Source organism: Microbulbifer sp. YPW16, assembly GCF_021290385.1.
GTDB lineage: Bacteria > Pseudomonadota > Gammaproteobacteria > Pseudomonadales > Cellvibrionaceae > Microbulbifer > Microbulbifer zhoushanensis.
On sequence record NZ_CP089928.1, the window covers coordinates 3,468,358 to 3,583,700 of the forward strand.

General features: G+C 60.6%; 100 protein-coding genes and 1 other RNA gene (2 of these 101 only partly in view). 57 read left to right on the plus strand and 44 right to left on the minus strand.

Annotation, left to right across the window (positions count from 1 at the left end; translation table 11 throughout):
* Positions 1–45, minus strand: the beginning of a protein-coding gene (gatA, locus tag LVE68_RS14985) for an Asp-tRNA(Asn)/Glu-tRNA(Gln) amidotransferase subunit GatA (protein ID WP_232941245.1). Its footprint begins 1,425 nt before the window's first position; 45 of the gene's 1,470 nt are visible here — the first part of the coding sequence; its start codon is at positions 43–45; the stop codon falls past the left edge of the window.
* A gap of 47 nt (positions 46–92) precedes the next feature.
* Positions 93–380 carry an Asp-tRNA(Asn)/Glu-tRNA(Gln) amidotransferase subunit GatC gene (gene gatC / locus LVE68_RS14990; RefSeq protein ID WP_232941246.1) on the minus strand — a complete coding sequence of 96 codons (288 nt, stop codon included), beginning with the start codon at positions 378–380 and terminating at the stop codon, positions 93–95.
* A gap of 419 nt (positions 381–799) precedes the next feature.
* On the opposite strand from gatC, the gene LVE68_RS14995 reads away from it, so the two are divergent.
* The 8 genes from LVE68_RS14995 to LVE68_RS15030 all read left to right on the plus strand — a co-directional run bounded on the left by LVE68_RS14995 (position 800) and on the right by LVE68_RS15030 (position 11,514).
* The gene (locus tag LVE68_RS14995; RefSeq protein ID WP_091507849.1) at positions 800–1,834 is read left to right on the plus strand and encodes a rod shape-determining protein; all 1,035 of its coding nucleotides are present in this window, start codon (positions 800–802) and stop codon (positions 1,832–1,834) included.
* Positions 1,835–1,901: 67 nt separating this feature from the next.
* Positions 1,902–2,744: a rod shape-determining protein MreC gene (mreC, locus tag LVE68_RS15000; RefSeq protein ID WP_255701183.1), complete on the plus strand. Its 843-nt coding sequence runs from the start codon at positions 1,902–1,904 to the stop codon at positions 2,742–2,744.
* Positions 2,722–3,210 (plus strand): rod shape-determining protein MreD, encoded by a 489-nt coding sequence (gene mreD, locus LVE68_RS15005; protein ID WP_232941248.1) that lies wholly within the window; start codon positions 2,722–2,724, stop codon positions 3,208–3,210. Before mreC ends, mreD begins: the two co-directional genes overlap by 23 nt.
* Before the next feature lie 158 nt (positions 3,211–3,368).
* The gene (locus LVE68_RS15010) at positions 3,369–3,953 is read left to right on the plus strand and encodes a Maf family protein (protein WP_232941249.1); all 585 of its coding nucleotides are present in this window, start codon (positions 3,369–3,371) and stop codon (positions 3,951–3,953) included.
* Positions 3,950–5,437, plus strand: coding sequence for a ribonuclease G (rng, locus tag LVE68_RS15015; protein ID WP_232941250.1), 1,488 nt, complete (start codon positions 3,950–3,952; stop codon positions 5,435–5,437). The genes LVE68_RS15010 and rng overlap by 4 nt, the downstream gene beginning before the upstream one ends.
* Before the next feature lie 99 nt (positions 5,438–5,536).
* The gene (locus LVE68_RS15020; protein ID WP_232941251.1) at positions 5,537–9,871 is read left to right on the plus strand and encodes a YhdP family protein; all 4,335 of its coding nucleotides are present in this window, start codon (positions 5,537–5,539) and stop codon (positions 9,869–9,871) included.
* 61 nt (positions 9,872–9,932) lie between these two features.
* On the plus strand, positions 9,933–10,472 hold the full coding sequence (msrB, locus tag LVE68_RS15025) for a peptide-methionine (R)-S-oxide reductase MsrB (protein WP_232941252.1): 540 nt from the start codon (positions 9,933–9,935) through the stop codon (positions 10,470–10,472).
* Positions 10,473–10,653: 181 nt separating this feature from the next.
* Entirely contained in the window at positions 10,654–11,514 is an 861-nt protein-coding gene (locus tag LVE68_RS15030; RefSeq protein ID WP_232941253.1) for a hypothetical protein, read from the plus strand.
* A gap of 124 nt (positions 11,515–11,638) precedes the next feature.
* On the opposite strand, the gene yjgA is transcribed toward LVE68_RS15030, so the two are convergent.
* The 13 genes from yjgA to LVE68_RS15095 form a co-directional block, all read right to left on the minus strand.
* Positions 11,639–12,160, minus strand: coding sequence for a ribosome biogenesis factor YjgA (gene yjgA / locus LVE68_RS15035; RefSeq protein ID WP_232941254.1), 522 nt, complete (start codon positions 12,158–12,160; stop codon positions 11,639–11,641).
* Positions 12,161–12,232: 72 nt separating this feature from the next.
* Entirely contained in the window at positions 12,233–13,600 is a 1,368-nt protein-coding gene (gene mgtE, locus LVE68_RS15040) for a magnesium transporter (protein ID WP_370636675.1), read from the minus strand.
* Between the two features lie 112 nt (positions 13,601–13,712).
* On the minus strand, positions 13,713–13,982 hold the full coding sequence (locus LVE68_RS15045) for an HPr family phosphocarrier protein (protein ID WP_232941255.1): 270 nt from the start codon (positions 13,980–13,982) through the stop codon (positions 13,713–13,715).
* A gap of 27 nt (positions 13,983–14,009) precedes the next feature.
* Positions 14,010–14,870 (minus strand): RNase adapter RapZ, encoded by an 861-nt coding sequence (rapZ, locus tag LVE68_RS15050; RefSeq protein ID WP_232941256.1) that lies wholly within the window; start codon positions 14,868–14,870, stop codon positions 14,010–14,012.
* A gap of 175 nt (positions 14,871–15,045) precedes the next feature.
* Positions 15,046–15,507, minus strand: a complete 462-nt coding sequence (ptsN, locus tag LVE68_RS15055; protein WP_232941257.1) for a PTS IIA-like nitrogen regulatory protein PtsN — start codon at positions 15,505–15,507, stop codon at positions 15,046–15,048.
* A 3-nt stretch (positions 15,508–15,510) separates the two neighbouring features.
* On the minus strand, positions 15,511–15,804 hold the full coding sequence (hpf, locus tag LVE68_RS15060; RefSeq protein ID WP_232941258.1) for a ribosome hibernation-promoting factor, HPF/YfiA family: 294 nt from the start codon (positions 15,802–15,804) through the stop codon (positions 15,511–15,513).
* Between the two features lie 227 nt (positions 15,805–16,031).
* Complete coding sequence (locus LVE68_RS15065) at positions 16,032–17,507, minus strand: RNA polymerase factor sigma-54 (protein ID WP_232941259.1); 1,476 nt, start codon at positions 17,505–17,507, stop codon at positions 16,032–16,034.
* A gap of 192 nt (positions 17,508–17,699) precedes the next feature.
* Positions 17,700–18,425 carry an LPS export ABC transporter ATP-binding protein gene (gene lptB / locus LVE68_RS15070; RefSeq protein ID WP_232941260.1) on the minus strand — a complete coding sequence of 242 codons (726 nt, stop codon included), beginning with the start codon at positions 18,423–18,425 and terminating at the stop codon, positions 17,700–17,702.
* Positions 18,426–18,511: 86 nt separating this feature from the next.
* Entirely contained in the window at positions 18,512–19,075 is a 564-nt protein-coding gene (lptA, locus tag LVE68_RS15075; RefSeq protein WP_232941261.1) for a lipopolysaccharide transport periplasmic protein LptA, read from the minus strand.
* The gene (gene lptC, locus LVE68_RS15080; protein WP_232941262.1) at positions 19,062–19,628 is read right to left on the minus strand and encodes an LPS export ABC transporter periplasmic protein LptC; all 567 of its coding nucleotides are present in this window, start codon (positions 19,626–19,628) and stop codon (positions 19,062–19,064) included. The genes lptA and lptC overlap by 14 nt, the downstream gene beginning before the upstream one ends.
* Positions 19,628–20,179 (minus strand): KdsC family phosphatase, encoded by a 552-nt coding sequence (locus LVE68_RS15085; protein ID WP_232941263.1) that lies wholly within the window; start codon positions 20,177–20,179, stop codon positions 19,628–19,630. Before LVE68_RS15085 ends, lptC begins: the two co-directional genes overlap by 1 nt.
* 43 nt (positions 20,180–20,222) lie before the next feature.
* A complete protein-coding gene (locus LVE68_RS15090) occupies positions 20,223–21,194 on the minus strand; it encodes a KpsF/GutQ family sugar-phosphate isomerase (protein WP_232941264.1) in 972 nt (323 codons plus the stop codon).
* 54 nt (positions 21,195–21,248) lie between these two features.
* Entirely contained in the window at positions 21,249–22,214 is a 966-nt protein-coding gene (locus LVE68_RS15095) for a calcium/sodium antiporter (protein WP_232941265.1), read from the minus strand.
* 289 nt (positions 22,215–22,503) lie between these two features.
* Between LVE68_RS15095 and LVE68_RS15100 the strand changes: the two genes are divergently transcribed.
* From LVE68_RS15100 to hisD, 5 genes are all read left to right on the plus strand, one after another.
* Positions 22,504–23,160 carry an MlaC/ttg2D family ABC transporter substrate-binding protein gene (locus LVE68_RS15100; RefSeq protein WP_232941266.1) on the plus strand — a complete coding sequence of 219 codons (657 nt, stop codon included), beginning with the start codon at positions 22,504–22,506 and terminating at the stop codon, positions 23,158–23,160.
* Between the two features lie 90 nt (positions 23,161–23,250).
* Positions 23,251–23,484, plus strand: coding sequence for a BolA family protein (locus LVE68_RS15105; protein ID WP_232941267.1), 234 nt, complete (start codon positions 23,251–23,253; stop codon positions 23,482–23,484).
* A 12-nt stretch (positions 23,485–23,496) separates the two neighbouring features.
* On the plus strand, positions 23,497–24,759 hold the full coding sequence (gene murA / locus LVE68_RS15110) for a UDP-N-acetylglucosamine 1-carboxyvinyltransferase (protein ID WP_232941268.1): 1,263 nt from the start codon (positions 23,497–23,499) through the stop codon (positions 24,757–24,759).
* Between the two features lie 77 nt (positions 24,760–24,836).
* Complete coding sequence (gene hisG, locus LVE68_RS15115; protein WP_232941269.1) at positions 24,837–25,475, plus strand: ATP phosphoribosyltransferase; 639 nt, start codon at positions 24,837–24,839, stop codon at positions 25,473–25,475.
* A gap of 10 nt (positions 25,476–25,485) precedes the next feature.
* Positions 25,486–26,793, plus strand: a complete 1,308-nt coding sequence (gene hisD, locus LVE68_RS15120; protein WP_232941270.1) for a histidinol dehydrogenase — start codon at positions 25,486–25,488, stop codon at positions 26,791–26,793.
* Between the two features lie 6 nt (positions 26,794–26,799).
* On the opposite strand, the gene LVE68_RS15125 is transcribed toward hisD, so the two are convergent.
* On the minus strand, positions 26,800–27,261 hold the full coding sequence (locus tag LVE68_RS15125; protein ID WP_232941271.1) for a nuclear transport factor 2 family protein: 462 nt from the start codon (positions 27,259–27,261) through the stop codon (positions 26,800–26,802).
* A 23-nt stretch (positions 27,262–27,284) separates the two neighbouring features.
* Positions 27,285–28,475 carry a S1C family serine protease gene (locus LVE68_RS15130; protein ID WP_232941272.1) on the minus strand — a complete coding sequence of 397 codons (1,191 nt, stop codon included), beginning with the start codon at positions 28,473–28,475 and terminating at the stop codon, positions 27,285–27,287.
* 156 nt (positions 28,476–28,631) lie between these two features.
* On the opposite strand from LVE68_RS15130, the gene sat reads away from it, so the two are divergent.
* Complete coding sequence (gene sat / locus LVE68_RS15135) at positions 28,632–29,822, plus strand: sulfate adenylyltransferase (RefSeq protein ID WP_232941273.1); 1,191 nt, start codon at positions 28,632–28,634, stop codon at positions 29,820–29,822.
* Between the two features lie 107 nt (positions 29,823–29,929).
* Here sat and LVE68_RS15140 read toward each other — a convergent pair whose 3' ends face one another.
* The gene (locus LVE68_RS15140) at positions 29,930–30,388 is read right to left on the minus strand and encodes a YhcB family protein (protein WP_232941274.1); all 459 of its coding nucleotides are present in this window, start codon (positions 30,386–30,388) and stop codon (positions 29,930–29,932) included.
* A gap of 221 nt (positions 30,389–30,609) precedes the next feature.
* Here LVE68_RS15140 and zapE point away from each other — a divergent pair, with 221 nt between their 5' ends.
* The 9 genes from zapE (at position 30,610) to LVE68_RS15185 (ending at position 39,129) form a co-directional block, all read left to right on the plus strand.
* Positions 30,610–31,749: a cell division protein ZapE gene (gene zapE / locus LVE68_RS15145; RefSeq protein WP_232941275.1), complete on the plus strand. Its 1,140-nt coding sequence runs from the start codon at positions 30,610–30,612 to the stop codon at positions 31,747–31,749.
* A 125-nt stretch (positions 31,750–31,874) separates the two neighbouring features.
* Positions 31,875–32,303, plus strand: coding sequence for a 50S ribosomal protein L13 (rplM, locus tag LVE68_RS15150; protein WP_232941276.1), 429 nt, complete (start codon positions 31,875–31,877; stop codon positions 32,301–32,303).
* A gap of 14 nt (positions 32,304–32,317) precedes the next feature.
* Positions 32,318–32,710 carry a 30S ribosomal protein S9 gene (rpsI, locus tag LVE68_RS15155; RefSeq protein ID WP_232941277.1) on the plus strand — a complete coding sequence of 131 codons (393 nt, stop codon included), beginning with the start codon at positions 32,318–32,320 and terminating at the stop codon, positions 32,708–32,710.
* 313 nt (positions 32,711–33,023) lie between these two features.
* A complete protein-coding gene (gene petA, locus LVE68_RS15160; RefSeq protein WP_232941278.1) occupies positions 33,024–33,623 on the plus strand; it encodes a ubiquinol-cytochrome c reductase iron-sulfur subunit in 600 nt (199 codons plus the stop codon).
* Complete coding sequence (locus LVE68_RS15165; protein WP_232941279.1) at positions 33,620–35,821, plus strand: ubiquinol-cytochrome c reductase; 2,202 nt, start codon at positions 33,620–33,622, stop codon at positions 35,819–35,821. The genes petA and LVE68_RS15165 overlap by 4 nt, the downstream gene beginning before the upstream one ends.
* A 141-nt stretch (positions 35,822–35,962) precedes the next feature.
* Positions 35,963–36,589, plus strand: a complete 627-nt coding sequence (locus LVE68_RS15170; protein ID WP_232941280.1) for a glutathione S-transferase N-terminal domain-containing protein — start codon at positions 35,963–35,965, stop codon at positions 36,587–36,589.
* Between the two features lie 23 nt (positions 36,590–36,612).
* On the plus strand, positions 36,613–37,008 hold the full coding sequence (locus tag LVE68_RS15175) for a ClpXP protease specificity-enhancing factor (protein ID WP_232941281.1): 396 nt from the start codon (positions 36,613–36,615) through the stop codon (positions 37,006–37,008).
* Between the two features lie 164 nt (positions 37,009–37,172).
* Positions 37,173–38,402, plus strand: coding sequence for a GGDEF domain-containing protein (locus LVE68_RS15180; RefSeq protein WP_232941282.1), 1,230 nt, complete (start codon positions 37,173–37,175; stop codon positions 38,400–38,402).
* A gap of 112 nt (positions 38,403–38,514) precedes the next feature.
* The gene (locus LVE68_RS15185) at positions 38,515–39,129 is read left to right on the plus strand and encodes a Yip1 family protein (RefSeq protein ID WP_232941283.1); all 615 of its coding nucleotides are present in this window, start codon (positions 38,515–38,517) and stop codon (positions 39,127–39,129) included.
* 153 nt (positions 39,130–39,282) lie between these two features.
* Here LVE68_RS15185 and LVE68_RS15190 read toward each other — a convergent pair whose 3' ends face one another.
* A complete protein-coding gene (locus tag LVE68_RS15190) occupies positions 39,283–41,235 on the minus strand; it encodes a M48 family metallopeptidase (RefSeq protein ID WP_232941284.1) in 1,953 nt (650 codons plus the stop codon).
* Complete coding sequence (locus tag LVE68_RS15195; protein ID WP_232941285.1) at positions 41,236–41,832, minus strand: LemA family protein; 597 nt, start codon at positions 41,830–41,832, stop codon at positions 41,236–41,238. It lies immediately after the preceding gene.
* 228 nt (positions 41,833–42,060) lie between these two features.
* Here LVE68_RS15195 and LVE68_RS15200 point away from each other — a divergent pair, with 228 nt between their 5' ends.
* Positions 42,061–43,251, plus strand: a complete 1,191-nt coding sequence (locus tag LVE68_RS15200) for an acetyl-CoA C-acyltransferase (RefSeq protein WP_232941286.1) — start codon at positions 42,061–42,063, stop codon at positions 43,249–43,251.
* Positions 43,252–43,398: 147 nt separating this feature from the next.
* Here LVE68_RS15200 and LVE68_RS15205 read toward each other — a convergent pair whose 3' ends face one another.
* From LVE68_RS15205 to LVE68_RS15220, 4 genes are read right to left on the minus strand one after another with little or no spacing between them, the layout of a single operon-like run.
* The gene (locus tag LVE68_RS15205) at positions 43,399–43,989 is read right to left on the minus strand and encodes a BON domain-containing protein (protein WP_232941287.1); all 591 of its coding nucleotides are present in this window, start codon (positions 43,987–43,989) and stop codon (positions 43,399–43,401) included.
* A 3-nt stretch (positions 43,990–43,992) separates the two neighbouring features.
* Positions 43,993–44,583, minus strand: coding sequence for an SIS domain-containing protein (locus tag LVE68_RS15210; protein ID WP_232941288.1), 591 nt, complete (start codon positions 44,581–44,583; stop codon positions 43,993–43,995).
* Positions 44,584–44,639: 56 nt separating this feature from the next.
* The gene (locus LVE68_RS15215) at positions 44,640–45,017 is read right to left on the minus strand and encodes a YraN family protein (protein ID WP_232941289.1); all 378 of its coding nucleotides are present in this window, start codon (positions 45,015–45,017) and stop codon (positions 44,640–44,642) included.
* Positions 45,014–46,921, minus strand: a complete 1,908-nt coding sequence (locus LVE68_RS15220; RefSeq protein WP_232941290.1) for a penicillin-binding protein activator — start codon at positions 46,919–46,921, stop codon at positions 45,014–45,016. The genes LVE68_RS15215 and LVE68_RS15220 overlap by 4 nt, the downstream gene beginning before the upstream one ends.
* Positions 46,922–46,958: 37 nt before the next feature.
* On the opposite strand from LVE68_RS15220, the gene rsmI reads away from it, so the two are divergent.
* Complete coding sequence (gene rsmI / locus LVE68_RS15225; protein WP_232941291.1) at positions 46,959–47,798, plus strand: 16S rRNA (cytidine(1402)-2'-O)-methyltransferase; 840 nt, start codon at positions 46,959–46,961, stop codon at positions 47,796–47,798.
* A 59-nt stretch (positions 47,799–47,857) separates the two neighbouring features.
* Here rsmI and LVE68_RS15230 read toward each other — a convergent pair whose 3' ends face one another.
* Complete coding sequence (locus LVE68_RS15230) at positions 47,858–49,975, minus strand: prolyl oligopeptidase family serine peptidase (RefSeq protein WP_232941292.1); 2,118 nt, start codon at positions 49,973–49,975, stop codon at positions 47,858–47,860.
* 260 nt (positions 49,976–50,235) lie between these two features.
* On the opposite strand from LVE68_RS15230, the gene rnpB reads away from it, so the two are divergent.
* From rnpB to LVE68_RS15245, 3 genes are all read left to right on the plus strand, one after another.
* Positions 50,236–50,592: RNase P RNA component class A (rnpB, locus tag LVE68_RS15235), an RNA gene on the plus strand.
* Between the two features lie 296 nt (positions 50,593–50,888).
* Positions 50,889–52,211, plus strand: a complete 1,323-nt coding sequence (locus LVE68_RS15240) for an ATP-grasp domain-containing protein (protein ID WP_232941293.1) — start codon at positions 50,889–50,891, stop codon at positions 52,209–52,211.
* The gene (locus tag LVE68_RS15245) at positions 52,208–54,232 is read left to right on the plus strand and encodes a CocE/NonD family hydrolase (protein ID WP_232941294.1); all 2,025 of its coding nucleotides are present in this window, start codon (positions 52,208–52,210) and stop codon (positions 54,230–54,232) included. Before LVE68_RS15240 ends, LVE68_RS15245 begins: the two co-directional genes overlap by 4 nt.
* Positions 54,233–54,279: 47 nt before the next feature.
* On the opposite strand, the gene LVE68_RS15250 is transcribed toward LVE68_RS15245, so the two are convergent.
* Entirely contained in the window at positions 54,280–55,047 is a 768-nt protein-coding gene (locus tag LVE68_RS15250) for a thioredoxin family protein (protein ID WP_232941295.1), read from the minus strand.
* Positions 55,048–55,627: 580 nt separating this feature from the next.
* Between LVE68_RS15250 and mraZ the strand changes: the two genes are divergently transcribed.
* The 19 genes from mraZ to mutT all read left to right on the plus strand — a co-directional run bounded on the left by mraZ (position 55,628) and on the right by mutT (position 79,503).
* Complete coding sequence (gene mraZ / locus LVE68_RS15255) at positions 55,628–56,071, plus strand: division/cell wall cluster transcriptional repressor MraZ (protein ID WP_232941296.1); 444 nt, start codon at positions 55,628–55,630, stop codon at positions 56,069–56,071.
* A 20-nt stretch (positions 56,072–56,091) separates the two neighbouring features.
* Positions 56,092–57,015: a 16S rRNA (cytosine(1402)-N(4))-methyltransferase RsmH gene (rsmH, locus tag LVE68_RS15260; protein ID WP_232941297.1), complete on the plus strand. Its 924-nt coding sequence runs from the start codon at positions 56,092–56,094 to the stop codon at positions 57,013–57,015.
* On the plus strand, positions 57,015–57,290 hold the full coding sequence (gene ftsL, locus LVE68_RS15265; protein ID WP_232941298.1) for a cell division protein FtsL: 276 nt from the start codon (positions 57,015–57,017) through the stop codon (positions 57,288–57,290). The genes rsmH and ftsL overlap by 1 nt, the downstream gene beginning before the upstream one ends.
* 102 nt (positions 57,291–57,392) lie before the next feature.
* Positions 57,393–59,150, plus strand: a complete 1,758-nt coding sequence (locus tag LVE68_RS15270) for a peptidoglycan D,D-transpeptidase FtsI family protein (protein WP_232941299.1) — start codon at positions 57,393–57,395, stop codon at positions 59,148–59,150.
* Entirely contained in the window at positions 59,147–60,673 is a 1,527-nt protein-coding gene (locus LVE68_RS15275; protein ID WP_232941300.1) for a UDP-N-acetylmuramoyl-L-alanyl-D-glutamate--2,6-diaminopimelate ligase, read from the plus strand. Before LVE68_RS15270 ends, LVE68_RS15275 begins: the two co-directional genes overlap by 4 nt.
* A complete protein-coding gene (locus LVE68_RS15280) occupies positions 60,670–62,055 on the plus strand; it encodes a UDP-N-acetylmuramoyl-tripeptide--D-alanyl-D-alanine ligase (protein ID WP_232941301.1) in 1,386 nt (461 codons plus the stop codon). The genes LVE68_RS15275 and LVE68_RS15280 overlap by 4 nt, the downstream gene beginning before the upstream one ends.
* Positions 62,055–63,140 (plus strand): phospho-N-acetylmuramoyl-pentapeptide-transferase, encoded by a 1,086-nt coding sequence (gene mraY, locus LVE68_RS15285; protein WP_232941302.1) that lies wholly within the window; start codon positions 62,055–62,057, stop codon positions 63,138–63,140. Before LVE68_RS15280 ends, mraY begins: the two co-directional genes overlap by 1 nt.
* A gap of 25 nt (positions 63,141–63,165) precedes the next feature.
* Positions 63,166–64,575: a UDP-N-acetylmuramoyl-L-alanine--D-glutamate ligase gene (gene murD, locus LVE68_RS15290; protein ID WP_232941303.1), complete on the plus strand. Its 1,410-nt coding sequence runs from the start codon at positions 63,166–63,168 to the stop codon at positions 64,573–64,575.
* Positions 64,572–65,798, plus strand: a complete 1,227-nt coding sequence (gene ftsW, locus LVE68_RS15295) for a putative lipid II flippase FtsW (protein ID WP_232941304.1) — start codon at positions 64,572–64,574, stop codon at positions 65,796–65,798. Before murD ends, ftsW begins: the two co-directional genes overlap by 4 nt.
* The gene (gene murG, locus LVE68_RS15300; protein ID WP_232941305.1) at positions 65,798–66,892 is read left to right on the plus strand and encodes an undecaprenyldiphospho-muramoylpentapeptide beta-N-acetylglucosaminyltransferase; all 1,095 of its coding nucleotides are present in this window, start codon (positions 65,798–65,800) and stop codon (positions 66,890–66,892) included. Before ftsW ends, murG begins: the two co-directional genes overlap by 1 nt.
* Positions 66,893–66,904: 12 nt before the next feature.
* Entirely contained in the window at positions 66,905–68,368 is a 1,464-nt protein-coding gene (gene murC, locus LVE68_RS15305) for a UDP-N-acetylmuramate--L-alanine ligase (protein WP_232941306.1), read from the plus strand.
* 34 nt (positions 68,369–68,402) lie between these two features.
* Positions 68,403–69,230 carry a cell division protein FtsQ/DivIB gene (locus LVE68_RS15310; protein WP_232941307.1) on the plus strand — a complete coding sequence of 276 codons (828 nt, stop codon included), beginning with the start codon at positions 68,403–68,405 and terminating at the stop codon, positions 69,228–69,230.
* Positions 69,231–69,337: 107 nt separating this feature from the next.
* Positions 69,338–70,573 (plus strand): cell division protein FtsA, encoded by a 1,236-nt coding sequence (ftsA, locus tag LVE68_RS15315; RefSeq protein ID WP_232941308.1) that lies wholly within the window; start codon positions 69,338–69,340, stop codon positions 70,571–70,573.
* Between the two features lie 130 nt (positions 70,574–70,703).
* Positions 70,704–71,906, plus strand: coding sequence for a cell division protein FtsZ (ftsZ, locus tag LVE68_RS15320; RefSeq protein ID WP_232941309.1), 1,203 nt, complete (start codon positions 70,704–70,706; stop codon positions 71,904–71,906).
* A gap of 348 nt (positions 71,907–72,254) precedes the next feature.
* Positions 72,255–73,166 (plus strand): UDP-3-O-acyl-N-acetylglucosamine deacetylase, encoded by a 912-nt coding sequence (gene lpxC / locus LVE68_RS15325; protein WP_232941310.1) that lies wholly within the window; start codon positions 72,255–72,257, stop codon positions 73,164–73,166.
* A 232-nt stretch (positions 73,167–73,398) separates the two neighbouring features.
* A complete protein-coding gene (locus LVE68_RS15330) occupies positions 73,399–74,334 on the plus strand; it encodes a M23 family metallopeptidase (RefSeq protein ID WP_232941311.1) in 936 nt (311 codons plus the stop codon).
* A 212-nt stretch (positions 74,335–74,546) separates the two neighbouring features.
* Positions 74,547–77,297, plus strand: a complete 2,751-nt coding sequence (gene secA, locus LVE68_RS15335) for a preprotein translocase subunit SecA (protein WP_232941312.1) — start codon at positions 74,547–74,549, stop codon at positions 77,295–77,297.
* A 220-nt stretch (positions 77,298–77,517) separates the two neighbouring features.
* The gene (gene argJ, locus LVE68_RS15340) at positions 77,518–78,720 is read left to right on the plus strand and encodes a bifunctional glutamate N-acetyltransferase/amino-acid acetyltransferase ArgJ (protein WP_232941313.1); all 1,203 of its coding nucleotides are present in this window, start codon (positions 77,518–77,520) and stop codon (positions 78,718–78,720) included.
* A gap of 372 nt (positions 78,721–79,092) precedes the next feature.
* Positions 79,093–79,503 (plus strand): 8-oxo-dGTP diphosphatase MutT, encoded by a 411-nt coding sequence (gene mutT, locus LVE68_RS15345; RefSeq protein ID WP_232941314.1) that lies wholly within the window; start codon positions 79,093–79,095, stop codon positions 79,501–79,503.
* Positions 79,504–79,722: 219 nt separating this feature from the next.
* Here the strand turns inward: mutT and yacG are convergent, their stop codons facing one another.
* The 5 genes from yacG to pilB all read right to left on the minus strand — a co-directional run bounded on the left by yacG (position 79,723) and on the right by pilB (position 84,630).
* Positions 79,723–79,944 carry a DNA gyrase inhibitor YacG gene (yacG, locus tag LVE68_RS15350; RefSeq protein WP_232941315.1) on the minus strand — a complete coding sequence of 74 codons (222 nt, stop codon included), beginning with the start codon at positions 79,942–79,944 and terminating at the stop codon, positions 79,723–79,725.
* A 6-nt stretch (positions 79,945–79,950) separates the two neighbouring features.
* Positions 79,951–80,556, minus strand: a complete 606-nt coding sequence (gene coaE / locus LVE68_RS15355; RefSeq protein WP_232941316.1) for a dephospho-CoA kinase — start codon at positions 80,554–80,556, stop codon at positions 79,951–79,953.
* 119 nt (positions 80,557–80,675) lie between these two features.
* Entirely contained in the window at positions 80,676–81,560 is an 885-nt protein-coding gene (locus LVE68_RS15360; protein WP_232941317.1) for a prepilin peptidase, read from the minus strand.
* A gap of 12 nt (positions 81,561–81,572) precedes the next feature.
* Positions 81,573–82,784, minus strand: a complete 1,212-nt coding sequence (locus LVE68_RS15365; RefSeq protein ID WP_232941318.1) for a type II secretion system F family protein — start codon at positions 82,782–82,784, stop codon at positions 81,573–81,575.
* Between the two features lie 133 nt (positions 82,785–82,917).
* Complete coding sequence (gene pilB / locus LVE68_RS15370; protein ID WP_232941319.1) at positions 82,918–84,630, minus strand: type IV-A pilus assembly ATPase PilB; 1,713 nt, start codon at positions 84,628–84,630, stop codon at positions 82,918–82,920.
* 537 nt (positions 84,631–85,167) lie between these two features.
* On the opposite strand from pilB, the gene LVE68_RS15380 reads away from it, so the two are divergent.
* The 5 genes from LVE68_RS15380 to LVE68_RS15400 all read left to right on the plus strand — a co-directional run bounded on the left by LVE68_RS15380 (position 85,168) and on the right by LVE68_RS15400 (position 90,713).
* Entirely contained in the window at positions 85,168–85,611 is a 444-nt protein-coding gene (locus LVE68_RS15380; RefSeq protein ID WP_305080387.1) for a pilin, read from the plus strand.
* A gap of 72 nt (positions 85,612–85,683) precedes the next feature.
* A complete protein-coding gene (locus LVE68_RS15385) occupies positions 85,684–87,603 on the plus strand; it encodes a hypothetical protein (protein ID WP_232941320.1) in 1,920 nt (639 codons plus the stop codon).
* On the plus strand, positions 87,603–88,466 hold the full coding sequence (locus tag LVE68_RS15390) for a glycosyltransferase family 2 protein (RefSeq protein WP_232941321.1): 864 nt from the start codon (positions 87,603–87,605) through the stop codon (positions 88,464–88,466). Before LVE68_RS15385 ends, LVE68_RS15390 begins: the two co-directional genes overlap by 1 nt.
* Before the next feature lie 38 nt (positions 88,467–88,504).
* Complete coding sequence (locus LVE68_RS15395) at positions 88,505–89,548, plus strand: UDP-N-acetylglucosamine 2-epimerase (RefSeq protein ID WP_255701185.1); 1,044 nt, start codon at positions 88,505–88,507, stop codon at positions 89,546–89,548.
* A 40-nt stretch (positions 89,549–89,588) separates the two neighbouring features.
* Positions 89,589–90,713 carry a glycosyltransferase family 4 protein gene (locus LVE68_RS15400; protein WP_232941323.1) on the plus strand — a complete coding sequence of 375 codons (1,125 nt, stop codon included), beginning with the start codon at positions 89,589–89,591 and terminating at the stop codon, positions 90,711–90,713.
* Here LVE68_RS15400 and LVE68_RS15405 read toward each other — a convergent pair.
* The 7 genes from LVE68_RS15405 to imuA form a co-directional block, all read right to left on the minus strand.
* Positions 90,691–91,737 carry a polysaccharide pyruvyl transferase family protein gene (locus LVE68_RS15405; protein WP_232941324.1) on the minus strand — a complete coding sequence of 349 codons (1,047 nt, stop codon included), beginning with the start codon at positions 91,735–91,737 and terminating at the stop codon, positions 90,691–90,693. The genes LVE68_RS15400 and LVE68_RS15405 overlap by 23 nt on opposite strands.
* A gap of 40 nt (positions 91,738–91,777) precedes the next feature.
* The gene (locus LVE68_RS15410; RefSeq protein WP_232941325.1) at positions 91,778–93,259 is read right to left on the minus strand and encodes a hypothetical protein; all 1,482 of its coding nucleotides are present in this window, start codon (positions 93,257–93,259) and stop codon (positions 91,778–91,780) included.
* A 43-nt stretch (positions 93,260–93,302) separates the two neighbouring features.
* Positions 93,303–94,613: an oligosaccharide flippase family protein gene (locus LVE68_RS15415; RefSeq protein WP_232941326.1), complete on the minus strand. Its 1,311-nt coding sequence runs from the start codon at positions 94,611–94,613 to the stop codon at positions 93,303–93,305.
* Positions 94,614–94,776: 163 nt separating this feature from the next.
* Positions 94,777–96,087 carry a nucleotide sugar dehydrogenase gene (locus tag LVE68_RS15420; protein WP_232941327.1) on the minus strand — a complete coding sequence of 437 codons (1,311 nt, stop codon included), beginning with the start codon at positions 96,085–96,087 and terminating at the stop codon, positions 94,777–94,779.
* Between the two features lie 319 nt (positions 96,088–96,406).
* The gene (locus LVE68_RS15425) at positions 96,407–99,553 is read right to left on the minus strand and encodes an error-prone DNA polymerase (protein ID WP_232941328.1); all 3,147 of its coding nucleotides are present in this window, start codon (positions 99,551–99,553) and stop codon (positions 96,407–96,409) included.
* Positions 99,554–99,721: 168 nt separating this feature from the next.
* Positions 99,722–101,224: a Y-family DNA polymerase gene (locus tag LVE68_RS15430; RefSeq protein WP_232941329.1), complete on the minus strand. Its 1,503-nt coding sequence runs from the start codon at positions 101,222–101,224 to the stop codon at positions 99,722–99,724.
* A gap of 98 nt (positions 101,225–101,322) precedes the next feature.
* The gene (gene imuA, locus LVE68_RS15435) at positions 101,323–102,030 is read right to left on the minus strand and encodes a translesion DNA synthesis-associated protein ImuA (protein ID WP_232941330.1); all 708 of its coding nucleotides are present in this window, start codon (positions 102,028–102,030) and stop codon (positions 101,323–101,325) included.
* Positions 102,031–102,358: 328 nt separating this feature from the next.
* Between imuA and dcd the strand changes: the two genes are divergently transcribed.
* From dcd to LVE68_RS15450, 3 genes are all read left to right on the plus strand, one after another.
* Positions 102,359–102,928, plus strand: a complete 570-nt coding sequence (gene dcd / locus LVE68_RS15440; RefSeq protein WP_232941331.1) for a dCTP deaminase — start codon at positions 102,359–102,361, stop codon at positions 102,926–102,928.
* A gap of 58 nt (positions 102,929–102,986) precedes the next feature.
* Positions 102,987–104,195 (plus strand): NAD(P)/FAD-dependent oxidoreductase, encoded by a 1,209-nt coding sequence (locus tag LVE68_RS15445; protein ID WP_232941332.1) that lies wholly within the window; start codon positions 102,987–102,989, stop codon positions 104,193–104,195.
* A gap of 342 nt (positions 104,196–104,537) precedes the next feature.
* Positions 104,538–104,723, plus strand: a complete 186-nt coding sequence (locus LVE68_RS15450; RefSeq protein WP_232941333.1) for a hypothetical protein — start codon at positions 104,538–104,540, stop codon at positions 104,721–104,723.
* A gap of 126 nt (positions 104,724–104,849) precedes the next feature.
* On the opposite strand, the gene LVE68_RS15455 is transcribed toward LVE68_RS15450, so the two are convergent.
* Entirely contained in the window at positions 104,850–107,138 is a 2,289-nt protein-coding gene (locus LVE68_RS15455; protein WP_370636679.1) for a S46 family peptidase, read from the minus strand.
* 270 nt (positions 107,139–107,408) lie between these two features.
* Positions 107,409–107,678, minus strand: coding sequence for a glycine zipper 2TM domain-containing protein (locus tag LVE68_RS15460; protein WP_232941334.1), 270 nt, complete (start codon positions 107,676–107,678; stop codon positions 107,409–107,411).
* A 134-nt stretch (positions 107,679–107,812) separates the two neighbouring features.
* On the opposite strand from LVE68_RS15460, the gene LVE68_RS15465 reads away from it, so the two are divergent.
* Positions 107,813–108,055, plus strand: coding sequence for a DUF3820 family protein (locus LVE68_RS15465; RefSeq protein ID WP_232941335.1), 243 nt, complete (start codon positions 107,813–107,815; stop codon positions 108,053–108,055).
* 44 nt (positions 108,056–108,099) lie between these two features.
* Here the strand turns inward: LVE68_RS15465 and chaB are convergent, their stop codons facing one another.
* Positions 108,100–108,330 (minus strand): putative cation transport regulator ChaB, encoded by a 231-nt coding sequence (gene chaB / locus LVE68_RS15470; RefSeq protein WP_232941336.1) that lies wholly within the window; start codon positions 108,328–108,330, stop codon positions 108,100–108,102.
* Positions 108,331–109,043: 713 nt separating this feature from the next.
* On the opposite strand from chaB, the gene LVE68_RS15475 reads away from it, so the two are divergent.
* Entirely contained in the window at positions 109,044–111,932 is a 2,889-nt protein-coding gene (locus LVE68_RS15475) for a glycosyl hydrolase family 18 protein (protein WP_232941337.1), read from the plus strand.
* 101 nt (positions 111,933–112,033) lie between these two features.
* On the opposite strand, the gene LVE68_RS15480 is transcribed toward LVE68_RS15475, so the two are convergent.
* The 3 genes from LVE68_RS15480 to LVE68_RS15490 all read right to left on the minus strand — a co-directional run.
* Positions 112,034–112,501 carry a Tll0287-like domain-containing protein gene (locus LVE68_RS15480; protein WP_232941338.1) on the minus strand — a complete coding sequence of 156 codons (468 nt, stop codon included), beginning with the start codon at positions 112,499–112,501 and terminating at the stop codon, positions 112,034–112,036.
* A 91-nt stretch (positions 112,502–112,592) separates the two neighbouring features.
* Positions 112,593–113,930, minus strand: a complete 1,338-nt coding sequence (locus tag LVE68_RS15485) for a cytochrome c3 family protein (RefSeq protein ID WP_232941339.1) — start codon at positions 113,928–113,930, stop codon at positions 112,593–112,595.
* Positions 113,931–115,343, minus strand: the 3' portion of a protein-coding gene (locus LVE68_RS15490) for an FAD-dependent oxidoreductase (RefSeq protein WP_232941340.1). The gene runs 594 nt beyond the window's last position; 1,413 of the gene's 2,007 nt are visible here — the last part of the coding sequence; its start codon lies off the right edge, out of view — the gene reads right to left on this strand; its stop codon occupies positions 113,931–113,933.

Here is a 115,343-nt window from a genome sequence, read left to right on the forward strand (position 1 = left end):
TTCGCGCAGGCCGCGAATGATTTCGGCGATGGTTAACTGGTGCATGGTATTCCCGGTGTGTTGTCTCTTTGCGGGTGGTGGCCAGGGATCAGTCAGTCGATTACCTTGGGAACCAGGTAGAGGCCCTGTTCCGCCTGGGGTGCCAGTTCCTGGAAGGCCTCGCGCTGGTCCGGCTCGGTAACTGCATCCGGCCGCAGCACCTGTACCTCGTCGAGGGGGTGGGCCATCGGCGCGACGCCCTCGGTATGCACAGACTGCAACTGGTCGACCAGCTGCAGGACATTGCCCAGGCGCTTGCCGACCTCGTCAACGGTTTCCTCTGAAATGGCGATGCGGGCCAGCTCGGCCAGCTGTTCTACGGTTTGCTTGTCCACGGCCATGACAATCGGGGCTCCAGCTTGGATGGAATGGGGACTGCCCGGTGACCGGTAAACCGGACTCCAAAGCGGGGCAGGAGGGACGCAAATTTAGCACAGGCGGCCACGATTCTCATAAACGGGCACCGAACGTTGCGTGGCGGGGCCGCGCCAGTTCGGCCTATTGCGGTATTCAGGCGGATTCAGCCTTGCCCTGAACCCCCGCCGTTGTTAGAGTTTGCCGATTCTGGCGGTGGACTGTGTGCCAGCTTCCGACGGGTGGGTGTCGGGAGAGCCAGGGGCCTGCGATCATTTCGGATAATGCGGCCCGGAACTCAGAATTATTCGCGCTGACTAAATAAGCTTTACACAGCATGCTTGAGTCTGCGCTGACAGCGCCCGCCCGGGGCGCCGTTGCTATTAGTACAAGGTAATCGAATTCCATGTTTAAACGTTTGCGGGGCATGTTCTCCAGTGATCTCTCCATCGACCTGGGAACCGCCAACACGCTGATCTACGTGCGCGATCGCGGGGTCGTGCTCGACGAACCCTCCGTCGTTGCCATTCGCCACTACAACGGCCAGAAAATTGTCGAGGCCGTCGGTGTCGAGGCCAAGCGCATGCTCGGCCGGACCCCGGGCAATATCACTGCCATTCGTCCCCTCAAGGATGGTGTGATCGCCGATTTCCAGGTCACCGAGAAAATGCTGCAGCACTTCATCAAGAAAGTGCATGAGCACAGCTGGATGCGCCCCAGCCCGCGGGTGCTGGTGTGTGTGCCCTGCCAGTCCACCGAGGTGGAACGCCGTGCGATCCGCGAATCGGCCATGGGCGCCGGTGCGCGCGAGGTCTGGCTGATTGAGGAGCCCATGGCTGCGGCCATCGGTGCCGGCCTGCGCGTGGAGGAGGCCAGCGGCTCCATGGTGGTGGATATCGGTGGTGGCACTACCGAGATCGCCATCATCTCCCTCAACGGCGTGGTTTACTCCGATTCCGTGCGGATCGGCGGTGACCGCTTCGATGAGGCGATTGTGAACTATGTGCGCCGTAACTACGGCAGCGTGATCGGCGATGCCACTGCCGAGCGCATCAAGGAGGAGATCGGCTGTGCCTACGCCGGTAGCGAGGTGCGCGAGATTGACGTGCGTGGCCGCAACCTGGCCGAGGGCGTGCCGCGCAGCTTCACCCTGAATTCCGACGAGATCCTCGAGGCCCTGCAGGAGCCCCTGACCGGTATCGTGCAGGCAGTTAAGAGCGCGCTGGAACAGTCCCCGCCCGAGCTGGCTTCCGATATCGCCGAGCGCGGTATGGTGCTGACCGGTGGCGGTGCGCTGCTGCGTGACCTGGACCGCCTGCTGATGGAAGAGTCCGGCCTGCCGGTGATCGTCGCCGACGACCCCCTCACCTGCGTTGCCCGCGGTGGCGGCAAGGCACTGGACATGATGGACAAGAGCCGCCTGTACCTGGTGTCGAACTGAGTTCGGCACCCCTTGTACCCGATATCGATAACAACAAAGCAAACTGACCTGTTAATGGGGGTTACCCATTAAACCGCTATTTACCCGCGGCCCGTCGCCGGAATCCCGCATCCTGGTCCTGGGCCTGGTGGCGGCCGCGCTCATCGTCGTCAATATCTATACCGACTGGTTGCAGCCGGTACGCGACCGCGTGGCCAGCCTGGCGGAACCCTTCTACTGGATTACCGATGCGCCCGCCCGGATGGGCGAGTGGGCCGGGGACCAGTTGCGTTCGCGCGATGAGCTGGAGGAGGAGAACAGCCGCCTCCGGCGCCAGGTGTTGCTGCTGGAGCAGCGCAGCCAGCTGCTTGCCGCCGCCAGGGCGGAAAATACCCAGCTGAAGGAATTGATGAACTCCGCCGAGTCGGTGGATGAGCGGGTGCTCGTTACCGAGATTATCGGCGTGTCGCCGGACCCCCTGGAGCATGTGCTGGTGATCGACAAGGGGCGTGATGACGGCGTGCGCCTGGGTACCCCGATCATGGATGCCAGCGGCCTGCTGGGACAGGTGATCGAGGCGGGCCCCGGTGCCAGCCGCGTCCTGCTGATTACCGACGCCAGCCACGCCCTGCCGGTGCAGGTGCTGCGCAACAGTGTGCGCGCTGTGGCCGAGGGCACCGGTGATCTCTACCGCCTCAAGCTGCGCCATGTGGCCAATACCAGCGACGTGCGGGAGGGTGACCTGCTCCTGAGTTCCGGCCTGGGGGGGCGCTTCCCGTCGGGCTACCCGGTGGGCGAGGTGATTTCCGTCGAGCGGGATCCCGGTCGCGCCTTCGCCGATGTGGAGGTGCAGCCGCGCGGCCGCATGAACCGCAGTCGTTTCGTGCTGGCGGTGATCACCGAAGGGGATGAGGCCGTTGGAACCGAATAATCGCTGGTTTATTGCCGCGACGGTGCTGGTGGCCCTGTTGCTTTCGGTGATGCCGCTGCCGTACCAGTGGCTCTGGTTCCGGCCCGCCTTCATGGCGCTGCTGGTGATCTTCTGGATCAACCGCATGCCACAGAGCCTGGGGGTGGGGTTTGCCTGGCTGGTCGGGCTGCTGGAGGATTTCGTCACCGGCTCGGTGCTGGGTACCCACGCCCTGGCGCTCGGGGCGCTGGCCTATTTCAGCCTGCTGACCTACCAGCGCACCCGCGCCTTCAACCCGGCCCAGCAGCTCATGTGGGTGTTTGTGCTGGTGGGTATTCACCAGGTGGTGGGCAACTGGGTACACAGCCTGGCGGGTAAGCCTGTGCCCGGCCTGACTTTTCTCTGGCCGGCACTCACCACAGCCCTGCTGTGGCCACTGGTCACGCCCTGGCTCGACCGCATGGCCGGTCGCCTGCAGGTGCGCTGAAGCCCGTAGAAACCGGGGTGCGTGAACCGGCCTCCACGTCACATTTTTGGTTAAGTCCGGTAAAGAAATGCTCATTTTTCGAGCGATACCGCTATAATCAGCGGCTGATTCACCAACAATAAAGCAGTACCGTGCCAGATACCGCCGAACACAGCAGATTGATCCTTGCTTCCGGCTCCCCGCGCCGCGCGCAATTGCTGGCGCAGATTGGGGTGCCGTTCACCCGGGCCAAGACTGACGTTCCCGAAGTCAGGGCTGCCGGGGAGGCACCCCGCGACTATGTCCTGAGGCTGGCGTGCGAGAAGGCTGCGGCCGGATTTGCCGCCCAGGGCGATGCCGGGACCTGGGTCCTGGGGGCGGATACCGTGGTTGTGTCACGTGAAAATGTTCTGGAAAAACCCCGGGACTTCGATGATTTTCGCTGCATGATGGCGACACTTTCAGCTTCCGAGCACTCGGTGCTCACCGCCATCTGCCTGTGCCGGGGCGATCGCAGCCTGACCCGGGTGGAGGAAACCCGGGTGCGCCTGCGCCCGCTGCGCGACGATGTAGTCGAGGCCTACTGGGAGACCGGGGAGCCTGTCGACAAGGCCGGCGGTTACGGTATCCAGGGCCTGGGTGCGGTGCTGGTTGAGGCCATCAGTGGCAGCTACAGCAATGTGGTGGGCTTGCCCCTGGAGGCGCTGGTGCCGATGCTCGAAGAAACCGGAATCCCATACTGGCAGGCCGGGGAGGCATCTTGAGCGAGGAACTGCTGATCAACGTGGCTCCCACCGAAACCAGGGTGGCGCTGGTGGAAAACGGTGTGCTGCAGGAGGTCTACCTGGAGCGCAGTGCGCGCCGCGGTATTGTCGGCAATATCTACAAGGGCAAGGTAGTGCGCGTGCTGCCGGGCATGCAGGCGGCGTTCGTCGACATCGGCCTGGAGCGCGCCGGCTTTATCCACGCCTCCGATATCGCCCCCCTGGACGAGGAGGGCATGGAATCACGCGAGGCCGAGGTGGCGGACATCCGCGCACTGGTGCGCGAGGGCCAGTCACTGGTGGTGCAGGTGGTCAAGGATCCGATCAGCACCAAGGGCGCGCGCCTCACTACCCACCTGAGCGTCTCGGCCCGCTACCTGGTCTACATGCCCCAGACCCGCCATATCGGCATTTCCAACCGTATCGAGGACGAGGGCGAGCGCGAGCGCCTGCGGGAGCTGGTGGAGCAGGCTGCGGCCAAGCTGGCGGACGAGGGCCAGTCCGGCGATGGCGGCTTTATCCTGCGCACTGTTGCCGAGGGCGTCAGTGAAGAGGAGCTGCTGCGGGATATCCCGTTTCTTTACAAGCTGTGGTCCGAGCTGGAACAGCGTATCCGCTCGCGCCCGCTGCCCTCGGTGATTTACGAGGACCTGCCCCTGTTCATGCGCGCCCTGCGCGACCTGGCCCGCCCGCACACGGAAAAGATCCGTATTGATTCGCGCGAGGCCCACGTCCGCGCGGCGGAATTTTCCGGCAAATACGCCCCGGAGATCGCCGGTCGCCTGGAGCACTATCCCGGCGAGCGCCCGCTGTTCGACCTCTACGGTGTCGAGGAGGAAATCCGCAAGGCGCTGCAGAACAAGGTGACCCTGAAGTCCGGTGGCTACCTGATCGTTGAACAGACCGAGGCGATGAGTACCATCGATGTGAATACCGGTGCGTTCGTGGGGCACCGGAACCTGGAAGAGACCATCTTCAAGACCAACCTGGAGGCGGCCACTGCCATCGCCCGCCAGCTGCGGCTGCGCAACCTGGGCGGCATCATCATCATCGACTTTATCGATATGAAAGAGGCCGAGCACCAGCGCCAGGTGCTGCGCACCCTGGAGAAATCCATGGAGCGCGACCACGCCAAGACCAGTATTACCGGGGTGTCCGAACTGGGCCTGGTGGAAATGACACGCAAGCGCACGCGGGAATCCCTGGGGCAGATCCTCTGTGAGCCCTGCCCGGTGTGCGAGGGCCGCGGCACCCTGAAAAGTGCCGAGACGGTGGTGTACGAGATTTTCCGCGAGATCATTCGCGAGGCCCGGGCCTATGACAGTGAAAAGATCATGGTGCTGGCCAGCCAGGTGGTGATCGACCTGCTCCTCGATGAGGAATCGGCCAACGTCGCCGACCTGGAGGAGTTTATCGATCGCCCGATCCAGTTCCAGGTGGAGCCCATCTACAACCAGGAGCAGTACGACATTGTTCTTGTCTGATGCCCATTGCCGCGCCCGCCCGAGTTGCGTCTTCGCGCCCACCGGCGCGATGGCCGCTCCCGGGCGCCTGCCTGCAGGCGGGCTGCGGGGGGGGCGCCGATGATGGGTGCGGTGCGCTGGCTGGCGCGGAAGTTCTGGTTACTGACCGTCAGTGTGGTAATCCTGCTGGCGATAGTGGTACAGACCGGGCGCATGCTGTCGCCGCAGGTGGAGCAGTACCGTCCGCAGATCAGTGCATTGCTGTCAGAGCGCCTGGGTGCGCCGGTGCAGATGGATCGCATTGCCCTGCGCTGGGAGGCGCTCGAGGTCGCGCTGCAGCTCGACGGGCTGCGCCTGGGGGAGAACGGTGAGGTGCATATGGGCTACGGCCTGTTCCACCTCGACCTGCTTGCCAGCCTGTGGAATCGCGAGCTGGTATGGAAGAACCTGCAGGTGCACGACTTCTCTGCACAGCTGAACCGTATCGGCCGCGGCAACTGGCATGTGCACGGTTTCCCCGCGGCCCTGCAGGACGCCGACACCGATGGCGCGGTTACCGGCGAGCGTCTCGGGGACCCGGCACGGATTTTCCAGCTGGGCCCCAAGGTGCAGGTCCGCAATGCCAATATCACCCTGCAGCTTGCCGATGGGCAGCGGGCCCGCATCAGCCTGCCGCAGGTACTTCTGGAGAACAGTGGTGCATTCCACCGGTTGAGCGCGCGTGCCTTTATTGCTGACACCAATGAAGCCGACTCTGCGAATACCGATTCCCCTGCCAACGCACAAAACCTGCCGGTGGCCAAGGCCCCTGCGGGTACCGAGACACTCCGATTGATCCTGGAGGGACGCGGCAACCCGCGTGATCGAGAGCACTTCACCCTCAATGGCTACCTGCAGCTGAATGAGCTGCAGGTGAATGACGACACCGTGGCCCTGTTGCAGCAGCTGACCCCGGTCCCCGAGCGCTACCACTGGCAGGGCAGGAAGATAGCCCGCGGCAACCTGTGGCTGCGCAGCGACAGTGAGGCCGGCTACCGCCTGCGCGGGCGCCTCGACCTATTGCAACTGGAGGGGGAGCTGGCAGCTGGCCGCGATGGCAGCGGGACCCCAGAAGTACATGGGGATCAAACCGGGCAGGGTGATCCGGGCGCGGGCGAAGCTGAAGCCGTGGCGGGCACGCTGGACCCGCTGCGCTCGCTGGGTGGCGACATTTCCGGCCAGTGGCTGCCTGGCGGACAGTGGCGACTCGCCCTGCAGTCCATCGAGCTGGATTGGCGCGATGTCGCCATGCCGGCCCTGAACATCCAGGCCAGCGGCGGTGACGGCGAGGGTGTCCAGCTCTCCCTCGACTACCTGGAGCTGGAGGCCTGGAATCGTATCCTGTCACGCCTGCAGTTGCTGCCGGAAAAGGCCGGGACCTGGCTGGAAGCACTGGAGCCCACCGGCGCCCTGGAAAACCTGCGCTTTGGCCGCGACAGTGACGGGCTGGTATCACTTCGTGCCAACCTCCGCGACATACGGGCCGCTGCCCATAAGGCCGCCCCGGCCGTGGAGGGCCTGGACGGTTACCTCCAGGTGCGCGGTAGTGATGGAGAACTGCAGCTGGCGGGTGATGGGGACCTGCGGTTGCACTTCCCGAAGCTCTACGAACAGGCCTTCAGCTTTGCCCGTGCCCGCGGTACCGTCGCCTGGCATGTCGACAAGGAGAATAATTCCGTACAGGTCAACTCCGGCCCCCTGGAGCTCGAAAGTGAAGAGGGCGCGATCCGCGGCCAGTTCCTGTTGCAGCTGCCGTTTGAGGCGCATACGCGGGCAGCACAACTGACCCTGGCGCTGGGCCTGCGTGACGCGCCTGTCTCTGCCCAGGCGTCACTGGTGCCCTACACCGTCAGCGAGTCCCTGCGCGAATGGCTGGACCGTGCGCTTGGTGAGGAAAACCCCGGCCGGGTGGCGCGGGCCGGTTTCCTCTATCGTGGTTATGGCTATGGTGAGGGCGAGAACGCTGACCTGCTGGCCCTGGGCGAGCGCCAGGAACGCCAGACCGTCCAGCTGGCCGCACAGCTGGAACAGGGACGCATCGACTACCTGCCTGGCTGGCCGGCGGCTCGGGAGGTGGACGCGCACCTGGCAATCAACGATGGCCACGTGATGGTCAACGCCGGGCGTGCCCGGCTCTGGAATATCGATGCCCGCGATATCGAGGTGGGCGTTTCCCCCGATCCGGCCGGGCAGGGCGCGCTACTCGGTGTCCGTGCCAGCCTGGCGGGCCCCGCAGCCGATGGCCTGCGCCTGCTGCAGGAGTCCCCGTTGCGTGAGAAACTCGGTGATGGCTTTGACGACTGGCGCCTGGGCGGACAGATGCAGGGCCACCTGACCCTGTCGCAGCCTCTGGGCGGGGCAGATATTGAGCCGCGCCAGCGGGTCGACCTGGAACTGGCAGGCGCTGACCTGCATATGGACGACACCCGCCTGGTGATCCAGTCCCTGTCCGGGAATATGCACTATGACAGCGAGGCTGGCCTGGAGGGGTCAGCCCTCAGTGGGCGCCTCTGGGGGCGGCCGCTGAGGGCCAGCATTCACCACCAGGGCGAGGGGGAAAACCGGGATACCCAGGTCGTGGTGAGTGGTCGCAATACCACCCAGGCCCTGCGTGAGTGGACCGGCCGGCCCGAGCTTGCCTGGCTCGAGGGCGAATTCGACTACCGCACCCTGGTGACCATCCCGGCTCCGGTGAAAGACAAGCCCTATCGCGCGATCGTGGAAGTGACATCGGACCTTGAAGGGGTCGCCGTGAACCTGCCGCCGCCACTGGGCAAATCCGCAGAGCAGGCGTCGGAGCTGGTGCTGCGGGTGCCGATTGGAAAGCAGGGCAGCCTCTACAACCTGGAGTATGGCGAGCACCTGGCCGCGCGCTTCTGGAAGGTCGAAGGTGCGGTGGAGCGCGCCGCTATCGCCCTGAATGCCGAGGCCAGGTTGCCCAGCGAGCGGGGCCTGTCGATCAGCGGTGACGTGTCCGAGGTGGATTTCCCCCACTGGCGCCAGTTACTCAAGATTTACGACACGACGCCAGAGCAGCCCGCTCCGGAAGACGGGACGGTACAGCGCCCGTTGCCACTGATGCTGGACCTGAGTACCGACCGGCTCAAGCTGGGCAAGACCGATATCAGCCATATACATATTCGTGGACGCGGGCTGGGTTCCAGCTGGGAACTCGATTTTGACAGTGAAACTGCCGCGGGGCACCTGAGCGGTGTACTCAATGCAGAGACCCCGCTGACGCTGGAGCTGGATCACCTGCGCCTGCCCGGCAAGTCCGGTGAAGAAGGCGAGGCCAAGGCCGGCGCGGCAGTCGAAGCGACCGCTGCCCCGGCCGGGACGGGGGCGCCAGTTGCTGACCCCTGGGCCGGGTTCGAATTTGCTGACCTGCCGGCGCTGGATTTCAGTACCGACAAACTCTATCTCGGCGACGAGGATTTCGGCCGTTGGTCGTTCAACCTGCGCCCGTCCGCGCAACGCCTGGTGGTCAGTGATATCCGCGGCGCCGCACGGGGCATCCGCGTCGAGGGGCGCGGTGAGGGGGACAACCGCCTCGGCGCCCAGCTGATGTGGATGCGCGATGAAGAAGGCAGGGATTCCTCCCAGTTTATCGGCCGCCTGAGCGCCGGCGACCTGGCCGGGGTGCAGCGCGCCTGGGGACAGGAGCCGGTGATCGAGAGCGAGTCAGCCAATTTTGATACCGCCCTGCGCTGGGACGGCTCGCCGGCACAGGTGGCGGCGGATGCGCTGACCGGCGACCTGGAAATCGATATCCAGGATGGTCGTTTCCTGCGCGCCACAGATAACGCCGGCTCGGCCCTGCTACGACTGCTGTCACTGTTCAATTTCGATACCTGGGCACGTCGGCTGCGACTGGACTTTTCCGATCTCTACCAGAGCGGCATGGCGTTCGACCGGGTGCGGGGCGAGGTATTTTTCGAGGGGGACGGGAGCCTGCTGATCGCGGTGCCGATCCAGGTGGAGGGCCCCACCAGTGAGCTGCAGATGGCGGGGCGGGTCAACCTGAAACGCGAGGACCTCAACCTGACCCTGGTGGCCACCCTGCCGGTGGGCAATAACCTGGCGCTGGTGGCGGCACTGGCTGGCGGCCTGCCCGCCGCCGCAGGGGTTTACCTGATCAGTAAGGCGTTCAAGAAGCAGGTCAACAAGATGGCCAGCGTCAGTTACCGTATCAGCGGTGACTGGTCAGAGCCCCAGGTGCGGTTCGACAAGCTGTTTGATGGCGATGGCGCCGAACGCCAGGGCGCCGAAGAGGCGGGGTTCCAGCGTCCCCCGCCCTCCGAGAAGCGCCCCGAGCCTGAAGGCCCGGCTCCCGGGCCAGAGACCGAAGCGGTGTCCGGTTCGCCCCCTCCCGCTACCGGTGAGGGCGAGGGTGACGAACGGACAGGTGTAATCTGAACACCGGATCTCCGACTAAAAGTGTAAGACCATGGAGTTCTGCACAGAGAGGAGAATAGATATGCACAAGCGCCTGTTGGGAACTGCGTTGCTGGCAATGGTCATCGGCCTGCCGGCCTGCACTGAGGCCGATGAAAAACGTGCCACCAACGAGGAGATGACCGTGGCCGAGGCCCGCGCGAATATCGAGGCGGGTACCAACCTGTCGACGATACCGGATTCCGCCTGGAAACAGATCCTGTCACCGGAGCAGTACGAGGTGCTGTGGGAGAAGGACACCGAGCGGCCCTTTACCGGCAAATGGCTGGAGAACAAGGCCGAGGGCACCTATGTCAGTGCCGGGTGTCGCCTGCCGGTGTTCAGTTCAGAGCACAAGTACAAGTCGGGAACCGGCTGGCCCAGCTTCTGGGACGTGGCCCACCCGGAAAATGTAATCCTGAAAGAGGATTACAGCTGGGGCATGAAACGCACCGAAGTACTGTCGAAATGCGGTGAACACCTGGGACATGTCTTTAAAGACGGCCCGCCGCCTACGGGGCTCAGGTACTGCCTGAATTCACTGGCCCTGGATTTTGTCCCGGCGGTTGAAAAAACCGAATAATTGTTCGATATTGTGTTTTGCGGCTCTGCCGTGCGGCACCGCCACCCTGCAGCTGTGGGGAGGGCGGTGCCGGCAGGATGTATCGATTCGAGTGCGAGGTTCCCGGACCCGTGTCCCGCAGGCGTCGGTGCGCGGTCAGGCAGAACCGATGCAGAACAATAATCAATAGAGGTTCGAGCTGATGTCCGAGGTGGCCACATTGGGTGGGTTTTCCGTCAACCGCTACGCCCTGTTCCGGGTGTTTAAATACACCATTTACCTGTTGCTCGCGTACAACGTCTACGCGTTCTTTGTTGAGAATCACGCTGCTGCCGGGGCGGTATTTGCCGACGGTGTGCAACTGGGCCGTATTATTGAGGCCTACAACGACTCTATCGATACCCTGGCGTGGGTGTTGCTGCTGCTGGTTTTTGAGCTGGAAACCTTTGTCCTGGCAGATGACAGGATCCGTGGCGGCGTGAAGTGGGCCCTGAACGGCGTGTCCGCTTTCTGTTACCTGTTTATCGCCTATTCCTTCTACGGCTATGTGGCCGAGATGGCGTCGCTGACACACCTGCTGCCGGTATCCGAATCTGCCTGCCAGCTGGCGGCCAGTGGTGGCTGGCAGTTGGTGGTGGGCCAGGATGACTATGTCGCCCTGACCGCCCAGAACTGTGCCGCGCTGGCGGACACCCAGGTACTGCGACTGGCTGATGCCCAGGTCCTGGGTGCGGTGTCTACCTGGAACGAGATCAAGTGGCTGGCCTGGACTGACGTGATCAATGCCGGTGCCTGGCTGCTGGTAGTGGTGATCCTTGCCTTCGACGTATGGCTGCAGCTGCGTCATGAGCTGTCCAATGCCATCATGCGTTACTCGCAGGTGATCAAGGCTGTGCTGTATTTCACCCTGCTGCTGTGTGCCATCTACTGGGGGATCAACGGCAGCTTCCTGGACTTCTGGGATGCCTTCCTGTGGCTGGTGGCCTTCTTCTTCATCGAGCTGAACCTGTTCGAGTGGCAGGCCGAGACCGCCGCCGAGAAAACCGGCCAGAGCGCCGCCTGAGTGAGTGATAGGGCCGGGCGATCAGCCGGGCGATCAGAAGGATCGCCCCTACAGGTCTGGTAGCGTCAGCCTCGCTTCAGGACCAGCATACGCTTAGGGGCGGACCTTGTGTCCGCCCTTCCCGTCACTGGCTGTTCTGCTCCTGCATGAAGAAGTCGCGCAGGTAACGGAACAGCTTGCGCTGCTGGGTGGGGGGCTTCTGCTTGTCCCGCTCGCGCAGGGAGTCGCGCACCAGCTGCCGCAGGTGCTGGTGGTCGGCGTGGGGATGCTGGTCGAAGAAATCACTCTGTGCCTGTTTGCCATCGTCCAGCAGGCGCTTGCGCCAGTCCTCCGCCATACGGTCAAACCGTACGTGCAACTGGTCTCGCTCGTGGAAGCGTGCCAGAGCTTCCTCAATCGCTTCGCGGTCGGCGCCCCGCATCAGCTTGCCGATGTACTGCATCTGGCGCCGGCGGGCCTCGTTGGACTTGATCCGGTGCAGGGTGGCGATCGCTTCGCGGATATCCTCATCCAGCGGCACTTCCGCCAGTTGTGCCCTGCCCATCTCGGTCAGCTGGCGCCCCAGGTCCTGCAGTTCATGCATCTCCTGCTTGACCCGGGTTTTGCTCTTGGGCTGGTCCTCATCGAAATCGTCGTATTCTTGCATTCTGGTATTCCAGCTAATTCAGGCGCCGCGGGGCCGGTACATGGTTATATCCGCTACCAGCCGGGTGGGCGCTCAGGCGTAAAACAGGGTGGCGAGCCCGAGGAAGGACATAAAGCCCACCACATCGGTAACAGTAGTCAGCGCGACCCCGCCGGCCAGTGCCGGGTCGATGCGGATGGCGCGCAGTGCCACCGGCAATATGGCGCCGGCAATGGCTGCGGTGATCAGGTTGATTACCATCGCGGCGAGGATGATCACTGCGATGGTGATGTCGTCGAACCAGAGGGCGGCAATCACGGCCATTGCCACGGACCAGAGCAGCGCATTGAGCACCGCGGAGCCGAGCTCCCGCGTCAACAGCCAGCTGAGGTTGCTGCGCCCGATCTGGCCCAGGGCCATGCCGCGGATCACCACGGTCAGGGTCTGGCTACCGGCAACGCCACCCATGCTGGCCACGATGGGCATCAGTACAGCCAGCGCCACCACCTTGTCGATGGTGCCCTGGAACAGGTTGATGACCCAGGACGCGAGCAGGGCGGTAAGCAGGTTGATACCCAGCCAGACCGCCCGCCGCGGGGCAGTGCGGCGCACGGTGGCGAAGGTGTCCTCTTCCTCGTCGAGACCGGCCATGCTCATCAGTGAGTGGTCGGCATCCTCGCGGATCACGTCAACCACGTCGTCAATGGTAATACGCCCCAGCAGGCGGTTGTTGTCATCCACCACCGGCGCGGTAATCCAGTCGTATTTCTCAAACAGCCGCGCCACCTCGGTATCGGGAAAGTCCGCTGGAATGGGCTCTACATCGGTGTTCATCACCTCGCGCACGGTGACCGAGGGATCGGTGGTAAGCAGCCGCGAGAGCGGCAGCAGGCCAATGTACTGGTCCCTGCGGTTGACCACGAACAGGGTGTCGGTGGAGGGCGGCAACTGCTCGTGGCGGCGCAGGTAGCGAAACACCACGTCGAGGGTCAGGTTGGGACGCACGGAAATGGTATCCGTGTCCATCAGGCCGCCGGCGGTCTCCTCATCGAAGGCCAGCACCCGCTCGACTCGCAGGCGATCGGCCTCGGTCATGGCGGCGAGCACCTCGCCCATGACCCGCTCGGGGAGTTGCTGCAGGATATCGGCGACGTCGTCGGCGTCGAGGCCCTCCATCGCAGCGACCATTTCCTCGGTGTCCATGGTGGCGAGGATCTGGCTTTTCACCTCGTATGACAGCTCGGGCAGCACCTCGCCTTCGACCTCGGGGTCGACCAGTTTCCAGAGCACCTGGCGAATCCGGGGTGGGGAGCTTTCCAGCAGCTGGGCAATACTCTGCGGCGACAGGGTGTGCAGCATGCGCTGCACCTCGCGGCCGGTGCCACTGTCCAGGGCGGCAAACAACTCACTGAGCTGGTTCTGCGCGCGGAACTGGATTTCAGCTGGTGGCGGGTTGGACACGGCGTTTCCTTACTGCACTGAGAGGTTCGGGGTCGGGCGGCGTTCGGGGGCCGCAGGGAGGGGATTTTATGCCTATCGGTGCCGTGCTGCCAGCGGGGCAGTGGGCGCGGGATTACTCGCCCTCGCCAAAGCGGTCGTTGATCAGGGTGGTGATGGCTTCCAGTGCGGCTTCCTCATCGCCACCTGTGGCCTCCAGCTCCAGTTCCACTCCCTTGCCCGCGGCCAGTAGCATCAGTGCCATTACGCTCTTGCCGTCGACGCACTTGCCCTGGCAGTGGACGCGGATGTCAGCGGAAAACCGGGCTGAGGTCTGCGCGAACTTGCTGGCGGCGCGGGCGTGGAGGCCCAGCTTGTTGATGATGGTCAGGCGGCACTTCTGCATGGCGGTGTCGCGTTCTCCGTCTATACGTTACGGCTGCTGTTCGCGATGGCGAACCTGGATATTATCGAATTGGCCGGCAAACGTCCTGGCCAGCTGCTCAACCATGTATACGGAACGATGGCGACCGCCGGTGCAGCCGACAGCGACACAGGTATAGCTGCGGTTGCTCTGCTGGTAGGAGGGCAGCCAGCGCCCGAGGAAGCTGGTAATGTCCCGCTGCATCTCGCCGGTTTCCTCGTGGGAACGCAGGAATTCAACCACTTCCGGGTCCAGGCCGGTCTTATGGCGCAGTTCGGCAACCCAGTAGGGGTTGGGCAGGCAGCGCAGGTCAAACACCAGGTCCGCATCAACCGGTACCCCGTGCTTGAAGCCGAAAGACTGGAACAGGATCGCCATGCCAGGAGAGTCGCGCCCGACAACCCGGGTCTTAACCTGGTCGCGCAGCTGGTGCAGGCTCAGGCTGCTGGTATCGATCACCAGGTCGGCCATGCCGGCCAGCGGGGCCAGTAATTCCTTTTCCCGGTTCAGGGCTTCCAGCAGGTGGGTGCGGTTGTCGCTGAGCGGGTGCTTGCGCCGGGTTTCACTGAAACGCTGGACCAGCACGGGAGAGCGCGCGTCCAGGTATATGACGTCGCACTGGATGCCGCTTTCGCGTAATTCATCGATAACCCGGGGTGCCTGTTGCACGTCCTGCCAGAGGTTGCGGGCATCGATCCCCAGGGCCAGCCGGGCGCTCTCCACACGCGGCTGCTCCTGGACCCTGCGCACGAGCTCCGGCAGCAGGCTGGCGGGCAGGTTGTCGATACAGTTGAAGCCGACGTCTTCCAGCAGTTGCAGGGCTGAACTCTTGCCGGAGCCGGAGCGGCCGCTGATGATCACCAGGCGCATAAGTTTCGAGGTCCGTTTCGTAATGTTTGATCGACTGCCGGCCGTTTGCTACCTGCCCGGGCAAGAGCGACCGGCGGGCTCCCGGTCGCATTGGCCAATGATCCGCCATTGCGGCGTCCGGCACAACGATAACGGATGTTTGTGAAGGATCGCAGTGGGACGGCGCTGGTGTGCTTCAGGCTGCGGCAGCGCTGTCGATGGCCAGGGCGTAGAGCTCGTCGCTGGAGTCCGCCTGGCGGAGCTTCTCCCTGACCCTGCTGTCGTTAAACAGGGCGGCGATTTCCGCCAGGGTGTCCAGGTGTTCCTGCTCCGCGTTTTCCGGCACCAGCAGGGCGAATAGCAGGTCGACCGGCTGGCGGTCGGCAGCATCGAAATCGATCGCCGGCTCAGTGGTGCACAGTACACCAATGGCCTCCTGGCAGCCCGGCAGGCGGCAGTGGGGGATGGCGACACCATCCCCGATGCCGGTGGAGCCCAGCCGCTCGCGCGCGATCATCTGGTTGAAAATCGTGTCTGCGTCCAGGTGTGGATACTGCTCGGCTATCGCCTGGGCAATATTCAGCAAGAGCTTCTTTTTGCTGCTGCCCGCCACCCGGCAAAGGCTGAGGCTGGGCGAGAGTAATGCTTCCAATGTCATAGCTTAACGATGGGCTCGCAACTTCTCTTTGTGTTTTATCAGCTGGCGATCGAGCTTGTCCGTGAGGGCGTCAATTGCCGCGTACATATCATCCGCTTCCGAATCCGCAAAGATCTCCCGCCCATTGACGTGAAACAGTGCCTCGGCGCGCTGTATTTCTTTCTTTTCCATTGACAGGGTTACCTGTCCCGTCGTGATCAGGTCATTGTGGTGGGAGAGTTTATCCAGTTTTTCGAGACAATAATCGCGAAGGGCTGAAGTCACTTCCAGGTGGCGGCCACTGATGTTGACTTGCATGGAATTCTCCTGTTCGAGTGCATCGAAAGCGCGGTTTGAACCGGCAGCACCCCCTGTCAGGGCGGCAACCCTACTAGGAAGTACGCCAGATTGGAAGGATACACTCAAACTTGAGGTATTGGTTGCGGGCCGCGTGGGATTGCATGCCCGGCAAGTGGTGGTGACCGTATTTTCCGATGGGGTCAGGTTGCGCCGCTAGGGCCCGGTTGGCGGGGCCTGCAGTGGTCTCAGATCAGGCGCTTGCGCTCACTGGAAGAGGGTATGCCCATGGATTCGCGATATTTGGCGACCGTGCGGCGGGCAACCTTGATTCCCTGGTTGGCCAGCTCCTGGGTGATCTTGTTATCGGACAGGGGCTTGCGTGGCTGCTCGGCGTCGACCAGCTTGCGGATCAGTGCGCGGATCGCGGTAGACGAGGCATCCTCACCGGAATTGGTGCTGACGTGGCTGGAAAAGAAGTATTTGAGCTCAAAGACCCCGCGGGGTGTGAACATATACTTTTGCGTGGTGACCCGTGAAATAGTGGACTCGTGCATGCCCACGGTTTCAGCAATATCCGCCAGCACCATGGGTTTCATTCCCTCGGGGCCCTGCTCGAAAAAGCCCTGCTGTTTCTCGACGATGCTCGAGGCCACCTTGAGCAGGGTCTCATTGCGGCTCTGCAGGCTCTTGAGGAACCAGCGTGCCTCCTGCAGGTGATCGCGCAGGAAGTTGTTATCGGCGGAGTTGTCCGCGCGTTTGATCATGGAGGCATAACCGGCATGGATGCGCAGCCGCGGGGTGGTTTCCGGGTTCAGCTCCACCTGCCAGCGTTGCTGGCGCCGGGTTACGATCACATCCGGTACGACATATTGCGGCTCATCGCCGCCAAAGGCCTCGCCCGGGTGCGGGTTGAGCGACTGGATCAGCCGCATCACTTCACCCAGTTGGGCCTCATTCAGCCGGGTGCGGCGCCCCAGCTGGCGAAAGTCGCGTTTACCCAGCAGGTCCAGGTGCAAGTCGACGATGGCCTGGGCCTCGGCGAGCCAGGGGGTCTCGGCGGGCATCTGCAGCAGCTGCAGCAGCAGGGACTCGCGCAGGTCGCGCGCCGCACATCCGGCGGGCTCAAACTGCTGGATGGTTTTCAGGACCGCCAGGATTTCATCCTCACCGACCTCCAGCGCCTCGGCCAGCTCCGCCAGTGGCGACTGCAGGAAGCCCCGGGTATCGATCGCGTCGATCAGGGTTTCGGCAATCAGTTTGTCGTGCCGGGAGAGTGGGGTGAGGTTCAGTTGCCACAGCAGGTGGTCGTGGAGGCTTTCGGAGGTGGCATTGCGCTGCTCCAGCAGGTTGTCCTCGCCGGTCGGGCCGCTGTAGCTGCCACCGCTGTAGATGTCATCCCAGTGGGTATCGACCGGCAGGTCGTCGGGAATGTCGTTGTTCCATTCGCTCTCGCTCGCGGCATCTGTACCGGATTCGCTGGCGCTGGCCGTGCGGTCATCGGGCCCGGGGGTCGGGTGATCCTCGCCCTTGGCCTCATCCGCGGAGGCTTCATGTTCGCCATGCTCTCCGGTATCGGTCTCCAGCAGCGGGTTGCTGTCCAGGGCCGACTGGACCTCCTGTTGCAGGTCGAGCGTCGACAGTTGCAGGAGGCGAATCGCCTGCTGCAGCTGCGGGGTCATCGTCAGCTGGGTGCCGAGCTTGAGCTGGAGGGATTGCTTCATACAGGGTAGAGAACCGCTAGAACGAAATATTCTTCCGAATTTCGATAAGGCGGCAGACTAACCTGCTGTGGGCGCGATTACAAGCAATAAGTGTGCCGAAAATGATGACCGTATTGCCTCCGCCGGCGATGGAGGTGACAGATATGCAGATTGCCCCCTCTGCCTAGGACGGTTTTCGGCGCCCGGTCCGCATCAGATGGTGAATTCGTGGCCCAGGTAAACCTCGCGTACCTGCTGGTTGGAGAGCACCTCATCCGGTGCGCCAGCGGCGATGATGTGGCCTTCGCTGACGATATAGGCGGTCTCACAAATGGACAGGGTCTCGCGCACGTTGTGGTCAGTGATCAGGACGCCAATGCCACGCTGGCGCAGGTGCTGGATGATCTGCTTGATATCGTTGACCGAAATGGGATCGACGCCGGCAAAGGGTTCGTCGAGCAGGACGAATGCCGGATCGGTGGCCAGGGCTCGCGCAATCTCCACCCGGCGTCGCTCGCCGCCGGACAGGGACATGCCCAGGCTGCCGGAGATGTGGGTGATATTGAATTCGTTCAGCAGCTCATCGGCCCGCTCCTGCCGCTGCGCCCGGGTAAGGTCCTTGCGGGTCTCGAGGATGGCGAGAATGTTGTCGCGGACGCTGAGGCGGCGAAATACCGAGGCCTCCTGCGGCAGGTAGCCGATGCCCTTGCGGGCCCGGCCGTGCATGGATAACCGCGTGATGTCTTCTTCATCGATCAGCACCTGGCCCGCGTCCGCGCGCACCAGGCCGGCGATCATGTAGAAGCAGGTGGTTTTGCCGGCCCCATTGGGGCCCAGCAGGCCCACGACCTGGCCGCTCGATACGCTGACGGATACGTCCCGTACGACTTTGCGCTTCTTGTACTGTTTGGCGAGGTGTAACGCCTGTAGCGTTGGCATACTGAATTCCTGCTGGGCGCGAGATGCCGAGGCGGCATCCCGCGCTGGATCTGGGGATTGCGAGGCGCGGCCCCGGTGGGAAGGGGTTACTGGCCTTCCGTCGAATCCTTGTTATCTTCTGCGCTGTCGGCCGGGGCTGTCCCTTCGGGCTTGCGCTCCGGTTTCCAGATCATCTCGACCCGGCCGTCGCCAGATTGGCCCTGGGCCTGCATTTTTTCGCTGTTGAGGTCATAGTCGATCCTCTCCGCCGCCAGGGTGTTGCCGTCACGGTCCACGTGGGCGTCACCGGTCAGCTGCAGTTCGTCGGCGTTGACCTTGAACTCGATGCGGCGCGCGCGGGCCTTGACCAGGTTCTGGCTCTGCTGCATCTGTTGCTGGAAGTGGGCCGGATTGCCGGTGGCGATGACGCGCCGGATCTCCCCTTCCGGGTTGCCGTGCACTTCCACGCGATCGGCGCGGATCTGCAGCGAGCCCTGCGTGATGACCACGTTGCCGCTGTAGACCGACAGGTTCTTGCCGCGGTTGGCTTCCAGCTTCTGCGCGTTGACCTTGACCGGTTGTTGGCGGTCGGACGGCAGTGCCGTGGCGTGCATTCCCTGCAGCAGTAGTGTGGTGACCGCCAGGGCGCACAGGAATTTATTGAGTTTCATAGGTGCTTTCCACCTCGGAGAGTATCTCTACCCGGTCTTGTTTCAGGAAGGCGCGCAGGCCTTTTCCCTGCGTCCGGTTCGGGCCGGCGGCAATAGTAACAAGTTTGTCTGTTTCCGCGTATTCCTGGCGGGGCTTGATGGTGATTTTCTCGGTATCCAGTACGATGCCACCGGGCTCCGGGAGTTCATTGATATGCACTTCGCCGCGCAGGACCACCCGTTCGCCGTTGTTGTGGGCCACGCCCGAGCGTGATTCCGTGCGCCACCTGGGCTGGTCACCCTGGTAGAAAAGGATGCGCGGCTCTTTCAGGTTGGCGCGATCGCGGCGGGCAAACTGGAAGAAAGTAATCCGCTCAGCATCCACCCGGTAGGCCAGGTTGCCCTCCAGGTTGAAGTGGCGCGTGCGCGCATCCCGGATAACCAGGTCCGGGGCGCGGTTGTATTGCCTCGGGGTAGGTTGCTTGCCCAGCAGTTCCGGCGGCGGGCTCTCGGCGAACCAGGCGACGGCGCTGATCAGGGCCACGATCACGAACAGGGGTAGCCAGGTGCGCATCAGTGCTCCCCGATGTAGGGGGCCAGTGCGGCAGCGAAGGTACCCTGGGCATGCATAATGCGGTCGCAGACCTCGCGTACTGCGCCTTCACCGCCGCGACTGCTGGTGACCCATATTGCCCGCTCACGTACCGGTGATGCGGCATTGGGGACCGAGATAGGGCAGCCGATGCGAGTCATTACCAGCAGGTCCGGGTAATCATCACCGACATAGGCAATGTCCTCCAGCCGGCAGCTGTCCCCATCGAGCAGCTCCTGCAGGGCGGCAAACTTGTCTTCGCGACCCTGGATCAGTTTGTGGATGCCCAGGTCGTGGGCCCGGCGCTCCACCACACTGCTGCGGCGCCCGGTAATGATCGCCACCTGGACGCCGGACTTCTGCAGCATCTTGATGCCGTGGCCATCCAGCGTATTGAAGGTTTTCAGTTCATTGCCGCTGTTGTCGAAATACAGGCGGCCATCGGTGAGGACGCCATCGACGTCCAGGACCAGCCAGCGCACCTGCGCCAGTTTGCGGTCGATTTTCTCTTGCTGCTTTTCGCTGGAACTCACAGTTTCTTGTCCTTCTCTCATTCAGTCGCAGGCAGTCGTGGGATCAGATTACGCCGGCGCGCAGTATATCGTGCATATGCAGCAGGCCGATGGGGTGGCGGGCGCTGTCTTCCACCACCAGCGCGGTGATCTTGTTATCTTCCATTATCCGCAGTGCCTCGGCGGCGAGGGTGTCGGCGGAGACTGTTTTCGGGCGCCGGCTCATGACCACGTCCATGGTGGCCTTGTCCAGTTCCACTTTCTGGTCGATTACCCGGCGCAGGTCGCCATCAGTAAATACGCCCAGCAGGGTGCCCTTGTTATCCACCACCGTGGTCATGCCGAAGCCCTTGCTGGTCATTTCCAGCAGGGCCTTGGATAGCGGGGTTTCCGGCGAGACCCGGGGCAGCTCCTCGCCGGCATGCATTACATCTTCCACTTTCAGCAGCAGTCGCCGGCCCAGCGCGCCGCCCGGGTGGGAGAAGGCGAAGTCCTCGGCGGTAAAGCCGCGCGCCTCCAGAAGGGCCACGGCCAGGGCGTCGCCCATCACCAGGGTGACGGTGGTTGAGGAGGTGGGAGCCAGGTTGAGCGGGCAGGCCTCGGTCTCCACCGAGATGTCCAGGTTGACTTCAGCGGCCTGGGCCAGCGGAGAGTCGGCCTTGCCGGTCATGCTGATCATGGGGATGCCCAGTCGCTTGAGCAGTGGCAGCAGGGTCAGCACCTCGGCCGAGGAGCCCGAATTGGAAATGGCGATCACCAGGTCCTCGCGGGTGATCATGCCGAGGTCGCCGTGGCTGGCTTCGCCCGGGTGCACAAAGAAACTGGGTGTGCCGGTGCTGGCCAGGGTGGCGGCAATCTTGTTGCCGATATGGCCGGACTTGCCCATGCCGGTAACGATGGCTCGCCCGCGGCATTGCAGGATCAGCTCACAGGCGCGCTTGAAGCCCTCGTCGATACGGTTTTCCAGTGCCGCGACGGCCTCGTTTTCCATCAATACGGTGCGACGGCCGGCTTGCAGTATCAGGTCCTGGGTCATTGTGAATCTCTGTTTACAGCTCAATCAATTGTAGGAATTCCGGGGTGCCCTGTTTCAGTTGTGGAACAGGAGCCAATAGTAGCCGCAGTAGCTCGCCAGCAGCACGATGCCCAGTGTGCGGCCCAGGCGTGCCCGTGTGGGCCTGCGCCAGAGACTGGCGCTGACCGCTGCCACCAGCAGCAGCGTGACCGCCAGCATGGCGAGATAATCGCGGGAGAATACCTCAATCTCCATCTGGATGCTGGCAATGGCGCCAGGCAGTGCCATGACCGCGAGCAGGTTGATGATGTTGGAGCCGATGATGTTGCCCAGCGCCAGGTCGAAATGCCCCTTGATCACGCTTGCCAGTGAGGCGGCCAGCTCGGGCAGGCTGGTGCCCAGCGCGACCACCGTGAGACCGATCACCAGGGGGCTGATGCCGGCCGCCAGGGCGAGGTGACGCGCGCCCCAGACAAGGATCTCCGAGCTGAGCAGCAGGGCTGCCAGGCCGATGGTGAACAGGGCAAAGCCGCGGGCTGTGGTGTAGGCCTGGATGTCCAGGTCCTCTTCCTCCGGGCCGTGGTGGCGCTTCTTGAAGTGCACCGTCAGCCACAGCAGCGGCGGGATCAGGCCCAGCATGACCAGGCCCTCTGTACGGGACAGGTAGCCATCAGCCAGGACCAGGCCCGCGAGGCCCGTAACCGCCAGTAGTGTGGGGATTTCGTGGCGCAGCAGGTGCGGCTGGGCGGGGAGGGGGGCGACCAGCGCGGTGGCGCCCAGCACCAGGCCGATATTGGCCAGGTTGGAGCCCAGTGCATTGCCGACGCCGATTTCGCCGGCACCTTTGAGGGCGGCACTGCCAGCGACCATGATTTCCGGGGCTGAAGTTCCCAGTGAGACAATGGTGAGCCCGATCACCAGCTTGGAGAGCCCCATCCGAAGTGCCAGGGCTGCGCTGCCGGCGACAAACCGATCGGCGCTCCAGATGAGCCCGGCTGCGCCACCGAGGACGGCAATCACCGCCAGCCAGACTTGCGGCATGCTAACCTCTTGTTATCGGGAAGAGTTGCATCAGGCGCCCATCCATGTACCAAAGCGAGGCCTCTGTCACTGATTTCATGTCATTACATCGCCCCAACTTGGGCCGCGGCCATGGTATAGTCTGCCGCCGTCACTGTCAGCTCCGTCCTCTTTGTCCGTGTGGTTCAGTGATCGGGTGACGGCGGGGTTGCGCTGGCCGTAGGCAGGATGCTGCGGGAGCCAGATGGTCGTATGGCACTTTTTGCCGCCACGTGCGTCCAAGGATCGATTTGCCAATGGGAGATTATTTGTGAGCTTCTCTATGAACAACGCCCGCCAGAGCTTTACCCGGCGTGCCCGCCTGGTCCTGTGTGCCCTGCTGGTTGCAGCCTGGACCCCGTTCGCCAGTGCGGCCCAGGATCCCTACGCCATGATCGAGGGGGTTTCCCAGAAGCTGCTGGGTGTGATTCGCGCCAATGCGCAGTATATGAATTCCGATCCGCAGCGTTACTACAGTGCGGTGGACAGTGTCCTCGAGCCGGTGGTGGATTTCAACTTCATTGCCCGCGGTGTTATGGGGCGCTATGCCAAGCAGTCCACCACCGCCCAGCGCTCGCGCTTCACCAGTGCCTTCCGCAAGGACCTGGTGGCAACGTTCGCCCGCGGTGTGGCCAGCTTTGGTGATATGGAGGTGCGCGTGGTCAACCCGGGCACGCCGGTGTCAGGCCGCCGTGTGAATGTATTGCAGGAGGTGCGCAGCCAGGAGGGGATCACCAAGGTGTCCTATACGCTGGTGCGCAATCGCGCCGGCCAGTGGAAGCTGATCAATGTGATCCTCAATGGTGTGAACCTCGGAAAGACTTTCCGCAGCCAGTTTGCCCAGGCGATGCAGGCCCACGAGGGTGATATCGACAAGGTGATTGCCAACTGGTCCGCCGCGGACAATGTCGCCAACCAGGTCGGTTAACCAGCAGTTTCCCGGTGGGTGCGGCGGAAAGCTGCACCCGCCCACCGATTTCAGTACACTGCCGCTTTTCAATTCCAAGTTTCCCCGCCTATGCAACCTGAAGAAATCAAGGCCCTGATCGAAGGGCATATTCCCGATAGTCATGCCGATGTCGCATTCGAGGGCAGCCACCTGATGGTTACCGTCGTGAGCGCCTCTTTCGAGGGGTTGAGCCGGCTAAAAAAACAACAGTTGGTCTATGGTGCGCTCGGTGAAAAGATCGCCGATGGCACCCTGCACGCCGTGCAGATGCAGACATTGACGCCGGCAGAAGCCGGTAAATAGGACCGCGGTTGAATGGATAAACTGATTATTGAGGGCGGTAGCCCCATTTCCGGCAAGCTGCGGATTTCCGGAGCCAAGAATGCCGCACTGCCGATCCTTGCCGCGGCGTTGCTGGCCGATGGCCCGGTACATATTCACAACCTGCCGCACCTCAACGACATCACCACCATGATTACGCTGCTGCGTTGCATGGGGTGCGAGGTGACCGTGGACGAGAAACTGGCGGTGGAGATTGATCCCCGTTCGGTGAATGAGCTGACGGCACCCTACGAGCTGGTGAAAACCATGCGCGCGTCCATCCTGGTGCTGGGGCCGTTGCTCGCCCGCCACGGGGTGGCAAATGTGTCATTTCCGGGGGGGTGTTCCATCGGCAGCCGCCCGGTGGATATCCACCTGAAGGGCCTGGAGGCCATGGGTGCCGAGATCACCATAGACGGCGGGTTTATTCGCGCGCGCTCCAATGGCCGCCTGAAGGGCGCCAATATCGTGATGGAGAAGGTCACTGTTGGCGGCACCGAGAATCTGCTGATGGCTGCGGTACTGGCCGAAGGAACCACTGTCCTGCACAACGCTGCACGGGAGCCGGAAATTGTCGACCTGGCCGAGTTCCTGATTGCCATGGGCGCCCAGATCGAGGGTGTGGGCACCGATACCCTGCGGGTGCATGGCGTCAAGCGGCTGAATTCCTGCACTTTCAGCGTGATGCCCGACCGGATCGAGACCGGCACATTCCTGGCGGCGGCGGCCGCCGCCCGGGGCAAGGTGCACCTGACCCATACCCGCGCCGACATCCTCGATGCGGTACTGGTCAAATTCGAGGAGGCCGGCGCGCACCTGAGCACCGGTGATGACTGGATCGAGCTCGACATGAAGGGCAATCGCCCGAAGGCGGTCAGTTTCCGCACCGCCCCGTATCCGGCATTCCCTACTGATATGCAGTCGCAGCTGATGGTGGTCAACGCTGTCGCCGAGGGCAAGGGGACGGTGGTCGAGACGATTTTCGAGAATCGCCTGATCCAGGTGCATGAGCTCAATCGTATGGGGGCCAATATCAGCCTCGAGGGTAATACCGCAATCGTCACCGGTGTGGAGCAACTGAATGGGGCTCCGGTGATGGCGTCGGACCTGCGGGCTTCCGCCAGCCTGGTGATTGCCGGAATGGTGGCCACGGGCACCACAGTGGTGGACCGGATCTACCATATCGACCGCGGCTACGAATGTATCGAGGAAAAACTACAGCAGCTCGGTGCCAACATCCGTCGCGTGCCCGGCTGACTCCCAGTGAGTTACCACAGGGTCCGGGGTGGACCCGGCCCTGTGGCCCAAAACATACCTGAATAACTGTCATAACGATGCAGATCACAATAGCGCTTACCAAGGGGCGGATCCTCAAGGAAACCCTGCCGCTCCTGGCGGCCGCCGGCCTGGAGCCGCAGGAAGACATCACCAAGAGCCGCAAGCTGATATTCCCCACCAACCAGGATGGCGTACGCCTGTTGATCCTGCGCGGTGTGGATGTGCCCACTTATGTGCAGCACGGGGCCGCTGACATTGGTGTTGCGGGTAAGGATACGTTGCTGGAGCATCCTAGTGATGGGCTCTACGAACCGCTCGACCTGGGAATCGCGCGCTGCCAGTTGATGACGGCGGGAATCGCCGGTGCAGCACTGCCGCGTGGCCGGATCCGGGTTGCGACCAAATTTGTGCAGAGTGCGCGGCGCTACTATGCGGCCCAGGGGCGCCAGGCGGATATCATCAAGTTGTACGGGGCGATGGAGCTGGCGCCTTTGATGGAGCTGGCCGATGAGATCGTGGATATCGTCGATACCGGCAATACGCTGCGGGCCAACGGCCTGGAGGCGCGGGACAAGATCGCGGATATCAGCAGTCGCCTGATCGTGAACAAGGCGTCGATGAAAATGAAATACAGCCCCATCAATGCCCTGATCGAGAAACTCTCCGCCGCTGTGAGCGCGCGGGATGCAAGCTGAGGTGGCCGATATGAGCAGCGCCCTGATCCGCCGGCTGGATGCCGCAAGTGCCGATTTCGACCGGCAGCTCGACGATCTGCTCGCCTGGGAATCGGTTGCCGATGATGCTGTCGAGCAGACTGTAGCTGCCATTCTGCAGGATGTTCGCACCCGTGGCGACGCCGCCCTGATCGAATATACCAACCGTTTCGATCGCCGCGACCTGCAATCCGCGAAGGGTTTTGTGCTGTCCGCCGAGGCCCTGCAGGCAGCCCTGCAGAGAATATCCGCGGCCGAGCGCGGAGCCCTTGAGGTGGCCGCGGAGCGCGTGAGTGCCTACCACGAGCGCCAGCGGCAGGAATCCTGGCAGTACACAGAGTCCGATGGCACGGTGCTGGGCCAGAAAATCACGCCGATGGAGCGTGTGGGTATCTATGTGCCCGGTGGCAAGGCCAGCTACCCCTCCTCGGTGCTCATGAATGCGCTGCCGGCCAGGGTGGCCGGTGTGGATTCCGTCACCATGGTGGTGCCGGCGCCCGATGGCCAGGTCAGTGACCTGGTGCTGGCGGCAGCGGCGATTGCGGGTGTGGACAGGGTCTTCACCATCGGCGGGGCCCAGGCGGTGGCCGCGCTGGCCTATGGTACCGAGACAGTGGGGCGGGTGGACAAGATTGTCGGTCCGGGCAATATCTTCGTTGCCAGTGCCAAGCGGGCCGTTTTCGGGCGTGTGGCAATCGATATGATTGCCGGCCCGTCTGAAATCCTGGTGATCTGTGACGGCCAGACAGACCCGGACTGGATTGCCATGGACCTGCTATCCCAGGCGGAGCACGATGAGCAGGCGCAGTCGATCCTGCTCAGTCCCGACCGGGGTTTCCTTGGTGCGGTGGAGGCCTCACTGGAAAAGCTGCTCGATGAATTGCCGCGCCGCGATATCGCTGCCACATCGCTGGCGGGGCGCGGTGCGCTGGTCGCGGTGGATTCGATTGAGCAGGCCATCGAGGTGGCCAACCGGATCGCCCCCGAGCACCTGGAAGTGTCTGTGGCGGATCCGGAAAGCTACCTGCCGCAGATTCGCCATGCCGGGGCGATCTTCCTCGGGCGCCACACCGCCGAGGCATTGGGGGATTACTGTGCCGGTCCCAACCATGTACTGCCTACCAGTGGCACTGCACGGTTTTCCTCGCCGCTGGGGGTGTACGATTTCCAGAAGCGCAGCTCGATTATTCACTGCTCCCCGGAAGGCGCCGACCAGCTTGGTCGCGTAGCCGGGGCCCTGGCCCGCGGCGAGGGCCTGGAGGCCCATGCCCGTTCGGCCGAGTACCGGGTAAAGGACTGACCCGCGTCAGTCTTCCTGTGCCGGGATCCTGGTCGCCTGCCACGCCACGGCGCGCCATTCGCCATCACGTTTCACGAAGGTGCCGGTGTTGAAGTAGGAGGTCGGGGCGCTGTCCCCTGGCTTGTCACCGGCATCGGGCTGCGCCCTTTCCTCGGCCACCAGCCGGAAGGCCACGACAGCAGTGTCCCCGAACAGCCGGATATCCACATCCTCTGCCCGGTAAGCGGCGGTAGCCGGTTGCTGTTCCTGTCCCTCGAATCCTTGCAGGATCGTCTCCTTGCCGAAGCGGGCACCGCTGGAACTGGTGTAGACCAGGTCCTCCGCCCAGAAACGCTGGTGTGCCTGTTTCTTGTGGGTGGCGGCGAGGAAGTTGTCCAGCTGCTTATCCAGGGCGGCGCGATCGTCGGCAATTGCCGGTGTGCCCAGGAGGGTGGTGACTGCTATTGCGAGAATCAGGGATATACGCATGGCTAGCGTCCTCATTGTGGTTGTTATTCCTGGGTGGGCGGTGGCGCTGCCTGGCCGGGGTCCTCGCCCTGGGACTTCGGCGGCTCTGCAACGATAGCCTCGGTGGTCGACTCGATGCCATTGCGGATGTAGCTGATGGTGACCGTGTCGCCCGGGCGCAGGGTGAACATGGTCGCCGGGCCGCGAATACCGTTATTGAGTGGCAGGCCATTGATATGGGTGAGCACGTCGCCGGGCTTCAGGCCGGCCTTGAAGGCCGGGCCCTCGTTATAGATGGCGAGCACCACGATACCCTCGGTCGACGGGGGCAGCTTGAGGGTGGGGGCCAGCTGCGGTAACTGCCGCAGGTCGGCGGCCTCGATCCCCAGCCAGCCCGGCACCACGCGGCCATACTCGATGATGTCCTCCATCACCTTGAGGGCGATGTTGGCGGGAATGGCAAAGCTGATACCGCCGGTGTAGCCGCTCTTGTCCAGGATCGATGTGTTGATGCCCAGCAGCCGGCCACGGGTATCCACCAGGGCACCGCCGGAATTGCCGGGGTTTACCGCCGCATCAGTCTGCAGGAAGCTCTGTAGCCAGCCGCCCGCGCCGTAGTTGGTCAGGTTGCGGGCGCCGGTGGCGCTGATGATGCCCTGGGTCACAGTCTGGCCGACGCCAAAGGGGTTGCCGATTGCCAGCACAATATCGCCCACCTGGGCCTGTTCCGGGTCGCCCACCTCGATGGTCCGCAGGTCGGGGAGGTCGACCCTGAGCACGGCGAGGTCGAAGTTTGGCTCGGTGCCCACCAGTTCCGCGCGGGCCTCGCGCCCGTCGGCCAGGTAGACGGTGATCGCTTCGGCCTGGTTGATCACGTGGTGATTGGTGAGGATATAGCCATCCTCGCTCACGATAACGCCGGAGCCCAGGTTGGCCTGCATGCGGTCCCGCAGTTGGTGGGGAAGCTCGGTGCTCTCGAGCAGGGCGCGGAAGGCGGGGTTGTCCAGCAGCGGGTGGCGCTGCTGGGGCACGGCGCTGCGGGTATAAATGTTGACCACCGCCGGGCTGGCATTATTGACCGCCCGGGCATAGGACACGGGGCCGCTCCACTCGTCCCGCTCGGGACCGAATGCCCCATCACGCAGCTGGGGGAACAGCAGCAGGGCACCCACTGCCAGCAGCAGGCCGATGCCTGCGGGGATGGCCCAGTCTTGCAGAAATCGTTGTAAGGACACTCTTGCCTCCTGAATTTGCGGCCATTATACGGGTTTGGCGCCCGGATTCATCGCGTGCCGCAAATTCGCTGCCCCTTGGGTACACGCCCGGATTCCGTATAATGCGTGCTCCTGATTATTCCACTAGCAAGAAACGATAAACTTTCGGAGACCCGTATGTCCCTGGTTCGCCCCCACGGCAGCGTCGAGCTGCAGCCCCGCTTTGTCTACGACAGTGAACGGCACCACCAGCTGATGCACGAGGCGGAGTCCCTGCCGTCAATCGTGGTAAGTTCAGCCGCAGCTGCCAATGCGGTAATGCTGGGGGCCGGCTACTTCAACCCGCTGCACGGCTATATGAACCTGGCCGATACCCTGAGCGTGGCGAAGTCCCTGCGTACCTCCGATGGCCTGTTCTGGCCGGTGCCGGTGGTCAACATGGTGCAGGACACCAGCGCCATTGAGGGCGCGTCCCGAATTGCGCTGCGCGACCCCAATGTGGAAGGTAATCCGGTCGTCGCGATCATGGATGTGGAGGCCATCGAAACCGTCACTGACGAGCAGGTCAATACTATCGTAGAGGAGGTGTACGGCACGCTGGATGACAAGCATCCCGGGGTGGCCACCTTCAAGTCCGCCGGGCGCAAGCTGATTTCCGGGCCAATCGAGGTGCTGAACTTCAGCTACTTCCAGAGCGACTTCCCGGATACTTTCCGCACTGCAGTGGAGATTCGCCATGAGTTCGCCGAGCGCGGCTGGAACAAGGTGGTCGCATTCCAGACCCGCAACCCGATGCACCGCGCCCACGAGGAGCTGTGCAAGATGGCCCTGGAGTCGGTGGACGCCGATGGTGTGCTGATCCATATGCTGCTGGGCCAGCTGAAGCCCGGGGATATCCCGGCGCCGGTACGCGATGCGTCAATCCGCAAGATGGTCGAGCTGTACTTCCCCGCGAACACCGTGATGGTGACCGGCTATGGTTTTGACATGCTCTATGCCGGGCCCCGGGAGGCTGTGCTGCACGCGGTATTCCGCCAGAACTGTGGCTGCAGCCACCTGATCGTGGGCCGCGACCACGCCGGCGTGGGTGACTATTACGGCGCCTTCGATGCGCAGACCATTTTCGACGAGAAGGTACCGGAAGGGGCGCTGGAGATCGAAATCTTCCGCGCGGATCACACGGCCTACTCAAAAAAGCTGAATAAGGTGGTGATGATGCGGGACGTGCCGGATCACACCAAGGAGGACTTCATCCTGCTGTCCGGCACCAAGGTGCGTGAAATGCTGGGTGACGGCATTGCGCCGCCCCCGGAGTTCTCCCGCCCGGAGGTTGCCCAGATCCTGATGGATTACTACCAGAGCATCTGACCGGGAAAGGTGAAACGAAAAAGGGCGGGTTGATACCCGCCCTTTTTTATTGCCGCCGCGCGGCCCTTGCCGTGCTGTTTCCTGGCTTTCTTCGGCCAGGGAGCCGGTTAGCGATTGGCCACGCTCTCGGAGCGCTCGTGCTGGTCCCTGTCCAGGCCGTAATCCTCGGCCAGGGTGCCCTTGGCGCCGGGCTCTTTCGGGGCCCAGTCCCGGGGGGGCTCGACGCTCTTGAGGCTCTCGTCGTTTTCGCTCAGCTTTCCGCTACCGGCCTCCAGCATCTGCCGGCCGATATCCTGGCTGGAGAGGCGCATGGCGCTGTTCGCCAGGTACTCGTGCACCTCGCGGTAGCTCTCGGTGAGGTTGTGAACCAGCTGGGCAGTCTGGTCAAAGTGTTCGTTGACCTGCAGCTGGAAGTCCTCGAGCTTGCGGTTGGACTCCTTCAGGCGCAGCTCCAGTTCCTGGGTGCGGTCGATACCGCCGCGGTTGCGGGTGGCGAGAAATGCCAGCAGCGCGCCCAGCGCCAGTCCCAGAATCCCGACCAGAATAAGAATGGATGTAGAGTGCACGAATACAGTCTCCCGGATTGCGAATGTCTGCGCCGTCCGTGGCGCCGTCCAGGGCCTAGTATACGCAATTCAGGCGCTGGCGTCGGGGCGATTTGGAAATAATGGCCGGCTGGTCAGCCCGTATCGGGTCCAGCTGCTCGGTCGTCCCCGCGCTAGGCGGGATTGCGCGTATTTTGGTAAAGTGGCGCCCCTCGCAACCACCCAGGGTCCAACATCGAACCATGCCTGCCGACATCTCTACCCAGCGGCCATCACGGCTCTCGCCGATCGAGCGTTACCAGCGGGACCTGCAGCGACCGGATTTTGTCGCCGATCCTGCGCAGGAAGCCGCTGTCGAGGAACTGCAGGACCTCTATGAGCGACTGTGTTCTGAGCGGCAGGCGCAGGGGCTGTGGCAGCGCCTGCAAGGGTTGTGGCAGCGGCCCGCGCGCGAGCCGGAAACCGGCCTCTATTTCTGGGGTGGGGTAGGGCGCGGCAAGACCTACCTGATGGACGCATTCTACGAGTCACTGCCCTTTGCCGAGAAGCAGCGCACGCACTTCCATCGCTTTATGCGCGAGGTGCATCGCGAGCTCAAGCGCCTCGATGGCGAGAAGAACCCGCTGGAGCTGGTGGCCGACGGTATCGCCGCGCGTACCCGGGTTCTCTGCTTTGACGAGTTCTTCGTGTCCGATATTACCGACGCGATGATCCTGGCGAGCCTGTTGGACGCGCTTTTCCGGCGCGGGGTGGCACTGGTGGCCACCTCCAATATCGAGCCAGAGGGCCTGTATCGCAATGGCCTGCAGCGGGCGCGCTTCCTGCCGGCCATCGACCTGCTGCGGCGGCATACCAGGGTGCTGAATGTGGACGGCGGCACCGACTACCGGCTGCGGGCGCTGGAGAGGGCCGAGCTGTATCATTGTCCCCTCGATGCGGAGGCGGACCGGAGCCTGGAGGAGAGCTTTGCCAGCCTGATCGTGGAGGGGGCCGAGATCCGTGAGTACGAGGCACTGGATATAGAGGGGCGCTCGATCGTGGCGCGCAAGGAGGCGGATGATGTGGCCTGGTTCGAGTTCGCGGAACTCTGCGATGGACCCCGTTCACAGAACGACTATATAGAGCTGGCGCGGGAGTATCACAGCGTGTTGCTGGCCAATGTGCCCCGGATGGATGGGCGCATGGAGAACCAGGCCCGCCGCTTTATCAACCTGGTGGACGAGTTTTATGACCGCTGTGTCAAGATGGTCATCTCGGCGGAGGTGCCAGTGGCGGAGTTGTACCAGGGCCGGCACCTGCGGTTCGAGTTTGAACGCACGGTCAGCCGCCTGCTGGAGATGCAGTCGCGGGAGTATCTGGCGCGGCCCCACCGTCCAGGCTAAGTTGATGTCAGGCGGGTTAAAAATCACCCAGATAATCCTTGAAATGCCCCGGGCGCTTATGTAGTATTCGCGCTCTTTTGTGGGACGGCCTCCATTCCGGGGGCCCAATGCAGGTGTTTTATAACATGAAGACTTACAGTGCCAAGCCGGAAGCGGTAACTCGCGACTGGTACATTGTCGACGCTGCGGACAAGACCCTCGGGCGTATTTCCGCCGAGATCGCCACCCGTCTGCGCGGCAAGCACAAGCCTGAGTATACGCCCCACGTGGACACCGGTGATTACATCATTGTGATCAACGCCGAAAAGGTCCGCGTGACCGGTCGCAAGGCGCAGGACAAGATCTACCACAGCCACTCCGGCTACCCCGGTGGTCTCAAGTCCATCAGCTTTGAGAAACTGATCGAAAAAGCCCCCGAGCGCACTATCCAGAGCGCCGTCAAGGGCATGCTGCCGAAAGGTCCTTTGGGTCGTGCGATGTTCAAAAAGCTGAAAGTGTATAAAGGCAGCGAACATCCTCACGCGGCGCAACAGCCGATTGAACTGGCGATCTAAACGGAAATACTCTTATGGCAACTACTCAATATTACGGTACCGGCCGTCGGAAGACCTCCACTGCCCGTGTATTCATCGAGCAGGGTGAAGGCAAAATCACCGTGAACGGTCGCACCCTGGACCAGTATTTCGGCCGCGAAGTGGCTCGCATGATCGTGCGCCAGCCGCTGGAAAAGGTCGATATGGTGGAAAAATTTGATATCCACGTCACTGTGAAGGGCGGCGGTTCCTTCGGCCAGGCGGGCGCTATCCGTCACGGCCTGACCCGCGCACTGATGCAGTACGACGAGGCGCTGCGTGAGCCGCTGCGTGCAGAGGGTTACGTAACCCGCGATGCGCGTGCGGTAGAGCGGAAGAAAGTGGGTCTGCGCAAGGCGCGCAAGAGACCGCAGTTCTCCAAGCGTTAATCTGCTTTTTCAAGCCCGGCTCCTGCCGGGCTTTTTTATTCCTGTCTCCTGCGGGAGTCGGCCAGTTGTCACAGGTTTTGGTTAATTTGTGGCCAGTTCGCTACGCGATGCCCGACGTTCCCTTCCGTGTTTACCTTGTATCAAAATGGCATTTTCTTTAACATTGCGCGAATTTGTATCCGCTTGATTTTTGGGGTTAATCCGCCCGGGCAATCTTTCCGGGGGAACCTTTAAGGGACCTTTTCTACAACTTTTTTGGGTTTGGGTCAGCCAATCTTCCCCCGGGGAGAAGCTGTGATGGGAGAACTACGTCATGAGTGATGACGGTGTAAACGTAGGCCGGCGCCGTTTCCTGACCGCTGCCACCTCTGTAGTAGGTGGTGCCGGGGCGGTGGGAATTGCCGTGCCATTTGTTAAGTCCTGGAATCCGAGTGCCAAGGCCAAGGCGGCCGGCGCCCCGGTTAAATACAATGTCAGCAAGCTCGAGCCGGGCCAGATGGTCACCGTTGAGTGGCGTGGTAAGCCGGTCTACGTGGTGCGTCGCAGCGAGGAGGCCCTGCAGAACCTGGAGAAGGTTGTGCCGATGCTGCGAGACCCGGATTCTGAGGAGTCCAACCAGCCGGCATACGTCGATCCCAAGAGTCGTTCCATCAAACCGCAGCTGCTGGTGCTGGTAGGACTCTGCACGCACCTTGGCTGTGCCCCGATGTTCCGCCCCGAGGTGGGTGCCGCCGACCTGGGCGGTGCTGATTGGCTGGGTGGCTTTTTCTGCCCGTGCCACGGCTCCAAGTACGACATGGCTGGTCGCGTGTACACGGGAGTGCCGGCCCCGACCAACCTGGATGTGCCGCCTTACTCCTATGAAAATGATGATGTGATCGTAATCGGTGTGGACCAGGAGGGCAGCGCATGAACTGGCTAACGGCATTGGGTGACTGGGTAGACCAGCGGCTGCCGATTTATCGCGCCTGGGATACCCATATGGGCAAGTATTACGCGCCCAAGAACTTCAACCTCTGGTACTTCTTCGGCGTCCTGTCGATGCTGGTGCTGGCCAACCAGCTGCTGACCGGCATCTGGCTGGTGATGAGCTATAACCCGTCCGCTGACGGCGCCTTCGCTTCCGTCGAGTACATCATGCGTGACGTGGAATGGGGCTGGCTGATCCGCTACCTGCACTCCACCGGCGCATCCGCCTTCTTTGTGGTGGTCTACCTGCATATGTTCCGCGCCCTGATGTACGGCTCTTACAAGCCGCCGCGCGAGCTGGTGTGGATCTTCGGTATGTGTATCTACCTGGTCCTGATGGCCGAGGCCTTCATGGGCTACGTGCTGCCGTGGGGCCAGATGTCCTACTGGGGTGCCCAGGTGATCGTGTCCCTGTTTGGTGCCATCCCCGGGATTGGTGAGGACCTGGTACAGTGGATTCGTGGTGACTACCTGATCTCCGGTATCACCCTGACCCGCTTCTTCTCGCTGCACGTGATCGCGCTGCCGCTGGTACTGGTGCTGCTGGTAGTGCTGCACATCCTGGCGCTGCACGAAGTGGGGTCCAACAACCCCGACGGTATCGATATCAAGAAGGTGAAGGACGAGAATGGCGTGCCGAAAGACGGTGTTGCCTTCCACCCGTACTACACCGTGCACGACCTGGTGGGTATTGCGGTATTCCTGTTTATCTTCTGTGTAGTGGTGTTCTTCTTCCCGGAGATGGGCGGCTTCTTCCTGGAATTTGCCAACTTTGAGGAGGCAAACCCGCTGAAGACCCCGGCGCATATTGCCCCGGTATGGTACTTCACGCCCTTCTACGCCATCCTGCGTGCAGTAACCATCGATATCGGCCCGCTGACCGCCAAGTTCCTGGGCCTGGTGGCCATGGGCGCGGCGATTGCGATCCTGTTCGTGCTGCCCTGGCTGGACAAGAGCCCTGTGCGCTCCATCCGCTACAAGGGCGTGCTGCCGAAAGCGCTGCTGCTGGTGTTTGCCGCGGTGTTCATCATCCTGGGTTACCTGGGTGTGAAGTCGCCGACCCCGGGCCGTAACTTCCTGGCACAGGTAGCGACGCTGTTCTACTTCGCTTACTTCATCACCATGCCTATCTGGTCCAACCCGACCGAGCGCAAGAGCATGGCGTCCTGGGTGGTGAGCGGTATTTTCGGCCTGCTGTTCCTGTGGATGGCGGTCAGCAACTTCAAGGCGAGCCTGTTCGTGGGCATTTCAGCCCTGGTCCTGGCTGGCCTGTTCGCGGCGCTGCCGTGGCTGACCAGCCGCGACCACATCGGCGAGCCGCCGACCCGGGTTACCAGCCCGTCGGGTGAGAAGACGTTCGGGGTCCTGTTTATGGGTATCGTGGTGGTCTTCCTGCTGGCCTTCCTGCCGATCAAGGCAGTGGGTGCGGAGAGCACCGTGGAGCTGGACCACATCAATATCGACCTGCAGGACAAGCCGTCCCTGCAGCGCGGCGCCAAGTATTTCGTCAACTACTGCATGGGGTGCCACAGCGCCAACTTTTCCCGCTGGGGGCGGGTGGCCAGCGATCTGGAAATCCCCAATGAGCTGATGGTGCAGAACCTGGTGCTGGGCGACGACAAGATCGGCGACCTGATGAAGATCTCCATGCGGCCGGAGGATTCCAAGGTCTGGTTCGGCGCCGCGCCGCCCGACCTGACGCTGGTGGCCCGGTCCCGCTCCCCGGAATGGCTCTACACTTACCTGCGCAGTTTTTACAAGGATGACAGCCGCCCGACCGGCGTGAACAACAAGGTTTTCCCGAACGTGGGTATGCCGCACGTGTTGATGGAGCTGCAGGGCCTGCCGGAATGCGCCCCGGGTCCGAAGCGTGACCACGGCCATGTAGTGCGCGATGAGCTGGGTAACCCGATCATGGATGCCGACTGCGGCAGCCTGCAGGTGGGCGAGGTCAAGGGTTCCATGACCGACGCGGAGTTCGACCAGGCCATGTATGACCTGGTGAACTTTATGGAGTACATCGCCGAGCCGATGGCGGAAGATCGCAAGCGCGTGGGCTTCTATGTGCTGGCCTTCATCCTCGTGTTCTTCGCGTTCGCCTGGTTGCTGAACCGCGAGTACTGGAAAGACATCGGGCACTGAACCGCGGTCGATCGCCAAAAGTTATCCGGCGCCAGCCAGTAGCGGGCGCCGTGTCTGGGTGGTGGAGCTGCTCCATCACCCTTTCGTTTTTCGGATCCCCGGCCGGCGCATTGCCGGCCGCCAGTTTGAGGTAGTTACAAGATGGGTGTGCCCACCAACAAGCGCTCCTCCATGACCTTCTTTTCCGATGGTCGTAGTCATTTGAGTCATCGCGTGCGTATCGTGCTCGCGGAGAAAGGGGTTTCTGTCGATATCATCGATGTGGACCCGGAAGACAAGCCGGCCGAGCTGGCGGACCTCAACCCCTACAACTCCCTGCCCACCCTGGTTGACCGGGACCTGGTGTTGTTTGAAACCAAGGTCATGATGGAGTACCTGGACGAGCGCTTCCCGCACCCGCCACTGCTGCCGGTTTATCCCGTGGCGCGCGCCCAGAGCCGCCAGATCATGTATCGTATCGAACGGGACTGGTGTCCGCTGGTGGACAAGATCCTGGCCGGGGGCAAAGAGGCGACGGCGGCCCGCAAGGAATTGCGCGACAGCCTGGTAGGTATCGCTCCGCTGTTCAACGACCTGCCGTTCTTCTTCAATGAAGAGTTCTCCCTGGTCGACTGTTGCATGGCCCCGCTGCTGTGGCGCCTGGAGCAGTTCGAAATCAGCCTGCCGAAGACCAAGCAGGCCAAGCCGTTGCTGGACTATATGGATCGCCTGTTTACCCGTGAGGCATTCCAGCAGAGCCTGACCGAATTCGAACGGGAAATGCGTTGAGGTGATCGTTGAGTAAACCGGCCATGACATCCAATCGTCCGTATGTGCTGCGGGCCTTTTACGAGTGGATCAGCGACAACCGCTGTACGCCCTACATCCTGGTGGATACCCATCTCTCCGGGGTGCTGGTGCCCCAGCAGCACGTCAACGAAGATGGCCAGATAGTACTCAATATCTCCGAGAGTGCCGTGGTCGGGCTGACCATGGATAACTACGCAATCCGCTTCAATGCGCGTTTCGGCGGTGTTCCCACTGACATCCAGGTGCCTGTGGGCGCTGTGGTGGGCATCTATGCACGGGAGAACGGGCAGGGCATGGTGTTCGAGGCTGAGGAAACCCCCGAACCGCCGGAGCCCACGCCACCCACCAGCCTGGGCAAGAAATCCGCCAAAAAACCCTCCCTGCGCGTGGTCAAGTAATTCCGCCGGCAGCCGTTCGCGGCTGTCGACCGGTTCCCCCCTCCGGGTCCATTGGCCATATCCCTGCCTGCCTGACTCCCTCACATTCCAGTCTGCGACCCAGTGCCGGATGGCGCGTGAACCAATCCCTATAATCGGCAGCCCCGTTGGACTGTGAAGTGACGATGCCGTTGATATCGCAAATCCTGCATATATTCCGCCAGGGCTGGGTGCCCGCACTGGCCCTGGGCCTGGCTGCGGCGCTCTATTTCCAGCCCGTTTCCATCGACCTGGACCTTGCGCCCCGGCTGGCGATGTTGTTGCTGGGAGCCGCGCTGGCGCTGGGCGTCTATTTCAAATCCAGCCGGCTCGCCTTTGTCGCGGGCCAGTTACTGGCAGGGTTTATCCTGCTGGAGCAGCTGCCCGCCTCGTCGCGTCCATGGTTGACCGTGCACGGCCTGGCGCTGGTGTCTCTTAATACCGCGCTTGTTATGGGCCTGCGTGATCGCAGCGTGCTCAGCGGCTTTGGCCTGTTGCTCACGGCGGTGCTGGCGGGCGAGGCCCTGGGGCTGGTATCCCTGTACGAGTGTTGCAGCTCTGCCCTCTCATCGGCCAGGCCACTGGCGGCACTGGTCTCCGGGCTGTCACCTGGCATGCCGGGTGGCTGGCTGGCGGGGCTCAATTGGGCTGACCTGGCTTTCCTGCTGGCTGTACTGCTGGGTGTAGCGGTGTCCATGGTGCGCCGGGACCCGGTTAACCTGGGCCTCCTCTCCTGTATTCTCCTTGCCCTGTCGGTATACGTGCTGGGTGGTGGGAGCCGTACCCTGTTGATCCTGGCGGTCTGTGCCGGGCTGCTGCTGGCCCTGCTGGCGTTGCGCAGCGCATACGAGCTGGCCTTCCGGGATGAGCTGACCGGTATCCCCTCGCGCCGCGCCTACAGCCGTTACCTGCTAACCCTGGGACGCAACTACAGTATCGCCGTGGTGGATATCGATCACTTCAAGAAGCTCAATGACCGCCATGGACACCAGGTAGGGGACCAGGCGCTGCGGATGGTGGCGGGCAAGATTGCCCGGTACGGCGGTGGCAGGGCGTTCCGTTATGGCGGCGAGGAATTTGTGGTGGTGTTCCGGGGCCGTGATGGCGAGCGCGCCGAGCGCTCGCTGGAGCGGATGCGCGATAAAATTGCCGCCTATCCTTTGCGTATCCGTGGCGCCGGCCGGCCGGCCAAGAAGGCAAAAGGCAAGCGCCTGCGGGGGCGCGGCGGCAACCAGGCGATCAAGACTTCCGTGAGCGTGGGGCTGGCGTCCGCATCCCGGGAGATGCGGGCTCCGGACCAGGTGCTGGCGGCGGCCGACAAAGCCCTGTACCGGGCCAAGCGCGGCGGTCGCAACCGGGTATGTGCCCACCGCTAGTATTCGACGCTATCGGCTCCGCGGAAAATTGGCGTGCTATTCTTCTTAAGTGTTGGTGAATCGGGTGCTGTCCCCCGATACTGCTAGCAAAAGCGAAATAGGGAGAAGAAGCGTGCGAATCCTGAGTCATACCCTCGGCATCCTCACCAACCCGGACAAGGAGTGGAAGGCAATCCGTGCCGACAAGCACTCTTTTGCCCAGGTTTTCCTCAGCCATGTGCCCTTCCTCGCCCTGATTCCCTGTATCAGCGGTTACATCGGTGTTACCCAGTTCGGTTTCCGGGTCGGGGATAACGTCGCCAAGCTCACCCCGGCGAGTGCCGCGACCCTGGCCATTCTCACCTACCTGGCCATGCTGATCGGGGTCTACCTGTTCGGCGAGTTCATCAACTGGATGGCAAAGACATATATGGTCGAGGGTAACGAGGAAACCCGGCATTACGAGGGTACGGCGCTTGCGGTTTTCGTCACCACACCCATTTTCCTGGTGGGCTTTATCGGGCTCTATCCCAACCTGTGGGTAAACGCGGGGGTGACCATGCTCGCCGCCTGCTACTCGATCTACCTGATCTACGAGGGCATTCCCATACTGATGAACCTGAGTAAAGAGCAGTCGTTTATGTACGCCACATCGGTGGTGACGGTAGGGCTGGTCCTGCTGGTGACAGTGCGGGTGGGGTCCGTGATTCTCTGGAGTATGGGCGTGGGACCGATCTACCAGAATTGACCTGCCGGAACACCGATGCGAGCGGGGTGAGCTGCAGTGCCTCTTGGCGCCGCCTCTTGAGAGTACCGCAGCTACCGGGGAATGCCGCCCAATGTTATTTGCGGGTGTTTAACGGGAATAAAAAAAGCCGGCCACAGGGCCGGCTTTTCTGTTTCAGCCTGTCGGCGTTGCCTGGCGGCCGCTGGCGCCGGCCGGCGCACCCCTGGAGAGACTCCGGTCTACCACCTGCGGGCAGATGGGGGGCATCGGGCAGTCCAGGCTGTCCGCCACCGCCCGCAGCAGCTCGATTTCCTCGGCTGCGATCAGGCCGTCGTGGGCCATGGTTGTAGCCATGGCCTTGAGCAGGGCGGGCTTGCGCAGGGGCCGCTCGCCCGCGGCGATGGCCACGGCCTTGTCCAGCCGTGCGAGGGTGATATCCCGTCGCGCCGGCAGGGGGATGCGCTCCAGTTGCAGCGCGTTCATTCCCGCCTCGAACGCCCGCTTGGCCTCCAGGTAGTCGGGGTTGCCGGCATGTGCCATGGCCGCGAGCAGGAAACCCGCAGCGTGCCGGTGCGCGCGGGGCCCGGAAGCCAGTCGCTGCCGGTCCGGACTGTCCTCCAGGGCGTGCATCAGCAAGCGGTAGAGGGCCCACTCCCACAGGTCGACCCGGTTGTCACTGCGCAGCAGCTTGATCAGGTTGCGTTTAAAAACCTGGTACTGCTGGGGCACGAGGCCCCGCAGGGCCGGCACGCAGAGGTCCAGCAGGGGCAGTCGTGAGCATTCCGGCATGGCGCTGAAATCCCCCTCCAGCCGGTCCATTTCCCGCATTACTGCGGGATGGGCGAGCTTGCGCAGCATCTGGCACTGCTCCTCGCGCCGAGCCTGGTCCCGGTGGAGCATCAGGCGGTACACCACGGCCCGCGCGGCAAATGGATCGTGGGCCGCGGCGTGCAGGGCCGGGGGCACCGCAGCCAGCAGCTGGCGGCCGTAGTCGGTGTGTTCCTCGCCGGGATTGGCAATACTGTTATCCACCGCCGCGGCCACTGATTCCAGTGGCGCCTCACCGGCAATGCCGGCCGCCAGTGGTGAGGATACCGCCGCCGGCGGGGGCGCTGCGGGAGCCGCGGGGAACTGGCCATTCCAGGCCGGGTCCAGCTGCCGGATACGTATCGGTAGCGGGGGGTGGGTGGCGAACAGGTTCGCGAAAGAGCGACGCAACCCGCTGGCGAAGTACATATGGCTGTATTCTGCAGCCTGTCGGGAAGCCAGGGTCGAGCTGTCGCTGTGGCCGCCGATTTTCTTCAGGGCCCCGGCGATGCCGGTATTGTCGCGGGTGAACTGCACTGCGGAGGCGTCGGCAAGGAACTCCCGCTGGCGGCTGACCGCAGCCTTGATCAGGTTGCCGAAAAAGGTGCCGGTATAGCCAATCACCATCAGCCCGGCGCCGATACCCAGCAGCGCCGCGCGGCCGCGGTTATCCCGTGTGGAGCCCAGGTGAGAGCCCCGCAGCAGCCAGTAGCCGAGCAGGCCGATGATCAGGATACCGTGCAGCAGGCCGACAATACGGAGGTTGAGGCGCATGTCGCCGTTGAGGATGTGGCTGAACTCGTGGGCTACCACTCCCTGCAGTTCAGCCCGGCTGAGGCGCTCGATACTGCCGCGGGTCAGTCCGATCACCGCGTCGGCGGGTTTTATCCCGGCGGCAAAGGCATTGATGGCCGGGTCCTCGATGACATATACATCCGGGACCGGAGTACCGGACGCGATGGCCATTTCCTCCACCACGTTCAGTGCCCGTTGCTCTGCCACACCGTCTGGTGAGAGGTTGATCTTGCGCCCGCCCAGGGACTCCGCCACGGCCTGGCCGCCGGCGGCGAGCTGGCGCAGCTTGTACAGGCTGCCGAGGCCGATAACAGCGAGAATCGACAGGGCGATCATCGCCACGGTTTCCCAGCCCAGTTGCGGTATCGCGCTGGCGAGGCTGAAATCCTGCCCGCGGCTGTAGGCGGTGAGCGCTGCTGCCAGCAGGGTAGTGATGGCAATCAGCAGGAAAACGGCGAGGGCGAACAGGCCCACCAGCAGGGTACTGTTGCGGCGCGCGCGGTCCTGCTGCTCGAAAAAATTCATTTAAAACTCCACGCGTGGCGCTGCCTGGAATTCTGCCGAGTCTTCAAACTCCAGCAGGCGTGCGTCGTCCCGGTGGCCGAAAAAGCCGGCAAAGAAAACCGGCGGGAAGCTCTGGCGGTAAATGTTGTAAGCCATGACCGAATCGTTGAACGCCTGGCGGGCAAAGGCGACCTTGTTTTCCGTGCTGGTCAGCTCCTCGCTCAGCTGCATCATGTTCTGGTTGGCCTTGAGGTCGGGATAGGCCTCCATGACCACGTTCAGGCGGCCCAGCGCCCCGGCCAGGGCTCCCTCGGCGTGCCCCAGGTCAGCCATCGCCTTGGGGTTGCCCGGGTCCGCAGCGGCGGACTTGAGGCCGCTGAGGGCCGTATTGCGGGCACTTATCACCGCTTCCAGGGTGTCACGTTCATGCTTCAGGTAGCCCTTGGCGGTATCCACCAGGTTGGGGATCAGGTCATAGCGGCGTTTCAGTTGCACCTCGATCTGCGCAAAGGCGTTCTGGTAGCGGTTTTTCAGTGAAACCAGTTTGTTGTAGATGCTGATTACGTAGAACAGCAGCGCGGCGATGGCCACGATCCAGAAAATTCCCGAGAATTCCATTTGTCATCCTATTGTTATCGCGGTTTTTGTGGCGCCGATACTAGCATGGCCCGGGTTGCCGGTGACTTGAGCAAGGCCGCAATCCTGCGCTCACCCGGGTGGTGACCGGGTGGGGGAGACCCGACCAGGGACGCATGGCGGCAGTGGCCCGCGGATCGGTTATAATGCCGCCGCAATAAATAGATCGCCGGCGCGTACCAGGACGCCGGCACAGAATCGGAGCAGCGTATGAGTGATGTAAATTCGGATCCAGTGGTCATTGTCGGAATGGCGCGCACGCCCATGGGCGCAATGCAGGGAGCCCTGTCTGCACTCAGTGCTCCGCAACTGGGGTCCGCGGCGATCCGCGCGGCGCTGGCGGATGCCGGGATTTCCGGGAGCGACGTCGATGAGGTGCTGATGGGCTGTGTACTGCCCGCGGGCGTGGGCCAGGCACCGGCGCGACAGGCGGCGCTGGGGGCCGGTATTCCCGAGGGCACCCCGACCAGCACCGTGAACAAGGTATGCGGCTCGGGTATGAAAACCGTGATGATGGCCCGCGATGCCCTGCTGGTGGGTGATGCCAGTGTGGTGGTGGCCGGTGGCATGGAAAGCATGAGCAATGCCCCCTACCTGCTGCCCAAGGCCCGCGGCGGCATGCGCCTGGGCCACGGCAAGGTAATGGACCACATGTTCCTCGACGGCCTGGAAAACGCCTATGACGGCCAGCTGATGGGCAACTTCGCCGAGTGCACCGCGGACAAGTATGAATTCACCCGCGAGGAACAGGACAATTTCGCCCTGGAATCCCTGGCGCGCGCCAATGCCGCGATTGAAGAGGGCGCTTTCGAGCGCGAGATTACCCCGGTCACCATTTCCTCGCGCCGTGGCGATGTGGAGGTCAGCGTGGATGAGGGGCCGGGCAGTGCCCGCCCGGACAAGATTCCGCAGCTGAAGCCGGCGTTCCGCAAGGACGGCACTGTGACTGCGGCCAATGCCAGCTCCATCTCCGATGGTGCCGCGGCACTGGTGCTGATGCGCGAGAGCGAGGCGAAGCGCCGCGGCCTGAAGCCGCTGGCGGTACTGCGCGGCCAGACCCAGTTTGCCCAGGAGCCGGAGTGGTTCACCACTGCGCCGGTGGGCGCCATGCAGGCACTGCTGGAAAAAACCGGCTGGAGTACCGGCGATGTCGACCTGTTCGAGATCAATGAGGCGTTCGCGGTGGTCACCATGTCGGCCATGAAGGAGCTCGGCCTGCCGCACGACAAGGTCAATGTGAATGGCGGCGCCTGTGCCCTGGGCCATCCGCTGGGCGCCAGCGGTGCGCGCATCATCGTTACCCTCCTGGGGGCGCTGGAGAAGCGCGGGCTCAACAAGGGCGTGGCCAGCCTCTGCATTGGTGGTGGCGAGGCGACCGCCATTGCCATCGAGCGGGTCTGACCTGGCCCTGCGCACCAGCCCCTGTCCCGCCCGGCCGTGGCGGGACAGCGGGGTGGGTGGCAGGCACTGAATCCAGGCATAAAAAAACGGAGGCCCTGCCTCCGTTTTTTTATGCGGCTCCGGTCACTGCCGGTGCGGGAGACCGCCTCAGTCCACGTACTCCACAGCCTTCACGACCTTCTGGACACCGCCGATACTGCGGGTAACGTCCGCTGCCATTTCTGCCTCCGCACGGGTCAGCAGGCCCATCAGGTAGACCACGCCGTTTTCGGTGACGACGTTGATGCGGCCACTGTCCACTTCCTTGTCGGCGAGCAGGGCACTGCGCACCTTGGTGCTGAGCCAGGCATCGCTGCTGCTGGCGAGCAGGGATACATTGCCGCGAACCTGGATTTCGTTGTAGACCTGGCGCACGTTTTTCACCTGCTGTGCGGTGCGCCCGGCCAGCAGGCGCATCTCCGGATCATTGACCTGGCCGGTCAGCAGCACCACGCCATTGAACACGTTGACGTTGATGTTGGCTTCCTTGAGGGCGGGGTGCGCCTTGTTGATATTGACCGTGGTGACGGTCTCGATCTTCTGGTCGTCCATGTAGGTGCCCAGCGAGCGCTTGCCCGGATCCTGCTGGATGGGGCCGTCGCTGGTGGCTTCCAGTACCGAGGCGCAGCCGGCGAAAGCCGTACTGAGCACCAGCACAAGGGCCAGGTTAAGGTTGCGGTTGAAAAGCTTGATGGTCATGGTTCAGTCCTCGTAGCCACCGAACAAACTGCTGTCGATGAGATCGCACAGGCAGAAAATGGTTAACAGATGTACCTGGTGCACCTCCGCTGCGACCTCGGAAGGCACGCGCAGTTCAATATCGTGATTATCCAGCAGGGCCGCACAGTCCCCGCCGTCGCCGCCGGTCAGGGCGAGAATGCCCATATCACGGTCGCGTGCGGCACGCATGGCCTGCACCAGGTTGGAGTCGCGCCCGTCGTTGCTGACGATCACCAGCAGGTCACCAGGTTGTCCCAGTGCCCGCACCGAGCGGGCAAACGACTCGGCGCGGCCATGATTGCGGGCCACGGTGCTCAGGGAGACCGCGTCACCGCTCAGGGCGATGGCCGGCAGGCCCGGCCGCTCACGTTCGAAACCGCCCACCAGCTGGGCACAGAAACTCTGTGCCAGCGCGCCGCTGACACCGTTGCCACAGATCAGCAGCTTGCGCTCTTCCAGCAGCGTATGGACGATCATATCGCTGGCCTCGGCGATCAGCGGGGCGAGTATCTCGCCACCGTTCATGGTTGCCTCGAGGCTGCGGTGAAAAAGGGTTACAACTCTCTGTTCCATCGATCCCGTCTGGGTAATCTCCTCGGGTAGCGGCCCCTGCCGTTACCGCTGACTATTCAGCTTGTCTCGCCGGCGAAAGCACCGGTAATCCATTCGACCTGCCCGTCCTCACCCTCTATCGCCACTACATCGAAGCGACAGGGACAGTCCAGTTTATGGGCCTGCAGGTAGCTCTCGGCGGCGGACATCAGCTTGCGCTGCTTGCGGCGGTCTACCGAGTCACCGGCCGAGCCGAAGCGGCTGTTGCGCCGGTAGCGAACCTCCACGAACACCAGGGTATCGCCATCCCAGGCGACGATATCGATCTCGCCCCGGCGGCTGCGGAAGTTGCGCGTGGCAACCTTCAATCCGGCCTTCTGCAGGAACTGTGCCGCGTGCGCTTCCATCCGGGAGCCGATGCTGCCCGGGGCGTCGCCGCGGCGAAAAAAGCTCACTGGGCGCCGCCAATCCCTGTGCTGCCGGCCTCGCCAAGCGGTTCGCCGGCCGTGGTCACCGGTACCGGTGAACCTTCATCCATCCGCGCCCAGATCTGCTCGCGCACAATGCGGCCGTCATCGCTCAGTTGCAGCGCGCCGGTCAGGCCGTGAACCCGCTGCTGCGGGAACTCGCGCAGCATGGGCAGGCGCGGGTAGAGGCGGAAGGCATCGGCGCCCAGGGCATACAGCCGTGCGAACGCGGGTGACGGTGCGGCCTGGCTGACGATGTTCTGCTTGGTGCGGTTCTCATCCTCGAACAGCCAGGGCAGGGCAGTGAACTGGATACCATTGATATCCCGGTCGCGCTGCGGGTTGATATTGCCCTCGAAGACGTGCGACGTGGCGTACACCGGCAGGTCACTGGCGTAGTGGAACGTCAGCATCGGGTTGATCTGGCGTGCCTGGCCCGGCTGTGCCGCCAGGAACAGCATATCGGCATCGTCCCGGCGGCGCGGGGTGAACTCCAGCGGCGCGGCCAGGGTGCGGCGCAGGGCTGCCTCGCGCGCAGTGCTGTCGGAGATCAGCAGGGCATCACTGACCATCTTGGAGAAGTTGCTCTTGTCGTGGAACGTCTTGCGACCACTGACCAGCCCGCCCAGGCGTTGCCACTCCTCCTGGAAAGCCTGGGCGCCGCGCTGTCCCCAGCCGGCGTCGGAAGCCATGATCAGGGCCTGGCGGTGGCCCTGGCGATAGGCATGGCGCGCCACCTGGCGGGCCTCGTCCTCGATCGCCAGGCCGAACTGCACCAGGTCATCGGTGAGGCGGCCACTGTCACCGTAGTTGAGGGCCAGGGTGGTAACCGGCAGGGTCTCGGTGGCCAGCAGGTTGGCGACCTTGCCCTTGTCCAGCGGCCCCACAATCACCTCGGCACCGGCGTCAACGGCGGCCTGGTAGACCTCGTCGAAGGGCTGCGCGGTGCCGGTATCGTAAACCTCTACCGCGGGGGTGGGCGCTCCCGCTTCCAGCGCGGTGTAGTAGGCGGCCATAAAGCCGTCGTGGATGGCGCGGCCGGCGCTGCCCAGTTGCCCGGACAGTGGCAGCAGCAGCGCGACGCGCTGGGGCCGCTGTGCGGCCAGGCGTTCCAGCAGCTGCATGGCCCGCGGCGGGTACATGGCGGCGGTATGGCGCGGCCATTGCTGGCGCCAGCGGCTGAATTCCGTCAGCTGGCCGCTCACATCGGTCTGGGTGCTGCGGCCCAGCAGGGCCAGCTGGTACCAGCCGCGCATCATATGGTTGGCGCTCTGGCTGGCACGCTGCTGCAGCTCGCTGGAGGGCAGCTGGGTGAGCAGCTGCCAGAAGCCGTTGTTGTTCTCGGCGATCTCCTCGGGGGTACGGGCCAGGTGCGCGATCTGGCGGCGCTCCTCGATGGCGCTGTCGATATCACCCAGCAGGCCCCAGAGCTGGGCCCGCAGGTTGCGCAGGGGCAGGGAGGTATCCGGCGGCAGGCGCAGCCAGTTGCCATCCAGGCGCGGTGCGGTGGCCAGGTCCAGGGCGCGGAAAAATTCATCCTGCGCGGCCAGCACATTGCCGTATACGTGGGCGTACTGCGCGTACTGCACATCGTCCAGGTTTTTTGGCTCGACCCCATCGAGGGCCTGTTGGGCGGTCGCATTGTCGCCCAGTCCGTATAGAATGGCGGCAGCCTTGACCGTCTGCTGGTCGCGCTGCGGCGCGTCCATGTCCCTGGCACTTTGCAGCATTTCCATCGCCGTGCCACGACTGGCTTCGGCGGTCACCGGCCCGCTGGCCAGCCCGGTATCGGGTTTCGGGGTCGGGGTCTGGCAGGCAGCCAGGGCCAGGGCCAGCACACTGGCGGCAAGCCTGGTAACAACAGGGGGCGTGCGCCGGTTGAGGGCGGACATACATTTCTCCCACAAATCTTGAATCATGGAGTGTGCTATGGGGCCGGATCAGGCGCTTTACGTGGTCGCTACACCCATCGGTAATCTGGCCGATATGGTACCGCGAGCGATTGAAGTTCTACAATGCGCCGATCTGGTGGCGGCAGAGGACACGCGTCACAGTCAGAGACTTTTTTCCCACTTCGATATCGATACGCCCCTGGTGGCCTATCACGACCACTCGGACGACCAGCGCACTGCCCGTATCCTCGAGCGCCTGGAGGCGGGCGAGACGGTAGCGCTCATTTCAGATGCGGGCACGCCGCTGATTTCCGACCCGGGCTACCGGTTGGTGCGCGAGGCACGTTCCCGGGGTATCCGCGTGGTGCCGGTACCCGGGGCCTGCGCCTTTGTCGCCGCCCTGAGCGCCGCCGGCCTACCCAGCGACCGCTTCACGTTCGAGGGCTTCCTGCCGGCCAAGTCCGGTGCCCGCGCGCGGGCGCTGGAGCAGCTGGCCGGGGAGGAGCGCACCATGGTGTTCTACGAGGCCCCGCACCGGGTGGCCGATACCCTCGACGCCATGGCGGAGGCCTTTGGCGATGAGCGCGAGGCGGTGATTGCCCGTGAGCTGACCAAGGCTTTCGAGACCTTCCACCTGGCGCCGCTGGCGGAGCTGGCGGCCTGGGTACGGGCGGACAGCAACCAGCAGCGCGGTGAGATCGTGTTGATGGTCCGCGGGGCTGAGAAGCGCAAAGCCGACGAACTGGACAGCGAGGCGGAGCGTGTCATGGGCCTGCTGCTGGGGGAGCTGCCGCCCAAACGCGCCGCGGCAGTGGCCGCGGAGATCACCGGAGTCAACAAGAAGGTGCTGTACAACTGGAGCCTGTCCCGCAAATAACCCGGGCCCGCCGAAAACATCGGCGAGCCCGGTGCAGGGAGTTACGAGCGATGGCCGGCTCAGCCCTCGCGCTTCGGTTTCGGCTCCAGCGAGGTCCACAGGTGCGCGAACATCAGCGCTACCCGGTGGGCCAGCTGTTCATTGGTGGCGCTGCCCTTGTGCCCACCCTCCAGGTTCTCGAAGTACTCCACGTCCTGGCCCATGGCCTTCATCCGCGCCGCCATCTTGCGGGCGTGGCCCGGGTGTACGCGGTCATCGCGGGTGGAGGTGAAGAAGAACACGGAGGGATACTCGGTGCCGGGCTCCAGGTTCTGGTAGGGCGAGTACTCCTTGATGAAGTCCCAGTCGTCGGTGTCCGGGTTGCCGTACTCCCCCATCCAGGAGGCGCCCGCCAGCAGCTTGTGGTAGCGCTTCATATCCAGCAGCGGTACGCCGCAGATCACGGCATTGAAGAGGTCCGGCCGGCGCGTCATGCTGGCGCCCACCAACAGCCCGCCATTGCTGCGGCCCTCGATGCTGAGGCGCTGGGGCCGGGTGATGCGGCGCTCGATCAGGTCCTCGGCAACCGCGGCGAAATCCTCGAAGGACTTCGTCCGGTTTTCACGCAATGCGGCCGCATGCCAGGCCGGGCCATACTCACCGCCGCCACGGATGTTCGCCAGTACATAGACCCCGCCGCGCTCCAGCCACAGCTTGCCGTAGGCGCCGTTCAGCGGCTCGTAGGAGCCGGAATAGGACGGCAGCAGGGCATTGCGGAAGCCGCCGTAGGAGAAGATGTGGGTGGGGTTATCGGCATCCAGCTCGATATCTTTCGGCATCACCACGAAATAGGGCACGCGAGTGCCGTCGCGGGATTCGGCGAAATACTGCTCGATCTTGAACTTGCTGCCGTCAAAGGTCGGTGACTGCACCAGGATGCGGTCCAGTTCGCCGGCTGCCGGGTGGTAACGATACAGCGTGGGCGGGGTGACAAAATTCTGCCAGCTCAGGTAGGCGTTGCCGCTTTCCTCGTCGTAGGCGGCGATGGACAGCTGGCCGTTGTCGGGCACTTCAATGGGGGTGCGGGTAAAGCCCTTGTCATCCTGCCGGTAGAAATATGCCCGTCCTTTCACGTCGTCCAGCATGGTCACCAGCACGCCGGCCGCGGATACCACGACAGAATCGATTACTTCGCTCTTACCGGGCATGACCAGCGGTGCGACTGTGGTGGCGCCATCCAGCAGGGACTCCAGGGTAACCAGTACCAGGCTGCCGAGCGGCCAGGTCCTGTCTTCGACTTTCCAGTCCCTGTTCAGCTTCACTACCAGCTGTTCACCCAGCGCGCCCTTGATCTCGGCGCTCTCCGGCAGCTGCAGTGGAACGGCCTTGCCATCGCGGAACACAAAGCTGCGCTGGTGCCAGAAATCCAGGCCCTCGCCCAGCAGGATCAGGCTGTCTTCGCCGGTGCCGACGGAGGCCGGGCTGACCCATACGGATTCCTCCGGGACTTCAAGCACCGTGCGGGCATTGTCGAGGCTCTTGCCGCGTTGCCACAGCTTGACGGTGCGGGCGTAGCCGGAGTTGGTGGCGCCGTGCTCGCCGCCGGCGGTGGCAATCAGCAGCTGGTCGGCGTCGACCCAGACGGCGGACTGCTTGGCCATGGGGGAGAAAAAGCCACCCTTGATGAATGCCTTCTTACGGGCGTTGAATTCCCGCAGCTCGACGGCATCGCCGCCACCCGCGGACAGGGAGACCAGGCAGCGGGTCTGGGCGTCGTCCTCACAGGTCATGCCCTTCAGGACCCATTTCCTGCCCTCGTCGCGGGAGAGGGCATCGATGTCCAGCACGGTTTCCCATTTCTCGCTGCCCCGGTCGAATGCGTCGGCCTTGATCCGGCGATACAGGCCACGGGGGTTGTCCTTGCTGTGGTGGTTCTCGTAGAGCCACTCGCCTTTCTGGCTGATTTCCGGCAGGCGGTCTTCGGCGCTGAGTGCCGCCAGGGCATCTTTATACAGCGACTGGTACAGCTCGCCCCCGGCCAGCCGGCCCCGGGTCTCCGCGTTCTGTTGCTTGACCCATTCGATCGCGCGCTCACCCTCGACGTCCTCGAGCCAGAGATAGGGGTCCTCGGCAGCCCGGCCCGGGCTGGAGAGGAGCACCAGCGCCGACAGGGCGAGTCCTTGAACTTTTATTCTCATAATTGATTAACCTGTAGAACTGCATGATCGCGCGCCCGGTGCCGCGATAAACCAGTCGCTTAGGATATTGAAAGCCACTCTGTTGTGTAAAGTTTGATCGCTCTCTGGTGAGGCGCACAGCCGTAAAACCGCGATGAACGCCTGTTGCCACAGTGCCAATGTCTTCGGGAACCGAACTGGGGAAGGGCAGGGCCAATGGTCACAGCGGTTGCCCGCACAGCAGCCTTGCAATGCCACCTGCACCAGATTAATCTTCGCCGCGAGTTGGCCCGGCAATCGCTGTTTCCCTTCGGGGGGATGGAGGAAAGTCCGGGCTCCATAGGGTGGGACGCCAGGTAACGCCTGGGGGGCGCGAGCCTACGGAAAGTGCAGCAGAGAGTAGACCGCCGATGGCTCCTTCGGGAGCACAGGTAAGGGTGAAAGGGTGCGGTAAGAGCGCACCGCGCGGCTGGTAACAGTCCGTGGCATGGTAAACCCCGTCCGGAGCAAGACCAAATAGGCCCTCTACAGGTGTGACCCGCACCGAGGGCGGGTAGGTCGCTTGAGGTGTCTGGTGACAGGCATCCCAGATGAATGATTGTCCTCGACAGAACCCGGCTTACAGGCCAGCTCGACAGATTACCTTCCTCCATCCCGCGCCGTGCTGTCGGTGGCGGGATGGTTGAGTCAACAGGCTGGCGTGCCAGCCGGTGATTCCTTTTGTTTCCATCGCTTCCCCGGTTCCGTCTTTAGTGGCAGCTGCGTGCGACCGTGCGCAGGCGGCGGATTTCCTGTTCACCCCTGCTGCCCACTCTTGCCAGCCCCAACCGGAACATTCCGGCGCCGCTATTGGGCATCGCCCCCGCACAAAACGGCTAGTCTCCATAGTTCAGGGCCCATTGCGGCACCCATAACCAAACTGTGCGGGGCAGGCATGACCACCCATGTCTTTGTTATCGGCCTGGATGACTTCCACCTGGGACAGTTGCAGACCATTCGCGATGCTGGGAACTACACCTTCCACGGGTTGTTGCCGTATGACATGGTGGTCAACCCCGAGAGTTACCCGATCGAGAAAATGATTGAGGAGGGACGGCGGGAGCTGGCCGGGGCCGGCGTTCCTGTCGATGCCATTATCGGTCACTGGGACTTTCCCACCACGGCATTGCTGGCGGTGTTCCGCCAGGAATATGGCCTGCCCGGGCCGGGGCTCGCCGCCACGCTGATCGCGGATCACAAGTACTGGAGCCGGTTGCGCCAGCAACAGGTAATCCCGGAACATATTCCCGCCTTCCAGAGCCTGGATCCGTTCGCCCCCGATGCGGAAGATCACGTCGAACTGGATTATCCATTCTGGATCAAACCGGTGATCGGCTTCTCCTCCCAGCTGGTCTACCGGGTGGCGGATTCCCGCGAGCTGCACCATGCGCTGGAAGGGCTACGGCAGGGCATCCGCCGCTTCGGCGAGCCATTTGCACACCTGATGGGACTCACGGAGATCCCGGCGGATATCCCGCGGGAAATCGACGCCCACTACTGCATACTGGAAAAGCCCATCGACGGCTGGCAGTGCACGCTGGAGGGCTATATCCAGGGCGGGGAGGTGGTGGTTTACGGTACCGTGGATTCCATCCGCGAGGGGCCGCTGCGCTCTTCTCTCACACGCTATGAATTTCCCTCGGACCTGCCGGAGCCCGTCATCGAGCGGATGGTGGATATTACCGGGCGGGTGATCCCCGTACTGGGCCTGGATGATACGCCTTTTAACGTGGAGTACTTCTGGGATCAGGACAGTGACCGCATCTGGTTACTGGAGGTAAACACCCGCATCTCCAAGTCACACTGCCCCCTGTTTACCGATGTGGTGGGCGCCTCTCACCACGAGGTCGCGGTGGACGTGGCCCTCGGTCGGAAACCGGACTTTTTCCGCCGGGAGGGGGAGCACCCCGCGGCCACCAAGTTTATGCTGCGGCGCTTCGAGGATGGCATTGTCACCCGGGTACCCACTGATGCCGAGCTGGCGGCGCTGGAGTCTGAGTTCCCCGGCTCGCGCATCCAGGTGGATGTGGAGCTGGGCGACCGGCTCTCGGAACTCCGGGGGCATGAAGTGTACAGCTACGAGGTTGCCGTGATTTTTATGGGCGGCAGCAATCACGAAGAGCTCGAGGCGCGCTATCGCGCACTGCTGGAAAAGCTGCCACTGGAGTTCAGTCCGCCGCCGGGACCGCAGGCTGCCGAAAAGGGAGCGCATCCGTGAAAATCATCGATCCCCTGCCGCGGCCCATTCGGGAAATCGAGCTCGCCTGGATACCGATCAGTGACGGTATTCACCTGGCGGCGAGGATCTGGATGCCGGAGGATGCCGAATCTGCCCCGGTACCGGCCATCCTGGAGTTTATTCCCTACCGCCGGCGGGATAACACCCGGGCCCGCGATGACATCATGCACCCGTGGTTCGCCGGCAATGGCTACGCCTGTGTGCGTGTGGATATTCGCGGTAGTGGGGATTCGGAGGGTGTGCTCGAGGACGAGTACCTACAGCGGGAGCTGGACGACGGGGTGGAAATCATCCGCTGGATTGCGCAGCAGGACTGGTGCGACGGCAATATTGGCATGATCGGTATTTCCTGGGGCGGCTTTAACGGCCTGCAGATCGCCGCGCTCCGCCCGCCTGAATTGAAAGCCGTGGTGAGTGTCGCCTCCACCGACGATCGCTACGCCGACGACGTCCACCATATGGGCGGCTGCCTGCTGGGGGATAACCTTTCCTGGGCTTCCACCATGTTCGCCTTCAACTCCCTGCCGCCGGACCCGGAAATGGTGGGCGAGCGCTGGCGCGAGATGTGGTTCCAGCGCCTGCGTGGCAGTGGCCTGTGGCTGGAGAAATGGCTGCGCCACCAGCGCCGGGATGATTACTGGCAGCATGGCTCCGTCTGCGAGGACTGGGGTGCCATCCAGTGCCCGGTGATGGCGGTATCCGGCTGGGCAGACGGGTATACAAATGCGGTTTTCCGCCTGCTGGCCAACCTGCAGGTGCCCCGCCTGGGGCTGGTGGGGCCCTGGAGCCACAAGTATCCCCACCAGGGGGTGCCGGGCCCTGCGATCGGTTTTCTGCAGGAGTGCAAACGCTGGTGGGACCAGTGGCTGAAGGGGGAGGAGACCGGGATCATGGGCGAGCCCATGCTCCGGGCCTGGATGCAGGAGCACCAGCCTCCCACCACCTTTTACCAGGAGCGTCCCGGTCGCTGGGTGGGCGAGCCCCAATGGCCGTCGCCAAATATTGGCGAGCGGATACTGACGCTGGCCAGTCCCGGTACCCTGGAGCCGCAGGAATCGGAAGTGGGCGAGGCGGTGATGACAATCCAGTCGCCGCTGTCAGTCGGGCTGTTCGCCGGAAAATGGTGTTCCTACGCCGCCACCCCGGACCTTCCCCATGACCAGCGCGAGGAGGACGGGGGCGCGCTGGTGTTTGATTCCACCCAGCTGGACGGGCCTCTGGAGATCCTCGGGTCGCCCGTCGTGGAACTGGAGCTGGCCGCCGACCGGCCGGTGGCGATGGTGGCGGTGCGCCTGTCGGATGTTGCCCCTGACGACAAGGTGACCCGGGTGACCTACGGCTTGCTGAACCTCACCCATCGCGATGGCTCAGCGGAGCCCACCCCGCTGGAGCCGGGCAAGCGCTACCGGGTCAAGGTGATCCTCAATGATATCGGGCATGTATTTCCTGACGGCAACCGCCTGCGAGTGTCGATATCCACCTCCTACTTTCCCCTGGCCTGGCCCGCACCCGTACCGGTGCGGCTGACAATCTTCACGGGTACCAGCCGCCTGGTATTGCCCGAACGCCCGCGCCGGGATACGGAGGATAGTGAGATCGTCTTCCTGCCCCCGGAAGGTGCGCGACCACTCGCCACCAGGACAGTCCAGGCCGGGCAGCACAAGTGGCGGGTGGTTCGTGACCTGGAGACCGATGTTTCCACCCTGGAGGTGATCAATGACGACGGCGTGATTTATATCGAGCCGGTGGGGGTGGAGATGCAGCGCAAGGCCCTGGAGTGGTACAGCTACCGGGGCTACGACTACTCCTCACCCCAGGGGGAGACCCTGTGGGAGTGGGGATATCGGCGGAACAATTGGGAAGTCCGGACGGTGACGCGGACCGTGCTGGAGTCGACGCCTTCGCACTTCAATATCCACGCTCAGCTGGATGCCTATGAGGGGCAGAAGCGGGTCTTCTCCGAAAACTGGGATGTGGAGATTCCCCGCGACCTGGTTTAGTGGGCCAATCTGTCACGATGAGCTCGCTGCGGATACCCGGACGTCAGTCACTCCCAGTCGAATGCAGCGTATACCGGGAAGTCGAGCTGGATATCTGTCTCGCCGTCGGCAACCCGTTGCCGGGCCTCGCGGCGCAGCCGCTGCAGGTCCCGGGGCAGCCGGGTGCGCATTTCGTAGAGTTGCTTCCAGTAGTGCTCGAACTCGCCGGCCTCTTCCCCCTCTTTATAGGCAGCGAGCATCGGGCCAACGACCTTGAAGCCGGCGTAAATACGCCCGGCTTGCCGTTGTTCGAAACTGTCGATGTCCTCAAGCAGGGCGGCCAAGTGACCCCCTGTTTCGATGGAATTATCTGGCGCCGTTGCCTGCCGCCGGAGCCTGTCCCGGGTTTCCCCGGCGCTGAAACTGGCGGCGTTGCCCCAGATATGGACGCTGTCCCGGTTCAGTAACTTGCCGGTCGCAGGATCCACCAGCAGGGCGCTGGGGGTGCCGAAGATCACCGGCAGGCCGAAGCGGCGGTTCACGTCAAAGTTGCGCTCCAGGTAGCCGACATCCACATACTGGATGACAAATTCCTGCTCCAGCTCCGGCGCGATCGACGGCTCCTGCAGGTGGGTGGCCAGGGCACGGCTGTCGTGGCACCAGTTGGCGCCCATGACGATCAGAGCGGTTTTGCCCTCCTCGTTGGCGCGGGCCAGGGCCCGGTCCACCTGTGCCATGGTGTCGGTAACTGGTTGATAAACACGCCCCGAGCTTTCGTCCGCGACTGCCTCCAGGCAGGCAAATAACAGGGCCAGTCCGAACATAAAAGATTTCATCTGTGGGGATCTCCGCATTCAGTTGACGGGCATTATTGCCCATTCACGTTCCGCGGTGCATGCCTGTTCCCATACCCGTCCTGATTCGCGAGGCGGCATCCTGTCAAATTCGCCAGTAATGTCATTACTCTCTCTTTTCTTTGTCGAATCTCCGCCCCTAATCCGGAAAGCCGGCGCTCCTTCGTCTTAAGAGGGTAAGTGTTCGCTAACCTTGTGCTGAGAGGTGGAGCAGAAATTAATCACGAGAACTTAAAGTGTTCTCTTAAGTGCAAAAAGTAAGTACTTGCTCCATCGGGCAAATGTGCCGCCAAAAACTGTGCGGTTTTTAAGCGGTATGGCTGCAGGCCGCGAAATTACTGGCATTTCGGGGGGTTTTACTTTCGATTTCCTTGACTTTAGGCAAGCCAGATTTATAGTGTCGAAGGTGGAGAAAAGTGGAAATTTGTGGGTTTTGGTGGTTTATTCGTGTTTGTGAGTGGGTATTTACACCAGATGAATGAAAAGCGCGCAAATTTTCACCAGAAATAAACGGCAATAACGGGGCATTCGCGGGTGGTTCGACCGCGCACTTGGAACCAAAGTGTATTTAGGCAGCCACGCAATCAATATGGACGCCAAGGGGCGTCTGGCGATTCCGGCGCGGGTCAGGGACACGCTGCTGGAGGATTGTGGTGGGCGCATGGTGGTGACCGCGCACACTGAGGAGCGCTGCCTGCTGGTTTACCCGGAGCCGCAGTGGCAGGAAATCCTGCCCAAAATCGAATCCCTTTCCAGTTTCAATAAAGTGGCGCGTCGCGCGCAGCGGCTGTTGATCGGTTACGCCTGCGAGCTGCAGGTGGACGGCAATGGCCGTGTGCTGATTCCGCCCACCCTGCGCGAATACGCCGGGCTGGAAAAGAAACTGATGCTGGTAGGCCAGGGCAAGAAACTGGAGCTCTGGAGTGAAGAGGGCTGGATGTCCTGGCTCGACGATAGCGAAGGAGAGGGGGAGATGCCGGAGGAAATGGCCTCGCTTTCCCTGTAAACCGATAGGAGAAGACCCGGGTGTCGCAAGAATTGCATCGCAGTGTGTTGTTACGCGAGGCCGTGGACGCCCTGGTCACCGATCCGGGCGGCTTTTACATCGACGGCACTTTCGGTCGCGGTGGGCACAGCGCCGCGATCCTGGAAAAACTGGATGAGCGCGGCCAGCTGCTGGGTATCGACAAGGACCCACAGGCAGTGGAGTTCGCGCGTGAGCGCTTTGCCGGCGATGACCGCTTTGCAATCTGGCACGGCTCGTTTGCCGATATGGCGGAGGCTGTTGCCGGGCGCGAGGGGCAGGTCACCGGCATCCTGCTGGACCTTGGTGTGTCCTCGCCGCAGCTGGACCAGGCCGAGCGGGGCTTCAGTTTTGTCCAGGATGGCCCGCTGGATATGCGTATGGATACCAGTCGGGGGCTTAGTGCTGCCGACTGGGTTAACAGTGAATCCGAAGCCGAAATGGCGCGGGTTTTTCGCGAATATGGTGAGGAAAGGTTTGCCCGCCGGATGGCTGCGGCCATTGCGCGCCGGCGTGAAGAGAAGCCGTTTGAGCGCACACTGGACCTGGCCGAGGTAGTAAAGGCGGCCAACCCGGCATGGGAGAAGGGCAAGCATCCCGCCACACGGGTGTTCCAGGCGGTTCGCATCCATATCAATGGGGAGCTGGAAGACCTGAAACGGGTGCTGGATAGCGCGATGGAATTGCTGGCTCCCGGCGGTCGCCTGGTGGTGATCAGCTTCCATTCGCTCGAGGACCGGATGGTGAAGCGCTTTATCCGGGATAAGGAGCGCGGCCCGCAGTTGCCCAGAGGGCTGCCGGTAATGGACAGCGAAATCGAGAAGACGCTGCGCGCGGTGGGCAAGGCGGTCAAGGCTGAAGCGCAGGAGGTCGGTGAAAACGTGCGCTCCCGCAGTGCGGTGATGCGCGTGGCGGAGAAACTCTGATGAATAACCGGCGCATGTTGATCGTGGCTTTTCTCTGGGTGGCGACTCTGGTCTCCGCCCTTGGTGTGGTTCACACCACCCAGAGCAGCCGCGCATTGACCGCCGAACTGGTGCAGGCACAGAAGCAGCGGGATGAACTGCGCTATGAACAGGAGCGGCTGCTCCTGGAGCGGGGCGCCTGGTCGGCCTACAGCCGGATCGAACGCGAGGCGCGCGACAAACTGGGGATGCGGGCGCCGGAAGCCGGCGAGCGGATTATCGTCCCCGTTGAATAGCTTGAATACCAATGGACCGGCGCGAACGACAGCCGGCCGAAGAGCTGGGCCGCCTGGGCGGGAAACCCGGCCAGATAATAAACGACGCGTACAGGGAGCCTCATGGGCGCAGTGAAGAAACAGCAACCGCAGCCGGGTATTGCCCGCTGGCGCTTCGCGCTGGTGGCGGTACTGCTGTGCCTGCTGGCGCTGGCGCTGGTGCTGCACCTGGCGCGCCTGCAGGTGGTGCCGGAGGCCGAGCGCGGTTACCGCTTCCTGCAGGACCAGGGGCGCCAGCGCACCATCCGTACCGAGGAAATTGCCGCCTACCGTGGCGCCATCCTGGATCGCAACGGCGAGCTGCTGGCAGTGAGCACGCCGGTACATAGCCTGTGGGCGAACCCACAGGTGCTGCGTGAGGCCAGTGCTGAAGAGCTGCGCCGGCTGGCCCGCTCCCTGGGGGCGAAGCCGGCGTCGCTGGCGAAGCGACTGGAAAAGTACCGCAATAAGGAGTTCATGTACCTGCGTCGCCACCTGGCGCCGGAGGAAGCCAATGACGTGCTGGCGCTGGATGTTGCCGGTGTCTACAGCAAGAAGGAGTACCGCCGTTTCTACCCGGCCGGTGAGGTGGTGGCCCAGTTGGTGGGCTTCACCAATATCGACGATCGGGGCCAGGAGGGCCTGGAGCTCGCCTATAACGACTGGCTGACCGGCGAACCGGGGCGCCAGCAGGTGGTCAAGGACCTGAAGGGCCGCGTGGTCCGGGACCTGGCCACCCAGCGCGAGGCCCGTCCCGGGCGCGATTTGCGTCTGAGCATCGATATGCGGCTGCAGTATCTGGCCTATCGTGAATTGAAGCGTGCGGTCACTGAAAATGGCGCGGCATCTGGGTTTATGGCGATCCTCGACACCCGCAGCGGCGACGTGCTGGCGATGGCCAACCAGCCCTCGTTCAACCCGAACGACCGCGCCGGGGTCAAATCGGCAGCGATGCGTAACCGCGCCCTGATCGACCAGTTTGAGCCGGGTTCCACCGTGAAGCCGATCACGGCACTGGCGGCACTCGAGAGTGGTCGCTACCAGCCGCACACAAAGATCGATACCAGTCCGGGCTATATCCGCCTGCCGGGCAAGACCCTGGTGGATCCGGTCAACTACGGCGAGATTGACCTCACCCGTGTCATTACCAAGTCGAGCCAGGTGGGGATCACGAAAATCGCGATGGATCTGGAACCAAACTCCCTGCGCGAACTCTTTTACCGCCTGGGATTGGGCGAAGCGGTCGGTAGCGGTTTCCCGGGGGAGGCGGCGGGCGTACTGCCCAGTCGCAGTCGATGGCACCCGATCGAACGGGCCAACTTCGCCTTTGGCTATGGCCTGACGGTGAACGCGGTGCAGCTGGCACAGGCATACAGTGTGCTGGCCAACGCCGGGCTCAAGCGCCCGGTTTCGCTCGTTCTGTCTGGCGCCGGCGAGAGCACCCCGGAGCGGGTCGTGGAAGAGCCGCTGGCCCGGGAAGTGACCGCCATGCTGGAGACGGTAATCGGCGCCGAGGGCACCGGCAAGCGGGCGGCAGTGGATGGCTATCGCGTGGCCGGCAAGACCGGCACGGTGCACAAGGTGGGCAGCGATGGCTATGTCGACAATCGCTACCGCTCGGTATTCGCAGGGTTTATTCCCGCGGACCAGCCGCGGCTGGCGGCAGTGGTGGTGATCGATGATCCCAGCCACGCCAAATATTACGGCGGTGAAGTGGCCGCGCCGGTATTCGGCAAAGTGATGGCCGGCGCCATGCGCCTGTTGCAGGTGCCGCCGGAAGAGATTGAATCGGCTGAACGGCAGCTCGCTGTGCAGTTGGGCGAGAGAGGTAATAAATCGTGAGTCAGCGCAGGCAAACAGAAAAGCAGACAGGCAGGAAAGTTTCACTGCAGCAGCTGGTACCGGGCTATGCGGGCATTCCCGATGTGGCGGTCAGTGGTGTGGCGCTGGACAGCCGTGCGGTCAAGAAAGGTGACCTGTTCATGGCGCTGCGGGGCAGCGTGGCCGACGGGCGCGAGTTTATCGACAGTGCTATTGCCGACGGTGCCGCTGCCGTACTGGCCGATGGCGACACCCTGCGCACCGAGACCCGTGACGGTGTTGAGGTGGCCTATGTGCCGGGCCTGGGCAAACGCGTCGGCGAAATCGCTGCGCGATTCTACGAACACCCGACCGAGTCCATGTACCTGGTGGGTGTTACCGGTACCAACGGCAAGTCCACCTGCGCCTACCTGACCGCACAGTTGCTGGCGCGCCACTTCGGCAAGGCCGCAGTGATGGGCACTATCGGCAACGGCATCTGGCAGGATGGTGAGATCCAGCTGGAGGAAACCGGGCTGACCACGCCGGACCCGGTGCGCCTGCAGGCGGATTACGCCGGCTTCCGCGATGACGGCGTGCGCGCCGCGGCAATGGAGGTTTCATCACACGCCCTGGCCCAGGGTCGGGTGCACGGGCTGGTGTTCGATACCGCGATCTTTACCAACCTGTCCCGCGATCACCTGGACTACCACGGCAATATGGCAGCGTACGGGGCGGCAAAAGAGAAGCTGTTCGGCCTGCCCAAGCTCAAGCGCGGTGTGATCAATATCGACGATCCGTTCGGTGCGCAGTTGATCGAACGCTGCAAGCTGCGCAACCTGCGGGTGGTCAGCTACGGCCTGCAGCAGGGCGACCTGCATGTCACCGACCTGCGTCGCGACGAGGGCGGTTTTTCCGTGCAGCTCACCACCCCCTGGGGCAGTGGCGAACTGAAGGCCCCGCTGATCGGCGACTTCAATATCCACAACGCCCTGGCTGTGGTGGCCGCGGTGGCCTCGGCGGGCGTACCACTGGAAGAGATTCTTGCGGCGTTCCCGACCATCCAACCGGTACCCGGTCGTATGGAGCGGGTGGTATCCGGCGAGGCCGATGTCAGCGTCCTGGTGGACTATGCCCACACCCCGGAAGCGCTGCGTGCAGCGCTGGCAGCCGCGCGCCCCTACTGTCGCGGCAAACTGTGGTGTGTGTTTGGTTGCGGCGGTGACCGCGATACCGGCAAGCGCGCACCCATGGGCCGTATTGCCTCTGAGATGGCGGACCGAGCCATTGTCACCAGTGACAACCCGCGCAGTGAGAATCCACAGAAGATCATTGACGACATCCTCGAGGGAGCGGCGAGCAATATCGAGGTGGAAGTGGACCGGGCCGCGGCCATCAGCCGTGCGGTCAGTGCGGCGGCGCCCGGCGATATCGTCCTGATTGCCGGCAAGGGGCACGAGGACTACCAGATTATCGGTAGCGAAAAGATACATTTCTGTGACCGCGAGCAGTCTGCGCATGCGCTGCAGGCGCGGATGGCCGGTAGCGCCGGGGAGGCATCGTGATCGCACCGCTGACCCTGCAACAACTGCAGCAGCGCTTCGGCGGCGAGCTGGTCAACGGCTCGGTGGAATTCGATCGCGTGTGCACCGATACCCGCAAGCTCGACAGCGACGCGATTTTTGTGGCGCTGGTGGGCGAGAGCTTCGATGCACATGATTTTGTCGCCGACCTGGAGGGCAAGGTGCTGGGCCTGGTCGTCGAGCATCGTATCGAGGGTTGCAACCTGCCGCAGTGGATCGTCGGGGACACCACGGTGGCGCTGGGCCATATCGGTCGCCTGTGCCGCGAACAGTTCCATGGCCCGGTGGTGGCAATTACCGGCTCCTGCGGCAAGACCACAGTCAAGCAGATGCTGGCGGCGATCTTTGGCCAGCGGCATACGCCCTGCGTGACGCAGGGCAACCTGAATAACCAGTTTGGGGTGCCCATGACCCTGTTCGGGCTGGGACCCGAGCACGATGTGCTGATTCTCGAGATGGGGGCCAATGGTCCCGACGATATCGGCTACCTGTGCAGTATTGGCCTGCCGCAGGTAACGGCGGTGAACAACGTCAAGCCGGCGCACGTCGAGGGTTTCGGCTCTGTGGCCGGCATTGCCGCGGCCAAGGGCCAGATCTATACCAGCCTCGAGCCGGGCAGCACCGCGGTGATTAACGCCGACGATGACTTTGCCGATTACTGGCTGCGCAATATGCCGGATGACGTGGAGACCCTCAGCGTTGGCCTGGGCAAGGACTGCGCAATTTTTGCCGGCAATATCGAGGTGGGCGCCGATGCCTGCCCGTCCTTCGACCTGGTAATCGAGGGCGTTGCACACCGGGTTGAGCTGCAGTTGATGGGCGAGCACAACGTACATAACGCCCTGGTGGCGGCTGGGTGTGCATTTGCCGCCGGTATCCCTGCAGCAGAGATTGCGGCGGGACTGGCGCAGGCCGGTGGCGTATCCGGACGCCTGCAGATGTTGCGCGGCCACGCCGGCGTGACCGTGATCGACGACAGCTACAACGCCAACCCCGGCTCGGTGGCGGCCGCGATCGACCTGCTGGCCCAGCGGCCGGGCAGGAAGATCCTGGTGCTGGGTGATATGGCCGAGCTGGGTGCCGATGCCGAGGCGATGCACCGTGAAGTCGGGGAGCTGGCAGCGGAGCGCGGCCTCGACGGACTTTATACCTTTGGCCCGCTGGGTGCGGCAGCCACAGAAGCATTCGCGTCTGCCCGGGACGGCAGCGCACATAATTTTTCCGAGCGCGCGCGTCTGGTCGCGGCTCTGGAGAGGGATCTGACCGAAGACACCACGGTGCTGGTAAAGGGTTCCCGCAGTGCCCGTATGGAAGAGGTGGTACGGGCTCTGACACAGACCGGGAACGAGAAAGGGGATAACTGATGCTGCTCTGGCTGGCAGAACTTTTACAGCAACACGTGAGCGCCTTTGCGGTGTTCAACTACCTCACCGTGCGGGCAATCCTGGGTGCGCTCACTGCGCTGGGTATGGCACTGCTGGTGGGGCCGCGCATGATTACCTGGCTTAACCGCCTGCAGGTGGGCCAGGCTGTGCGCGATGATGGCCCGCAGACGCACCTGAGCAAATCCGGTACCCCGACCATGGGCGGAACCCTGATCCTCGCCGCGATCTTTACCGGCGCACTGCTCTGGTCCGACCTCAGCAACCGCTATGTGTGGGTGGTGTTGCTGGTGACCTTTGTCTTTGGTGCTGTCGGGTTTGTCGATGACTACAAGAAGGTGGTGGAAAAGAACCCGCGCGGGCTGATCGCGCGCTGGAAATACTTCTGGCAGTCGGTGGCCGGCCTGGGGGCCGCCATCTACCTGTATTTCAGTGCTACCAGTCCTGCGGAGACACAGTTTTTTGTGCCCTTTTTCAAGGACGTGATTTTTGACCTGGGGCCGGTGTTCTTTATCGCCCTGACCTATTTCGTGATTGTGGGAACCAGTAATGCGGTAAACCTGACCGACGGCCTGGATGGACTGGCGATCATGCCCACGGTGATGGTGGGGGGCGCATTGGGTGTCATCGCCTACCTCTGCGGCCATGTGGAGTTTGCCGAGTACCTGCATATTCCCTCGATCAGTGGTGCCGGTGAACTGGCGGTGTTCTGCGCCGCACTGGGTGGCGCAGGCCTCGGGTTTCTGTGGTTCAACACTTACCCGGCACAGGTTTTCATGGGCGATGTGGGTGCGCTGGCCCTGGGTGCGGCACTGGGTGTGATTGCGGTGATCACCCGGCATGAGATTGTACTGTTCATCATGGGCGGCGTGTTTGTGATGGAGACGGTATCGGTAATCCTGCAGGTGGCCTCGTTCAAGCTCACCGGCAAGCGCATTTTCCGCATGGCACCTCTGCATCACCACTTTGAACTGAAAGGCTGGCCCGAACCGCGCGTGATCGTGCGTTTCTGGATCATCACGGTGGTGCTGGTACTCGCCGGCCTGGCGACTTTGAAACTGCGCTGAATACGGACAGTGCGCTGAGAGAATTATGACGCTGATCGCAACCTCGGAGAAAAAAGTGGTAATCGGCATGGGCGCTACCGGTCAATCGGTGGTGCGCTACCTGCTGCGTACCGGTTTTTCCCCCGTGGTGGTGGACAGCCGCAGCGAGCCGCCGGGCCTGGAAGAGTTCCGGGCGACCTTCCCGGATGTTCCGGTGGAGACCGGCGAGCTGAACCCCGAGACCCTGCTGGCCGCGAGCGAAATCGTGGCCAGCCCCGGTGTGGCCCTGGCCGAGCCGGCACTGCAGCGGGCAACCGCCGCAGGTATCCCGGTGATCGGTGATATCGAATTGTTTGCGCGGGAACTGGCGGCACTTGAGCAGCCGCCGAAGGTGGTCGCCATTACCGGTTCGAACGGCAAGAGCACGGTCACAACCCTGGTCGGCATGATGGCGGAGCAGGCTGGTGTCGCAGTGCGCGTGGGCGGAAATATCGGCGTACCGGTACTGGATTTACTGGTGCCCGAAGAAGGCGAGGCAGGGCTGCCGGAGCTGTTTGTGCTGGAGCTTTCCAGCTTCCAGCTGGAAACCACATTTTCGCTGGCAGCTGATGTGGCGACCATACTCAACCTCAGCGCGGACCATATGGACCGCTATGCGGATATGGCTGCCTATCATCGCGCCAAGCAGCGAATCTATCGGCATGCGAAACAACTGGTGATCAACCGCGCCGACCCGCTGACACGCGGCCCGCTGTCCCGCGATAGCCGCGAGTGGAGTTTCGGGCTCGACCGCCCTGACCTGGGGCAGTTCGGCCTGCTGCCGGATGGTGCCGGTGATTCCGCCAGCGTGTGGCTGGCGCGGGGCCAGGAAAAACTGCTGCCGATGAGTGAGCTGGCGATGGTGGGTAGTCACAACACCGCCAATGCCCTGGCAGCGCTGGCGCTGGGCAGCGCTGTAGGGTTGCCGATGAAGGCGATGCTGGCGGTCCTCGGGCATTTCCGCGGGCTGCCGCACCGCTGTGAGCGAGTGGCCGACGTGGATGGCGTGACTTATGTAAATGACTCCAAGGGCACCAACGTGGGCGCGACCCGCGCCGCCCTCGACGGGCTTGCCAGTGGCAGTCGCAGGATCGTCCTGATTGCTGGCGGTGAAGGCAAGGGTGCAGACTTTTCCCCGCTGGCGGAGTCGGCGGGGACATTGCGGGCGCTGGTGACCATCGGCGTCGATGGGAAGCGCATTGCCGAGGCATTCCGTGGCCGGGTAGATGCCGAGTCGGCCGCGAATATGGACGAAGCTGTTACTGCTGCTGGCCGACTGGCGCAGCCGGGTGACTACGTATTGCTGTCGCCGGCCTGTGCCAGTTTCGACATGTACCGCAATTTTGAAGCCCGCGGTGAGGATTTCCGCCGCGCGGTGAACGCACTGCTGGAAGGGCAGGCGGGGGGCGTGGCATGAGCCGGACTCCGCAGACCGTCGAGCAGAAAGAGTTGAACCTGGACTGGGCGTTGCCATTTTGCGTCCTGGCGCTGGTGAGTATCGGCGTGGTTATGGTGGGGTCCGCTTCGATTGCATTCGCCGCGGACCAGTACGGCGATGGCTGGTATTTCCTGAAGCGCCACCTGGTGTTCCTGGGCCTGGGCGCGGTGGCGGCCCTCGTGGTGAGCCAGGTATCCCTGTCGGCGTGGTCGCGTTTGTCCTGGCCACTGTTGCTGTTTTCCTGCCTGTTGCTGCTGGCGGTACTGGTGCCGGGCGTGGGCCGCGAAGTGAACGGCAGTCGCCGCTGGCTGGCATTCGGCCCGATCACGGTACAGCCGGCCGAGGTGGCGAAGTTCTGCCTGCTGGTTTTCTTCGCCAGTTTCCTCACGCGCCGCAACCAGCAGTTGCGCCACTGGAGCAGCTTCATGATTCCGGTGGTCATCCTGGGCCTGGTTGCACTGCTGTTGTTGATGCAGCCGGACTTTGGTTCGGTGGTGGTGATTTCCGGGACAGTACTGGCGATGGTATTTCTCGCCGGTGCGCGCCTGCCGCACACCTTCCTGCTGGTGGGCCTGGCGGCGAGCGCACTGGCGCTGCTGGCGATGCTGAGTCCTTACCGGCTGCAGCGACTGACCACATTCCTGGATCCGTGGGGCGACCAGTTTGCCGGTGGCTACCAGTTGACCCAGTCACTAATCGCTTTTGGCCGTGGCGAATGGTTTGGCGTTGGGCTGGGTAACAGTGTCCAGAAGCTGTTCTACCTGCCCGAAGCACACACGGATTTTATTTTCGCCATCCTGTCGGAAGAGTGGGGCATGCTTGGCGGAATGGTGGTCATCGGCCTGTTCAGCCTGATGACGCTGTCGCTGTTGCGGCTGGTTCGGCAAGCGCTGGAGCGGCAGAAGATTTTTGCCGCGCTGCTGGCATTCGGTATCGCCGTGCTGCTGGCGGGGCAGGCATTCGTGAATATGGGCGTGGCCTCGGGCCTGCTGCCCACCAAGGGACTGACGCTGCCGTTCGTCAGCTCCGGCGGCAGCAGCCTGGTGGTGTGCTGTGCACTCTTCGCGCTGGCCCTGCGAATCCAGGCAGAGCTGCGCGGGGATGAAGAGCAGGAACAGTCGGCGATGGGCAGGATCCGGCACCTGCCGATTTTCAATCCGCTGCAATTGGGTGACCGGGAAATCAAAGGGGAGGCGGCGTAATGACAGCGACTGATTTGTCATTCAGTGGCCGGACCTTCCTGGTAATGGCCGGCGGGACCGGCGGCCATGTGTTTCCGGCACTGGCGGTGGCCCGCGCCCTGATCGAACGCGGTGCACGCGTCGAATGGCTTGGTACGGCGCGGGGTATTGAGTCGCAGCTGATTCCGGAAGCCGATATCCCGCTGAACGTGATTTCTGTCGAGGGGATTCGGGGCAAGGGCAAGCTGGCCCTGCTCAAGGCGCCCCTGCAGGTTTCGCGGGCAGTCATGCAGGCGCGCGGAGTGGTCAGGAAGGTAAAGCCAGACGCAGTGCTGGGCTTTGGCGGTTTTGCCTCCGGACCAGGCGGGGTGGCAGCGAAACTCTGTCGGGTACCGCTGATTATCCACGAGCAGAATGCCGTGGCCGGTACCACCAACCGGTTGCTGGCAAAGATCGCCAATCGTGTGCTCGAGGCTTTTGACAGTGGCCTGCGCGGCGCGGAGCAGGTAGGCAACCCGGTGCGCGAGGAGATTGTCGCCCTGCCGGCCCCGGAAGAGCGCGTGGCCTGTGAGCGCCCGCTGCGGTTGCTGGTTCTTGGCGGCAGCCTGGGAGCAGTCGCCATCAATGAGCTGGTGCCGCAGGCAGTGCTGATGCTGCAACCGGAAGAGCGTCCGCGGATTGTGCACCAGGCGGGTAAGAGGCATCTGGACCTGGCGCGTGAAGCCTACAGGCAGGCCGGCGTGGAAGCCGAGGTGGTGCCTTTTATCAGCGATATGGCGGCGGCCTACGGCAATGCGGACCTGGTGGTTTGCCGCGCGGGGGCGCTGACCGTTTCCGAGGTGGCGGCAGCCGGCGTGGGCGCGATCATGGTGCCGTTCCCATTCGCCATCGATGACCACCAGACAAAAAATGGCGAGTGGTTACAGCAGGCCGGTGGTGCGTTGGTGGTACAGCAGGACACCCTGACCGCAGAACAACTGGCAGAGATTATGGGCGGGCTGTTTGCGCAGCCGCAGAAACTGGTGGCCATGGCACAGGCGGCACGTAAAGTTGCGGTGACTGACGCCACCGAGCGTGTGCTGGTGGCGTGCGCAGAAGAAATCAAAGGGCGATGAGGTAAATTGAATATGTCGGCCGGCGAACAGGTACAGCAACAGAATTTCAGTGTGCCCACCATGCGGCGGATACGCCGTATCCATTTTATCGGCATCGGTGGTGCAGGGATGAGCGGTATCGCCGAGGTGCTGCACAACCAGGGCTATGAGGTCTCCGGTTCCGACCTGAAGGAATCGAATGTGACCGGGCGCCTGCGCAAACTGGGTGTTGTGATCCACATCGGCCATAGCGCGGACAATATTCGCGGCGTGGATGTGGTGGTGAACTCCTCCGCAGTGCACGGGGACAACCCCGAACTACTAGCGGCGCGCGAAAACCGGATCCCGGTCGTGCGCCGGGCGGAGATGCTCGGCGAGCTGATGCGGTATCGCTATGGGATTGCCGTGGCGGGGACTCACGGCAAAACGACCACGACCAGCCTGATTGCGTCGATCTTTGCCGCGGATCACAAGGATCCCACCTTTGTGATCGGTGGCCTGGTCAATGCCGCCGGGGCCAACGCCGCGCTGGGAGAGAGCAAATACCTGATAGCCGAGGCGGACGAGAGTGATGCCTCGTTTATCCACCTGCAGCCGATGGTGACCGTGATCACCAATATCGATGCCGACCATATGGAGACATACGGTGGCGATTTCGAGAAGGTCAAGCAGATCTTTGTCGACTTCGTCCACAACCTGCCGTTCTATGGCCTGGCTGTGGTCTGCGGCGACGATGCCAATATCCGTGAAGTGATACCGCAGATGTCGCGCCCGATCTCCACCTACGGTTTCGAGGAGGGCAACGACTTCCGGATCACCCGGGTGAAGCAGGAGCCGCTGCGAAGCCATTTCAGTGTGCTGCGCCCGGACGGCAGTGTACTGGATGTGTGCGTGAACACCCCCGGCATCCACAACGTGCTGAATGCCACGGCCGCCATTGCGGTGGCAACCGAGGAGGGCATCAGCGATGCATCGATCCAGCAGGGCCTGGAGGGGTTCCAGGGGGTAGGCCGCCGCTTCCAGATTTTCGGTCACTACGCAGTGAGCGACGACGCGGAAGCCGAAAAGGTGATGCTGGTGGACGATTACGGCCACCACCCGCGGGAAGTGGCCGCCACTATCCAGACAGTGCGCGATGGCTGGCCGGACCGGCGCCTGGTAATGATTTACCAGCCGCACCGTTACACGCGCACCCGCGACCTGTTCGAGGATTTCGTACAGGTCCTGTCGAAGGTCGACAAGCTGGTGCTGCTGGATGTTTACAGTGCGGGTGAGACGCCCATTCCAGGTGCCGACGGTCGTACCCTGGCTCGCAGCCTGCGCAACCGCGGACAGGTGGACCCGATTTTTGTCGAGTCCATCGAACAGGTACCGCCGGTACTGGCGGACCTGCTGGAGCCGGGCGACATCGTACTGACCCAGGGTGCCGGCAATGTCGGGGCCCTGGCGCAGCAACTGGCAACGTGGCGGCTTGGCGATGACTCGGACCAGGGCTAAGTCGACAAAGGCGAAGAGCGCGGCGCGGGGTGCGGTGCGGAGTGCAGCACCGAAACTGAAGAAGAAAGCCCAATCCGGCCGTAAGACAAAGGCCCAGCGCGGTGCCCGGCGACGGGATGATGAGCAGCGTTCCTCGCTTCGACTGTTGCCTGCCCTGGCAATGCTGCTTGCGCTGGGAACAGTTACCGCACTGGCATACGGTGCGGTGTGGAGCTGGCAGCGCCTGCCGGTGCAGGAGCTGAGCCGGGTCGACGCGCTGGAGCATGTCCGTGTCAGGGCGCCCTTCCGGGCGGTGACGCGGGAACAGGTAGAGGAACTGATGTTGCCGTTCCTGCAGCGCGGCTTTTTTGCCCTGGATATCAGGGGCATGCGCGCGGCGCTGCTGGAGCACCCATGGATCGACCGGGCGTCGGTCAGCCGACGCTGGCCCCGTGGAGTGGAAATAGAAATCGAGGAGGCCACACCGCTGGCGTCCTGGGGTGGCGAGCGGCTGCTCGTGGCCAGTGGTCACCTGCTGCCGCGGCCCGAACAGATGCAGACAGGTCGCCTGCCGGAGCTGGCGGGTGACGAGGAGCTGGTGGAGCGCATCATGGCGCAATACCAGGCACTTGCGCGGTTACTGACCACGCGGGATATGGAAGTTAAGCGGTTGTCTTTTGACGACCTGGCCGGATGGCACCTGGAACTGGTCTCCGGCATTGAACTGCACCTGGGGCACGATGAACTGCTGGAGAGGGTGAATCGTTTTCTCAGCTTGAGTCGGGGCGTCCTGGCTCCCCACCTGGAGCGGGTGACGCGGGTGGATACGCGCTACAGCAATGCCGTGGCGGTGCAGTGGAAAGATAAAGAACTGAGTGAATGAACGCGGCGCTCGCGCCGCCGGGATAACAATTTTAAAAGCGAGTACAGGGTCCTGGGACGTTATTGGGAATGCGCCCCGGAACACTGTTCAGCGAGGTTGGTACAAAAATGACACAAGCATCCGATCACCGCATGATCGTGGGACTGGATATCGGCACTTCCAAGGTCGTCGCCATCGTCGGCGAAGTCAGCGGCGGCGGCGAGCTGAATATTGTCGGTATCGGCTCCCACCGTTCCACCGGTATGAAAAAAGGTGTGGTGGTGAATATCGAGTCCACGGTGCAGTCGATACAGCGCGCGGTCGAGGAAGCCGAGCTGATGGCGGGCTGTGAGATTCACTCGGTCTATGCAGGTATCGCTGGAAGCCATATCCGCAGCTTGAATTCACACGGGATTGTCGCCATCAAGGACCGCGAAGTAACCCAGCAGGACCTGGACCGGGTAATCGATGCCGCGCGCGCGGTGGCAATTCCCGCAGACCAGAAAATCCTGCACACGTTGCCGCAGGAATTCCTGATCGATAACCAGGAAGGTGTGAAAGAACCGCTGGGTATGTCCGGCGTGCGCCTGGAGGCCAAGGTGCACCTGGTAAGCGGCGCAGTTAACGCGGCACAGAATATCGAGAAGTGCATCCGGCGCTGCGGCCTGGAAGTGGAAGACATCATCCTGGAGCAGCTCGCCTCGAGTTATGCCGTGCTCACTGACGATGAGAAAGAGCTGGGGGTCTGCATGGTGGATATCGGTGGGGGCACTACCGATATCGCAGTATTTACCGGGGGTTCTATCCGGCACACGGGCGTGATCCCGATTGCCGGCGACCAGGTGACGAACGACATTGCCATGGCATTGCGCACGCCCACGCCGCACGCCGAGGAACTGAAAATCAAGTATGCCTGTGCGCTTGCGAAGCTGGCACGAGAGGGTGAGACGATCAAGGTGCCCAGTGTGGGCGACCGGGAACCGCGTGACCTCTCCCGCCAGGCGCTGGCCGAAGTGGTGGAGCCACGTTACGACGAGCTTTTCACCCTGGTACAGGCGGAGCTGCGCCGCAGTGGTTTCGAGGACCTCTGTGCTGCAGGCATCGTGCTGACCGGTGGCTCTTCGAAGATGGAGGGTGCTGTCGAGCTGGCCGAGGAAATTTTCCACATGCCGGTGCGCCTCGCGGTGCCCCAGGGGGTAGCCGGGCTGACAGACATTGTCAGTAACCCGATCTACTCAACCGGCGTGGGGCTGCTGATGTACGCAATGCAGCAGGAAGAAGTTGACCTGTCCGGGAACCGCCCGGTGCGCCAGGAAAACCTCTGGTGGGACAAGGTCAAGCACTGGTTCCGCGGCAACCTGTAAGTGCTCCGGACGGGTGCGCGGCACCAGGGGAAGTGCGCCGCGTGTCCCGGGAGAAAGCGCAGGGGCTGCAGAAAGTATTGATTCAGGACCGAACGATAAATTTTGACATGAGCAAAAAAGGGGAACAGAGATGTTCGAACTAGTCGATAGCGTACAGGACAAGCCTGTCATAAAAGTGATCGGTGTCGGCGGCGGCGGTGGTAATGCCGTCAAGCACATGATCCTGAGTGAAGTGGAAGGTGTGGATTTCATCTGTGCCAACACTGATGCGCAGGCTCTGAAAGACATCGAGGCCCGTACCATCCTGCAACTGGGTAACAACATTACCCGGGGTCTCGGCGCCGGCGCCAATCCCGATGTGGGGCGACAGTCCGCCCTCGAGGATCGCGAGCGGATCGCCGAAGTGCTGCAGGGTGCGGACATGGTATTCATCACCGCTGGCATGGGCGGCGGTACCGGCACCGGTGGTGCGCCGATTGTCGCCGAGATTGCCAAGGACCTGGGAATCCTGACCGTAGCTGTGGTTACCCGCCCGTTCCTGATCGAGGGGCGCAAGCGCCAGCAGGTGGCAGAAGAGGGCATCCTCGAACTGCGGGACAAGGTGGACTCCCTGATTACCATCCCCAACGACCGGTTGCTGGAGGTGCTCGGTAACAAGATCACCATGAAGGCGGCATACAAAGAGGCCGACAATGTACTGCTGGGTGCAGTGCAGGGTATTGCGGACCTGATGATCCGTCCGGGCATCATGAACGTAGACTTCGCCGACGTTCGTACCGTGATGTCCGAGATGGGCATGGCGATGATGGGCTCCGGTGCCGCCGTGGGTGAGAACCGTGCCCGCGAGGCCGCCGAGAAGGCGGTGCGCAGCCCGCTGCTGGATGACGTCAATCTGCAGGGTGCCCGCGGTATCCTTGTGAATATCATCACCGGCAGCGAAGACGGTGGTTGCCAGGAGCTGACCCTGGGCGAGTACTCTGAAGTTGGTGAGATCGTCCAGGAAATCGCCTCCGATGACGCCACTGTGGTGATTGGTACAGCCGTGGATGACAAGCTGGGCGATGAAATGCGGGTTACCGTGGTGGCCGCTGGCCTGGGCGAGGGTTCGCAGCAGGCTGCGCGCCCCACCAAGGTGGTGGACAACACCCGTCGCCAGGAGAACCGCGAGCCGCCGAAGTCCGTGGCTGGCCAGGGTATGGGGGCCCGGGATGCGGGTGACGCGCGCCAGCGCCCGGAGACCGAGCGTCCCAAACGCCAGTCTCCGGCCATGAACCCGGCCGACGACATGGAATACCTGGATATCCCGGCTTTCCTGCGCCGCCAGGCTGACTGACCCCGGTCAGTCCAGGCCTCCGGCGCGGCAAACACACCGCTCATGTCCGCCCGGCCCCTCGGGCCGGGCATCGTCGCGCCGGCGGCTGGCCCGGTGGTCACAGGCCACCGGGCCCGCTTTACCTTTATTAACCTCGCGTTCAGCGAGATCGCTGTACCATATTAAAAATGCACAGTAGATTCGCCTCTGCATTGGCGTGGTTTGCCGCGCGGTAGGCTATTCTGGGTATAGGGTGCGGTGAAGCGCCATGACTGCCGAGGCAGTTGTGGTTTTGGCGTTATTTTTCTGCTAAGCTTGCCGGCTTGCTGCGGCATTTGTGCCGTTTACCGACTGGGATACGACCGATACATGATCAAACAGCGTACTCTTAAAAATGCTATTCGCGCCACCGGCGTGGGCCTGCACACTGGTAAGAAGGTCGTGCTGACCCTCAAGCCGGCGCCTGTAGACAGTGGCATTGTGTTCCGGCGCATGGATCTCGACCCGGTGGTCGAGATTGAGGCGCGTGCCGAGAACGTGGGGGACACCCTGCTGTCCACAACCCTGGTCAAGGGTGACGCTCGCGTGGCTACGGTCGAGCACCTGCTCTCCGCGATGGCGGGCCTGGGTATCGACAATGCCATCGTCGAGCTCAGCGCGCAGGAAGTACCGATTATGGACGGCAGCGCCGGTCCGTTCGTTTTCCTGATCCAGTCCGCTGGGATCCAGGAGCAGTCGGCGCCGAAAAAGTTCTTGCGGATCAAGAAGCCGGTAACTGTTGAAGACGGCGACAAGGTCGCGAGCTTCCTGCCATTCAATGGCTTCAAGGTGTCTTTCACTATCGATTTTGACCACCCGGTGTTCCAGGGTCGCAACCTGAGTTCCTCGGTGGACTTTTCCAGCACCTCCTTCGTTAAAGAAGTGAGCCGTGCTCGCACCTTCGGCTTTATGCACGAAATCGAGTACCTGCGTTCCAAAGGCCTGGCCCAGGGCGGCAGTGTGGATAACGCCATCGTTATCGACCAGTACCGTATTCTGAATGAGGGTGGGTTACGGTACGAAGACGAATTTGTTAAGCACAAGATTCTGGACGCCATCGGTGACCTGTACCTGCTGGGTACCAGCCTGATTGGTGAGTACAAGGCCTTCAAGTCCGGCCATGCCCTGAACAACAAGTCCCTGCGCACCCTGATGGCGCAGGAAGACGCATGGGAGATGGTAACTTTCGAGGATGAACAGGAAGCGCCCATCTCATACGTCAAGCCAATACTGGCTGTCTAAGCGGGAAACCAGAAGCCGGCACGAAAATTGCCGGCTTTTTACTGTCTGAATTTTGGCGGTCGGCGCAAATGTGCGCCACATGCCGTCTTTTAATGTCGACCCCTGTTACAGTGGATGTTCTGGTCGACTTGAATGCCAATGGAAAGGCGTGAGGAGAGCCCGGCTCGGGGGAGTCGGTGCTGCAGACCACAAAACGATAGTTATAACGTATTGCAATCCACACGCGCCGGTTATGAAAATTATTCTTGTCAATGAACGTGGGGGAACCCGCAGTTTCCGTTTCGGCAGGCTGAGCAAGGCCCTGCTGGGGCTGTGCCTGATCGGTATGCCGGTGGGGGCCTTCCTGGTGGGGGTCAACCTGCCGGTGGCCGAATCCGATGTGTTCGATTCCCGTACCGCCAAGGCCTGGGGTAAGGCCCTGCGCAAGCAGCAGGTGGAAATTGATGAGGCCGACCAGCAGGCCCGCGAACAGCTTACTGCGCTCACAGTCAAAATGGCGGAAATGCAGGCGCGCCTGACCCGCCTGGATGCCCTGGGCGAACGGTTGGTGACTGTGGCCAAGCTGGATGAAAACGAATTCCAGTTCGGCACTGCACCGGCGCTGGGCGGCCCGGAAGAGCCGGGCGAGGGAAGCTCTGCCGAATTCCCCTTCCAGCAGCCCGATTTTATGGGCGCATTCGAGGACCTGTCCGAGCAGATCGAGGATCGCCAGCTGCAGCTTTCGACCATCGAGTCAGTGCTGGCCAACCAGCAACTGCAGGACGAGCAGTTCCTCGCCGGCCGTCCCATCAGCCGTGGCTGGATGTCTTCCCGTTACGGTTACCGCACCGATCCGTTCAGCGGTCGCCGTTCCTGGCACAAGGGTGTGGACTTCGCCGGCAAGGACGGCTCCGACGTGGTGGCTGTGGCAGCGGGCGTGGTGACCTGGGCCGAAGACCGGTACGGTTACGGCAACCTGGTTGAGATCAACCACGGCAATGGCTACAAGACCCGTTATGGTCACAATCGTGATATCAAGGTCGAGCTGGGCGAGGTGGTCAAGAAGGGCCAGGTAATCGCCCTGATGGGGTCCAGTGGGCGTTCCACCGGTCCCCACGTGCATTTTGAGGTATACAAGAACGACCGCCCGGTCGATCCGGCCAGCTACATCCGCCGTAACGGCAGATAACAACTATCCTCTCCATACCGCGTAGCGACGGGCCTCCCCGGGGGAGTTGCCAGTCGTTGCGCCTTCCTGTTTACTTGCACCCCTTGTTGGAATCCGGTGCCAGCGCCCCGATATAAGCAGACAGTTCCCGGTTACCGCCAGAACAGGTGTACCGACACAACCGGGCCGCAGAAGTCCGCACCGCAATATAAAGATTGAGTGGTTTTTAGAGAATGATTGGCAAACTGATAAAAACGGTCTTTGGATCCAAGAATGACCGCGAGCTGAAACGCATGCGCCGTGCCGTGGCCCGGGTCAATGCGCTGGAAGAGGAATACACGCAGCTCGACGATGCCGCCCTGAAAGCCAAGACAGAAGAGTTCCGTAAGCGGATCGCCGATGGCGAGTCCCTGGACCAGCTGCTGCCTGAGGCGTTTGCCGCCGTGCGTGAGGCCAGTCGGCGGACACTGGGCATGCGCCACTTTGATGTGCAGCTGATCGGCGGCATGACCCTGCACGAGGGGCATATTGCTGAGATGCGCACCGGTGAGGGCAAGACCCTCGTCGCGACCCTGCCGGCCTACCTGAACGCCCTGGAGGGCAAGGGCGTGCATATCGTGACGGTCAACGATTACCTGGCGAGCCGCGACGCCAACTGGATGCGCCCGGTCTATGAGTTCCTGGGCATGACTGTGGGCGTGATCATGTCCCAGCAGCATCCGGACGACAAGAAAGCCGCCTACCAGGCCGATATCACCTACGGTACCAACAACGAATTCGGTTTCGATTACCTGCGCGACAATATGGTCCTGCGCAAGGAAGACCGCACGCAGCGTCCGCAGAACTTCGCCATTGTGGATGAGGTGGATTCCATCCTGATCGATGAGGCGCGTACACCGCTGATCATCTCCGGGCAGGCCGAGGACTCTTCGCAGCTGTACCTGGCCATGAACAAGCTGATTCCCAAGCTGGAGCGCGCCGAAGAGGGCGGTGAGGGCCACTACTCGGTGGACGAGAAGACCCGCCAGGTGGAGCTGAATGAGGAGGGGCACCAGCTGGTGGAAGACCTCCTTACCCGCAGCGGCCATATCCGTGAGGATGACTCCCTCTACGCACCCGGCAACCTGGGCCTGCTGCACCATGTGCACGCTGCACTGCGCGCCCATGTCCTGTTCCATCGCGACGTGGACTACATCGTGCAGAACGGCCAGGTGGTGCTGATCGATGAGCACACCGGTCGCACCATGCCGGGTCGCCGCCTGTCCGAGGGCCTGCACCAGGCGCTGGAGGCCAAGGAGGGTGTGCAGATCCAGAGTGAGAGCCAGACCCTGGCCTCCACCACTTTCCAGAACCTGTTCCGTTTCTATCCCAAGCTGGCCGGCATGACCGGTACCGCGGACACCGAGGCGTTCGAGTTCCGCCAGATTTACGGCCTCGACGTGGTGGTGATCCCCACCAACAAGCCGAAGCAGCGGGATGACCTCAATGACCTGGTATACCTGACCAAAGAAGAGAAGATGGATGCCATCATCGAGGACATCAAGTACTGCCGTGACAAGCAGGCGCCGATCCTCGTGGGTACCGCCTCGATCGAGACATCGGAAGAGATGTCCCAGCGCCTGACCAAGGCCGGCATCAAGCACCAGGTACTGAACGCCAAGTACCACGAGAAGGAAGCACAGATCATTGCCCAGGCCGGTCGTCCGGGCACTGTCACCATCGCCACCAATATGGCGGGCCGCGGTACCGATATCGTGCTGGGTGGTAACTGGGAGGCCGAGGTTGAGGAGCTGCGCCAGGAGAAGGGCAGTGAGCCGACCGAGGCGGAGATCGAGAAACTCAAGGAAGGCTGGCAGCAGCGCCACGATACCGTGATCGAGGCCGGCGGCCTGCATATCATCGGTACCGAGCGCCATGAGTCGCGCCGCATCGACAACCAGCTGCGTGGCCGTGCCGGGCGCCAGGGCGACCCGGGCGTAACCCGCTTCTACCTGTCCCTGGAAGACAACCTGATGCGTATCTTCGCCTCCGACCGGGTGAAGAACTTTATGCAGATGCTGGGTATGGAAAAGGGCGAGGCCATCGAGCACCGCATGGTCTCCAATGCCATCGAGAAGGCCCAGCGTCGCGTGGAAGGCCGTAACTTTGATATCCGCAAGCAGCTGCTCGAGTATGACGATGTCGCCAACGACCAGCGCCAGGTCATTTATGGCCAGCGTAACGAGCTGCTCGAGGCGGAGAATATCAGTGACACCATCAGCGCCATCCGCGAGGACGTGGTCAATGAGCTGGTTTCCGGCTTTGTCCCGCCGCAGAGCGTCGAGGAGCAGTGGGATATTCCCGGCCTGGAGAAGCAGCTGGCCGGTGAACTGGGCCTGGAGCTGCCGGTCCAGAAGTGGCTGGATGAGGATCGCACCCTGCACGAAGAGAGCCTGCGCGAGAAAATCATCGCTGCGGCCCAGGAAGCCTACGACGCAAAAGTGAAGCGGGTGGGCGAATCCACCGGTGATCCCAATATGATGGCCACCGTCGAGCGCCAGATCATGCTCCAGGTGCTGGACCAGCTGTGGAAAGAGCACCTGTCCAGCATGGACCACCTGCGTGCCGGTATCGGCCTGCGTGCCTACGCCAACAAGAATCCCAAGCAGGAGTTCAAGCGCGAGTCATTCCACCTGTTCCAGAGCCTGCTGGATAACCTCAAGCACGAGGTGATCCGGGTACTGGCGCATGTGGAGCCCATGACCCGCGAGCAGATGGAAGAGATGGAGCAGCGTCGCCTGGAAGCCCAGCGCCGCCAGGAGCTGGAATTGCGCCACGCCGAGGCCTCGGCCATGCCCCAGGAGGCTGAAGCCCCCGAAGCAGCGCCCGTGCCAGAACCTGCCCGCCGCGGGCCAAAAGTGGGCCGCAACGACCCCTGTCCCTGCGGTTCCGGCAAGAAGTTCAAGCAATGCCATGGCAAGCTGACCTCCTCGACCCAGAGTTGAGCCTGGCCAGGGGCTGCCCTCTGGTGGACCCGGATCGAAGAAATGCCCCGCCAGTGCGGGGCATTTTTTTGCTCAGCAGATGAATTATCTGCGGCATTTCTCGCCGAGTCCGCAGAAACAGTTGATTGGTAGTGTCGGCGACGTCGATAATGTCGCTCTTTACCTTTAGCCCGCTGCAGGCGGTGCCCAGACCCGGAGGCGGCCCGTTGCCGCAACAGCTATGCCCGAGAACTCACTCCCTATCGTGCCGGGAATCCGGCTCGCCAGCGTGCCCGCCAGGATCAAGGACTGGCAGCGTGACGACCTGCTGCTGATGGAAATTTCAGCGGAAGCCAGCGTTGCCGCTACTTTCACCCAGAACTCATTCTGCGCCGCGCCGGTTACGGTGGCCAAAGAGCACCTGGAGCATGGGGATATTCGTGCACTACTGGTTAACGCGGGCAATGCCAATGCCGCTACCGGCGAGCGTGGCCTGAGTGATGCCCGCGCCTGCTGTACCGCAGTGGGCGAGGCACTGGGGCTTCACGGAGAACAGGTATTGCCGTTCAGCACCGGTGTGATCGGCGAGCACCTGCCGTTGCAGAAGCTGCTCGATGCCATCCCCGTAGCCGCCGGCGCACTTGCAGAGGCGGGCTGGGATGCCGCTGCGGCCACCATCATGACTACCGACACCCGCGCCAAGGGCGCCAGCCGCCGGGTGCAAGTGGGGGACCAGTGGATCACGGTGACCGGGATTGCCAAGGGCTCGGGCATGATCCAGCCCAACATGGCTACCATGCTGGCCTATGTGGCTACCGACGCCGCTATCGACCAGGCGCTGCTGGATACCCTGGTGCGGGAGGCGGTGGATGCGTCTTTCAACCGCATCAGTGTGGATGGCGATACGTCCACCAATGACGCCTGCGTGCTGATCGCGACCGGCGCCACAGGACCGGTGATGGCTGATCCGGGTAATGCCGATTACCAGCGCCTGAAGCAGGCGGTGACCGAGGTGCATGTCGACTTGGCGCAGGCGATTGTCCGCGATGGAGAGGGTGCGACCAAGTTCGTGACGGTGCAGGTGGATGGGGCAACCACCCCGGCAGAGGCGCTGCGGGTGGCATTTGAAGTGGGAGAGTCACCACTGGTGAAGACAGCACTCTACGCATCCGATCCCAACTGGGGGCGACTGGTGATGGCCGTCGGCAATGCCGGTATCGATGGACTGGACCCGGCCGGGGTGGATATCTACCTGGATGACGTGCAAGTGGTCGAGGCTGGCGGCCGTGCGCCGGGATACGAAGAGCAAGCAGGCCAGGCTGTTTTCGACCGGCCCGAATTTACCATTCGCGTCAGCCTGGGGCGTGGGGAATGCAGTGAGCATATCTGGACCTGCGATTTCTCCCACGAGTACGTCACCATCAACGCGGAATACCGCACCTGATACACGGAACGAGGCGCATATCGGTTCCCCTTCCCGGTGACCGGCTCGGTTAACGGCAAGGTTAACGGCTATAACTACCGCAATGCCGTAAATCCCATCCATTTGGGTCCGAGAGAGGAAAACCGGGAATGAGAAAGCTGATATACGCGATCCTTGCCGCCATCATCATATTGGCCTTAATGCGGGCGTGTGTGCCCACAGTGGATGACAGCACCGCCGCGCTGGAGAGCTCACAACCTGTCGCGGTTACTACAACCTATGCCTGTCGGCACCAGCTTTCCTGACTCTCCTGGCCAGCTGGCGCCCTTGAGAACCCGGTTGCGGACAGGTATAAGGTGTGCGGGCAAGTATCTGAGCGAAGTGGGGAGAGTTATGGCGGCGGGGCAAAAGATCGTACATGTGGCAGTGGGCGTGGTGCGACGTGACGACGGCCGCATCCTGATTGCCCGTCGTCCCGATCACCTGCATATGGGCGGGCGCTGGGAGTTTCCCGGCGGCAAGGTGGAAGAGGGGGAGCCGGTTGGCGACGCGCTGGCCCGCGAGCTGCGAGAGGAAGTGGGCCTCGATGTCTCCCGGCTGCAGCCGCTGGCGGAAATCCGCCACCAATACCCTGAAAAAACTGTCCTGCTGGATACCTGGTGGGTCCATTGCTTTACCGGCAATGCCCGGGGCCTGGAGGGGCAGGAGGTCCGCTGGGTGACAGTGGGCGAGCTGGATGATTACTGCTTCCCGGATGCCAACCGGGATATCATCACCGCAATCCGCGCGGCGACCACATCCTGATCCAGTCTCCAGCCACGACACTGGCCCCAGTTTGGGAGTTCGCCCGCAGGAGCGGCCGCTGGCCGCGATCTCCCGAACCCTCCAACTGACACAGCCGGCACACCGCTGGGTCGGCACACGACGCTACCCGGTAACCTGCCAGGCTAAACCCGCGAGAGGGGTGGCCTGGTTGTGGCCGGAATGCCTTATACCCGGGTGGGAGAAAAACGGGGCGAGGTATCAGTGCCGGGTTTTGTTGGGATCCAGGTCCTCGCTCAGCACATCGTCATAGACCGGCTGCCCGGGGATCTTGTGGCCCTCACTGGCCCATTCCCCCAGGTCGATCAGCTTGCAGCGCTCACTGCAGAAAGGGCGGAAGGGGTACTTTTGGGCATCCCACTCGATTGGCTTTTTGCAGGTGGGGCAGTTTACGGTAGGGCGGTCGGCAGTCTTCTTGGTCATAACTCTTCAGTGGTCGGCGGATTCAGCCAGCTGCAGGTACTTCCGGTGCAGCTCGGCAACCTGGGCGCCAAGGCTGGCGAGGTCGCCCGCATTATCCAGAATATCGTCCGCCCGTGCCAGCCGCTCCTCACGGGACAGTTGCGTGGCCATGATCCTGCGGATCTGTTCGGGGCTATTGCCATCGCGGCTGCCCGCGCGCGCCAGTTGCACCTCTTCCGGTACATCCACCACGCAGACGCGCTGTACCAGCTCGTACTGGCCGGACTCGATCAACAGGGGGGATTCCAGGATGGCGTAGGGACTGTCACTTGTCCGGAGCGCACGGATAATTTCCTCGCGGATCAGCGGATGCAGCAGGGCCTCCAGCCATTTGCGCTCTACCTCGCTGGCGAAGACCCGCTGGCGAAGACCCGCCCGGTCCAGCTCGCCGCTGTCCAGCAGTATTCCGGCACCAAAGTGGGAAGCAATCTTCTCGAGCGCGGGCATGCCCGGTTGCACCACCACCCGTGCCGCCCAGTCAGCATCCACCACATTGATGCCGTGCTCGCGAAAACAGGAGGCTGCCGCAGACTTGCCGCTGCCAATACCCCCGGTCAACCCAATTGTCAGCATGTGGAGCCACCTTCACCCGTGGGAGCGGCCCATGGCCGCGAACCAGTCACCAGTCAATAAACCGGCAATCATCACCCGTAGGAGCGGCCGCTGGCCGCGACCCACCAGCTTCTATAAAGTTAGCCGCCCAGCCCCGAATAACTCAGGTACCACCCCATCAACTGCTCGCCCCACAGCATCGCAATCCAGCCGGCACCGGCCAGGTAGGGTCCGAAAGCAATGGGCAGGTTCTTGTCGCGCCCGGCAATAGCACTCCAGGTAAGGCCGGCGACCGCGCCGACCGCTGCCGAAAGCAGGATTACCAGCGGCAGCATCTGCCAGCCAAACCAGGCGCCGATAGCGGCCAGGATCTTGAAGTCCCCGGCGCCCATGCCTTCCTTGCCGGTCAGCAGCTTGAAGATATGGTAGACCGACCACAGCGCCAGGTAACCGGCAATGGCGCCAACCACCGCGTCCTGTAGCGGCACAAACAGCCCCCAGCAGTTCACCAGCAGCCCCGCCCAGAGCAGGGGTAGGGTGATGTTGTCCGGCAGCAGCTGCTTGTCAAAATCGATGCCTGTCAGCGCTACCAGTGCCCAGGTAAACACACAGCCCGCCAGCGCCTGCCAGGTAAAGCCCAGTTGCCAGACCACAATGGCGGTCAGGATACCGGTGGCCAGTTCCACCAGCGGATAGCGTTTGGAAATAGGCGTAGCGCAGTTACTGCATTTTCCGCCCAGCGCCAGATAGCTGACCAGGGGGACATTGTGCCAGGGCTTGATTTCGGTATCGCAGTTGGGGCAGTGGGAGTGGGGGAGCACCAGGTTGAACGGCTCTTCCAGTTGTTCCTTTTCACCTGCCCTGGGCTCCTGGCCAAAGTAGCTGTAGAAATCGCGCTTGTACTCGCGCTCCATCATGATGGGGAGGCGGTAGATGACCACGTTCAGGAAGCTGCCGATGATGGCACCAAAAACGATAGCGCTGCCCAGGAGCAGCGCCTGGTAAGAAGCTAAAAAATCTAACATTGGCTACTTTTCTTAAACCACCTGGCCCAGCTGGAAGATAGGCAGATACATGGCAACCATCAGGCCGCCCACCAGGATACCCAGGACGGCCATAATCATCGGCTCGAGCAGGGTGGTCAGGTTGTCCACCATATTGTCTACGGCCTCCTCATAGAAATCGGCAGCCTTAGCCAGCATATCGTCCAGGGCACCGGATTCTTCGCCAATTGCGGCCATTTGCACCAGCATGGAGGGATACAGTCCCGAACTGCGCAGCGCGGCATTGAGCGGAATGCCGGTGGCGACTGAATCCCGGATCTTGAGTGTTGCTTCCTCATAGACACTGTTACCCGTTGCCCCGGCAACGGACTTGAGCGCATCAATCAGGGGGACACCCGCTGCAAATGTGGTCGAGAGCGTACGGCCAAAGCGTGCCGCAATAGAGTTGTAGGTGATGGCTCCAATAATTGGCAGTTTTAGCATCAGTCGGTCAAAGAAACGGGAAACTTTCTTGTTACGTTTTTTTACCTCAAGAGTTCCCCCTATTGAGATCACTGCCAGGATAAGGGCAATGAACCAGTTGGCCTGCATCCATTCAGACATGGCAACAACCATTTGCGTAAATGCAGGCAAGTCTGCACCGAAGCTGGAGAAGGTCTGGGCAAACTGGGGAACCACCTTGATTAGGAGGATAGAGGTCACCACAATCGCAACGACAATAACGGCGATCGGGTAGGTCATAGCCTTCTTTATTTTGGCTTTAAGCTGTTCCGTTTTTTCCTTGTAGGTGGCGATGCGGTCCAGCATGGTCTCCAGCGCACCCGACTGCTCACCCGAGGCCACAAGATTACAGAACAGATCATCGAAGTACAGCGGATGTTTCCGTAATGCTTCAGCAAATGCGGTACCCGATGAAACATCATCCCGGATCTTGAAAACGAGGTCCCTCACCCCATCGTTCTCGAGGCCATCGGCCACAATGTCGAAGCTCTGCACCAGGGGTACGCCAGCCTTCATCATTGTGGCCAGCTGCCGAGTAAAGAGCGCAATATCCGCGGGTTTGACCTTCTTTGTTCCACCAAAGAGTGGTTTCGGCTTCTTCTGGACCTTGTTGGCTATGATCCCCTGCTTGCGCAACTGTGCCTTGATCAGGGCGGGGGTAGTGCCGTTGATTTCTCCCTCGACCTTGTTGCCTTTATTGTCCACACCCTTGTAGACATATGCGACTGCTGTGGCATTGGCCATGGTGTCGTTCCTGTTGTTATTCTGCCGCGGGTTTACCGCTTGTGCTCAACTATTGGTGGCTTCCTCAGGGTAACTGGGGAAGCGTTAATTTTCGCTGCCGCTGGCCAGGATATAGGCCATACCGAGGGGATGCTCAGTCCTTGGTCACGCGGTTTGCCTCTTCAAGGCTTGTCACACCCATTACCACCTTACGCAGGGCCGAATTCCGAAGGTTATTAAACCCTTCTTTTCGAGCCTGGTCGGCAATCTGGATGGAATTACCACCTTCCATGATAATTCGGGATATGCCTTGGGTGATGCGAACCACTTCATAGACACCCACCCGGCCTTTATAGCCCTTCGAGCAGTGCTCACAGCCCACCGGCTGATAGATCTTCCACTCTTTTTGTGGGATGCTGACCATGTCGAAGCCCTCCTCTTTCAGTACCTCTGCTGGAAGGGTGACTGGCTTCTTGCACTCGCTACAGAGGCGACGTGCGAGCCGCTGGGCAATGATCAGGCTTACAGAGGTGGCGATATTGAAAGTAGGCACGCCCATATTCATCAGGCGGGTCAGGGTTTCGGGGGCGGAATTGGTGTGAAGGGTGGATAGCACCAGATGGCCCGTTTGGGCAGCCTTGATTGCGATCTCTGCCGTTTCCAGGTCCCGGATCTCACCTACCATCACAATATCGGGGTCCTGCCGCAAGAAGGAACGGAGGGCCTCAGCGAAATTAAGCCCGACCTTACTGGAAACGTTAACCTGGTTGATCCCCTCCAGATTAATCTCTACCGGGTCCTCCGCGGTTGATATGTTGCGTTCAGGCGTATTGAGGATGTTCAGGCCGGTGTAAAGCGAGACGGTTTTACCCGAACCTGTCGGGCCGGTCACGAGGATCATACCCTGTGGCTGGGCCAGGGCATCCATGTACATTTTCTTCTGGTCTTCTTCATACCCCAGGGCATCGATGCCCATTTTGGCTGAGGACGGATCCAGAATCCGGAGTACAATCTTCTCGCCCCATAATGTAGGCAAACTGTTGACCCGGAAGTCAATCGCCTTGGTCTTGGACAGCTTCATCTTGATGCGACCGTCCTGGGGAACCCGGCGTTCGGAGATGTCCATCTTGGACATGACTTTCAAACGTGCTGAAATCCGAGCCTGAAGCTGAATTGGGGGGTTGGCGATTTCGTGCAGCACGCCATCGGTGCGGAAGCGTACCCGATAGGACTTCTCATACGGCTCGAAGTGGATATCCGATGCGCCCGACCTGATCGCATCCAGTAGAACCTTGTTCACAAAGCGGACAACCGGGGCTTCGTCACCGCCGGGATCGTCATCCTGGCCCTGGTCTTTGTTACTTCCTTCTACATCGAGAGCGTCCAGTTCCTCATCGTCCATGCCATCGAGACCTGCTCCCATGTCCCCGCTATGGGACAGGTAGCTATCGATAGCTTTGGCAAGCTTGTCGGCTTCTACCAGGACGGCATCAGTGTTCAGGCCGGTGTTGAAATTGATTTCGTCCAGCGCGGACAGGTTGGTGGGGTCTGCGACAGCGACAAACAGCCGATTGCCACGCTTATAGAGGGGCAGGGCGAAGTGCTTGCTTATTAGCCTGTCGTCAACCACACCCTGCGGGATCAGCTCGAAATTGTAGGCACCCAGGTCAAACAGAGGTGAGCCGAATGCATGAGCGGCGGTGCTGGCCAGCTCACGACTGTTGATGAGTTTGGCCTCTACTGCATGCTGGGCAAAAGTCTGGTTCTCGCGCTGGGCTGCCTTTGTGGCAGAGGCCGCGGTGGCTTCGTCCAGTTTTTTGTCGGCTACCAGTCGCTTGGCCAGGCCGCTGAGGGGAATACTACTCATGATCTACCGTGCTGACTCTCGGTGATAGCAACGCTTGAACGCGCATTTTGTATATTTTTTAAACGATAAGTGCTTGCATGGAGCGCCGAATACCGGGTTTTGCGGTGAATTTCGAAATGCGCACAGCAAGTGGCTCAATATATCGAATTCACCCTTGAAGGCCAATCTCCCCTTTTCCTAGTTGGGATTAAGGCCAAATTATTGCCAAGTTCTGTGCATACGGAGGTGTTTTGAGCAGTGGTAGCTGGGGGCGTGGCTACAGCGGAAGCGTGGAGGAGGTGTATATGGAGAACCTTGCGATTAAAAATTGATCAGCTGCGTTAACGCGTGCCGCTGTTTGCGTGTAACTGACAATATTCGTCACTTTTTACGGTGTGACGCTTGGCTTGAATGAGGCCGGCTAAAAAATAGGCTGGAAATTCGCTGTTTTGCGGCCAGGGCGAGCTTGCGCGAATTGGCACAAACCTTGTATCTTTTACCGCGACTTCCTCACGGGATTTCACTTTGAACAACAATGTCTGTATGGAGACGGTTACAATGAAACAACAAAAGGGTTTTACTCTTATTGAATTGATGATCGTGGTAGCGATCATCGGTATTCTCGCTGCAGTAGCGCTGCCGGCCTACCAGGACTACACCGCGCGTGCCCAGGTGACTGAGGCTGTTAACCTTATGGGTGGACTGAAGAGCACCGTGACTGAGATCTATAGTACTGAAGGTTCATTTGATGATGCTGACAGCGGATCACTTGGAATTCCTGCTGCCGCAGACGTCACCGGCGATAACGTACAGGGCGTCACTGTTACTAATGGTGTAATCACTGCGCAGATGGCTTCCTCTAATGTTGCTGAGGCCATTCAGGACGCAACAATTTCCATGAGCCCGGTAACTAGTTCTGGTTCCATTGATTGGGTCTGCGTGCCGGGTCTTACAGGCACTGCCCTTGACAATAAGTACCTGCCGTCTGAGTGTCGCACCTAATTAGCACGGTAGAGTTTTAAGTTGTAAAATGAATGGCCGTTCCAGACCAATCTGGGACGGCCTTTTACTTCCATGATCAGAAAAAATGTATTAGCCACCTCGTCTCTGGCTTGGCCAGTAGCCACATTATTAGTGATTGCCGTATACCTACACGGTGCCAGTGGACCCTTCCTCTTTGATGACTTTTCCAACCTGAACGCACTGGGTGCGCATGGTGAGGTTAAGGATTGGCAGAGCCTGTGGTTATACCTCTCCCAGGGGCATAGCGGCCCCACCGGTCGCCCAATTGCTCTACTCAGCTTTTTACTTGACGATAATTCCTGGCCTTCCACTCCTGAAGGCTTTAAATATACCAATATTCTCATCCACGCCCTGAATGGCTGCTTGCTGTTCTGGCTGCAACTGGTGCTACTGAAGCAGAAGTCTCTCGGGATCTCCGAAAGGCAGGGCTTCGCAATTGCACTGCTGGGAAGCTTGCTGTGGCTCGCCCATCCCCTGTTTGTTTCAACTGTCCTCTACGTCGTCCAGCGAATGGCTCTGCTTTCGGCCACATTTGTGTTGGCCGGCCTGCTGACTCACGTCTACTTTCGCTCATTCATTGAGTCGCGACCTCTGCTTGCTTACGGTGGTATGACGGGGTCCCTTGGTTTCTGGGGGCTGCTGGCTATATTGAGCAAGGAGAATGGTGCCCTGCTGCCGATACTGGTGCTGGTCATCGAGACGACAATCTTTTCGCACACGAAGCCGCTCGCCCGGTATTGGAGGATGATTTGCCTGCAGTTGCCCACGCTCTGTATCTTGGCGTACCTGCTGTATATCCCCTTTAAAAACGGCCTGCATGCAGATTGGCCCGGGCGCGGATTTTCTCCCTATGAGCGCCTGCTGTCAGAGAGCCGGATTCTTTGGGAGTACCTGCTGAACCTGTTCAGTTTCCGCGCGACCGGTAGCGGCCTGTTCCATGATGATTACACGCTATCTACATCACTGCTTAGACCCATTACAACACTGGTAAGCGTTATAGGGATTCTGCTGGTTGGTGTAGTGGCCTTCGCAAGAAGAGGCAAGTGGCCATTCTTCTCTCTCGCGGTAATGTTTTTCCTGGCAGGTCACCTGATTGAGTCTACTACAGTAGGGCTGGAGCTATACTTCGAGCACCGAAATTACCTTCCGGCAGTATTCCTGTTTGTACCGCTGGCCCAGCTCGTGATGAAACTTCAATCACCGGCGAAAGTGGTGGCAACCGCCGGGATATCACTTCTCACTGTTCTGTTGCTTTTTTACCAGGTGGATTTGTGGAAGAGCAATGTTTCGTTAGCAAAAGCCTGGGCCGAGGAGGCACCTGGGTCGATAAGGGCCCAGCGCTCGGCAGCAATCGCCCTCACTCGCGCCGGATACCCGGGGGAGGCGCTGAAGGTTCTGGACAGGGCGCATCAGGCAAGGCCTGGGAGCCACGCAGTCCTGCTGCATAAGGTGCTTCTTGAGTGCTCCCTCGGTTATGACCTCGAAGCCGGCAAGGCTAATCTTCTGGAAATTGCCAGTACCGAGCCCTTTGACCCGAGATTGACCACATTAATTGAAACATTTATTGGTGTAACAAAGACGGGCGCTTGTCAATCACTGAGTCCTGAGTATGCACAAAGAGTGCTTGGGGCGTTAATGGAAAATCCGGTGGCGCAAACATCCGATGGCTTCGTTCATCAGCTGTACTATTTCTCCGGCGTGATCAGCTCGCACCAGGGTGATGCGGTCGCAGCCAGCAAAAATTTCTCCAGGGCCGTGAGGATCCGGCCGAGGATTGGCACCTTTATGAAGTCGCTGTCTGTGATGGCAAGTGACGGCCATTGTGAGGTAGCTTTGGCATTTTCCAGTGACTTCAAGGAGTCGTTGATAGATGTAGGAGACCTGCCTCCAGCACAGAAAGAATATTATCAGCGCGAGCACGCGTTGCTTATAAGTAATCTGACAAAAGAATGCGTTATGGGGCAAATGTGATGGGTAAACAGCTTTCCGTCAGCGTGGTAGTTCCAGCCAAAAACGAAGCGGAAAACCTGCGGCAGTGGTTGCCTCGCCTGATATCCCAGGGGGGATATGATGAGCTTGTTGTGGTAGATGATGGCTCAGATGATGATACCTCCGAAGTGGCGCGTGTTCATGGCGCACGAGTGTTTCGTCACGAACAGAGCCTGGGGAATGGGGCTGCAATCAAGAAAGGCTTTCGTGAGGCTCATGGTGACCTGGTGGTCTTCATGGATGCCGATGGGCAGCATCAGCCTGAGGAAATTCCAGGGCTTCTGGATGCAATGAAAGAAAACGATGCCGACATGGTGGTCGGGTCCAGGGACCAGGGCGGGCAGGCGAGTAAGGCAAGGCATCTCGCAAATAAGTTTTATAACCGCTTTGCGAGCTTTGTTACAGGGCACAAGATAGAAGATTTAACCTCAGGCTTCAGGGCCGTAAAGGCAAATAAATTCTCGCAATTTCTAAGCTTGCTCCCTAACGGATTCTCATATCCTACGACATCGACGATGGCGTTTTTCAGGAGCGGCTATTCGGTAATCTATTACCCTATCAGCGTACAAAAACGTTTGGGGAAGAGTCATATTAGTCCACTGAAGGACGGTATTCGCTTTGTGCTCATTATCTTCAAGGTGGCAACTCTTTATTCACCGTTAAAGGTATTCTTTCCGATAGCCGTTTTAACTTTTTTCCTGGGCCTTGGCCGTTACCTGTATACCTACCTGGAAATGGGGACGTTTACAAACATGTCCGCCCTATTGATGGTGTCCGCGGTGCAAATATTTCTCGTGGGGTTGGTGTCTGAGCAAATAACAGCTCTGATGTATAAAGAAAAATGATACATGTTGTTATTGGAACCAAGGCTCAGCTTATCAAGATGGCACCCATTTTGTGTCAGTTGAGAGATAAGAATATACCATATCGATACATATCCACTGGCCAGCACAACGATACAATGTCTGAAATATTGACTAATTTTGGGCTGCCGGAACCGGATTTTTACTTGTATCGTGGTAGGGATATCACATCGATCTCTTCAATGCTGTTCTGGTCGGTAAGAGTCCTCGTATTTTCAGTGCTGAATAATAAGAAGGTTTTCGGGAGTGGCAGTAGTAAGCAGGACATTGTCCTTGTGCACGGCGACACAGTTTCTACTCTCGTAGGCGCGCTGATGGGCAGGCTCGCCGGCATGCATGTCGGCCATGTTGAATCCGGCCTTCGCTCATTTGACTATTTCAATCCCTTTCCTGAAGAGTTGACCCGTGTGGCAGTTTTTCGGTTGGCAAATGTTTTTTTCTGTCAGGATGAGAAGGCGATTGCTAATCTTTCTGGCGTGAAGGGGGAAAAGGTCAACTTATTCGGAAATACTCTGTATGACTCGTTGGCATCAGTAAGTGATTCCGAAAATGACAGCCTCTCTGCTGAGTTCGCTGATGGTGCATTCGGGATAGTGACCCTGCATAGGTATGAAAACATAGGAAGTTTGGCTTCGCTTGAAAGGGTTGTAAGGCTGGTGGAAGTCATAGCCAGAAAGCATCGACTTTTGTTTGTCATGCACAAGCCCACAGAGAAAGCGCTGAAGAAGTTTGGGTTACTTGACAGGGTAAAGGCTAATAAAAATATAAAGATTATTCCTCGTTTGGACTATTTCCGTTTTATTCGGCTCATGAAGGCGGCTGAGTTTGTAGTGAGCGACGGTGGAAGCAATCAGGAGGAATGCTCCTATATGGGTAAGCCTTTGCTGTTGTTACGTAAGGCAACAGAACGCCAGGAAGGGATAGGTCAAAACTGCATTTTAAGTTGTTATGTGGAGTCAGTCGTTGAGGATTTCTGTAAGAATTATAAGGATTACAGGCGTCCAGAGCTGCAGTCTGGACCTAGCCCGTCAGAAGTGGTGGCCAATGCCCTTTCTACATATTGATTAATACCTTAGTGTCGAGTTCCGGCTTTCGGTGGCGCCCATGAAAATCGCATTCATCTGCAAGCAATATTACAGTGGCCGGGACTTGATTCATGATCGATTTGGGCGGCTATATGAGTTTCCCTTGCAGTTGGCGCGGCTTGGCCATTCCGTTCGGGTGTATTGCGTCGATTATAGAGGCGCCGGAGGAGGGATCTGGAGCCATAGTGCTGAACCGGGGACCCTGCGCTTTGAATCCCTGTCAGTGAGTAAGAGCCAGCTTTTAAGGCTGTTGCCCTACCCGAGAAAGCTTTTAGAAAAGGTCGAGAGCTTTGAGGCGGATCTCATAATTGGCGCCTCGGATATTCCCCATGTTGCCTGTGCGACCTGGTTGGCTAAGCGATTGCAAAGACCTTGCATTGTCGATCTTTATGACAATTTCGAAAGTTTTGGTCAGGCAAAGATACCGGGTTTTACGTCGTTGCTTCGCTACGCAGTCAGGTCCGCCGATATGGTCACGGTTGTGAGTGAGCCTTTGAGGGCCCTGGTTGTGCGACGTTATGACCCGGTATGTCCCGTTTTTGTTCTTGGTAATTCTGTTGATAAAGATCTTTTCAGAGAAACTGACAGGTTTTCAGCGCGTAGAAATCTTGGTTTACCAACAAGTGGGGTGTTTGTCGGGACGGCAGGAAGGTTATCTCGAAGAAAGGGCTTGTCGACGTTATACGATGCTTGGGAAAGAATAGAAAGTAAAATTCCAGGCGCACATCTTGTTTTAGCTGGTAGTGTAGAGAAGGGGCTCACTCCTCCTGAAGGGGGAAACGTGCATATGCTCGGTGAGCTGCCTTACAGGCAGATGGTGGACTTTTTCAACGCGTTAGATGTTGGTGTAGTGACTGTGGCTGATGATGAATTTGGGCGCTATTGTTTCCCGCAAAAGGCATATGAAATGCTAGCTTGCGGACGGAAAATTGTAGCGGCAGATGTTGGGGCTATGTCCAGTATGCTCTCTGGAAAGCCTCGCCAATTGTACTCACCGGGAGATGCTGGTGAATTGGCTGAAGCTGTAGTCGCACAGATTAAAGCACCTGAAGAATGTGACATATTTGTTCCCGGTTGGGAGGAGCTTGTTTCAGATCTCGAATCTACCGTGTCTGGAAAAATCATTCATCACCGCCTTTCATGAAGTTGATACAATCGTTCAGGTACGAATTGCTTGTTTTCAGCTTTTCATGCAGCAACTGACCGGTGTTTTTGTGATCCGTTGAAATCTCCTTGGTGTTGCTGAGTTCTCCATCAATTATCGAAGAAGACTCCAGTCCAAATTCCTCTAATAGCAATCTAACCTTCTCTTTATTCTGGCAATAGCTGACAAAGTCTTTTCGGTATTTGATAGCAAATACCGTCCCGTGAAAAGTGTCGGTAATCACGCACTCGGCATTTTTGACGAGTGTCAAGAACTCGAACGGGCTGCATGACAGTACCTTATCGCACCAGGCATTATTGAAGCCTGGTGAGACGAGGATGAGGCCCATTCGGTCGGCGTAGTCCCTGATTTCTCGTGCCCTGGAGGTTGGCATTTTGTAGCTATAGAGCAGTGCATAGGGTTGCTCTATGTTGAACTCTACTTCGTTATTCGAGAAATCAAACAAGAAGGTTGGGTCCAGGACATGAGCGACATTTTTCCCGGGGGCAATATCCCTGACCAGGGAGGCCGTATGCTGGTCCCGGGCGGAGATTCGGTCCATTTTCTCCAAGGATGCAGCAATTTCTTTTACTGAGAGCATGTCCCTGGTCGTAGTGTTGCCAGCGCACGGGGCATACGAAAATTTCTTGAGGGTTTTTGGTATGTTCAGGCCAAAAAACTCCGGAGCGGGATAAAAAGATGAATTCTTAATATTCCAGATTTCATCAGAACCAAGGAAGACGCTGTTAACTGACGAGAAGGATTTCGCAGTGTCCAGGTATTTATCTGCTTTACGAAATTCCGCGAGTTTCCGGATATTGAATAAGATGCCCTTGGGTGTTAGATCTTTGGGCTTTAGAAGGACAAAATATCGCTTTATTGTTTGTGGTAGGTTGTAGTGATCCAGAAACGCTACCTGAAGCCCTTTTGATTTGAGGACTTCCTGCAAGGCGTATGCTTGCAAAAAGGCGCCAAAATTCAATGATCTATGTAAAGTAACGATTAGGGTTTGTGGTGCGCGCATAAATCTATCTGCTTGAAACAATTTTCCGGGCTTGCCCGCCTTATTGTGTTGCGGATTCAAATACTCTTTTGACCAGTTTGTAGACAACGGTAAGGTTGTCTGGATCCCTTTTGTCGAGATGTGCGGCGGTTGCCGGATCTACAAGACACAGTGGTTGGCTACCTTTTGTCCCGGTATGCATGTCAGATTGTACATTTTCGAGACTGGTGACGGGTCCATATAGTGGGTTTTTGGAAATATACGATTTGCCTCTGCAGGTAGGGAAAATGTAGTCAGGCATATTGAGCTTTATGTCTGGTAGTTTTTCCCCATACAGTGAAGAAGAGTATTTCTCCCTGTACCGTGAAGCAGTTATTCCATGCTTTATCGATACTTCATCATTATTTACCAGTTTGCAGAGCTCTTCTATCAGTGAGTCTCTCTGGTGATCCCGAACAGGGCCGTTGAATCGCGAATCATTTAGGTAGATTCCAGGCATATACCAGTGGGAAAAAGCCAGGGTGTTCTCCCTATTAAATCCAGTTCCTATTCGCTCTACCTTGTCGACGACTGTGGAGGAGAGCAGGTTTCTTATTCGAGCCCGGTACTTTCTGGGGATTCTCTCGAATAGGGATCTGTATATGTGTGATACGAAGCTTTCTCCACCTACTTTTCCTGAATCGTAGTAGCCGTGAAGACTCAGTAGGTTGTTTGGGTTGCAATGGTGTGTCATGGCCTCGTGGCCATGGTCTGCCGTCAGGATAAAGTGGTCTGGAGCCAGGCTCTTGTAAAGTCGATGTATATTATCGTCGACAAAGCTATAAAAATCCCGTAACAGGTTTTCAATCTTCGCCGAGGGCGGGAAGCTGGGAGTTTTATCAGCATCCCGATCCATAAGGGCATTAATTTCACTCAGGAAAAGATACTGTACGACGGTTGTACCACGGTCAATCAGCAGGCCAAAATCAATTTCTGTCTGATTTGCCAGGTGTATGAACGAGTCTACACGCTTTTTCTCCATCTCCTTTAATTTGGAGAAAAGCTCATCAACATCCGTGATGCCAGAAGGCCCGAGTCTGATATCCGGGATGTAGCCTGATTTTCTCAGATAGTCAATAGCGGACTGGGGGTAAGCGATATCACTGTCGATTTGATCAATTTTACTAATGCCAGCGCCTGCGCTGCCGACAGCAAAGCCGTTTACTGGTGCTACAGGGTTAAGGGAGGGGACATTCATTATCCCGACCTTTGCATTGTTTCCGATCGCTTCCCATAGAAGTTGGATATCTGTATTTTGGGGCACTTCTGAAATGCTGTACTTCATGGAGAATTTAGTGGAGCCGTCCAGCATCGGGGATATGTAGAGCCCGCCTGTGTCCTTGCCTTCTTTGCCTGTTACTATTTCACTCCAGCCTCGGTTGATAAGATCCTCATTGAGCGGGATTTGAGTGAAGCTCTTTTTGATTTTTTGATAAAATGGCATGTGGAAATAGTCGAATATTCGGTTGTCCCCTCCATCGATACCATAAATTAGAGCTTTCATTTAATACCCCAAATACTGTTCAAATGATCCGGTGAATAGTCTGTCATATAACGCCGGGTGATACTTTCAGGTGCTTTTTAACCAGCCGGCCGAGAAGCAAATTCCAGGTGATTAGGCTTGCTGCAATTCCAAGAGCCGCCCCCGTAGCACCGTAGGGAGGGATCAGTAACATACATAGTGTAATGTTAACCAGTAAAGCAGTGAATTGGCCCAGAAGTGTGTATCGCTCATGGCCGCTCATCGACAACAATAGCCCAACCGACCCCATGAAAACATTTACAAGTTGCGCAAGTGTGATGATAAGAAGAGGAATGTAAGAAATTTCGCTGTATTCCTTCCCGAAGACAAACCCTAATAGGGGTTCTCCGAAAAGAAAGATCAGTACACCAAGAGGTAATGCGAAGGCAAGCGCTATTCGAGCAGTGTATTTAGATAGCTTCTCTAATTGTTTGTGGTCCCCGTTACCCCAGTATTCTGCAAAGTAGGGTGCAATCAGGCTGTTCACGATGAGAAGTGGCAACGATACAATCTGAACAAGACGCTCGGCAACCCTGAGTGCGGCTGCATCGGCATCTGCCCCTATTCCTCCCAGTATAACAACCCCAATATTGGAGTTCAGGGTATAGGTCAGGCTTATTAGGGAGAATGGCAGTATTGCCTTGAGCCAGATGGGCCGTTCATAGGTGGCAGGGATTGCTCTTTCGATTTTTGGCTTTTTTTTCAGCCAAAAATAAAAGGCAAGCAACAGGGAAAATAAACAGGCCGCAACGGTTGACCATAAGGCAGTGTAGACGTCAATCTCATCAATAAAATAGAAAAGGGTGATGAATGCAAGTAACGCTAGGGGTTTAATGAATTGTTCTGGCAATGATCCATATACCGGTTGTTTCAAGCCGCGTAATACGCTCTCAAATATGTCCTTTAGACTGGTGAGTAGGACGGCCAGTAAAACGAGCGGTATGAATTGCCACCATGCACGTTCCGATAGGCTGCTCCAGGTCAAGATTAGGTAAACTCCCGCAACGAGTAGAAAACCCGTGATTACCCAATGAAAACTGGAGTTAATAATCCCTTTGAAGTGGCCCCATCTATTTTTCTGGGCGTATTTCGAAACCTCGCGGGTTAGTAGCTGGTTTAGCCCACCTGATAGTGGAAGCGATAGTAGTGGGATAAGGGCTACACAAAATGCGTATTGCCCAAATGATTCCACTTCCAAGGCTCTCGTCAATAAAACAGTGCTCGCCAGCATGAGAGGCAGAGATACGGCTTTTAATGCCGCCAGGCCCATCAGCTTACTAAAAAGAGTGCTGAGTATATTGGGGTTCGTGATGTTTCTTTGCTTTATGCAGTTCATTCAAGAATTAATTGAGCTAGATCCCAGGTGCCTGGAGAATCATCAGTGAGGCTGTGTATTCTATTTTCAGTTTCATTTCATCTCTTTTTTATGATTGTTTTCAAACTAACTGGCAGCCTGGTGTGCTGGATGGCGATAAGGAAGCCGATTGCGCTACATATTATCAGGCATGAATGACGTTGTGCCTTTTTGCGCGGTAAACACCACGGGTGTCAATGATGAGGTTCGCGTACTCAAGAATAGCTGAATAGTCGAATGAATCGTGGTTTGTCGTCAGGACGACCGCGTCAAAGGTAGTGAGATTCTCCCGGGTTAATTCAACGCTGCTGAGTTCAAAATTTGCTTTTCGTATTGTTGGGAAAACCGGCACGTGGGGGTCGCAGTAGGAAATCACGCCACCCAGATCCTGAATGCGCTGCATTATTTCTACAGCGGGCGACTCTCGCATGTCGTCCACGTTCTTCTTGTAGGAAATTCCCAGGATCAGGATTCGACTTCCGTTCAGGGGCTTGCTGTGACGGTTGAGCCCATCGATCAATTTTCTGACGACATACTCTGGCATTGCTCGATTGATTTCACCAGAGAGCTCGATAAAACGCGTGTTTATTCCATATTCTCGCGCTTTCCAGGTTAGGTAGTAAGGATCAATTGGGATGCAGTGGCCGCCTAGCCCCGGGCCTGGATAATAGGGCGTAAACCCAAAGGGCTTTGTAGCAGCTGCATCAATCACTTCAAATATATCGACTCCCATGCGATCGGCGACAAGCTTCATTTCGTTTACCAGGCCAATGTTCACCGCCCGGTGAATGTTTTCCAGTAGCTTGGTCATTTCAGCGGCCCTGGTGCTGCTGACGGCAACAACCTGTTCAATAGCGCTTTGATAAAGGGCTTTTCCCACTTCAAGGCATGCGCTTGTCTGTCCGCCGACTACTTTGGGTATGGTTCGGGTTTCATACTGCGAGTTACCCGGGTCTTCCCGTTCAGGGGAGTATATGAGAAATACGTCTTCGCCGACCTTGAGCCCTTGGCTTTCGATCCTGGGCTTCAGTTCTTCTTCTGTGGTACCCGGGTAAGTGGTGCTCTCCAGCGATACCACCTGGCCCTCACGAAGATATGGTGTAATGCTTTCTATTGTGCTTATGACGAAGCTGAGGTCGGGTTCTCTGTGCTGTGAGAGCGGGGTTGGAACACAGATAATCAGGGCATCACATGTGGCTGCCAGGCTGAAGTCGGTTGTAGCCTGAAAGCCGTATTCCCTGGCATGGGTAACTGAAGCCGGGGATATTCGCTCTATATAGCTCTGGCCGTGGTTGAGTGTGTGGACCTTGTCCTCATCTATATCCATCCCCAGGACAGCGTATCCCGCATTAGAGTATGTAAGGGCAAGGGGAAGTCCGACATATCCAAGGCCAATGATTCCAATACGGGCACTGCGTGCCTGCAGACGGGCGGTTAGTACATCTTTAGGGGACACTCGGGGAACCTTTTTTATTGGATTTAGGCTTGGTAGCACGCTGTTTCAAAACGCTGGCTGCGTGTCTTGAGATGCCCGATTATCTCGGAATTTGGTTGCTGGTGCCATCCTTGGAAATCCCTGATGGGGGAACAGAGGGCGGGCCTAGTGGAGGCCGCTGTGGTGGTTTTTTAACTGACAGGCCTACACTGGGTCATCAAAAGTGTACAAAAAGCGTTCAGTCGCCCTCGTCAAGGCTATCTCTTGCCTGAGGGAGTAATACGCCGGCCAGGGGAGTGTAGCCGGATGCGGCCACGAACATCTATAACTGGAAGCCTGGCTAGTGGAAACTCCTTATTGGTTGAATTCCCCTCCACGCCAAGCAATGGATTTGATAGCCGAGTAAATGGATGACGGTAAGGTCGCCTTTACCAGTCTGGGGGCTGACTTGCACCCTACCAGCGACTTGTAGAATCCTGCCCTGTATGATTTCTGACCTGAACTTCTGCTGTACCTTCTCCCCCAGCACAACATTGACCTGCCCGGTTTCGTCCTCCAGTGTTAGAAACATCACCCCTGCTGCACTACCGGGCCGTTGTCGGCAGGTGACCAGTCCCATCACTCTGGCATGCTGGCCATTCCGGTAGTTGTCTAGTTCGCAGGCCCTGGCGTGTTGCCGGAACTTTTTCTTTCTGCGCAGCAGGGCAATAGGGTGCTCCCGCAGCGTCAAACCGATAGTGGCATAATCGCTGTAGGTATTGTCTTCAATGGAGTTGCTGGGGCTGTGACGCCCTGTATCCGGTCGTGTCGACTCCATATCCAGGGATTGCCAGGCGTTGACATAGCGGTTTACCTCCAGGCTCCGGAAGGCATTGGCGCTTGCCAGCAAGGTAATCTGGTCCCGCCGCAGCTTGGTGGTGTTGCGGAGCTGGGAGAGGGACTCAAACACCCTTTTTTCCCGGGTTTTTGTAATGATCTCGGCGCTGCTCTGGTCAAGGCCCTTGATCAGGCGCAGGCCGAGGCGCAGGGCAACAACTTGAGGTAATTTGGTGGTGGGCTCATGCCCGGACAGTAATTGGGATGCGGGGGACCGGGTGGAGGGGGTCTTGGCTGTCCCAGGGCTTGGCAAGTCCAGCCGGTGGTCCCAGTGGCTATAGAGCACATCCACAGGCAGCACCTTCACATTGTGCCGCTGGGCATCGTAGACCAGCTGGGCCGGGGCGTAGAAGCCCATGGGCTGGCTGTTGAGCAGGCCACAGTAAAAGGCCGCCGGGTGGTGGTGCTTGATCCAGGCTGAGAAGTAGGCCAGCAGGGCGAAGCTGGCTGAGTGGGACTCGGGGAAGCCGTAGGAGCCGAAGCCCTTCATCTGCTCGAACAACTGCTCGGCAAATTGCACCTGGTAGCCGTTGGCGAGCATGCCGGCCACCAGCCTGTCCCGGAACTGGTAAAGATTGCCGTTCTTGCCCCAGCTGGCCATGGCGCGGCGCAGCTGGTCGGCCTCGCCGCCGTTGAAGCCAGCGGCCACCATGGACAGCTGGATTACCTGTTCCTGGAAGATGGGTACTCCCAGGGTGCGTTCCAGTACCGGGCGCAGGTTCTCGTGCGGGTAGCTGACCGGTTCCAGTCCCTGCTTGCGCTTCAGGTAGGGGTGTACCATACCGCCCTGGATAGGCCCCGGGCGCACGATGGCGATCTCGATGGTGAGCTCGTAGAAATTCCTTGGCTGCAGCCGCGGCAGCATGCTCATCTGCGCGCGGGACTCGATCTGGAAAACCCCCACGGTATCTGCCCGGCACATCATCTCGTAGACGCCCGGGTCCTCGGTGGGGATGTCCCGTAGCTGCATTCTCGGTCCGTAAAGGCCGATATAGGTCAGCGACTTGCGCAGGGCCGTGAGCATACCCAGAGCGAGGATGTCCACCTTCATCAGTTTCAGGTCCTCGATATCCTCCTTGTCCCACTGGACGATGGTGCGGTCCTCCATGGCGGCATTCTCGATCGGCACCAGGGTATGCAGGGGTTGCTCGGTAATTACGAAGCCGCCCACGTGCTGGGACAGGTGCCGGGGGAAACCGCGGACCTGTGCCATCAGCTTCGGCAGCATGCGGCCGGCGTTGCCCCGCGGGTCGATCCCCACTTTCTGCATCTGCCGGGGGAAATCCTCCATGGTGTCCCACCAGGCCCGCTCGGCAATCAGTTGCTCGATGGTGGCGCTGCCCAGCCCCAGGGCCTTGCCGATATCCCGCAGGGCGCTCTTGAAACGGTAGCTGATCTTGGTGGCGGCCAGCCCGGCGCGCTCGCGGCCGTATTTGCGGTAGATGTACTGGATGATTTCCTCGCGTCGCTCATGCTCGAAGTCCACGTCGATATCCGGCGGTTCGTCGCGTTCGCGGGATATAAAGCGTTCGAACAGCAGGCCGATCTTGTGGGGGTCTATTTCGGTGATAAAGAGGCAGTAGCACACTACCGAATTCGCGGCCGAGCCACGGCCCTGGTAGAGGATATGCTGGCTGCGCGCGAACTGGACGATGTCGTGGATGGTAAGGAAGTAGTGTTCGTACCCCAGCTCGGCGATCAGTGCCAGTTCCTTTTCTATTTGTGCGGCAATATGTGGTTCGGGACCCTCTGGCCAGCGCAGTTCCTTGCCGGCCTCCACCAGTTCCCGCAGGTACCCGTCCGGGCTTTTACCGGCAGGCAGTACCTCCGACGGATACTGGTAGCGCAGTTCATCCAGGGAAAATTGGCACTGGTGGGCGATTTCAATGGTGTTCGCAATTGCTCCTGTCAGCTGCAGGCTGGCAATCTCATCGAGCGGGCGCAGGTAACGCTCGGCGTTCTGCTCCAGTCGGTAGCCCAGTTCGTCGAGAGTGCAGTTGTGGTAGCAGGCGTTGAGTACATCCTGCAGGGGCTTGCGACTGCGACAGTGCATCAGCACCGCACTGGTGGCCACCAGTGGCAGTTGTTGCCCGGTGGCAAAGGCCAGAAGTTCCCGGTTATGTTCGTTCTGGCGTGGGAGTAACTGGTTGCTGAAGGCGATATACAGGCGGCCCTGGAAATGACTCTTGAGGCCTGCAGGCATTTCCAGTGGTTGGTGGCGGGGTAGCCAGATGGCGATGCATTGCCGGGTTATCCGCAGCAGGTCGTCGAGCCTGGTCTCGTACTGGCCTTTGGGCGCGCGCAGGCGGGAGGTAGAGATCAGCTGGCATAACTCGCTGTAGGCTTGCCGGTCCGGTGCCAGTAATACCAGTTCACAATTAATGTCAGATAAGCGGAAGTAGCTGCCGCAGATCAGTTTGAGGTTGCTGCCATCAGCTTTCAGTTCCTCCAGTTGTTTATAGGCGCGGACCGCGCCCGAAAGGGAACATTCATCGGTAATGGCCAGGGCGCGGTAGCCCAGTTCATGGGCACGGGTAACAAGTTCCTGGGGATGGGAAGCACCCTGGAGAAAAGAGAAGTTGCTCTGGCAGAAGAGTTCGGCGTACTGCATACCAATTCTGGCTGTCTTGGTCTCTGCACCTCCCCCTGTGCGAGTATTCAATCCTGTATTTAAATGGATTCTGTCGGACGTTCGTCGAGCGCCAGCTCTACGCTCCACCGAGCGTGATGACTATTCCTGAGCGGGGTCAGGCTTGGAGCCGGCAGGTTTATACCTGGGTCACGCGTAAACCCCATGCAGGTACCAGGCCTCCGAGGTCAGGTCCTGGAAGACCCAGTAGAGTGCACCTTCGTCACCGCGGGCAATGTAGTAATCGCGGGCGTGGCGGCGGTGTTGCCACCAGTAGCCATCAATGCGTTCCGGGCCCTGCAGCAGGCGCAGCTCGCCGCGGTAGAACAGGCGCTGGTTGCGGCACTGGATGCGATCGGGACGCGGGAGCAGCCAGTTGGGGCGCGGTGCATTCACCGGTTGCAACTGGTGGCCGCGTTTGCGGCTGTTCAGCACCAGGTTGTCGGCACTCTGCCATGCCTGCTCCGGCAGGTGACTCTCCTTCAGGGTGACGCCTGACAGTGACTGGTGGCCCAGCCGCGCTTTGAGCTTGTCGATTAGCTGGTGGCTGCGCTGCACGCGGCTTGCTTCCCCGAACAGGTCATCGTCCACCGAATCCTGGCCCAGCGGTTGCAGCCTGTCGCAGGTCAGGCCGATTGCCTGTACAGGTTGCTCGAGGGTGAGCCGCTCGAGTTGCAGCTTTGTCAGGGCGATCAGGCGCTGGGGATCCAGTTGCGGTCGCGAGATTTCCACACTGAGCACCTTGCAACCCTGTTGCCCGAAATCCAGTTTCCAGCGCAGCTGCTGGCTGTAGAGCTGTCGCCGCTGCAATTGCTGGCACAGCTCGCGGACCAGCCGGCCGGCGGGAAACAGCAGCTGCTCGCTGTTATCCAGCGGGCTGGGAAAAAACAGCTCACTGTGGAACTCCGGCGGTGGCTGGTAACTGGGGACCGGGTCATGGCGGGTGCCGTTGAGGCGCGCCAGGTAATTGACAAAGTCGCGCCCGAAGCGGGTCCCCACCTCAGACAATGGTATGGCCAGTAACTGGCTGACCCGCTTGATACCGCAGGCATAGAGTTTGGCTATGGTCTTGTGGTCGCAGTCCAGCAGTTTGCCGGGGGCAAAGCTGATCCACTGGCGCCATTGCTGGGGAGAGGGCGGTGCCTTGGCCCCGGCCAGCCACTGCCTGTGCTCTTCCAGCTGGCTCAGCATATGGGCAGCACTGGGGCTGTGCCCCAGGCCCATAAAGGCACTGATATGCATCTGTTGCAGTTCGCTGCGCAACTGCTGCAGGAGCGGCTCCAGTCCGCCATTGGCTTTCAGGCAGCCGCTCAGTTCCAGGTAAAGGCAGGCGAAGCTGCCATCATCGCTGTGCGGGGATGCCGCGCGGGGGGAAACCACCGGGGTGAAGCTGTAACCCCACTGGGCCAGTTCCTGCAGCAGCTGTGATTCGCGCTCGGTATCCCGGGGAAGGAGTTCCAGGTCCGCGCACAGCGCACAGGCAGTGGCAATGGTCAGTCCGCAGGTGACAGCGCGCTCGCGGGCACTGCTGTTGACGTCCACCACCTGCTCTTTCTCCACAACCGCGCGGGGAGAGCCATCAGGCCCTGCTTGCTGGGCGCGGGTCAGTGCCTCTAACGGCAGGTTGGGGAACTGTATGCAGAGCCAGAGCATTGTATTTTCCCTGTCGTGTCTTACCGCATTGGTTATTCAGAGAGTTTTTTCGCGGCCATGGGCCGCTCCTGCAGAGAGCTTTATACTCTTCCCGGCAATCAGTGCAGTGGCCCGTCGCGGCGGGTCAGGTCCGCGGCCCGGGCCAGGTGCAGCTGCTGTCCCGAGCGGCCGCCCAGCTGTTTGATCAGCTTCAGGGCCAGCTGGTCGCCGTCGCTTGCGAGCTGCAGCCGCAGGCTGGCCGGTGAGGGGCTGCTGGCACAGGATTGCGGGCGGAAGTGGAAGTGCAGACATTCCCCATCCCGTGCGGCCACCTGCAGCCGGCGCAGGTCCCTGTCCGCGGGCGGCTGTCGTTCCTGCCAGCTGAGCAGGGCGCCGCAGCAGCCAGACTGCAGTGTTTGTTCCATGGCCCAGAGAGTGTCGCGCGGTCCCCGGGGATGCAGGATCAACAGCTTTTCCAGTTGCACCCCGGCACTGGCCAGCGCCGGGGCATAGGGGATATGGGGCGGGTTGACCAGCACGACCATCTGCTCCTGGCGGGTGAGTTCCGCCAGTGCCGGTAGCAACAGGCTGAGCTCGCCGATACCGGACTGGTCCACCAGCAGTTCGGTGGTGGCGCCACGGGGCCAGCCGTGTCCGGCCAGCAGGGCATCGAGCCCGCTGTAGCCGGTGGCGATGCCGTTACGCCGGCGGTGATGCTCATTGGCCGCCTGCCAGATATCCGCCCGCGCCAGCAGCTGGTCCAGGCGTTGCTGCTTGAGCTGATCAGTTAACTGCTTGTTTTGTATAAGGTTTTCGGCACTGCTCACGATATCTGCCCTCGCGATCTGGTCCCTTTGGGAGCTGTTTCTGTATATCTGTACAGTATGTACTGTTGATTTATACAGTAGTCGGGCTGCCCCAACAAGGGTATGGGGCTTGATCGGGCATGGATTTCCACCAGTTCCATCACCAGGTCCGGTGGTTACGGGGAAGGTGCGGTGTGGGCGGGACTTACCCCGGGACAGGCAAAGGCGGCATTCCGGTGCCAGCCAGTCGCGATTGACACTTTTTTGCACAGTTCAAACCGGCTATGATTCCGCCTCTTTACAGACCTGCACAACGACAAGCACAGCCGATTCAAATGAGGGGGGCGGAGTGAGTATCAAATCCGATAAGTGGATTCGCCGGATGGCCGAGCAGAATGGCATGATCGAGCCGTTCGAGGCGAGCCAGGTACGCCACAATGGCAGCGGTGAACGCCTGATTTCCTACGGTACCTCCAGCTATGGCTACGACGTGCGCTGTGCCCCGGAATTCAAGATCTTTACCAATGTGCACTCCGCCACGGTGGATCCGAAGACCTTCGACGAGAACAGCTTTGTCGACGTGGTGGGCGATTCCTGCGTGATCCCGCCCAACTCCTTTGCCCTGGCGCGTACAGTCGAGTATTTCCGCATCCCGCGCTCGGTGCTGACCATCTGCCTGGGCAAGTCCACCTATGCGCGCTGCGGCATCATCGTCAATGTGACGCCGCTGGAGCCGGAGTGGGAAGGGCATGTGACCCTGGAGTTCTCCAACACCACCAACCTGCCGGCGAAGATCTACGCCCACGAGGGTGTGGCCCAGATGCTGTTCTTCGAGTCCGACGAGGTCTGCGATGTGTCCTACAAGGATCGCGGCGGCAAGTACCAGGGCCAGCGCGGCGTAACCCTGCCGCGGGCCTGATGGCCTGCTCCTGCGCCGGGTGCCCGCCGTGCCCGGCCCCTTCTGCTTTCCCCGCCCCATGAGTGAAGCCAGTCCCAACCCACTGCCCGAACAGGTCGATGTACTGGTGATTGGTGCCGGTGCAGCCGGTCTTATGTGTGCGGCAGTGGCTGGCCAGCGTGGCCGCAGCGTGCTGGTAGTCGATCACGCAAACAAGGTGGGCAAGAAGATCCTGATGTCCGGTGGCGGACGCTGCAATTTCACCAACCTGTACACCGCGCCGGAAAACTTCTACAGCCGCAACCCGCATTTCTGCAAGTCGGCACTGGCCCGTTATACCCAATGGGACTTTATCGCGCTGGTGGAGAAGCACGGGATCCCCTATCACGAGAAAACCCTGGGTCAGCTGTTCTGCGATAACAGGTCCCGGGATATCGTTGACTTGCTGCTGGCGGAGTGCCGTGAGGCCCAGGCGCAGATTCGCACCCGCTGTAGTATTGAAAGTATTGAGCCGGTGAATACTGGCTACCGGGTGAATACCAGCCTTGGCACAGTGCAATGCGAATCCCTGGTGGTTGCCACCGGCGGCCTGTCGATTCCAACCATGGGGGCCACCGGGTTTGGCTACGACATCGCCCGGCAGTTCGGCCTCAGTATCGTGCCCACTCGCGCCGCCCTGGTGCCCTTTACCCAGCACAAGCGCCAGCTGCAGCGGCAGGAAGACCTGCCCGGCAGTGCCCTGGCGGTGACCGCAAGCTGCGGCAACGGCAATTTCCATGAGCAGATGCTGTTTACCCACCGCGGGCTGAGTGGCCCGGCCGTGCTGCAGATCTCCAGCCACTGGCGGGAGGGCGAGGCCGTCAGCTTTGACCTGGCCCCGGACCGGGAGCTGGCGCACTGGCTGAATGAGCAGCGGACCGAAAAGCCGGAGGCACACCTGCACACGGTACTCGCGACACTGTGGAGCAGGAAACTGGTCCAGCATTTCCTCGCTGAGAAGGGTATCGAGAGTCGCCCGCTGAAGCAGTTCAGTGCGGCAGAGCTGGCTTCGATTGGCGAGAAACTGCAGACCTGGCAGCTGGTGCCTGCGGGTACCGAGGGTTATCGCACAGCCGAAGTGACCCTCGGTGGTGTTGATACAAATGCGGTCTCCTCGCGTACCATGGAGTGCAAGTCGCAGCCTGGGCTTTACTTTATCGGCGAGGTGCTGGATGTGACCGGCTGGCTGGGCGGCTATAACTTCCAGTGGGCCTGGGCTTCCGGGCACGCGGCCGGGGAGGTGGCATAATCCCGTGGCCCACCAGCAGGCCATTTTCTCCATTGCCGTTGTAGGCGCGAACCTTCTGTTCGCCCTCGGGGGGGCGCGGTGGTTTGTGGATTCCGGGATCGGATCAAGGCCGTCATGACGTCCATGTGCCGGAATACCGGGGGCGGGCGCACACAAGGTGCGCCCCTACAGGTTATGCATTGCCCAATAGGTGTATGTCGGCTCCAGCGCGTTACGTAGGGGCGAACCTTGTGTTCGCCCTTATGGGTGGGGAATGCTCTGTCCCGGTGGCGCCAGGGCTGTGCCTGGTGTGCCAGGGCAGGCTCCTGTAATGATTGTTCTCCTGTGGGGAGATTTACCTTTATGGGCGATGTAATCCAGTTCAAGAAGAAGACCGCCTGGGAAAAGCACAAGGGCAAAAGCCTGTGCCGGGATGGTTTTCACAAGTGGCAGGTGGTCACCGAGCGGAAGTTCGATGTGAAACAGGGCAAGCTGGTAACCGAGTATCGTTGCCAGCGTTGTGGCAAGACCAAAACCAAACTGCTCTAGGGCATAACCGGCCAGGTAAACCGGCCGTTACTGTCGACCTCACCTACCAGACTCTCGAACTGCTTGACGACAATCAAAAAAAGCCGGCGCATGCGCCGGCTTTTTCGTTCTTGCGGGGCAGGGTGATCAGTCAGCGGCCTGTGCCGCAACCGATTCCTCCGCCACACCCATTTCCTCCAACAGGTTGTGGGCGCCGTCCACTTTTTCCATTACCCACAGCATGTATTCCACATCCACGTGGATTGCCCGGGTGTTGTCATTGAAGTCCCAGTCAGCATTGATGCTGTCGTAGGTGCCGTCGAAGGCCAGGCCGATCAGTTCGCCCTTGCCGTTCATGGTAGCGGATCCGGAGTTGCCGCCGGTGATATCCACTGTGGTGAGGTAGTTTACCGGCACTGAGTCCAGCTTCTCATCGTAGAAACGGCCATAGGCTTTTTCCTCGATGGCATCCAGCAGGGCCTGGGGTGCGTCGAACGGGTCCTCACCGGTGTACTTGGCCTGGATACCGCGCAGGGTGGTGAAGGGTACGAAGCTGTCCTTGCCATCGTTACCGTCTTCGGGTGCCTTAACAGTGCCCGCCGGCGGGGTGTAACCCTTTACCAGGCCATAGGTCACGCGCAGTGAACCATTGGCATCCGGGTAGACGGGCTTGCCCTGTTCCTTGTAGTAGGCAATCAGCAGGTCCATATAGCGTGGGCGCAGCTGGGCAAAGCGGCCGGTCATGGCCTTGTCCTTTTCTTCGATTGCATGCATGTCGTCATACATGGAAACAGCCAGCTGGATAAACGGATCCTCGCTGTTGCGGAAGTCTTCCGGCGACTTTTCCATCCAGTCCAGGCGCGCCTGGGTTTCGGTCAGGCCAGTGTCTTCGTACATCGCGGACAGCTTTTCCTGCAGGGCATCGCCGCTGGCGTCGTCGCCCAGGAATTCATCGAAGCTGGCAATGCGCTGTTCTGCCGGCAAGGCGTTGTAGCGCTCGATAAAGTAGGTCCAGATGGCCTGATCCACTTCCGGGTGGAAACGGCGCTCGATACGCTTCATGCCCTCGGTAAAGCGGGTCATGTCACGTTCCTGGTAACCCGGCTCGCGCTCCATATCCGGCTTCTGCTTTTCCAGGCTCAGCCGGTACAGCTTGCGCGCCGCACTCAGCATGGCCGAGCGGCCCATATAGCGCAGTACCAGGTCGCGCTCCTGGGTGGACTGCTTCTCATTGATCAGCGCCTGAAGGTCCGCCAGTAAGGAGGCGTACCTGTCGGCGGATTCCGGGTTGGCCTCGATCCAGGCCTGCAGGTCCTGTTCCAGCTGGCGCTTGCGCTGTAGCAGGTCGCTGCGGCCATAGCCTTCCATCATGCCGGTGAAGTTCTTGGAGTAGTTGTTGAGGCCGGCCACCAGGCTGGCGTACTTCAGCTCCGCATCCTTGTTGCCCGCGCTGGCCTCGCTGATGGTTTCAGACCACTCCGCCAGTACTTTCTGCATGGTGGGGTAGTACCAGTTGAAGTTGCTGTCCACCTCCGCCGCAGTGCGGTAGCGGTTGGTGCTGCCCGGGTAGCCGGCCACCATGACAAAGTCGCCCTTTTGTGGGCCCTCGGTGGATACTGTCAGGTGATGTTTGGGCTGGTACGGAACATTGTCCTCGGCGTAATCCGCCGGCTTGCCGTTGGGGCCCACGTAGGCGCGCAGGAAAGAATAATCGCCGGTGTGGCGCGGCCACATCCAGTTGTCGATATCGCCACCGAACTTGCCGATGGAAGAGGCGGGCGCGTGTACCAGGCGCACATCGCGGATTTCCAGTTGCTTGATCAGGTAGTAGCTGGCGCCGCCATAGTAGCTATAGACCTCACAGCGGTGGCCGGGGTCGGATTCACAGGCGGATACCAGGCCTTTCTTGGCGTCCTCAATGGCGGCAAAGCGCGCGGCACCATCCATATCCTCGCTGAGGGCTGCATCGATCTTGTCAGTCACCTCATTCATATCGACGGTGACGTACACCCGGGAACCCGGTGCCGCGGGCAGTTCCTCGTCCAGGGACTTGGCCAGGAAGCCGTTCTCCAGCAGGTCGTTGTCTTCGGTGGAGTTATAGGAAATGGAGCCATAGGCACAATGGTGGTTGGTGACCACCAGCCCCTCGGGGGAGACGAACGAGGCGGTACAACCACCCAGGCTGATCACCGCGTTCATGGGGAACTCGGTGAGGTCGGTCATGGTTTTCGGGTCCAGCTCCAGGCCCAGGTCTTTCAGTTTGCCGCTCAGCTGCGGCAGCTGGCTCGGCATCCACATGCCCTCGGTGGACACTACCGTGTCTGGCTTGCCGGTTTCCGCGGCGGCCTGCTTGTCGCCGGCGGGTTTGTCACAGGCTGCCAACAGCGCTGCGGCCAGTGGCAGGACCAGCATGGAAGATCGCTTTATTGTTCTCACGGCGTTTCCTCAGGAATCTTTATTAGTTGTCTAAAAAATGTGCGACGGTAAGCCCGTCCGCAAGACATTCATATTCCCACAGTTCCGTGATCGAGGAAAACCCGGCCCCGGCGAGAGCCGGCATGCCACTGGCACCTTGCATCGATTGTCATTGCAGGCTGAGCCAAACCCGACAGGGGATCGAGCGGGTAATGGTGGGTGGTGTCAGGTGATAACAGCAAGAGCCCGGGCATGGTCGCCCATGCCCGGATCTCTTATTTACGGAGGGGACTAGCGGTAGATGCGACGGCCGTGGCGGTCGTAGTAGTAATACCGTTTCTTGTTGCGGTCGTAGAGGTAGCCCGCCCCGGCGCCGAGAACGGCGCCCGCCGCTGTGCCGCCCGGACGACCGCCCGAGATCAGGGCGCCAGTGACAGCGCCGATGCCTGCGCCGGTACCGATACGGCGGTCGGTATCACTCATATTCGCACAGCCTGTGAAAACCAGGCCGGTGGCGAGCAGGGATGCGAGTCCCGCACGCCTGAAAGATTGCATAGCCATAAAGTGACTCCTGATCCTGCTGGGATAGCAATTCACAGGCCCATGTTATGGTGGCGTCCCGGCCGCTCCCAATTTGGTATGCAGGTGTCGATGCCGGATAATGGTATTTCCACTGACACAAGCAAGGGCTCAGGATGTTCGATAAGCAGGACCTGGTGGATATTGCCAGGACCCCCATGCCGTTTGGCAAGTACTCGGGCCGTGTGCTGATTGACCTGCCGGAGGAGTACCTGCTCTGGTTTGCCAAGAAAGAGTTTCCGGCGGGACGCCTGGGACGGTTGATGGCCCTGGCGCTGGAGATCAAGATCGAGGGCCTGACCGGACTGATCGACCCGTTGCGCCACGGGAATGCCCGTGGCTATGAGAGCGCAGGCTGAATATCACCAGCGTTGGTTGGCAGGATAAGTGACCGGCAATCCGGTCACGATTTCCGGTGCCAGTTGCCATCCCCCCCCTTCTCATACTTTTGCTTGACGGCAGACCAGGCCACCGCGTGGGCTGCCTCTTCCCGCGATTTGCCCTCCCTGCGATCCTCTGGCCGGGCGTATTCCTCCCAGGCGCTGTTGAAGGCTTCCTTGTAAATATCCTGGGCCTTTTCTGGCAGTACATTACGGACGCTTTCCGGTAATTCGTTGCGGTTCCGATAGGGCATGGCGGCTTATCTCCGGGTGGGGAAAAGGGTGCTGTCACACTAGTATATGTAGTGCCTAGGTAAGAAGCTTCGACCCTCCTTAAAGGGCGAAGCGGCAAGAAAAAGCGGTCCGTAACTGGAGGTTGGACTAACCCGTAAATAGACCCACAGCGGGTGACCACTGGTCTGAGACGACTTCAGCGAGGTGAACAGCGGGAGTAGAGCCAACCAGCTTAAAGAGAGGGAGCGGTCGAAATGAATTCGGCCGCTATTTCTTTGTGGGTTCCACTTTTTCACTTCCAGGCTGCCTTTGCTGTACTCCCTTTGTTCCCCCTGTATTTATCCCATCAGGATTTTCGTCGTATCACTTCAGGACCGCTGTTTCGCTGGCCCTCGAGTCCTGTGCGACCACATACAGGAATTGAAGCAAACAGCATGTGATTGAACCCCAATGGGAACATATGTCCCGGAAAGCTCGGTCAAAAAGAATTTTCATGCCCCTTGTTACATAACCGGACGCTGATTGGTCGCAATTCACGACCAGACCGTGAAATTAATCCCAAGTATGGCTTTGCGGGCTGGCAAAGATACCGATGTGAAGATACGGTGAAACTTAAATGACATCGCTGTCATATTTCCGGAATTTAATGACAGCGGTGTCATTTTGTGAGGTTTGCTCTTGCGGGCTCGGAAGCCCGACCCGGAAACAATAAAAACGCATCAAGGTGAAAATCATGAAAATAATCAACCCGGCCCGCTGGCGCCGGGCGCTGCTTGCGCTCGGACTGGCCGGCACGTCGACAGCACTGGCCGCACCCGGCGCGCCACAGATCGAGTGGATGGAGACCAACTTCGCACTGGTCGAAGTGGATGATACCGCCACCGCCTATGAGCAAATTGTCACTATCCGTGACTATGCCGAGGTCCCGGTCTCATGGACCAAGTATTCCGGTGACGATGGCGATACGGTCCAGTACCTGCTGAATGGTGAGGTGGTACTGGAGCAGGCGGCATCCGGCACTGGTAGCCAGAGTGGCTCTGCCACCCTGCAGGTTTCACAGGGCGGCAAGTATGACCTGCAGGTTGCGCTGTGTGACGACACCGGTTGTAGCGCTTCGTCTGCCACCCCAATCGTGGTGGCGGACACTGATGGCAGTGGCCTGGATCCCCTCGAGACCGCCGTGGCCGAGAACAATCAGCCCTATGCCAACACCAGTGATTCTGTGGTGGGCGCGTATTTTGTGGAGTGGGGCGTCTACGGTCGAAAGTTCCCGGTGGACAAGATTCCCGCTTACAACCTGACCCATATTCTCTACGGATTTATTCCCATCTGCGGTGGCGATGGCATCAATGACAGCCTCAAGTCCATCTCCGGAAGTTTCGAGGCCCTGCAGAGATCCTGCAGTGGACGGGAAGACTTCAAGGTGGGTATCCACGATCCCTATGCAGCAGTGCAGAAGACCCAGTCGGGCCAGGATTTCTCCAGCCCCTACAAGGGCAACTTCGGCCAGCTGATGGCCCTCAAGCAGGCTTACCCGGACCTGAAGATCCTGCCTTCAATTGGTGGCTGGACCCTGACAGACCCGTTCTACTTCCTCGGTGACGCCACCAAGCGCCAGACCTTTGTCGATTCGGTGGAAGAGTTCCTGCGTACCTGGAAATTCTTTGACGGCGTGGATATCGACTGGGAATACCCCGGCGGCGGTGGTTACAACACGGCACTGGGTGCACCCGAGGATGGTGAGACCTACCGTATCCTGATGCGTGACCTGCGCGCCATGCTCGATACGCTGGAGCAGGAGACCGGCCGCGAGTACCAGCTGACTTCTGCCGTCAGTGCGGATTCTGCCAAGGTTGCCCGGATCGATTACGGTGCCGTCGACCAGTACATGGATTACATCTTCCTGATGTCTTATGACTTTTACGGGGCCTGGAGTAATGACTCATTGGGTCACCAGACCGCACTCTATGCTCCGAGCTGGGATCCCACGGACAACTTCAATGCCAGTAGCGGTGTCAATGCAGTCCTCAATGCGGGGCTTTCCCCGGGCAAGCTGGTGCTTGGTGCCGCCATGTATGGCCGTGGCTGGACCGGGGTTTCCGGCTGGAGCGGAGGCAATCACCTCACCGGTACCGCCACCGGGCCAGTCTCCGGCACCTGGGAAGCCGGCGTGGTGGACTACCGCGATATCGTCGCGCGCCTGGCCAGCGGTGGGTATGAATACCATTACGACAGCACTGCCCAGGGTGCCTACATCTTCAATCCCACCAACGGCGACCTGATCACCTACGACGACGCCACCTCGGTGGCGACCAAGGGTGCCTATGTGCGCAGTAACGGGCTCGCCGGTCTCTTCGCCTGGGAAATCGATGCGGATAATGGCGATATCCTCAATGCCATGCATGAGAGCCTGGGCCACGGGGGCGGCACCAACAACCGCGCACCGGTGGCTAATGCAGGCGCTGACCAGGTCGTGGATGCGGGCGCTGTTGTCAGTCTCGACGGCACCTCTTCCTATGACCTGGACGGTGACCCACTCAGTTACAGCTGGTCCCAGACGGGCGGCACTACTGTCCAGCTGCAGGGGGCTGCCGGCGCAACCGCCAGCTTTACTGCGCCGGATGTCTCAGCCGACACAACCCTGGCATTCCAGTTGGCGGTGAGCGATGCGGAACCCCTGAGTGACAGCGATATCGTGGAGATACTGGTGCGGGCGCCGCAGCCGAACCGTGCACCGGATGCGAATGCCGGGGCCGACCAGTCGGTAGTGACTCCGGACACCGTCACCCTGGATGCCAGTGCTTCCAGCGATGTGGATGGCGACAGCCTGACCTACAGCTGGACCCAGGTCAGCGGTACCGCCGTCAGCCTGCAGAATGCCGGCAGCGCTACCGCCAGCTTCTCTGCCGCCGAGGTTGCCTCTGCAGAGAGCCTGGTATTCGAGGTGTTCGTCGATGACGGCGATCTCACCGATACCGACCAGGTTACCGTAACCCTTCTGCCTCCCCAGTCCAATACGGCACCGGAGGTCTCCGCGCCGGCCAGTGTGACGGTAGTCGAAGGTGAAAGTGTGCAGGTAACTGCCACGGGCAGCGATGCCGATGGTGACAGCCTCACCTACAGCTGGAGTGCGCCGGCATTCAATGTGGCCAATGGCGATAGCGCCACTGTCACCCTGACGGCGCCGCAGGTGGGCAGCGACACCAGCTATACCGCTACGGTAACGGTCTCGGACAGTATCGACTCTGCCAGTGCCACCGTGACGGTCAATGTGACCGATTCCGGTTCCGGCGGTGGGGGCAGCTGCGAGCTTGTTGATCCCAATGCGGGTAGTTACCCGGCGTGGGCTTCCGGTTCCACCTACCTGGGTGGTGACCTGGTCAGCCACGAGGACCTGGTCTGGGAAGCCAACTACTGGACCCAGGCGAAACCGGGCCTCGATTCTGCCGACTGGTCACTGGCCAGCGATGTGGAGGTGCCCTGGAGCGCATCAAAGGCCTATAACGGTGGTGACGAGGTTAACTACAATGGCCGTCGTTACCGTGCCCAGTGGTGGACCCAGGGCGAGGAGCCCGGCGTGGCCAGTGTCTGGGAAGATATAGGCGAGGCCAGCTGTAACTGATCCCATTCTCACAGGATGGAAAAAGAAGAAGGGCACCCCAGGGTGCCCTTTTTCGTGTGGCTCGGGCTGTACCGGAGCCTCTCGGTGCGGTCAGGCTGTTTTCACAGCGGGATTCGGATGACCACGCCGCCCATGGTTTCGCCGAGTTCAAAATCGGTGCGGGGACTGTCGATATGGTCGTTGTGGCAACTAACGCAGGCCGGTGAAACAGCGACGTCAGGATAGATCGCGGTGTAATACTCGGTGCCGCCCAGGTTTTCCGTGCCGTAGAAGTTCTGGCCGGGGTTATCCATCACGAATTCCAGGCCCTGTTTTTCCAGGTCGGTGCGCGGCGCGTTCTGCTTGTTGATGGCCCAGAGTGAGAGCAGTGCATAATTGAATCCGGCCTCCTGTTCTGCCACCCGTTCCGCGCCCATGCGGAGCATCTGGGCCGGAAGTGGCAGGGCCTGCTTGTCCTTCCAGTGCTCCTCGGCCTTGATGACCCCTTCCTCGTTTTGCAGGCGATTGACCACATTGTTGGTATAGCTGGCCCGGTCTGCTTCAATGACCGCGAAAATGGCATCCGCCATTCTCTGGGGTGCAATCCCTGTTTTTTCGCCACAGGCGGTTAACAGTGTGGCTAGAGCTAAGATGAAGGCAAAAATGCGCATGGATTCCCTCCTAACGGGATGGCTCGTTGGATTTGATCCGGGCGATACGATCGCGGATCAGGCTGAATGTTTCGTGGTCTGTTGTCGGTGATAAGCCAAAGTTGCTCTTCAGGACACGCTCACTGGCAAGCGCGGCCAGTGCAAACTCGATGCCGTGACAGTTCAGGCATACCGGCAACATTTTTTCATTCGGTCGCAGGTTGTGATTCTGGTTATGGTTGACGAGGATTTCACCATCATGCTCTTCCCTTGGCAGGTGGCAGTTGGCGCAGCTGACCCCGCCGGCTTCACCTTGTTGCCAGGCCTGGAAGTGGCCTGACTCCCGGTAGGCCAGGCTGTGTTCGTCGTTGTGGCAGCCCAGGCACGCCTCGACCGCGGCAAAGCGGGTATCGGTCTCGTGGGGTCCATGGCAGCTGATACAAGTGAGTGCACCTTTGCTCCCCGGCCGCATGGGCAGGCGCGCCTCTGCCGGGGTCATCGCGCCATTGTGCGCAAAGTCCTCCGGCAGTGCCGCTGACAAGCGCATTCCGTGTTTGCCGCTGGTGAAGGCATCCCGTTGCCCGGCATGGCAGCTGCCACATTGCTCGACAATTTCGCGGCTGGAAAACTGCAGCTGACCGTTACTGTGACAGTCACTGCAGTTTATCCCCGCTTGCGCGTGCCTACTTGCCACCCAGGAGTCGGAGATGCCTTTGTGCGGTTCGCCGGCATCAAGGTCTGCCTGCTGCAGTCGCAGCGGTTCCCTGTGCGGATTTTCCCGAAGCCATGACTGCATTGCCGTGCGTGCCGGAAGCTGCGCATCCGGGAGCAGTGCCGGCTGCCCCACGTGTGCAATCAGGAAGTCCTCGTAGAGGGTGCGGTTGTCGTGGAAGTTATGGCAGCCGGCACTGGCACAGCTGTCGAAGGCGAGATCCTGGTGGCTGCTGCGTTCTTCGGCAATATCGTTATGACAGTGAAAACAGAAATCCCCGGCCAGGGTCACTCCCATCTCCCTGGTGGTTTCCGGCTGGTGCTCGGTATGGCAGGTAACACAGCGGCGCGCATCCAGCTCGGCCAGCAGCGGTGCGTTGCGTGGATCGAGGAATTTCTTGCGCGGATGGGAGTCATTGGCCAGCTCCAGCTCATCGGCGTGGCAATCCAGGCAGGCCTGTTGCATGGCCTCCTGCCCGGCAAAGCCGTCACCGTGGCAGCTGGTGCATGCGAGCTCGATCTGGTGGTGGCCGTGGCTCATTTCACCGCTGACAAACAGGGTCTTGTCCGAGTACTCGAGGTTGTACGCAGCAGTAGACCCAATTGCCAGGGTCACCAGCAGTCCAAAGTGCCAGAATTTGAATTGATAGCTTTTCATCTAAAAGTAATACACCGCCAGTATGTGGTACGCGAGCAGAACCGGAAGTGTCCAGAGCAGGGCGTAGTGCACGCGTGACCACCACTTTCGGTGTTCGCGCAGTTTCATATCCGTCCAGTGGTGGTTGCGTGCCATAAATACCCCCACCAGGGCTCCGGTGGTGGTTGCTGCAAGGAAAACCAGCATCAGCGCCAGGTTCAGGTTTTCCCCGAGGCGGAATCCGGTGTGCACCACCAGAACCACCAGTGCCGCACAGCCGATCAGGCTGTGGGCGTAGCGCCAGTGATCAACATGCCCGTGGGTGAATTTTTTCCAGCGTTTGCGGAGACTCAGTGACGCGGTGAGCAGGCAGAAGCCGAGCAGACTGTAACCACTGACCTGCTTCCAGAAGTTGTCGTACCAGAGTTTTTGCCAATACCAGCTTGACTGGACACTTTCCGAAATTGGTGCCGGCGGCATGAATACGGCCAGCGTAATCAGTAGCAGGGATACAAATGAGGTAACCAGGATTCCGCGCGCGTGGCGCATCACCAGGTTGGGGGCGGGCACATCCAGCAACTCGGCTATCAGCGGGCGGCAGCTGCCGCATACCGAGCCGGCTGTAGTCGCCTGCTGCAGGTCCATCAGGTTGCGCTTGCCGTGCGAGATGGCAGAGCAGAGTTCTCCCTTGCTGATGCCATTGCACTGGCAAACCAGGTAATGCTCGGGCTGCTCCCTGATCCCCCTGGCGGCCGACTTTTGCCACAGGTGTCCATCCCGCCCAAAACGTTTCGTGATGCGTGCCGTGACGACCTCTGCGGCAGCGACGGCCTGTCGCACCTGGCTGGCTTCATCCCAGCTGCCGATGTAGACAGCACCACACAGGCGCCCATCCCGGACAAACAGCTGGCGATAGAGCCCTTTAAAGCGATTGCGATAGATATGATATTCATCGCCATCCACGTCACCGATGATGGCGCAGGGAATATGGGCGATTTTCAGCTGGATGTCCCGGTAGCTACCCCGGTATGGAGTGGCCTGCAGTCGGTTGTTGTGCCTCTGGCAGATGTGTTCACAGCAACTCTCTGCCTGTTCGTAGCCAGGCCGGACGAACTGGTACACCTCCTGTTCGAACTCAGCGCACTCGCCAACTGCATAGATATCCGGGTCGGATGTCTGCAACCACTGGTTAACGACAATTGCCCGGGCCGTATCCAGGCCGCATTGTTGGGCCAGGGTGATCTCTGACTGGATGCCAGTGCACAGGACCACGGCGTCAACGGCCAATCCAGGCTGGCCGGCAAAATGCAGCTCGGATGCTTTTTCATTACCCGTGATGGCAGTTGGCACCTCACCAACCCGGAGTTCCACACCCAGTGCCTCAAGTGCTGATTTCAGGTATGTCTCGGCTTCTTCATTGAGTAGTCCGCCGAG

What these genes read in the sequence shown, in the direction of transcription:
- gatC (WP_232941246.1), bottom strand. Translation starts at nt 380, where the DNA reads ATGGCCGTGGACAAGCAAACCGTAGAACAGCTGGCCGAGCTGGCCCGC.
- LVE68_RS14995 (WP_091507849.1), top strand. Translation starts at nt 800, where the DNA reads ATGTTTAAACGTTTGCGGGGCATGTTCTCCAGTGATCTCTCCATCGAC.
- mreD (WP_232941248.1), top strand. Translation starts at nt 2,722, where the DNA reads ATGAGGCCGTTGGAACCGAATAATCGCTGGTTTATTGCCGCGACGGTG.
- LVE68_RS15020 (WP_232941251.1), top strand. Translation starts at nt 5,537, where the DNA reads ATGATGGGTGCGGTGCGCTGGCTGGCGCGGAAGTTCTGGTTACTGACC.
- msrB (WP_232941252.1), top strand. Translation starts at nt 9,933, where the DNA reads ATGCACAAGCGCCTGTTGGGAACTGCGTTGCTGGCAATGGTCATCGGC.
- LVE68_RS15030 (WP_232941253.1), top strand. Translation starts at nt 10,654, where the DNA reads ATGTCCGAGGTGGCCACATTGGGTGGGTTTTCCGTCAACCGCTACGCC.
- yjgA (WP_232941254.1), bottom strand. Translation starts at nt 12,160, where the DNA reads ATGCAAGAATACGACGATTTCGATGAGGACCAGCCCAAGAGCAAAACC.
- LVE68_RS15045 (WP_232941255.1), bottom strand. Translation starts at nt 13,982, where the DNA reads ATGCAGAAGTGCCGCCTGACCATCATCAACAAGCTGGGCCTCCACGCC.
- rapZ (WP_232941256.1), bottom strand. Translation starts at nt 14,870, where the DNA reads ATGCGCCTGGTGATCATCAGCGGCCGCTCCGGCTCCGGCAAGAGTTCA.
- ptsN (WP_232941257.1), bottom strand. Translation starts at nt 15,507, where the DNA reads ATGACATTGGAAGCATTACTCTCGCCCAGCCTCAGCCTTTGCCGGGTG.
- hpf (WP_232941258.1), bottom strand. Translation starts at nt 15,804, where the DNA reads ATGCAAGTCAACATCAGTGGCCGCCACCTGGAAGTGACTTCAGCCCTT.
- LVE68_RS15065 (WP_232941259.1), bottom strand. Translation starts at nt 17,507, where the DNA reads ATGAAGCAATCCCTCCAGCTCAAGCTCGGCACCCAGCTGACGATGACC.
- lptB (WP_232941260.1), bottom strand. Translation starts at nt 18,425, where the DNA reads ATGCCAACGCTACAGGCGTTACACCTCGCCAAACAGTACAAGAAGCGC.
- lptA (WP_232941261.1), bottom strand. Translation starts at nt 19,075, where the DNA reads ATGAAACTCAATAAATTCCTGTGCGCCCTGGCGGTCACCACACTACTG.
- lptC (WP_232941262.1), bottom strand. Translation starts at nt 19,628, where the DNA reads ATGCGCACCTGGCTACCCCTGTTCGTGATCGTGGCCCTGATCAGCGCC.
- LVE68_RS15090 (WP_232941264.1), bottom strand. Translation starts at nt 21,194, where the DNA reads ATGACCCAGGACCTGATACTGCAAGCCGGCCGTCGCACCGTATTGATG.
- LVE68_RS15095 (WP_232941265.1), bottom strand. Translation starts at nt 22,214, where the DNA reads ATGCCGCAAGTCTGGCTGGCGGTGATTGCCGTCCTCGGTGGCGCAGCC.
- LVE68_RS15105 (WP_232941267.1), top strand. Translation starts at nt 23,251, where the DNA reads ATGCAACCTGAAGAAATCAAGGCCCTGATCGAAGGGCATATTCCCGAT.
- murA (WP_232941268.1), top strand. Translation starts at nt 23,497, where the DNA reads ATGGATAAACTGATTATTGAGGGCGGTAGCCCCATTTCCGGCAAGCTG.
- hisG (WP_232941269.1), top strand. Translation starts at nt 24,837, where the DNA reads ATGCAGATCACAATAGCGCTTACCAAGGGGCGGATCCTCAAGGAAACC.
- hisD (WP_232941270.1), top strand. Translation starts at nt 25,486, where the DNA reads ATGAGCAGCGCCCTGATCCGCCGGCTGGATGCCGCAAGTGCCGATTTC.
- LVE68_RS15125 (WP_232941271.1), bottom strand. Translation starts at nt 27,261, where the DNA reads ATGCGTATATCCCTGATTCTCGCAATAGCAGTCACCACCCTCCTGGGC.
- sat (WP_232941273.1), top strand. Translation starts at nt 28,632, where the DNA reads ATGTCCCTGGTTCGCCCCCACGGCAGCGTCGAGCTGCAGCCCCGCTTT.
- zapE (WP_232941275.1), top strand. Translation starts at nt 30,610, where the DNA reads ATGCCTGCCGACATCTCTACCCAGCGGCCATCACGGCTCTCGCCGATC.
- rplM (WP_232941276.1), top strand. Translation starts at nt 31,875, where the DNA reads ATGAAGACTTACAGTGCCAAGCCGGAAGCGGTAACTCGCGACTGGTAC.
- rpsI (WP_232941277.1), top strand. Translation starts at nt 32,318, where the DNA reads ATGGCAACTACTCAATATTACGGTACCGGCCGTCGGAAGACCTCCACT.
- petA (WP_232941278.1), top strand. Translation starts at nt 33,024, where the DNA reads ATGAGTGATGACGGTGTAAACGTAGGCCGGCGCCGTTTCCTGACCGCT.
- LVE68_RS15165 (WP_232941279.1), top strand. Translation starts at nt 33,620, where the DNA reads ATGAACTGGCTAACGGCATTGGGTGACTGGGTAGACCAGCGGCTGCCG.
- LVE68_RS15170 (WP_232941280.1), top strand. Translation starts at nt 35,963, where the DNA reads ATGGGTGTGCCCACCAACAAGCGCTCCTCCATGACCTTCTTTTCCGAT.
- LVE68_RS15175 (WP_232941281.1), top strand. Translation starts at nt 36,613, where the DNA reads ATGACATCCAATCGTCCGTATGTGCTGCGGGCCTTTTACGAGTGGATC.
- LVE68_RS15180 (WP_232941282.1), top strand. Translation starts at nt 37,173, where the DNA reads ATGCCGTTGATATCGCAAATCCTGCATATATTCCGCCAGGGCTGGGTG.
- LVE68_RS15190 (WP_232941284.1), bottom strand. Translation starts at nt 41,235, where the DNA reads ATGAATTTTTTCGAGCAGCAGGACCGCGCGCGCCGCAACAGTACCCTG.
- LVE68_RS15195 (WP_232941285.1), bottom strand. Translation starts at nt 41,832, where the DNA reads ATGGAATTCTCGGGAATTTTCTGGATCGTGGCCATCGCCGCGCTGCTG.
- LVE68_RS15200 (WP_232941286.1), top strand. Translation starts at nt 42,061, where the DNA reads ATGAGTGATGTAAATTCGGATCCAGTGGTCATTGTCGGAATGGCGCGC.
- LVE68_RS15205 (WP_232941287.1), bottom strand. Translation starts at nt 43,989, where the DNA reads ATGACCATCAAGCTTTTCAACCGCAACCTTAACCTGGCCCTTGTGCTG.
- LVE68_RS15210 (WP_232941288.1), bottom strand. Translation starts at nt 44,583, where the DNA reads ATGGAACAGAGAGTTGTAACCCTTTTTCACCGCAGCCTCGAGGCAACC.
- LVE68_RS15220 (WP_232941290.1), bottom strand. Translation starts at nt 46,921, where the DNA reads ATGTCCGCCCTCAACCGGCGCACGCCCCCTGTTGTTACCAGGCTTGCC.
- rsmI (WP_232941291.1), top strand. Translation starts at nt 46,959, where the DNA reads ATGGGGCCGGATCAGGCGCTTTACGTGGTCGCTACACCCATCGGTAAT.
- LVE68_RS15230 (WP_232941292.1), bottom strand. Translation starts at nt 49,975, where the DNA reads ATGAGAATAAAAGTTCAAGGACTCGCCCTGTCGGCGCTGGTGCTCCTC.
- LVE68_RS15240 (WP_232941293.1), top strand. Translation starts at nt 50,889, where the DNA reads ATGACCACCCATGTCTTTGTTATCGGCCTGGATGACTTCCACCTGGGA.
- LVE68_RS15250 (WP_232941295.1), bottom strand. Translation starts at nt 55,047, where the DNA reads ATGAAATCTTTTATGTTCGGACTGGCCCTGTTATTTGCCTGCCTGGAG.
- ftsL (WP_232941298.1), top strand. Translation starts at nt 57,015, where the DNA reads ATGAATAACCGGCGCATGTTGATCGTGGCTTTTCTCTGGGTGGCGACT.
- LVE68_RS15270 (WP_232941299.1), top strand. Translation starts at nt 57,393, where the DNA reads ATGGGCGCAGTGAAGAAACAGCAACCGCAGCCGGGTATTGCCCGCTGG.
- mraY (WP_232941302.1), top strand. Translation starts at nt 62,055, where the DNA reads ATGCTGCTCTGGCTGGCAGAACTTTTACAGCAACACGTGAGCGCCTTT.
- murD (WP_232941303.1), top strand. Translation starts at nt 63,166, where the DNA reads ATGACGCTGATCGCAACCTCGGAGAAAAAAGTGGTAATCGGCATGGGC.
- ftsW (WP_232941304.1), top strand. Translation starts at nt 64,572, where the DNA reads ATGAGCCGGACTCCGCAGACCGTCGAGCAGAAAGAGTTGAACCTGGAC.
- murG (WP_232941305.1), top strand. Translation starts at nt 65,798, where the DNA reads ATGACAGCGACTGATTTGTCATTCAGTGGCCGGACCTTCCTGGTAATG.
- murC (WP_232941306.1), top strand. Translation starts at nt 66,905, where the DNA reads ATGTCGGCCGGCGAACAGGTACAGCAACAGAATTTCAGTGTGCCCACC.
- ftsA (WP_232941308.1), top strand. Translation starts at nt 69,338, where the DNA reads ATGACACAAGCATCCGATCACCGCATGATCGTGGGACTGGATATCGGC.
- ftsZ (WP_232941309.1), top strand. Translation starts at nt 70,704, where the DNA reads ATGTTCGAACTAGTCGATAGCGTACAGGACAAGCCTGTCATAAAAGTG.
- lpxC (WP_232941310.1), top strand. Translation starts at nt 72,255, where the DNA reads ATGATCAAACAGCGTACTCTTAAAAATGCTATTCGCGCCACCGGCGTG.
- LVE68_RS15330 (WP_232941311.1), top strand. Translation starts at nt 73,399, where the DNA reads ATGAAAATTATTCTTGTCAATGAACGTGGGGGAACCCGCAGTTTCCGT.
- secA (WP_232941312.1), top strand. Translation starts at nt 74,547, where the DNA reads ATGATTGGCAAACTGATAAAAACGGTCTTTGGATCCAAGAATGACCGC.
- argJ (WP_232941313.1), top strand. Translation starts at nt 77,518, where the DNA reads ATGCCCGAGAACTCACTCCCTATCGTGCCGGGAATCCGGCTCGCCAGC.
- mutT (WP_232941314.1), top strand. Translation starts at nt 79,093, where the DNA reads ATGGCGGCGGGGCAAAAGATCGTACATGTGGCAGTGGGCGTGGTGCGA.
- yacG (WP_232941315.1), bottom strand. Translation starts at nt 79,944, where the DNA reads ATGACCAAGAAGACTGCCGACCGCCCTACCGTAAACTGCCCCACCTGC.
- coaE (WP_232941316.1), bottom strand. Translation starts at nt 80,556, where the DNA reads ATGCTGACAATTGGGTTGACCGGGGGTATTGGCAGCGGCAAGTCTGCG.
- LVE68_RS15360 (WP_232941317.1), bottom strand. Translation starts at nt 81,560, where the DNA reads ATGTTAGATTTTTTAGCTTCTTACCAGGCGCTGCTCCTGGGCAGCGCT.
- LVE68_RS15365 (WP_232941318.1), bottom strand. Translation starts at nt 82,784, where the DNA reads ATGGCCAATGCCACAGCAGTCGCATATGTCTACAAGGGTGTGGACAAT.
- pilB (WP_232941319.1), bottom strand. Translation starts at nt 84,630, where the DNA reads ATGAGTAGTATTCCCCTCAGCGGCCTGGCCAAGCGACTGGTAGCCGAC.
- LVE68_RS15380 (WP_305080387.1), top strand. Translation starts at nt 85,168, where the DNA reads ATGAAACAACAAAAGGGTTTTACTCTTATTGAATTGATGATCGTGGTA.
- LVE68_RS15385 (WP_232941320.1), top strand. Translation starts at nt 85,684, where the DNA reads ATGATCAGAAAAAATGTATTAGCCACCTCGTCTCTGGCTTGGCCAGTA.
- LVE68_RS15390 (WP_232941321.1), top strand. Translation starts at nt 87,603, where the DNA reads ATGGGTAAACAGCTTTCCGTCAGCGTGGTAGTTCCAGCCAAAAACGAA.
- LVE68_RS15395 (WP_255701185.1), top strand. Translation starts at nt 88,505, where the DNA reads ATGGCACCCATTTTGTGTCAGTTGAGAGATAAGAATATACCATATCGA.
- LVE68_RS15400 (WP_232941323.1), top strand. Translation starts at nt 89,589, where the DNA reads ATGAAAATCGCATTCATCTGCAAGCAATATTACAGTGGCCGGGACTTG.
- LVE68_RS15405 (WP_232941324.1), bottom strand. Translation starts at nt 91,737, where the DNA reads ATGCGCGCACCACAAACCCTAATCGTTACTTTACATAGATCATTGAAT.
- LVE68_RS15410 (WP_232941325.1), bottom strand. Translation starts at nt 93,259, where the DNA reads ATGAAAGCTCTAATTTATGGTATCGATGGAGGGGACAACCGAATATTC.
- LVE68_RS15415 (WP_232941326.1), bottom strand. Translation starts at nt 94,613, where the DNA reads ATGAACTGCATAAAGCAAAGAAACATCACGAACCCCAATATACTCAGC.
- LVE68_RS15425 (WP_232941328.1), bottom strand. Translation starts at nt 99,553, where the DNA reads ATGCAGTACGCCGAACTCTTCTGCCAGAGCAACTTCTCTTTTCTCCAG.
- LVE68_RS15430 (WP_232941329.1), bottom strand. Translation starts at nt 101,224, where the DNA reads ATGCTCTGGCTCTGCATACAGTTCCCCAACCTGCCGTTAGAGGCACTG.
- LVE68_RS15445 (WP_232941332.1), top strand. Translation starts at nt 102,987, where the DNA reads ATGAGTGAAGCCAGTCCCAACCCACTGCCCGAACAGGTCGATGTACTG.
- LVE68_RS15450 (WP_232941333.1), top strand. Translation starts at nt 104,538, where the DNA reads ATGGGCGATGTAATCCAGTTCAAGAAGAAGACCGCCTGGGAAAAGCAC.
- LVE68_RS15460 (WP_232941334.1), bottom strand. Translation starts at nt 107,678, where the DNA reads ATGGCTATGCAATCTTTCAGGCGTGCGGGACTCGCATCCCTGCTCGCC.
- LVE68_RS15465 (WP_232941335.1), top strand. Translation starts at nt 107,813, where the DNA reads ATGTTCGATAAGCAGGACCTGGTGGATATTGCCAGGACCCCCATGCCG.
- chaB (WP_232941336.1), bottom strand. Translation starts at nt 108,330, where the DNA reads ATGCCCTATCGGAACCGCAACGAATTACCGGAAAGCGTCCGTAATGTA.
- LVE68_RS15475 (WP_232941337.1), top strand. Translation starts at nt 109,044, where the DNA reads ATGAAAATAATCAACCCGGCCCGCTGGCGCCGGGCGCTGCTTGCGCTC.
- LVE68_RS15480 (WP_232941338.1), bottom strand. Translation starts at nt 112,501, where the DNA reads ATGGCGGATGCCATTTTCGCGGTCATTGAAGCAGACCGGGCCAGCTAT.
- LVE68_RS15485 (WP_232941339.1), bottom strand. Translation starts at nt 113,930, where the DNA reads ATGAAAAGCTATCAATTCAAATTCTGGCACTTTGGACTGCTGGTGACC.